Source organism: Lactococcus taiwanensis (assembly GCF_017068355.1).
Classification (GTDB): Bacteria; Bacillota; Bacilli; order Lactobacillales; family Streptococcaceae; genus Lactococcus; species Lactococcus taiwanensis.
Map to the genome: position 1 here is coordinate 1,727,898 of NZ_CP070872.1, position 115,343 is coordinate 1,843,240.

Consider the following 115,343-nt stretch of genomic DNA (forward strand, 5'->3'; position numbering starts at 1 on the left):
AAGTCCAACTTTTTATTCTTTATTGTTTTTTTGGTAATGGTGCATCATGAAGTAAGCAATGATACCGAAAATAACTGGTCCACCAATCATTGAAACGACTGATGTAACGGTCTCTCTTACAGCTTGAGCGGTCTGAGCTGCAGCTGGCAACTGCACGTAATTAACAATCGGTTGGATAATGGTAAAGAAATTAGCCCCAATAACGACAATCAACACAAGAATAGTTAAACAAGTCGCCACAAGATGAGATTTGAAAAATTCAATAGGTTTATTGATGCTCTTATTTCGCTTGAAGAACCAATAAGCAATGACAATAAAGATATAAGGTAGTGTCATTGATACATTCGCCATGTAAGTCAAAATCAAGAAGAATTCACTTGCGCCACCTTGAGAGGTCAAAAAGTTCAAAATGATAATTAGCGTTACGATAGCAAATTGGATCCACATTGCAAATTTTGGCATACCGTCTTTGTCAAGTTTTCCAAGTTTACCTGGCCAAAGTTTTTCTGGTGTTCCTGCAATAATTTGTTTGATTGGGCTGTAAGTAAGAGTGAAGAATGCACCCATATAAGCGAGTAACATTGATAAGCCAATGTAACGCGCAAAAATGCCTCCAAGAAGATCTGCTCCTGAGCTGGACATACCAAAGGCCTGACCCACAGCTTGTCCGAGATTTTGTAAGAGCATATAAGGGACAGTTCCAAGATTCATCGTTCCAGCTTTAATTGCTGGAATCCATTGGTTGTAGTCCACAAAGAATCCAACACTCAAAATGGCAACGGAGTAGCCGACAGCGATAACGAGAGCTGAGGTAATAATCCCACGAGGAAAGTTTTTTTCTGGTTCATGTGTTTGATCGACCAAACCTGCAATAGATTCTACACCACCATAAGCAAAGATGGCAAAGACAAGAAAGGCAATAAAGGCAACTGCGCTACCATCAAATGTTGGATTAGGCGAGGAAGCAAAGGCCGAAAGCGTAATTGGAGTTGCGGGATGACCATTGGCAATAAGAACAATAATAGCGCCAAGAATCAAAATAATATTCAAAGAAAGGACGGCAATCCCAGCGACAGAAGTGAATTTTTTAATCGTATCTACCCCTTTAGAAACCATAAAGGTTACTAAAGCCATCCAGATTACAGCAGCTACTGAAATCCACAGTAGGGAAGGAGTATGATCAGAGTTACCAAAAATAAGATTTACCAAAGGAATTAATATTTTATTTGCAACGGTAACCATCCAGATTACGTAAGAGGCATACCACATGAAAGTACCAACAAAAGCAAAAGTTGGATTGACTGCTTTACTCATCCAAGAATAGATACCGCCCTTTTCGTCCTTAAAAGCAGAACCCATCTCGGTTGCCATAAAGGCAAAGGGAAGGAAAAAGAGCAGAGCACCGATAATATACCACGGTATGGCACCATATCCCATTTGATAGAAGGCTACTGGAATATTTCCAAAGCCAAAGACGGTCGTAAAGATCATAAGCGACAGACCTACGAGCGAGAGTTTACCTTTTGTATCTTTTGACATAAGGTTTCCTTTCTTATTTGAGAACGCCCAAACGTTCTTCTTAATTTTTAAATGTTATAAGCAATATATTTTTTTACTGACGACTCTGTCAGTAATAAATATGCTGATAGTACGTTCTAAAAAATCATCTTTTGATTTTACGATTTAGAAAAATAATTATGACAGTAACAGAACTATAGCGAAAAGTAGGGATTAGTCTGAATTTTTCAGATTAACAACAAAGCAAGCCGCTAGGTAGGAATTTGGTGTACAAAATCCGACCGAGCGACTTGTTTTAATCTCTGTATGAGCTTCAATGCTCAAACTTTTTTCGTTTATTATTTTGAAACTTCGTTGTTCAAGCGAATGATTTCAAGAAGCGTATCCACTGCTTTTTCCATGGTTTGAAGTGACACAAACTCAAAACGTCCGTGCATGTTTTCACCACCGGCAAAAAGGTTAGGTGTTGGAAGACCCATAAATGAAATTTTTGAGCCATCCGTACCGCCCCGAATTGGTTCAATCACAGGCGTGATGTCCAGATTTTCCATAGCTGTCTTGGCAATATCAATAATGGACATGTCTTTTTCGATGACTTGTGCCATATTGTAATATTGGTCTTTAATCACAGGTTTGACACGAGTTTGTCCAAGTTCAGCATTCATTTTATCTGCAATTTCTTGCATCAACGCTTTACGTTCGTTGAATTTACCTTCTTCATGGTCACGAATGATATATTGAGCGCGTGCTTCTTCTGGTGTTCCTTCAAGTTTCAAAAGATGGAAGAAGCCTTCACGCCCTTCTGTTTTTTCAGGACGGTCAAATTCTGGAAGTGCATTGTGGTAATCAATAGCCAATTGCAAAGCATTGACCATCATATTCTTAGCTGTACCTGGGTGAACATTTTTACCTTGAAATTCAATCACTGCACCAGCTGCTGAGAAAGTTTCGTATTGAAGTTCTCCAAGAGGTCCGCCGTCTACAGTATAAGCAAAGTCAACATCAAAGTCAGCGACGTCAAATTTATCAGCACCTACACCAATTTCTTCATCAGGACCAAATCCCACACGAATTTCCCCATGTTCAAAATCAGGATTGATATTCAAAAGATAGTCGGCCAAAGTCATGATTTCAGCCACACCCGATTTATCATCTGAACCAAGCAAAGTTGTGCCATCAGTATGAATCAAAGTTTGACCTTTGTAGTTTTTCAGATTTGGGAAATCTTTTGGATCAAGTGTAAACTCAGTATCGCCGAGTTTAATCACAGATTCACCATCATAATTTTCTAAAATTTGTGGGTTAACACCCTCTGCGTTGAAATCAGCGGTATCTAAGTGAGCTAGAAGTCCAATTTTACGGACATTTTTATCAGTATTTGAAGGAATAGTCCCAATAATATAACCATTGGACTCCAGATAATGAACATCTTTGAGACCAAGGGCTTTCATATCTTCGCCCATTTTGTGAGCAAATTCTACGAGCGCTTGAGTTGAAGGTGTTGTTGTGCTGTTTTCATCTGAACGTGTATTTACTTTAACATATTCAAGAAAACGTGGTAACAGTTTTTCGTACTTCATTGATTCTCCTTAAATTTAATCTAATAGCCTATTTGTCTCCAAGTGAGATAAATGGCTCAATAGCTTTATTTTGTTGAATTTGAGCAATTATAAAAGATTTAGCATCAGTAAATTTCTGATCTGGAATCACTTGTTCTGAAAATTTCAAAAGACATTTGTATTCTTTTTCTGAAATTTTTTCAATAACCTTATATTTCTCCAGCACATTGACAAAAATATCTGGTTTAGATTTGACAACCTCTTTACGCATAAATTTCAAGAGAAAAGTCGTCATATACTTAAGCGCATATTCTGGGTCAACATCGCCAATCATTTGATAAACCTCTTTTTCCAGAGGAGTCAAAGGTAAATTTTTGGCCACTTTATCAAAATAATTGGCAAGTGTCTGTGGAATTTCAGTATTTTGTGGGTCTTCTTTGTAAGAAAAAGAGGTCATAAAATTCAAGATGACTTGATTCGTTTGATTAGGTAAAGCTTGATAAAGCATACTTTTAGCTAATAACTTTTCAATCTGTGACGCTTTTTCAACAAAGATTGGAGCTTCGTAGCTGTTTTTCTGGGGTTCAGCAATTTTGTCTTTTAAAGTTTCCCAATCAAACTCACTGTCATTAAAAATATGAAAGCCTAGTGAATAACGTTTATCAGACCGTAAGATTAATCCAGCAGCAATAAATGAGTCAATCTGCCGATCAATATTTTTTACATCAGCAAAATCTTTATGAATCTGTCTGAGCATGACTTCATCATGTTTTGCTAAATATTCTATCAAAGCTTTGAAAAAAGGCTGGCGGGTCAGGCGATTTTCATTGTAGACTTTAATCGTCATTAAGCGTTGAAGCTTTCTGTCAATTGTGGTACTACTTGTTTTTTACGTGAAACAGCACCAGCAAGAAAGGCATGGTCATCAACCAAAGTGAAGTTAAAAGCTGCTTCTGATTTTTCAGGATGTGCACCCAAGGCAATGATTTCAGAATTTGAGTTAACGATGTCAGTAATCATAAAGACAAAGTCATCATAGCCATTTGCAACCATTGAATCTTTAATAGCAGCTTTAATATCTGAAAGGCGTTCTAAAACTTCAGGGATATCCACTGTATTAACTTGAGCAATGCGTACTTTTGAACCATTTAACTCGAAAGTTTTAGCATCAATGTCAATCAATTCTTCAGCTGATTTATTAGACAAGTTTGTACCAGCTTTAAGCATCGCAAGGCCGTATTCTTCAAGGTTTACACCAGCAATTTTAGCCAATTCTTCAGCGACTTTGTGGTCGGTCACGTGAGTCGTTGGTGATTTCAAAAGTAAAGTATCAGAAATCAAACCTGAAAGTAAAAGTCCAGCAACATCTTTTGGAATTTCAACACCAGCCTCAAGGAATTTACGGTAAACAATAGATGATGCCGAACCAACAGGCTCAACAGTCATAAACAAAGGTGCTGCTGTATTAAAGTTAGCTACACGGTGATGATCAACCACACCAAAAATCGTAACTTCTTCAATATCAGAAATTGATTGTTGAAACTCGTTATGGTCAGTCAAAATCACTGTGTCCACGCCTTCTTCTTTAGCAGATTTGACAACACGTGGTGCTTCAACTCCAAAATAGTCCAAGACAAATTGCGTTTCTTCATTAGGCGTACCTAAAGCTACAACTTCGGTATTGAGCGCACCATTTGGACGGTGATTACTCAAGTATGAGAAACCATAAGATGAGCCAATCGCATCAGTATCGGGTTTTTGGTGACCAAAGACGAGAATTTTATCAGACATTTTTTTACCTCATTTGTTAAAAATTTTTATAAAACACCAAGTCATTACTTAATGTTCGACATTGTTCGCATAAAGCGGACGATATTCTTTTAAATTATACCAAAAAAAGCGCCAACACGCACGCTTTCTTTATATTTATGGACAAACTGATGCCCCTTGTTTTGCTGACAGAGCCGTCAGTAAATCTAGAATCCTGTTTTTAAGCCTCTACCGCGTTGACTGCTTCCTTCTCGTTATCTCGGACAGGATGCTTTTCATCACATATCAGCTCATCATGATTGCTTAAGACTTCATGGAGTTCAAAAAGTTCTTCACGTCGTTTTTCTAACATTTTCTTTCCTTTTCTTCTGCAAATTTTATTTACAGGAGCCCTTTCTTTTTGTATTATTATCATTATCTCATTTTTATGAGAGCGCTTCAAATAATATGGGTCAAGAAAATAGAAAAAGAGCAAGCTCAAAAAGCTGCTCTCTTTAACGGATCCGCTCAAGATAATCTTGATAGGATTCGGTATCCATTAATGTTTTGGCATTCTTAACGCGATCTTTAGTTGGTGGTTTAACCCCTTCAAGCGGGTACTTCCAACCAAGTTCTCGCCATTTAAATTCGCCCATCGTATGATAAGTTAGAATTTCAAATTTCAAAACATTCTTCAAGGTTTTTACAAAGGCACCCAGTTTTATTAAGTCTTCGTCGTGGTCAGATTCACCAGGAACAAGGACATGTCGAATCCATACTGCAGTTCCGCGGTCAGATAAATATTGTGCAAAAGCCAAGATGTTATCATTTTTATGAGCAGTCAACTCTTTATGACGCTCCGGATTGATTTCTTTAATATCTAGCAATACTAAATCCGTATAGTCCAGTAATTCTGAAATCCGTTCGGTAACGTGCTTATCCGTAAGGTAGGGTTGGGCGGCAGTATCTAGCGTTGTATGAATCCCCAATGATTTAGCATACTTAAAGAGGGCTGTCACAAAATCAATTTGCAAGAGGGCTTCACCACCAGAAACAGTGATTCCCCCTTTTTCACCCCAAAAACCTCTAAAACGAAGCGCCTCTTCCATGACCTCTTCAACCGTGCGTTCTGTTGCCTTATCAGATTTTAAAGCCCATGTATCAGGATTGTGACAGTATTTGCACCGCATCCGACATCCTTGCATAAAGATAATAAAACGCACACCCGGACCATCAACAGAACCAAAGGACTCTGTTGAATGAATCAAGCCCGTTACTTTCTTTAATTCTTCTATATTTTCACCCATTTTATTCTCCAATTTCAAGCACTCTTTTCCCCTCTATCATACCGCAATTCACTTGATTTGGCAACTTAAATTAAGAAAACCTATCCTGATTACAGCAACAATGGTAACCCTATCATTTTTCAAATTTCTGTGCTAATAAAAAAGTTACTGACGGATCTGTCAGTAACTTCTATTTACTTTTTAATTTCTTCTTCGATCTCTTCAGGTGTAATCTCAAACTCAACACGCAGTTTCACCACGCGTTTGCCTGAAACTTCCAAACTAGTCAGTGAAAAATGGTCTTCCTCATTATCCACCTTGCAAACAATTTGTTGACCTTTTTCAGGAATCTGTCCTGTTTCTGAAAGAAAATATCCAGCGATGGTATCAACATCATTGCTTTCCAGATGTGTTTCAAACTCTTCATTGAAATCATTCAGTGTCATTTTTCCTTGGACAACATAAAGATTTTCACCGATTTTGAAAACTTCTTTTTCAGCAATATCTGTTTCATCGTCGATTTCCCCGACAATTTCTTCAAGTAAATCTTCAAGTGTGACTAAACCTTCAACACCGCCATACTCATTCAGTAGCACGGCCATTTGATTTTGCGTTTTACGCATTTGACGCATCAAATCATCTACAAAAATTGTTTCTGGAACAAATAAAGGCTCTTGCAAAATTTCACGTAAATCAATTTCTTCAAATCCATGTTCAAATCCATATCTCAAGAGTTTTTTTACATGGAGGATTCCCAAAATATTATCCTTATCATCATCATAGACAGGAATACGCGAATACGATTCACTCAGCATCGCAGTAATATTTTCATGAGCATCATCATTAATATCAATCATGAACGCATCTGTTCTTGGCACCATGATTTCACGTGCGACAAGCTCATCTAAGCTGAACACCCCTGTAATCATTTCCCGCTCACTATCGTCAAGCGCTTCGTCATTCGTATTAAGAAGATACTCAATCTCATCACGGGTCATCCCTTCATCAGCATCATCAAATTTCATTGGTGTGATGCGACTCAGGAGGTTGGTTGAACTTGCCAAAAACCAGACGAAAGGCTTCATAATGACCCCTAAAAACTGAATAGGAGGTGCCACACGCAGGGCCATCTTTTCTTTGAGATTTTGTGCAATACGTTTTGGATAAAGCTCTCCGAAAACTAAAGATACATAAGTCAAGATTGCTAAAACGATGATTTGAGCCAAAGTTTTAGCAAAAGTCGTCCCACCTAAAAGAGGCGCCAAACGTGAAGCTAAGGCATCTGCTAAACTTGCCCCGGCTAAGATATTAATTAAGGTAATCCCAATTTGAATCGTTGAGAGGAAATTACTAGGTTGATTAAGAATACGAACAAGATTGATGTATTTTTTATCTCCCTCGCTCGCCTTTTGTTCAACTTTTGTTCGACTGAGACTGACCATTGCCATCTCACTCGCTGAGAAAAAGGCATTTAAAGCCGTCAAGAAAATAAGTAAGAGAATCTGCAAGAGTATCGATACACTCTCGGGATCAGGGTTTGACATTATTGCTCCTTGAATTTAAGATATGAGTACAACGGGTAAAAAGGATAAAAGACAGAGAAAAATTTCTCCACCTTATCACCAGTTTCACCCATTGTGCTCTTGTTATTAGCCCTATTTAGAAACAGCGCAAGATAAAAAATCAGGCTTGCATCAAAAGGGGCTTAGATAGCATCTATTATAACATATTTTTACTATTATTTTGAAATAATTTTCTTCTGTTGAGCCTTATGGTTACGATATAAACCATTCAAGAATTTTACAATTTCTTTGACGAGACAGTAAGCTGGTACAGCGATAATCATCCCCAAGATACCATATAAACTTCCTGAAATCAGCATAAGGATCATAACCGTAACAGGATGGACTTTCACTGCAGAACCGACAATTTTGGGATAAACGAGATTTCCATCCAGTTGTTGTAAAACCAACACATAAATCACTGCAATCAGGGCTGTGATGGGATGGTTGAAAGCCACAGTAACCACCATTGGTAGCACGCCGATATATGGTCCAGCATAAGGAATCAAGTTGGTCACTCCCGCAAAAAGGGCAAACAAGAACGCATACGGAATTCCTAAAATAAGATAGCCAATAAATACAACAACAAAAACTAATAAAGCATCGAGCGCCACACCAGAAATATAACGTGAGATTGTATGATTCATGTTCTCTAGGAGTTCAAAAATATTGAGTTTATCTTCCGTTAAGACATTTTCTTTAAGAAAAGGAATAATTTTTTCTCCATCTTTGAGCATATAATAAAGTAAGATAGGAACTAAAATCATGACCATCACAATACTGGTGACAATACTGACGATACTCCCCAAACTGACAGTGATACTGTTGAGGAGGTTATGGAGAATATCCGTGTAAGAAATATTCAATTTCTCAACAAGACTGTTCACATCAATCTGTTTATAAAGTTCTGCAAAACGGGGGTCATGCTGAAGGCTCTCTATCCAGTGACGCACCTCCGGATAGGCCTTAGCAGTCGCATTAATCAGGTCTGTTAATTGCGAAATGAGGCTTGGAATAACTGATGCCATCGCAAAAATAATCAGTCCCAGTATCACAAGTAATACAATAAAAATTCCCAGTGTTTTTTTAATCTTTAGTTTCTTCTCCATAAAGATGACCACAGGATTAAAAATATAGTACAAAAACCCTGCGATGATAAATGGGATAAAGAGTAAGGCCAGTAAAGTTTTAATGGGTTGGAATACAAACTGGATTTGAGTCAATAGATAGATTAGCAAAGCAACCGCTAGAATCTCTATCGTCCAGAAAAATAATTTGCTTTTTTTGAACATAAATTTCCTTTATCTATAGAAGATAGCCTCCATTAGGAGAAGGTCATCATCAGTTAATCTGGTCTTATTTTTTAGTTACTGGTGATTTGCGTATCAATTCACATCTAGAGTTTTTCAGTATCGTTTTAAGACTATTTATATTATAATAAATCCAGAGCTTTTAAGCAAACTAAGCCATAGGAGGATAAAATGGAAATTAGAGTCACACGCGATACAATGTCCGATATTTATTTTGATGCTTTACGCATTCGCAATCAAGTTTTTGTAAAAGAACAAGGTGTTCCTTATGAGCTTGAAGTAGGAAATGCTTTGGAAGAAGCTTCGGCTGTACATTTCGTTCTCTACGATGGGGGTGTTGCACAAGGGACTGTCCGTCTCCTGCCTCATTTAGATGAGCATTCCGCACTTATTCAACGTATGGCCATTCTTAAAGAGGGACGTAATAAGGGGTATGGCACGCTTTTAATGGAACGCTTGCTTGAGTTTTCCAAAGCCTCTCATATTGATAAGTTAGAACTCCATGCCCAAGTTTCTGCCAAAGCTTTCTATCATAAGTATCTGTTTACGGAGGTGGGAGCAATCTTTGAAGAAGCTGGAATTGCTCATATTCAAATGGAACGAACAGGCTTAGCTGAATAAATGTTAGAAGCCACTTTTTGATCAAATCTACTGAAACTTAAGGAGGGATTATATGTTGTTAGTTACCATGCTTGATGGACCAGTCAGCCAGATAGTTTTCAAAAGCTTATGGTTTGGTATTCTTTCCGGAATGGTTTCTGGTATGGTTAAAATTGGATGGGAAGCTCTCTTACCTCCACGTACTCTTGAGAGGGATTCGACCAATCCCCCACAGCGGCTCATGGAACAAATGGGGGTCCCAAAATCTCTAACCCATGCCTTTATTTTCTATTCACGGAATCAAAAAGTTTACTGGTTTTCGCTGATTTTACATTTTAGTTTCTCTATTTTTTTTGCCTTTCTTTTTATTTTAGTTGGCCAGTTCTGGCCACTAATAGGACTTTGGCAAGGGATGGCTTACGGACTTTTAATCTGGATCATCTGGCACCTTCTCTTACTCCCCCTTTTAAGAACGGTACCACCTGCCTGGCAACAACCTTTTGCTGAACATTTTTCCGAATGTTTCGGTCACATTGTTTGGGCCTGGACAATAGCTGCATGCGCCTATTACCTGATTAGTAAGGACACGAGTGGTATTTTATGCACACTTTAGGAAAGAAGTTAAGTTAGCTTCTTTTTTTATGCGAATGGGGACATAGGATAAATTCTAAATTAGTTCCTTTGTTGTAAAACAAAATACTTGACTTTTCTCAAGAAGATTGTAAAATTAAATTGTACATAATAATGTACACGATTAAAAGGAGGACCGCACCATGAACTATGTAATCAATAAAAATGGAGACTTCGATAGTGCACACGAGGTCCACAAAGAGACATGTCCCCACCGCCCTCACTTCGCAGACGCTTTTGTAATTAATGATGCATTCGATAGTGACCTTAGCGCAGTCAACCATACGCAAATGACCTATCCGAGCTTTAAGCTCCGACCATGTACTGCTTGCATGGATATGTCTGCTCGCTAATATCTAATGATCCCTCAGGGCCCTTGTCAAAGACAAGGGCTTTTGTCATCATCGGTTATCCTCTCTATAGGCTGAAAATGATAAAATAACTCTGGTTAAATTATTAATGGATATGACTTACACCTTTTAAACTCGAACCTTGCCAGTTCGAGTTTTTTTAGTGCAGCCTCTCATGAGCAATGCAAACTGTCCAAAGTTTAACAGTTTCATTGGATTTTTCCCTTTTCATCGGGCTTGAGCGTGAGACCCTCCCGATAGCTTCCCCGCTGCTCCATTGCTCCCAAGTTATAAAAATGTTTTTTTTGCAACTCTAACCTAAAAAAGTTACTGACAGCTCTGTCAGTAACTTTTTTTTAATCTTTCATTAGCTCTGCCACTCTTTTTTTCAAAGCAGGTAAAACTTCTGGTTCGAACCATGGATTCTTTGCCAACCAAATATTATTTCTTGGGCTCGGATGCACCAAAGGAAAATAGTGGGGAAGATAAGCTTCATAATCCCGAATTATCTCAGTAGTTTTGGTAGAAGATTTTAAGTTTAGATAATATTTCATGGCATAAGAACCGACCAAAACAAATAATTCAATATGCGGCATTTCTTTAAGAAGTGGCTCGTGCCATTTCTCTGCAAACCCCTTACGAGGGGGAAGGTCTCCCGATTTTCCCTTACCAGGAAAATAAAAATCTAGAGGTAAAATAGAGAGCTTATCAGATTGATAAAAAGTTGTCCGATCAATCCCTAACCAATCACGCAACCGGTCACCAGAGGGATCATTCCAAAATAAGCGTGAAACCTCAGCACGTATCCCAGGTGCTTGCCCCACAATACAAATCTTTGCTGCCCTGTGTGCAGAGTAAAGTGGCTCGATTCCTCTTTTAGTATAAGCTTCATTTTGAGGATCGGCTTTGATTTCTTCAAAAATTTCTTCTAATCTGTCCATTTTCTGTCCTCAGCTAGGAGTAATAAGCCAAATCATACCTTCCTAAAGTACTGACCAGTCTGTCAGTACTTACCGATTCAGTTTGTCTTTCAAATATTGCCCCGTATAACTTTCAGCTACCTTAGCGACTTCTTCAGGGGTACCTTTAGCAAGGATGGTCCCACCACCAGCGCCACCTTCTGGTCCAAGGTCAATGATGTAATCAGCTGTTTTGATGACATCCAAATTATGCTCGATAACCACAATGGTGTTTCCTTGATCAACAAGACGATCGAGTACCTGAATCAGCGTTGCAATATCCTCACTATGTAAGCCAGTCGTTGGCTCATCTAAAATGTAAAAAGCTTTCCCATTTGAACGTTTTTGTAATTCACTGGCTAATTTCATCCGTTGAGCTTCCCCACCAGACAGGGTCGTGGCAGGTTGACCAAGCGTCACATAGCCCAGTCCTACGTCAACAATAGTCTGTAATTTTCGCTCAATTTTTGGAATATGACGGAAGAATTCTAATGCTTCGGCAACACGCATATCCAATACTTCTGAAATGTTCTTGCCTTTGTAATGAACCTCCAAAGTTTCCGAATTATAACGTCTACCGTGACACACTTCACAAGGCACATAGACATCTGGCAAAAAGTGCATTTCAATCTTGATAATCCCATCGCCAGAACAGGCTTCACAACGTCCACCTTTAACATTAAATGAGAAACGTCCTTTTTTATAACCACGAATTTTGGCTTCATTTGTATTGGCAAATAAATCACGAATGTCATCAAATACACTGGTATAAGTGGCGGGGTTGGAGCGTGGAGTCCGCCCAATTGGACTTTGGTCAATATCAATCAACCGCTCAATACCTTCATAACCTGTAATTTTCTTATATTTACCTGGTTTTTCTGAGTTGTGGTTGAGTTTTTGCGCTAAAGCCTTCTTCAAGATGGTATTCACTAAGGTTGATTTTCCAGAACCGGAAACCCCCGTTACTGCAGTCATAACTCCCATTGGAAACTCAACGTCAAGATTTTGCAAGTTGTTCTCACTTGCACCTGTAATCTTGACCATTTTTTTCTTATCAATGGAGCGTCGTTTTTCAGGTACAGGAATCGCACGTTTACCTGATAAATATTGGCCTGTCAGTGATTTTTTATTTTTCATGACTTGTTTTGGCGTGCCACTAGCGATAATCTCGCCTCCCAAGTCACCCGCCCCAGGTCCCACGTCAATTAGCCAGTCTGCTGCCATCATCGTATCTTCGTCATGTTCCACTACAATCAATGTATTGCCCAAATCGCGCATTTTCTGTAAGGAAGCAATCAAGCGGTCATTATCCCTTTGATGCAAGCCAATCGAAGGTTCATCCAAAATGTAAAGCACTCCTGATAAGTTTGAACCAATCTGTGTCGCCAAACGAATCCGTTGAGATTCGCCACCTGACAAAGTCCCACTTGAACGCGACAAAGTCAGGTAGTCTAGCCCAACATTTTTGAGGAAGGTTAAGCGATCTTTGATTTCTTTCAAAATGGGCTTTGCAATGATCTCATTATTTTCGGATAGGGTTAAAGACGCGACATAATCAAGCGTATCTCCGATGGACAAAATTGAAAACTCGGCAATATTTTTATCGCCTACTTTGACCGAGAGTGCTTGATCATTCAAACGATAGCCATGACAAGTTGTACAAGGAAGTTCAGTCATATAGCTACGCGCCATTTCCCGGGAAGATTCACTCATTCCTGAACGATAACGGCGCCACAAGTTGGGAATGACTCCTACAAAGGCCATATCTTTATCCTGTAGACCAAAATCGCCTTGATGATAAAAGTGGAAAAGTTTATTGCCATTTCCATAAAGCACAATGTTTTGCGCCTTTTGAGATAATTTTTCCCAAGGTGTGTCCATGTCAATTCCAAACTGTTTCATCGCTTGTTCTAATAAGGCAGGATAATAATTTGAAGCTTTGCCATACCAATAGACAATTGCTCCTTCACGTAATGTCTTACTTGGGTCTGGAATCAATAAATCGACATCTGGTTCTAACTTGACCCCTAAACCATCACAATCTGGACATGAACCAAATGGTGCATTAAAGGAGAAAAGGCGGGGTTCGAGTTCAGGGACAGTGAACCCACAGACGGGGCAAGCATAAAACTCACTAAAGAGGAGCTCAGAACCGTCCATTTTATCCACAATCACATAACCTTCTGCTTGATGAAGTGCTGCTTCAACCGAATCAAACAAACGCGAACGAATTCCCTCTTTAACAACAATCCGGTCAATCACAATTTCAATCGTGTGATTTTTATTTTTATCTAATTCTGGTGCTTCGGAAATATCATAGACTTCTCCATCAACACGAACCCGAACATAGCCATCTTTTTGGATGCGTTCAAACATTTTGACGTGCGTTCCTTTTTTTCTGCGCACGACAGGTGCCAAAATTTGCAGGCGTGTTTTTTCTGGTAATTCGAGAATTTGTTCCACAATTTCTTCAACAGATTGTGCCGAAATTTTACCATGTCCATTGATACAATAAGGCGTTCCCACCCGAGCATACAAAAGGCGCAGATAATCATTGATTTCTGTGACCGTTCCCACCGTTGAACGTGGATTTTTTGAAGTGGTTTTTTGGTCAATGGAAATTGCGGGTGAAAGCCCATCAATCGAGTCAACATCAGGCTTGTCCATATTTCCCAAAAACTGTCTGGCATAGGCAGAGAGAGATTCTACGTAACGACGTTGCCCTTCGGCATACAACGTTTCAAAAGCAAGTGATGACTTACCTGAGCCTGATACTCCAGTAACCACGACCAATTTGTCGCGAGGAATCTCGACATCGATATTTTTTAAATTGTGCTCACGCGCACCATGAATAACTATTTTTTCTTGTGGCATCTTTTTTCCTTATTATCCTTCTACACAAGAGTAGAAGCTTTTATTTTAAAAGGGCTCAATCCAGTTTGAGCCTTTGAAGACTAGCTCTTCTTCACATCATATTACCTCTATTATATCACGAACAGGAAGGCAATTCTTAACATTGAGCACCCGAAATGGTATAATCTTACTATAAAATTTTTTCTTTTCCTTCTACGCTCAAACAGCTAAAAATTGAAAACGCAACCTCTTACTGACAGCTCTGTCAGTAATTTCAAATCTAGAAACGACTTAAAAATAAAACTTATGACGAAAGATTACTTTACCTATGTTTTACAATGTGCTGATCAAACCCTTTATTGTGGCTACACTACAGATTTAGAAAAACGAATTGCTGCCCATAATAACGGAAAAGGAGCAAAGTACACTAAAACAAGAGGGCCAGTCCAGCTCGTTACCGCCATTCACTTTGATACCAAAAGTGAAGCCATGCAGTGCGAATGGTGGTTTAAACATAAACTTCGGCGTACACAAAAACTTGAGCTCATCGCCACTCATAGTATCAAGCACCATTTCCAAAATTATCAAAAAGCCCGTCAAAAATGACGGACTTTTTTACTGACGGAGCTGTCAGCACTTTTTATGCGATAAAAGTTCCTGTTTTCCTTTTACCAGCTGCTTACTTTTTTCGAAAACTCAAAAAGCTAATGAGCCCGACTACGATAGCAAATATCGTGATGCCCCATGGATTTGATATAACCAAGTTATAACCCACAATCAGTAAAACAATCAAGGTAAGCCACGCCATCCCTTTTTTCAAAAGCGAAACTTTCGTCCTATAATAAAATACAAGCGAAGCAATTAAGAGCATCAACCATGTCATCAAAACAGTATAAGAAATCGATCCCGCCATATAACTAAACAAACGGTTACCAAAAATATACGAGAGAATCACGCCAATAAACAAGACGCCGGCACAAAAAGCAATTGCTCGAATAGGTGCCTGATGTTTTGATAACTTCCCAAGGTAGCCCCCCAAACCATGTTGAGTATTTTGTACTCGCGCATACAAAGAGCGCGACGTTGCATAAATCATAGAATTAATCACCGAAAATAAAGCGAGAACAATTACAAAATTCACAAGGACTGCTGCATAAGGAATTCCAAATTTATCAAAAATCAAAACAAAAGGACTTGCTTTGGTGGTGCTTAAAAATTTCCAAGAAAAAAGCTCCAAAAAAATAAAAATTGGAATAACGTAGAAGCTGACGATACGTAACATCAGCCCACGTATCGCTTTAGGAATCGCCTTTTTGGGATTTTCAACTTCTGAAATGGTCAATGCAATCATTTCTGATCCTCCATAAGAGTAGATGACCATGAGCATTGCTGCAAATACACCACTCATCCCATGAGGCATAAAGCCTCCGTAGGTATTCATCTGATTCAACCCATTTGCAATTCCGAGTTGTAAAATTTGAGTCATCAAAAACCAAAAACCAAGAATAATTAATAAAATAATGACAGCAATTTTCGCGATAGCTAGCCAATACTCAGTTTCCGCAAAAGCGCGCACGGAATAGAGATTAATTCCCAAAGCCAAAATAGCCACGACCAGCACAAAAATCCAGTTGGGAACCATAGGCCACCACGCATGTAGAAATTGCGCAATAGCTGCTGCCTCTGCGACCATAACCGCCATGGAGTCCGCCCAGTAGACCCAATCAGTAAAATGTCCGAGCCGTTCTCCAACAAATGGTGCGATTAAACCTGACATCCCTACCGATTTTTCTTGTTGTTGCAAGACAATTTGACCGACCCCATAAATCACTACAAATAAAATTAAGCCCGCTAAAATATAGGCCAACATAACCGATGGCCCTGCCGCAGCAATCGCTGTCCCTGATCCTGCAAATAAGCCAGCACCAATTGCTCCACCGAGTGAGAGCATGACCACATGTCGCGTCTTCATTGCTGATTTTAAGTGCTTTGTTTCTTTTTCTTCTTCCAATTTTTCCCCCTTATGTTTGTTCTAACAAACAAAACTATTATTTTTAAGATACAGTTTTTGGGTTCAAAAAAGAAAAAATGACCAAACGTCACGCGTCGGTCATTTTAGAGAATCACCGGCACAGATACTTTTTGAGTATACCCAAAAGCTGTATCTATGCCCTTTGCATACACACAACTATCCATGCCGATAATAATAATAGACTGTAATTATTGGTGTATTCATTGTGTTCTCCTTTCTGGCCAGAAACATCGAAACAACATTTCTGCAATTTATTTTTATCTATTATAGCATTTCTCTAAAAAATTGCAATTATTTTATCATGAGCCCTGCTTCTTTCGGTAAGAAAAGAAACTCACTAAACAGATAATGATGGCAAAGCCAGTTAAACCGAGTGGATTAGAAATTACTGTGAAGTAACCTACCACAAACAAAGCAATCAATGTTAAAATCGAAATTATTTTGATAAACATTGAAGCATGCCCCTCCTTAAAGTAAAAGATTAAACTTGATATCAAAAGCATAATCCATACTACCAAGAGCGTGTAAGAGATGGAGCCTGCCAAATAATTAAATAATTTAGCTCCAAAAATATAAGATAAGATAACGCCCACAAACAATAGGCCTGAGCAAAAACCAATCGCACGTAATGGAACATTTTTGTGAGAGAGAGTACTCAACCATTTTGCTGCACCACTCTTAGAGTCTTTAGTCCGTGAATAGAGCGAACGTGATGTCGCATAAATAGCAGAATTAATGACAGAAAACAAGGCCAAGATAATGATAAAGTTGATAATATTCGCGGCTCCTGGGATCCCAAACTTTTTGAAGATCAAGGCAAAAGGACTTTCTTGTGTCGTGCTCAAAAATTTCCATGAATAAAGTTCAATAAAAAGAAACATCGGGATAAAGTAAAAGGCCACGATCCGCATCATTACCCCACGAATTGCTTTAGGTATCGCCTTCTTAGGATCTTCTACCTCAGATACTGTGATGGCCACAAGCTCTGAACCGCCGTAAGAATAGATGACCATTAACATGGCGTTAAAGAAACCTTTCATTCCATGCGGAGCAAAGCCACCATAACTGTTCATTTTTCCTAAGCCTTGAGCTACACCGAGATGAAGAACTTGAACCAGTAAGAACCATATCCCCAAAACAATCAGTGCTATGATGACGGCAATTTTAGCAATAGCTAGCCAATATTCAGTCTCTGCAAAAGCGCGAACGGAATAGAGATTGATTCCCAATGTAATGAGAGCGACAATCAAGACAAAAATCCAGTCTGGAATCATCGGCCACCATACCCCTAAAAATTGTGCTATCGCAGAAGCTTCGGCCACCATCACACACATCCATGTGGACCAATACACCCAGTCCGTAAAATGAGCAAAACGTTTGCCCACATATGGCTCAATCAGCTCGGCCATTCCCACAGATTTTGTTTTTTGGTGCAGAACAATTTGTCCTACCCCATGCATAATAACAAATAAGATCAAACCAGCAATCAAATACGTAAAGATTACTGAAGGACCTGCCGATGCGATGGCCTGTCCTGAGCCGGCAAAAAGCCCTGCTCCAATCGCTCCCCCAAGTGAGAGCATTATGACGTGGCGAGTCTTAAGTGAAGACTTCAGCCCTGTTCCAGAATTTTCCATGAAATTCCCCTTTTCTTTTAAATTTGAAAGCAAAGCTTTCAAGTAGTTACTCCTTTAATTCATCACGTAAAACCCTGCTTGGAGTCGGTCGCTGTCGCTTTTATTGTATAAGCGACACGAAACAATCTCTGTAAGAGATTGAAACGCGATTAATTTTACTTTTGAATTGAACTAAAGGTCAAAAATTAAAAAAAGAAAGACCGAATAGTTAGCCTATCCGGTCTTGTTTAAGTCGCCGGCGTAGAATTTTGAGGTTACTCAAAAGTTGTATCTACGCCAAATGCATAAACACAAACTATCTGCGCCAAAAATAAAAGACTGTGAATGGTTTAGTGTTCATGAGGACTCCTTTTCGAATTTTTTATAATTATACTTCTTTCCTATCATAATTGCAAGAATTTACCAAATTTTCAACAAAAAAAGTTACTGACAGCTTGGTCAGTAACTTTTCACATTATTTTCTTCTAACATTTGGGCAATAATTTCATGCGACTTCAAAATATTATGTTGTTTCATCTTATCCAAAAGCACATCACGGTTGCTACCATCAAAAGCTGCGACTGCCTCTACCATACCTGAAATTAAATGATCAAAGCCTCGATTATAAGTGGCCGACTGCCAGCCATTGATGCCATAAGTTTGACAAGCTGTACCACTCCGCTTTTCAAGTTCGGTCAACTCTGATAGACGCAGTGTTGCTGTCGGCGCTTCCACTACAAACTCTTCACTAAAAGCGCCTGCTACAAGATTCATTGTCGCTAGTGCAGTCGTTGTCGCCGTTTCAACCATGACTGTTGCTCGGGTTAGTTTACCTTCGTCATCTAATTTGAGTGAGTGATGAATGTCTTCAATCTCGTCATCTAAAAGGTAAATCATTGTATCTAACGGATGGATAAAAATATCATACATTGTAAAACTCACATCATCACTCGCATTATTTGCCAAATTTTTACTCACTTTAATCATATTTTTGTGAGCGAGTGCTTTAAGTGGCGCAGTTTGGGGTGCAAAGCGGCGATTAAAAGCCACCACGAAAAGTACATTTTTTTCGGCTGCTAATTTCTGAAGAGCCCTTACCTCTTCTAAATTCTCAGAGACCGGTTTATCCATTAAAACAGGTACACCAGCACTAAGGTAACGTTTTGCTAATTGAAAGTGCTGAGCTGTAGCTGCATGGATAATGACTAAATCGACAGTCTCCAAAGCCGCCAAATCCTCTGTCGCATATTCAAATTTATATTGAGCTCTTATTTTTTCTGCACGCGCCCATTCTCTTGAATAAAGCACAAAACGATGCTGAGCTTGCATGCTTGCGTAGACAGGAAGGTAAGCTTTACTGGCAATGTTAGATGTTGCACCAATTACTCCGATTATCATTTTAGGGCCTCTTCATTCTAATATAACTCATTCTATTTTATCATTTTCTTAGGCAAAAAAGACAAATAAGCAAGCGTTATCAAAAAAGCTTTTCTCTAATTAGAATTTTCTTCCATCACCAGAATAGATGACCATGACCATCCCGCGCTCCAACGAAACCGTCATTTGTGAGCTGGTAAATTCATTACTAGCATAGATCGGGCTAAAATTTTCCTCCGGCTTTAAGGGATATTTAGCCCCTTCAATGGCTAATGTGTCCTCACTTCCCATCTGTACAAAGCCAATATACTTATAACGCTCGATTTTAGGAAGTTGATGTTTCCCCGGCAAAAGATAACGGACCAAGTTCTGTTGATCAAATAATGTAATATGGGGAGCAAGACTTTGATATTTAGGACGTTGCACCAAAAAAACATTCGTTAATAAATGATCCAACCGCCCCCCTAGCGCTCCCATAATCGTCAACTCGGCCTTACTAAAATGCTCTAAAACATAATCTAACGCTACTTCTAAATCTGTTTCATCTTTTTCAGCGGGTAATTTGATAAGTGCTTTTGTATCTTGCACAATGCGCTCATATTCCTTTTGATCAACCGAATCAAAATCACCCACAGCAAGATCAACTGGAATACCTTGTTTTATCAAAAAAAGGCTGCCGCGATCGACACCGATATATTTGTCATAAGTTCCTTCGATAACACAATCGGGTAAGCCTGCTACGATTAGTACTTTCATTACTGCCCTTATTTCCTCTACTCTATTTCGTCTTAAGACTCAACTTCACCTCTAAGTGAACTTCTTTAAGAATATTTTGAACCATTTTAAGATATTCTCGGTCCTGATACAGCGCTTCTTGCAAATATCCCTTCTCATAGTAGTGTTCACAAAGTTGTGTAAAGATCTGATGATACTGTTTGACTTCATGCATAGCCCCTGTCATATAGGCGTGCGCATGATCTACAAATGAAACAATCATCAGCTCATCATCGATAGTATCCTCTGCCGTTTGTATTTTATCATGGCTTTCCATGACAAACTCACTAACAAAACCTTCAATAAAGTTACACTCAAAAGTCCGATAATCGCTGGAATTATAACGTTCACGAAATCTATCAATCAATTCTTCTGCAAAGTGGGCCAGTTCTTGATCCTCATTGCCTGTTTCTTTCGATCCAATCATGCCATTTCTCCCTTTTCTCAATTATACCAAAAAGAACATCTTAAAAAGAAAAACTCCTCTTACTTAAAAGAGAAGTTATAAGCTTAAGGATGAATACGATTAATCATGCGTGGGAATGGAATAGCTTCACGGATATGTTCTGTCCCTGCCACGAAAGTAACCATACGTTCCAATCCAAGACCGAAGCCTGCATGAGGAACTGAACCGAATTTTCGTAGCTCCAAATACCACTCATAATCTTTTGGATCTAAACCAAAATCAACAATTTTTTGCAAGAGCACTTCATAGTCTGTTTCCCGCTCAGAACCACCGATAATTTCACCATAGCCTTCTGGCGCCAAAAGGTCTGCACAGAGTACACGCTCTGGATTACCTGGTACTGGGCGCATGTAGAAAGCTTTAAAGCTTGCAGGATAGTTAACAACAAAAGTTGGTACGCCATAGAAGTTAGAGAGCCATGTTTCATGAGGGCTACCAAAATCATCCCCATGTTCTACATGCTCATAGTCCGTATCTTCATCATTTTCATGCGCCTGTAATAAATCAATCGCATCATCATAAGACACGCGCATAAATGGAGTATCAACATATTTTTGTAACTTACTGATATCACGTTCCAAAGTTTCAAGGGCATAAGCAGCATTATTCAAAACACCTTGAATCATATGTTTTACATAGGCTTCTTGAATATCCAAAGATTCATCATGCGTTACAAAAGGATACTCAGCATCCATCATCCAAAACTCTGTCAAATGACGACGTGTTTTTGATTTTTCAGCACGGAAGACAGGTCCAAAGTCAAAGACACGACCAAGTGCCATTGCACCAGCTTCAAGATAGAGCTGACCTGATTGTGACAAGAAAGCAGGGTTGCCAAAATAATCCGTTTCAAAAAGTTCTGTAGTATTTTCCGCAGCATTGCCAGAAAGGATTGGGCTGTCAAATTTGATGAAACCATTCTTATCAAAGAAGTCATAGCTAGCATAAATAATCGCATTACGAATTTGCATGATAGCCATTTGGCGTTTTGAGCGCAACCAAAGATGACGGTTATCTAACAAAAACTCTACCCCATGTTCCTTCGGAGTGATTGGATAATCATGAGAATGACCAATCACTTCTAAGTCAGTCACATCAAGTTCATAACCAAACTTAGAGCGAGCGTCTTCTTTGACCACACCAGTCACATAAACAGATGTTTCTTGAGAAAGGTGTTTAATTTCATCAAACTTAGCTGTTCCTGCTTCTTCACCAAACTTTTCAATCATATTTGGTTTGAAAACCACTGCTTGGAAAAAAGCAGTTCCATCACGGAGCTGAAGAAATTGGAGTTTACCTTTACCTGATTTATCGGCAAGCCATGCACCGATTTTTACCGTTTCACCAACATGTTTTTTCACATCGATGATAGAGATTAAGTCTTTCATAAATAAGTCCTTCTATAATTTTTTTGATTTCATAATAGCTATAATAAAAAATGAAAAAATACCAAGGTACTGTCCATAAGAGGTTGGAACGCCATTTTTGACAGACCTATCACTCCTTTTTACCTTGCTCATCTTCTATTGCATGAGTAGCGAAAGTATTTTTTCTTGGGATATGCCCATATCTAACGTTTATCAGTCGTTAACTTTTCTTCCCAGATTTCTTTTAAGGTTTTCAAATCTTCCTTGAATGCTTGGGGACTTTGTAACTCATCTTTTTTGAGTTCTTCGAGTACTTCTAACTCAAAATCAGCGGTCTTGGCTGCTTTTTCAATCGCATAAGGCAAACCAAGTCCCGTTTTTTTAGCAAATTGAAAGCGATTTTTGATCCCTGCCAAATCTGGGGCAATGTCAAGATAGCGCTCGTTGGTCCTTAAATTTTTATAAGCAACCACTGCTCCAATTTTTTCTGAGTGTTTATAGTTAGCTTTAGCTTCTTTTTTATCAACCATTATTCATCCAATCTTTCAAGCGTTGCACTGCCTTTTCCAGATTTTCTAAACTAGTAGCATAGCTCAAGCGTACATTCTCGGGTGAACCAAAGCCTTCCCCCGTTACTAAAGCCACACCCGCTTCTTCTAAAATCGCTGTGGTAAAAGCAGTGACATCACTGAACCCTTTAAGTTCCATTGCTTTGGTGACTTTAGGAAAGAGGTAGAAAGCGCCATTCGGTTTAACCACTTCAAAACCTGGGACCTCTAAGAGCTGATTATAAATTTTATTGAGCCGTTCTTCAAAAGCCCTGTGCATTTGATCAAAAGCCGTATCACTATCACTACCTTGGAAAGCTTCGATAGCGGCATATTGAGCAACTGCTGTCGGATTAGAAGTGGTTTGACTAGCAATTTTAGTCATCGCAGCAATGATTTCAGGATCCCCCACAGCTACACCGATGCGCCACCCTGTCATTGCAAATGTTTTTGACACTCCATTGATGATGGTCGTGCGCTGACGAATAGCTGTGGACAAACTTGAAATAGCTGTAAATTCAGCTCCATTGTAAACGAGTCGATGATAGATATCATCTGCTAAAATCAGAAGATCATTTTCTACCGCCCACTCCCCTATTTCTTCCAGTTCTTTTTTAGTATAGATCATTCCTGTAGGATTAGAAGGTGAATTCAGCAGTAAAATCTTGGTTTTAGCTGTACGCGCTTGTTCAAGTTGCGCCACCGTGACTTTAAAATGGTTCTCTTGCTTTGCTTCTACGATTACTGGTGTCCCTTGGGCCATCTTGACTTGATCGACATAGGAGACCCAATAAGGTGCTGGGATAATCACTTCATCTCCGGGATCTATCGTTGCCATAAAGTAGGCATAGAGCGCAAATTTCGCCCCTGCTGTTACCAAAATTTGCGGTGTATCAATCGAATAACCATAAAAATTTTCCCAATACTTTTGTACTGCTGTTTTGAGAGCAGGAAGCCCTCCCACCTGTGTATAAAAGCTTGCCGAACCATTCTTGATTGCTTCTATTGCTGCCTCACCAATTTTTTTAGGTGTTGGGAAATCAGGCTGTCCAAGGGTTAAATCGATAATATCTCGCCCTTGGGCTTTCAATTTTTTGGCCCGGTTGGCCGCCGCCAAGGTGACCGACTCATCCATCTTTAATACAAAATCAGAACTCTTTTTCATAGTAACTCTTTTCCTGACTTAAAGTCATACACTTTAAAACCATCGCTATTATTCACTTCCCAAGCTGGTTGACCTTGATAGAGGGAGAGAACTACCGACTGCGTCTTTTGACTGGTCAAAGTCGTTGGTGAAACGCCATCTGCTAATCTTACTACCGTGATTTTTCCCGATTTTTTAGGAATCAGCACCCCAATCTCTTGCTTTGAGCTATCTAACCCTACGACCGAGTAGGTTGTCGTGTCAGTAGTCGCAATATCAAAAGCCGTTGCCGTTTTTAAGTCTGTTTTTTGTTGAGCAATGGCAATGGCTTGCTTACGGCCTGATTGGTAGGGCGTCAAACTTCTCCAAAAGAAAAAGGCAATCGCCAAATAAAGCGCCACTATAACTGTTAGAATCCCGATAATGATCTGCGAATGACGGGTCATTTTTCGCTTTCTCATATTTTTTCTTCTTTCAAGCTTTGCACAGCATATAAAAGCTGCGCTTTTTTCCACTTTTTATAGGCTGTGGTATTACGTATCATTATATCAAAAATTTCTTGATTTCGCTGACTGTATCAAGCAAGTTTAGCATTTTTACAGGGAGCGCTTCGGCGAGATTTCTACGCATGCGTTTAGCGTAAGATTTCCCTGCCAAACGATTATCTAAAACAATCACACTAGAATATTGATTGCGTCTACGATTGACACGACCAATAGCTTGTCTCAACTTTAAAGTAGCCATGGGAACATTGAAATCATAGAAAGGATTCTCAAATTTTTGAGCATATTTCTTCGTTAAAATGTCATCTGGTGTGGCAAAAGGGAGACGTGGAATAACGAGCAAAAGCTGATTCTGCTTATCAAAATCTACTCCTTCCCAGAAGGAGCCTAAGCCAAGAAGAATTTTACTTTCTCCCTTATCAAATTTTTTCTTGAGCTGAGCTGGTGTGCCATTGATATCTTGCGCTAAAATTTCAAACCCATCAGCAGACATTTTTTCCGCTACAAAAGTTAGAGCAATCTTTGAGGTAAAAAGTACAACCATTGGTAACTCAAGACGCGCAAGCTCAGATAAGGTCGATGCAGTGTAGTCTGCATAATCCACTACACTTAAATTTTTGATATTTGGTGCATCCGTCAAGGCGATTAATTCTTGATTGGGTACGGGATGTCCATCAATTTTGAAAAAGCGATAATCCGCGAAACCAAGTAACTCAGGAAAAGAAGGCTTATCTTTTGAAAGAGATAGTGTAGCCCCAATCATCATCAACTTGGTTGCTTGTGGAATCAGCTGAGCAAAATTATAAAAATCTCTCGTACTGGCAAAAAGCTGTCCGTTTTCTCGCCAGACGATCTGTTGTTCATCCTCTAAAAATGCTGACAGCTCTGTCAGTCCTAATTCTTGAGCATCCATTTTAATTTTAGCCAAATCAAGCTCTTTCTTATTGAGCTGGTAAACTAAACTTTCTTGCAAGCGTTTGATCAGTTGAGGATTTTCACTGACGGCTGCATCAATTTTGACCAGTTCATCAGCGATTTTTAGACTACGCTGGCCCGCACTTTCCATGATTGGAAACAATTGCTGCGCCTCATCGACCACAAGCACCCGCTCCTCAAGGAATGTCTCGGGATAATCTGCCAGACGCTCAATTAGATAAGCGTGGTTGACCACTTTTATTGAAGCAACCTGCGCTTCTTTTTGGGCTTTCAGCCAAAAATCTTGCTCATAATGAAATTGTTTAGGGTTAACATAGCCATCATGACAAATGCTTGCAAAATAATCCGCATTCGTCATGACTTTAGAGAGTTCATCAAGTTCTCCCGTACTTGTCTGGGTCAGCCAAATCAGTACCTTCATTTTGAAAATCTCAAAATTTTTCCCATCCGTGTCATTGAGTAAAAGCTTGGAAAATTTTGTGAGCGAAATATAATTCTGCGTCCCAACGATTTTGGCCATCTTCACACCAAAAACTTCTTCTAACCGCGGGGCAACATCGTGCAGAAGTTGCTTCTGCAAAACCTTTGTCGCTGTGGAAATTACAATTTTTTTACCCTGCGCCAAGAGGGGCAGCAGATAACCATAAGTTTTCCCCAGCCCCGTTGGTGCTTCCAAAAAAGATGGCTGTGGAAAAGCGAGTTCTTTTTGGATCAAGTGGGCTAATTTTTCTTGTTTGGTCCGTGGACTAAGTCCTAGCTTGTGGATATTTTCAGAAAAATCTGCTGACAGCTCTGTCAGTAGCCGGCTTTGGCTAGCGAGAGTGCCTTTTTTTCTGACCGACTCCCCTTTAGGAACACATTTTGTAGCAATATTGTGGACAATCTTTAAACCCGCTGGAGCCAGCTCCGTTTTTTCCAACTGCTCTTGTAAAAATAATTTGGTTTCAAAAAGTAAGTTATCCGCATGCCGCAATAATTCTTCAAGTACAACACGTGGAAGCGCACGGATTTCTTCTTGAATCTTTAATAAAAGCTCAGCTGTTGCGTAAGCATCAGATAGGGCCGCGTGAGGATGTTCATGAGAGAGATGTAAATGCTCACTCAGCGCTTCTAAGCCATATTTATCAAAAGTTGGAAAAAAGACCCGCGCTAAATCGACTGTATCCACCCGAGGCATCTCGTTAAACTCCAAGCCTGCCATAAAAAAACTTTTTTCTAAAAGCCCATAGTCAAAACGGGCATTGTGCGCAACAAAAACACAGTCCGTTAAAATCTCCCGGACTTCGCCCGCAATCTCAGAAAAATCAGGAGCAACACTTAGGCGCTTATCTGACAGCCCCGTCAGCTCACTGATTCTTGGTAGTAAGGTTTCATGAGGGTTCACATCAGTAGAAAAAGTCCCCACAATCCGGCCTTCTTCCACCAAGGCAATCCCTATCTGAATAATTTTATTTTCACTACTATGAGCATCGGTCGCTTCCAGATCCACCACAGCATATCGAGTCATATTTTCTCACCTATTTCTTACAGTTTTCTAAAGTCCTCATGATTCGCATGTCAAAGTGCTGTAAGCTAAAGCTTTAAGCTGGCACACCTTGTCATTTTTTTACTGACAGATTCGTCAGTAAAATTTTATTCGTAACCTTCAGAAATTCACTCTAACAATTATACCATATTCCACCAAAGCAGCAGTTTTCTTTTTACAAATGAACAAAATAAGAGTAAAATTAAAATATAAACAAATGAATTGATGGAGGAGTCGCCTATGTTAGACAACTATAAAAAAATCCTTGTTGGTCTTGATGGTTCCGTAGAAGCTACTAAAGCCTTCGATAAAGCTGTTGCTACTGCTATTCGTAACGATGCTGAACTGGTCATTGCCAATATTATTGACCTCCGTGCCTTCCAATCGATCTCAGCTTATGACTCTGTTGTAGCTGATGACACGCATAAAGGTGCTGAAAATCTCATCCGCGACTTTGCAGAAGAAGCAAAAAAAGCGGGTGTGAAAAACGTTAAAACACGTGTGGAATTTGGTTCACCAAAAATCATGCTTGGTCAAACCCTACCAAAAGAAGAAAACATTAACCTTATTGTTCTTGGAGCAACTGGTCTTTCTTACATTGAAAGAATCTTCATTGGATCCGTTGCCGATTACATCATTAAGAATGCACCGTGCGACGTCCTCGTAGTTCGCGACTAAAACGAAAAAAAGGAGCCTTAAACCGCTCCTTTTTTATTTGCTATGCTTTTTGATTTAAATAAAGCGCTTGAAAATACTCCATGTAATCCTTCTCAAGCGCAAGCCCTTCTCTTAAGTAACCCTCAAAAGACCCAAAATGTTTGTTCATAATTTCTCTCGCATGAAGCAAGTAATTCTTATCCACAGTAAGTGCAATCTGTAAGCCCTCAATTTGATCTTCAGTGAGCGTTGCTTTCACTGCATTAATGATTTCTTGATTGACCTCTTTGCGAGCACTGTTTGTTTTGAGATAATCTTTCATTATTTCCTCATCAGAAGCTCCTGATAATCTTAAAAGCAAGGCGGCAGCAAATCCTGTTCTATCTTTTCCAGCAAAACAATGAAAATAAACAGCTTGTTTTTGGTCTAAAAGATCAAGTAAAAAGGTGCGATAACCTTCTAAGGCAGACTCGCTGATGACAATACTTTCATAAGTTTTCATCATCGCTTCACGAATATCTGTGGCATTAATAATCATGTCCTGCAAGGAGCCGCTATTTCCTGAAGTCGCAGAAGCTAGAATATCTATATTTTCATAATTCACACCATCGAGGGAGACATCTGGTTGAGTAGTGACTTCTTCTTGCCCCCTAAAATCATAAATCTTCCCAATTTGAAACTTATCAGTAAGAATTTTTTTATCCTCAGCTGTTAAATCAGTCAACTGGCCTCCTCTAAAAAATAGATTCTTTTTTAGTCGAGATTCTTTTGAACTTTGTGCCTGAATATCTCTAAAATTTACTAACATATCTCCCCTTCTATCCACCATCAGTTCCCTTTATTATATCATTTTTAAAAGCGTTAATTTTTTATTCATCATGCTAAATTTTAAACATCAGTGCACAAAAGAAGCTCAAATCTAAGATTTGAGCTTCTTTGACTTTAGAATTACAAACTAAAGTGAGGGAAATTTTACAAAAAATTTGTAAACATTAGTTAATTAAAATCACTTGGTAGCTAACTTATTAGAAGAAACGCCAATTTTTGACCAAGTATTCATTGCACCGTAGTCCAGTGTCATCCCAACCACACGTTTATTGACTGGCGTGTAATTGATAGCATAAGCCGTTGGAATAACATAAGCTTTTTTATTCATATCTTCTTGATATTTAACAAAAGCTGCTTTACGGTAAGCGGGATCTTTCGCTTTGGTAGAATCAATATCATTTAAATCTTTTGTGATTTCAGGGTCATTAAAGTGACCAAAGTTGTAAGGTGCTGCTGCTGAGAACAAATCTTGTTGCGAAGGTTCTGATGAAAGCGACCAAGCACCATCAGTAATATCCCAGTCATTTGCTCCTGGAGGAGTGGTCATATGATCCACCCAAGAATTAAATTCCATCAATTTACCATTGTAAAGACTAACTTTCACACCAATTTTCTTCCATTGTTGGATGTAGTTTTGGGCAATAGTTTCAGAATTCGCATCTCCTACGCGAGCCGCATAAACAAGCGATAATTCTTTGCCGTCTTTTTCACGGTATCCAGTAGATTTATTCAATTTCCAACCGTCTTCATCCAAGAGCTTATTCGCTTTATCCAGGTCTTGTTTTTCATATCCTTTAACTGATGAACTCGTAAATTGCTTGAAGATGGGTGGAATCAATCCATTTGCTGCAGTGGCTAGTCCATTTGAGAATTTATCTTCTACTTGCGCGACATTCCGAGCATATCCAATAGCCTCACGAACTTTTTGATCTTGCAAAGGTGTTTTACGGTCTTGGACATTAATTGAATTTTTAGTGTCATAATGTCCAAGATTATAGTACATCAGTGAAATATAGAGTTCTTGCTGACCCAAAATTTTGTAACCCTTGACAGCTTTGGCTTGTTTATACTGACTTTCACGCATATCATTGATAAAATCATACTTATGCGCAGAAAGGGCTGCAACTGATTTTGCTGTTGACACAATTTCATAAGTAATCGAATTTAGTTTTGGTTTTTCACCCCAATAGTATGGATTTGGGACATACTTAATAGATTCACCAGCAACAACATTTTCAGGTTTGAAAGGTCCTGTAACTAAAGGTTTTGTGGTTGTTTTGGGACTAGAAGCCAAGTCTTTAGGGGCAACATCTTTCAAATATTGATAAGGCGCTACCGTTTCAAGGAAGTAACCATTTCCTGATTGAGTCATCCCCGGTTTCATTTCTTTAAATTGAACCTTGATGACTTTTCCGTTTTCACCATCTGGAAAAGTAATGCCTGAGATTGTTTTAGCTTTACCCGCATGATAATCACTTAAGCCAACAATATTCGCCAGAGAATCCGTCCAACGGTCAGAACCATAAGCAGGATTAGCAATCGTTTCATAAGTAAATTCATAATCTTTAGCCGTTACTTCTGAACCATCCGACCATTTCAAATCTTTACGAAGCGTAATCGTTGCTGTTTTAGCTTTTTGGTCAAGACTGACATTAGCAGGTCCCCCATTGATAAATTTAAAGGAACTGTTAGTAAAGAAGAGCGCATCTTGACCACCTGCAGGTCCAGACATTGTACCAAAGGTGGCATCATCAGAAAGTCCTGCCAACCATTCAGCTTTCATCGGTGAATCACTCTGATAAGCGATTTTCAAATTCCCACCTTTGATTGCTTTGTCTGGATTTTGATATGCAACATCGAAATCCCCTGCTTTTAATTTTTTCGTACTTGTACTCGAGCTTTGATTAGAGCCACAAGCGCTTAGGAGTGCAGCTGCTAAAACTACACTACTTGCCAATAAAGTTACTTTTAGTTTTTTCATCTTAGTTTCTCCAATAATTTCTTTTATTTCTAATATAATATTTAAATCATCATATCCATTTTCAATAGATGAACATCCTTTATCACTTTTGAATGATGTTTATCTTAACGATTGTCTTTGGTCAGCTACTCGTCTTAGCGCATTCCCGATAAAGATAATGGCAAGCACCACAGTTAGGATAACCACTGTTGCCGGAACCCAAGTCCAAGGCTTATCAGTCATTGTCTCTGGATTAGTCGCTTCATTAATCATTGTCCCCAAAGAAGGTGTTCCCGCTGGAAGGCCAAAACCTAAGAAAGAAAGTCCTGTTTCTAAACCAATATTCCCAGCAAAAACAAGCGTTGCTTCAGCAATGACTAAGGTTGATAAATTGGGCCATATTTCCCGAAACATAATTTTAAAATCAGAGGTTCCCGAAGTTTTTGATGCTCGAACATAATCTCGGTTGACTTCCGTCATTGTCCTTGCCCGAATCAAACGCGTTGTCCCTATCCAACTAAAGATACTGATAATTCCAATCAAAGACCAAGAATTAAAACGCGGGATAATGGTCACAAAAACAATAATAATCATCAATGATGGTAAAATCATGACAAAATCAGTGAAACGCATGAAGATTAAATCAAATCTTCCCCCAAAGTATCCCGTTATCACACCTAAGATATTTCCCACAACTAAAGTGATAAGCGTAACCGCAAAAGCGATATTGAAAGAATTTCGCGCAGAAATCATCAGCATCATGATAATATCTCGCCCACCATTATCAGTCCCCAGTAAATGTCCATTTGTCAGTGGTGCAAGATACTGATCCATAATATTAACATCAACATAAGTTGCTTTTTTTAAAAACATCGAGTAAATATAAACGATTAGAAAGACAGCAACTAGGAAAAGTGTTGAAATCATTGCTAATTTGTCATTCTTTAGTTCTTCTTTGATTGAGTAAACTAATGATAAAGAATTTTTGTGTTTTTTTTCTGTCATTTTCACTCCTTATTGAATCCGAATTCGTGGGTCAACCATTGCCATGATAATATCCGACAGGAGGGCTCCAAGAAGTCCCAAAAAACCATTTAATAAAATCAAAGCCGTAATCATTGAATAATCTCGCCCAGTGATTGAAGTAATAAAAAGTTGTCCTAAGCCAGGATAGCCAAAAATTGTTTCAGCAAAGATTGCTCCTCCCAAGAGTCCAGTAATCACAAATCCAAAATTAGAAGCAATTGGTAATGAGGCATTTCTCAAAATATGACGTCTAAAAATCACGCTTTCCTTGACCCCTTTGGCTCGAGCCGTTCGTACATAATCTTGTGTTTGTTCATCTAAAATTCCTGAGCGGAAGTAAGTAAAGATTCCTACCGTTCCAAATACCGCCAAGCTAAAAGCTGGAAGAATCATATGATAAATCTTACTAAAGAAAACAGGAATTGCTCCCATTGCATTTGGACTCACCGTCCCGCCTGTCGGAAACCAATTAAGACTATAACCAAAGATAAAGATAATCAACAGGTAGAATACGTAAGGTGGAATACCAAAAGTAATTGAATTATAGGTCAACCACAATTGGTCTTGCCATTTTCCTTCATTTCGAGCTGCAACTATTGACATCGGAATAGCAATTAAGTAAGTTAAAATAACTGACAAAAGTGACATCCAAAAAGTATTAACCGCTCTTTGTCCAATGACAGTCGTCACAGGCTCGTGCAGATTATAGGACATTCCTAAATTTCCATGAATGGCATGCCCTAACCACCTGAGATACTGCTCCCACCAAGGGTCATATAAACCTGCTGCCCGTCTTAATGCCTCAACTTCATGTGGGTCAGTATGAGGACCAATCAAACCTGAAAATGGATCACCAGGCATCAATTTAGCAAAGAAGAAAACAAGGATACTCAAGATAAATAATTGAGGAATCATCAATAAAACACGTCTAATAATTACTTTCCACATTTTCCCCTCCTTTTGGCAAAGCGGCCCAATGACTTTCACTTAATTTTTGTAAGGGCAAAGCGTGTCCGTCTTTGTCGTAAAAATTTGCTTTTTTATCTTCAAAGTCTTGTTCAACTTTTAGACGGTTTTCCCGATTTTCCGCTCTTCTTGTCACATCAATCGAAGGAATGGCAGATAAGAGTCGTTTAGTATAAATGTGCTGTGGCTCATCAAAAATATCTCTTCGTCTTCCTTTTTCGACAATTCGACCGTTGTGCATGACCGCAATATTATCCGTCATATGGCGGACAACCCCTAAATCATGAGAAATAAAGAGAAAAGCAATTCCTAAGTCTTTTTGAATGAGCTTCATGAAATTCAAAACTTGAGCTTGAACAGATAAGTCTAATGCTGAAACTGGTTCATCTGCCACAATTAACTTAGGATTAGTAGCAACTGCCCGTGCGATTCCAATTCTTTGTTGTTGTCCTCCAGAAAATTGGAAAGGATACTGTTCTAAAGCTTGTTTAGGTAGTCCAACAATATCCAATAATTCATGAATCCGTTTATTTTCTGTATTAGCATCTAATTTTTCAAAATTTCGAATAGGCTCCGCAATGATATCGTAAATTGTTTTCCGTGGATTCAAACTCGAAAATGCATCTTGAAAAATCATTTGAACATCTTTATTGTATTTGAGCTGGTTTCTTATCTTTTTCTTGCTGACATCTTGTCCTTTGTAAATCAATTGTCCTGATGTCATTTGTTCTAAACCAACAATTGTTTTGCCAATCGTTGATTTTCCAGAGCCAGATTCACCAACTAAACCGACAGTTTCTCCTTCATGAATCGTTAAATCTACTCCGTCAACAGCTAAAACATTATCTGTCACTCGATTAAAGAAACCAGATCGAATAGGATAATAAACTTTTAAGTCCTTTAAATTAAGAATTTCGCTCACTTTTCACCCCCTTTCAATTTTTGATCTGGAAATTCAAATTTTTTCCAAGCCTGACCTCGAACAAAATGATTTGGAGAAATTTCAGTCATTTTTTCCGAAATTACTTTTTGAGCTTCTTCTTTCATCCAAGGCACTCGAGCGAGAAATAAATCTTTGTCATACTCAATTTCTGACAGAGAAGGCACAGACCCTGGAATCACATATAAATCATCCGAAACTGTTTCGGCAGATGGATTTGAACGCAAAAGTGACCGGGTGTATGGATGTTTGGGATTTTGAAAAAGCTCTTCAACAGAAGCTTTTTCGACGAGTTGTCCGGCATACATCACCGCCACTGTATCAGCAACTTCAGCAACAACCCCTAAATCATGAGTAATTAGAATAACCCCAGCATTCTTCTTCTTCTGTACTTCTAAAATCAAGTCTAAAATCTGAGCTTGAATGGTAACGTCTAAGGCAGTCGTTGGCTCATCAGCAATAATCAAATCTGGGTCATTGGCAATGGCTATTGCAATCATTACTCTTTGTCTCATCCCGCCTGAAAGTTGGTGGGGGAATTGATTAACGACTCGTTTGGGATTTGGAATTCCTACTTGTTCTAAAAGTTGAAAGCTTCTACTTTCATACTGACTTTCTGGATAGACATCATGTACGGCCAACATTTCCTTGATTTGCTGCCCAATTTTCATCAATGGATTAAGCGCAGTGAGTGGATTTTGAAAAATCATTCCAACTTTACTTCCTCGAATACTTGCCATGGAAACACCCGTTTTACCGATCACTTCTTCCCCATCCAATAAAATAGAGCCAGTGATTTGAGTTTGCTTGGAATTATGCAACCCCATGACAGCAGTTGCGAATGTTGATTTGCCAGAACCCGATTCCCCAACAATAGCTAAAACTTCATTTCTTCTCACTTCCAGATTGATGTGATGAACTGCAGTTTGCAAGACACCATCAATTCTAAATGCAACACTTACTTGCTTTGCTTCTAAAATATTACTACCCATTATCTCACCAACTTTACTTTTATAATATTAATCAAACAAAAACTTCTACAACGTAACTAAAGTTACTTTTATTTCAAGGTATTTTGAATTATACACCTTTTTCTAAATTGTTGCAACAATTTAGAAAGCAAAATAACATATAAAAAAACCTCTGCCTAAACAGAGGTAAAAAAAAATCTATCAAAGGATAGATTTTAATGTAATTATTTAGCCAAAGCTTTCTTAGCTTCTTCTGCAAGTGAAGTGAATGCAGCTGCATCAGCAACAGCCAAGTCAGCAAGCATTTTACGGTTCACTTCGATTTCAGCTAATTTCAAACCGTGCATCATTTTGCTGTATGAAAGTCCATTCATACGTGCAGCTGCATTGATACGTGCAATCCACAATTTACGGAAGTCGCGTTTCTTTTGACGACGGTCGCGGAAAGCGTAGTAGTATGAGTTCATGACTTGCTCTTTAGCAGTCTTGAAGAGTTTATGTTTAGCTCCGTAGTAACCTTTTGCAAGTTTCAATACGCGTTTGCGACGTTTACGTGTAGCAACACTATTTTTAACACGTGCCATGTGTGTTCTCCTTTAATTCTTAGTAGATTTCAATTTTGTCTTCAAAGACAAATTTATTTTTAATTTTAATTGAAGCAAGAAAATTTAAAGTTCAACTGTCTAGATGAATTTCTAAAATCAGTTGAGTTATTTCATAGTCCCTTTAGTCGCTACGCTCCTGCAGGGCTTGCTCCTACCGTAACAGTCTCCCAGACTGTTACTTGAAATAATTCCTTTGGAAATTATTTCATAGTCGCAACCATGCGACGGATACGTTTGAAGTCACCTTTAGAAACCATAGAAGCTTTACGAAGTTGACGACGTTGTTTCACAGTTTTACCGTGGAAACGGTGAGAAGTGTAAGCGCGGAAGCGTTTAAGACCGCCTGAACCAGTACGTTTGAAACGTTTAGCAGATGCGCGGTGAGTTTTTTGTTTTGGCATTATAATTCTCCTTAATTTATATCAATACATGAAAGCTCACTTCCATGTCCTTTCTATCAAGACCTAGCAAGAAAGAAAGGGCGAAGGGCGATTTTCCCTTCTTGATGGCTCCAATGGCAAAGCTTCCTATTTTTTGATAGGAGCAAGTTGCAAGAACATTTGGCGTCCATCCATTTTGGCTCTTTGTTCAACAACAGCAACATCTTTTGTTGCTTGCGCGAACTTGTCCATCACTTGACGACCCACATCTTGGTGAGTAATCATCCGACCTTTGAATCGGATTGAAACCTTAACTTTGTCCCCTTTTTCAAGGAACTTGATAGCTTGACGAAGTTTTGTGTCAAAGTCATTTTGGTCAATCACTGGTGATAAACGTACTTCTTTGACAGAAACAACAGCTTGTTTCTTCTTCGCTTCTTTTTGCTTTTTCTTTTGCTCAAACATGAATTTTGTATAATCCATGATTTTTGCAACAGGTGGTTCTTGATTTGAAATCAAAACCAAATCCATGTTAAGATTTTCAGCTTGCATCAGCGCCTCAGACGTTGGTGTGACACCTAATTGTTCACCCTCAGCGCCGATGAGACGAACCTCACGAGCACGGATTGCACCGTTCATCATAGGTTTTCTATTGTCTTGTTTAGCTATATTCGTTCTCCTTCTAAATATGATATTTAAGAAAAACAAAAGCGGAACGACAATCTCGCCCCGCTCATGAAAACATTCGTTTTTGAATAATTCCATTCGTTTGCCCAGGGCTATAACCACTAAGGCGAGAAGCGGGTGCTTCTGCTTTTCAACTCTATTATTCTATCAGTTATTTTAAATCTTGTCAAGCTTTTTTTCTTGATTTCCTTGTTTTTTCTGTAAGCCTTCATTCTCTGATTGGAGCACTTGCTCTATTGGTAGGGCATCTTTGTTATATTTTGTGTGGCGCAAATCAAGTTCCATCATATAAATCGCTTCTTCCAAAAAGCCAGCGTGTCTTTTGTTAAGATAAGCGATAATTTGCCGCACCATTTCTGGTGTAAGATACTGCTGGGGCAGGCGAGGATTGGCGAGAGGTTCGCTCGTGGTTAAACGTTGCGAAAACTGATCAATTTTTGAGCGCTCGGTGCGAAACATTATCTCTTTGTGTAATGCGAGTCTTTTTTTACCTCTGTATTTCCACCATAAGAGGTCCAGCAGATAAAGCAAAGCACCGCCACTTAAAATCAAAAATTGTGTCTTCCCAAAGCTTGACTTTAGTAAGCTCAAGCTAAGCAATAAAAGTGTAAAAAGAGGAACGAAGCACACACTTCCCCAAGCAAAAAGTCGGCTTTTAACTTGCATTTGCTTTTGAAATTTTTCTTTCAATTTTGCCCGCGTGTTTTTATTTTGCTCAAGTTGTTCCAAAGCCGAGAGTAATTGGTGACAATAGGCTAAGTCATCATACTTGGTATCTTCAACTTGAATCATATGCTCCTCCTTTACTCCTTTATTTTTTCAAATGAGTGGATCTTTATCGCGGACAAGTTCCGCTAAGGTATTGATCATTCCTTCAGGATTTTTATAACCGTGTTTAAAATAAAAATCACTAAACTCCAGGTCTTCGGTTCGCAGGTCATTTTGGATAGCTAAAGAGAATAAATCAGCATAACTTGCAATCCCCACTGTGGTTCCTTCAACCTGAGCACCAAGAATTTTATGGCTACCTTTTTCATAAGTTAACCAGATATTCGTATAACTTTTTCCTGTAAGAGAGGCGTTTTTATAATGCACTTGGTCACAGTCAAAGCCTGCTTCTTGAGCTTTTTTCCGTGTAAGACCTGTCGCACATACGGTGTGTTCCTCAAGGTTCATACTATAAGTTCCTTGTGTTGGACGGATTTTTTGTCGTGGTGCTACCAAGTTAAGTGCAGCGATTTGGCCTTGCCGGATTGCTTCACTCGCATGGGGGAGATATTTATTCTCCTTCAGATGGGCCACTTTTGAAGTGGCACAATCACCAATTGCAAAAACATCTGGCTGACTACTGCGCATGTACTCATCTACTTCAATAGCCCCCATATCTCCAAGAATAACCTGATTAGCTAGCAGAAAAGAATTGGGACGAAAGCCCACTGAATAAATAATCGCGTCTGCTTCAATTTTATCATATTGATCTGTATAAAGATGAAGTTGACCATTCTCCTGCCGAATATCAATCGGAAAAGTAGAAAGGTGAAGTTGAACGCCTTCGCGTTGCAAGTTATCTTCAATGCAGCGTGCTGCTGGTTCATCTAAGTAACGATCCAGAAGATAATGATGGGCTTGGATGAGCGCCACTCCTATCTGACGTGCTGCAAAAATTCGGGCAATTTCAACGCCGATAAACCCGCCACCAACAACAATCACTTTTTTGGCGGTCTCAAATAAAGCTTTCACACGCTGGGCATCTTCCATATTTTTGATGACAATCACACGCTCTTGATTCTCTGCGCTAAACATTGGTAACAAGGGATAAGAACCTGTTGCCAGCACTAATTTATCATAGGAGATAGCCTCAATATTTTGACTGTTTTCCTTTGTGATAAAAAGTTGTTTTTGCTTCGTGTCAATCGTCCGTACTGTGGTTTCGGTAAAAGTCGTAATCCCTTGGGCTTGAAGTTCTTCGACAGTGGTATAGGTGGCATGCTCAAGTAAATCTTCTCTTCCCATCAAATACCAAGGAATACTCTGAGCAATAAATCCTAACTGCTTTTGTTTTTCATAAAGGACAATTTCTGCATCGGGATAGTTCTTACGGGCGCGGCGTGCACAGGCAATACCGGCATGAGATCCCCCAACGATGACTACTTTCATGCGTTTCTCCTTATCATTCGTTTTATTAATAAACCGGACTTGACTTAACTTTATTTTACACTAAGTCCACTGGCTTTTCTATAAATGTTGTCTTCTTTTTATAACCGTTTGGATCACTCCAACCGTAAATCATGGAACATATCGTTTCTTTAAATGATAAAAAAATGATAAAATTATTATAAATCACTAAAAAGGAGAGACTTATGAACAACAATAGCTACGTAACGGTCATCACGATAAAGCATCAGCATCCGAATTCGGATAAAATCGAACGCCCCTATCAAGTGATGGACGATCTCACCCTGCAGCCTCTCCCTACTCCCACGTCCTATTGAGGAAAGCGCAGAAAAATGATTAATTTTAAATACTTAAAAAACTTGATTGAAAGGAGATTATACATGACCCGGATTGACTTAAGCCACCTCTCAGAAGAAATCAAAAAAACGCAAAACTGGTCCAATCATCGAAAACAAATGTTTGGTATGGGTTTGATGAATGAACTCTATATTACTGACGGATCGGTCAGTAAAACTTCGCCAGTAATTATTCCTGCCAGTGACCGAGCAATGACCACTCAACTTGTCAGCGACGTCTTAGATGACTTGATTGCTTATGATGAGATTGATCCTATGGTCTACCCTTTAGAAGGTGAACCTGTCAGTGGTACGGAATTAGACTTTCCGCATCTCTTAATTTTAAACAACGAACCTGGCATTCAGTACATTCTTAATACTCACCTTTGGTTAAAGGTCATGGATGACCCAGAACGCACCCTCGCTCTTGTTGTAACGGGCAATCTTAGCGGCGCCTTTACTTTTTATATTGAGCAGGTATCTGGTCAATTTGAAAAGATGGTGGTTAATTTTGATAAGAATGGTATTTATCTGCTGACCAAGCTGTCAGTAGATGTCCTTCATCTTACGGATCAGCCCCTAACACTTCACTAAAAAATTTTTATAAGGGTCCTTAGGCCCCTTTTTTATTTGAGGAAAGCTTTAAAAAATTGTGCCAATGTCCTATATTCAAAGTCTGCTCCTGTGCCTTTTTTTGGACCAAGATAAGCTGTTTTTAAACCTAAAGATTGAGCAGGTAAGATATCATGTTCTACTAAATCACCAACCATTAAAGTTTCGGATGCCTCAAAGCTTTCTTTTTCAAGAAGGTGTGTAAAAGCACGGGGGTCAGGTTTCAAAAAACCCGTCTCTCCCGAAATATAAGTAGGAAAAAGTCCATCAAAACCTGCGCGTCGTAATTTTTCTCGTTGTTCCACATGTCCACCATTACTTAATAGCGCAATATTATAGTTTTTTGAGAGCTGTTGCATTGTCTCAAGTAATACTGGATCAGGACAAATCTCATCAAATAAAGTTAAGAGGAACTTCGCAAAGAAGCCTTTCACTTCTGATTCATCGATGGGTTTTCCAAAGTATTTTAAAGTCAGGCGCAAGCGCTCTTCGCGTAACTCAGCAATAGTCAGTTGATGCGCATGAACTTTCGGCCAAAGTTGCTCATCAAATTCATGATATTTTACCATGAACTGATCTAGCGCTTCTTCTTCCAAATCATAGGCCGCTTTAAAGAGTTTGCGGTGAGCACTCTCCCAATACTTTTCTTTGAAGGGAAAAAGGGTATTATCCCAATCGAAGATGATGTTTTTTATGTCCGTCATACCTTAGCAACTCCTTATTTAAGCTCATTTTAACAACTTTCTCATCAATGCACAAGAAAAAAGCGTTACTGACAGCTCTGTCAGTAACGCTTTTACTCTGTTTTTATCTGCCTTCGAGATAAACCATCAGAATACTAATATCGGCAGGGTTAACTCCCGAAATCCGACTTGCTTGTCCCAAAGTTTCAGGGTTAATTTTTTTAAATTTTTGACGCGCCTCTGTCGCAATAGAATCAAGTTTATCCCAGTCCATATTCTTAGGAATACGTTTTGCTTCTAAACGGTGCATCTTTTCAACCTGATCCATGGCTTTCTTGATATAACCTTCATAAGTGATTTCAGTTTCAATCAGCTCAATGACCGTACGGTCAATTTTTTCTGGGGCTGCGCCAATGAAATTAATGACATCATCATAATGAACCTCAGGACGTTTCAAAAATTCTGCACCTGTTAGAGCATCCTTAATTGGACCAAATCCCATCGCACCTAACTTTTCTTGCGTTTCAGGTAATGGTTTTAATTTTTCAGCTGATAACCGTTTCATTTCTCGATCAAATTGAGCCATCTTTTGTTCATAAATTTCCCATTGTTGATCCGATACCAAACCAACTTCTCGCCCCATTTTTGTCAAACGGCGATCCGCATTGTCGTGGCGGAGAATCAGGCGGTATTCTGCACGGGATGTCAGCAAACGGTAAGGCTCAAGCGTCCCTTTAGTGACCAAGTCATCGATCATTACGCCAATATATGCTTCACTCCGTTTTAAAATAAACTCAGGTTTTCCTTGAACTTTAAGCGCAGCATTGATTCCCGCTACCAAGCCTTGACCAGCAGCTTCTTCATAACCTGACGTCCCATTGGTTTGTCCCGCAGTAAAGAGGCCAGCGATGAGTTTAGTTTCTAAAGTTGGACGAAGTTGATGAGGCATGACGACATCATATTCTATCGCATAACCGGTCCGCATCATTTGTGCATTTTCAAGCCCTGGGATAGAGCGTACCAGATCAAATTGGACATCTTCTGGCATTGATGTTGAAAGTCCACCAATATAAACTTCTTCGGTGTTGCGTCCTTCCGGTTCAAGGAACAATTGGTGCCGTGGTTTATCAGCAAAGCGGGTAATTTTGTCTTCAATAGATGGACAATAACGAGGGCCTACACCTTTGACCATTCCTGAAAAGAGCGGTGCACGATGGAGGTTTTCTCGCAAGATGGTGTGACTATTTTCTGTTGTATAAGTCAACCAACAAGGGATTTGATCTTTGAGGTAATCTTCATCACGGCTCATAAAGCTGAAATGATTGGGTGCAGTGTCGCCAGGTTGAATCTCCGTTTTATCGTAATCAATCGAGCTGGCCAACACACGTGGAGGTGTACCCGTTTTAAAACGCCCAATTTCAAAACCAAGTTGGCGCAAATGATCTGCCAAGCCGATTGAAGAGAGCGAATTATTGGGGCCTGAGGCATATTTCAACTCCCCAATGATAATTTCTCCACGTAACGCCGTCCCGGTCGTGATCACGACTGTTTTAGCCCCATAACGTGTCCCAGTCGCAGTCTTTACACCTACCACTTCGTTTTGCGCTTCATTTACCAACAGTTCTTCTACCATTCCCTGACGAAGGGTTAAATTTTCTTGGTTAGAAACGGTATTTTTCATTGATAACGCATATTCATTTTTATCCGCTTGAGCTCTTAAGGCTCGAACCGCCGGTCCCTTACCTGTGTTGAGCATTTTCATTTGGATATAGGTCTTGTCAATATTGCGACCCATTTCACCACCTAAGGCGTCAATTTCTCGTACAACAATTCCCTTGGCTGAACCACCAATAGAAGGGTTGCAAGGCATAAAAGCAACCATATCTAAGTTGATGGTCAAAAGTAAGGTTTTACAGCCCATTCGCGCTGCAGCAAGACTAGCTTCTACACCCGCATGCCCGGCTCCTACAACAATGACATCATAATTTTCTTGAACGTCCATTTTTTTGCTTCGAATTTTACAAAATTCGTCCTTTTCTTTTAGATTTTCTAATCATAACTAAACGATTCTTTGTGCTTTATTTTTTTCAAACAAAAAAGCCAAAGCTGTGAAAAATACGACAAAAACTCACTCCGAAAATTACTGACCAAGCGGTCAGTGACTTCCAGTGACTTTCGCATATTTTCCCGAGCTTTGACCATCGAGTTCTTACTAAGATATTGATATTTTACCCTATTTCAGATTATATTTCAAGAGGATTTTCTCAAAAAAGAACTTTCTTCCCCATGCTAATTTTATTTTAGATTGTTTCTTCCATTTGACGATAGAAAACCTTTTGTTCAGTTTGTTGAGCATTCAAGTAACCTTGCCCGACAATCAGCCGATCTTGCTCCATATCCGTAGGATCACTTTCGCCTGTATAATCCACTTCACCTTGGGCTGTCCTTACGGGGATAGCACTGCCACGTGGATAAATGGCGATAATTACTTCTTCCTTTTCTTTAAGCCCTAGCCGGATCAATCCAGTATCACTATTTTTTTCCCGAAAAACGAGCTCATCAGAAGCACCATCACGCGTCAGTAATGGACCTGTGATTACCACTTCTTGTGCAGAATTTGCTTCCAGATGCTCATTTTTCCACAAGCCAGCTAAAGAATCAAATTTCCCTTCCACTAGCTCATCGGCAACAATTCTCAAAGCACGTTCAGAACTTTGACTAGAAGTACGTTGGGTCGTCGTGATGGAACGCTCATCGCGCTGATTTTGTACGCTGAAAAAAAGGGCAATGCCAAGAATCACAATTAAAGAGAGCAATAAACCGTCTAATATAATTAATGTTCTTTTCATCTCACCCTCCTTTACTAAGAAATTTATTATAAAATTATTATAATACTTTTCTTAGTAAATGGCTAGTAAAATGCTTAGATAGAAAAAAGTCCCTCCAGAAGAGCAACTTTTTTCTTAGGCTTCACCCCGCAGGGCACAAAATCGACCTGGAAGTTCGGCTGACTTTTTACTGTAGCCAGATCGTTTCTTCTCAAGCGGTATCGCATGCCAATCCTCAAGGAGCGCAATGCTATGATAGCGTTGGAGATATCCAACACATTCTTCACACCACTCCTCATCACCAGATTGCCAAAAGGCGGTTTGTAAACCTTCCTTGCTTGTGTATTCTTTAAACTTGCTGGCCATTTTTAACCATTCTTTTTTATAGCATTTTAAAGCTTTATAAAAATCATCAAATTCATCAACTGAAACAATATCTTCTTTCCAGCCATCGAAGAACCACCATGGCTCGTCGGTGCCGTACATCGTTACTACTCTATACATTTCTTCTTCTTTCCGCTGTTTTATACGCATACCTATTCTAGCGGATTATTTTTCTTTTTGAAAATAATTTGCTTAATACTTTCATTTTTCCTAAATAAAGGTGGTCAAAAGGCTGATGGCTTGTGGCTTTGCAAGCTTTTCATACCTTTGATGCTCTAGTAATTTTATGATTCCACTAGTTGAATAAAACGTATTCTAAAAATAACTTTATTTTTCTTCAGGTGTTGGATTTTCAATAACTTTAACACAAAATTCCCATAATTCTTGGAGACGCTCTTCTTGGTGGGTCAAATGTAAAATCCCAATGACCGCTTCGAATCCTGTAGAGATTCGATAAGTGACTACATCCGTATTTTTAGCTGTAGTTTTCGAATGGGCATTGCGCCCACGCTTAAAATAATTCAGCTCTTCTTCAGTGAGAAAACCCAGCGCTTCCATAGCTGCAAATATTTTTGCCTGTGCTTTGGCAGAAACAAACTGTGTCGCATGTTTTTGGAGTTGAGCTGGTTTGGTCAAGCCTTTGCTCAAGAGATAGTCTCTGACAAAGACCTCATAGACTCCATCTCCTATGTAGGCCAATGCGATTCCATTTAGTAATGCTGCTTGTTGTTTATTCACGATGCCAACGCACCCCTTCTTTCGTATCCTCCAAAACGATTCCCTCAGCTTTAAGTTGATCACGGATTTCGTCAGCTTTAGCAAAATCACGCACTTCACGCGCTACTTGGCGCGCCTCTATCATTGCTTCAATCTCACTTGCGAGTCGTTCTGCTTTTTCGAAATGAATGCCTAAGATTTCAAGCACTTGATCAAAGAACTCCAGTGTTAGCATACCGCCATGACCTTTGTTAACCCAGCTGATAAAGTCGTAAAAGACTGTAAGTCCATTTGCAATGTTGAAATCATCGTCCATCGCCTCTTTAAAACTAGTTTGAAATACTGACAGCTCTGTCAGCTCCGTTTCAGTTAATACAGCAGAGGCGTCAAGGTTACGATAAGCATTTTCAAGCTTTTTAACGTTATTTTCCGCATCCTGTAGCCCTTCTTCAGTAAAATTAACTGGGCGACGATAATGCGTCGTTGCTAGGAAAAATCGAAGAACACGTGGCTCAATAGCCTGTAAAAGCTCATGTACAGTGGTAAAATTTCCCAGTGATTTGGACATTTTTTCACCATCCACATTTACAAATCCATTGTGCATCCAGTAATTGGCAAACTTTTGTCCTGTCTTTGCTTCTGATTGGGCAATCTCATTCGTATGATGTGGGAATTCCAAATCGGCACCCCCACCATGGATATCAATTGTATCTCCTAAAAGTGACGTACTCATTACTGAACATTCAATATGCCAACCTGGTCTACCCGCACCCCAAGGAGCATCCCAAGAGATTTCTCCTGTTTTTTCTGCCTTCCATAAGGCAAAATCAGCAGCCGATTCTTTACGCGCAGCTTCCTCATCCAGGCGTCCTGAAGCTCCCTCTAAAAGCTCTGCAAGGTTCTTGTTTGCTAATTTGGCATAATCTTTAGCTTTTGCTACTCGGAAGTATACATCGCCATCGACGACATAAGCAAATTTTTTATCAATCAAATCTTGAATAAAGACGATCATATCTGAAATATATTCAGTCGCTTTGGGATTATGCGTTGCCTTTTTCACGCTTAATGCTGCAGTATCCTCATAAAAAGCTCTAATATAGCGCTCTGAGACTTCCTGAGGCGTTGTAGACTCATTGTGCGCTACCTTGATAATCTTATCATCCACATCTGTAAAATTAGAGACATAGTCCACAGTGAAACCACGATACTCCAGATATTTTCTGATCACATCAAACGCAACTACACTTCTTGCATTACCCACGTGGATATAATTGTAGACCGTTGGACCACAAACATACATTTTCACTTTTCCTGGTTCAAGTGGTTGAAATTCCTCTAGATGTCGACTCATCGTATTATAAATTTTCAGCATATTTTTCCATTTCCCTAACTGATGGAGCTGTCAGCTCCTGTTCTCTTTCAAAAAAGAAGCGTTAAGGCCTTCCTCAAAAAATTCTATCTGTTTTTCTTATTCTAGCTCTTTATTGGTCTGAGGGGTGATGAGAGGAATGGTAACTTGCTTCACGGCGCTCTTCTAGGGTCGTGATTTTCTTTATATCTTTCTTGCCATCTACCCTGACCACACGTGCAGGGATACCTACAACCGTTACCCGCTCAGGAACATCACTTACAACCACTGCACTTGCGCCAACTTTAGCATTTGCCCCCACCTCAATAGGTCCGAGCAGTTGAGCATGTGCTGAAATTAAAGCACCATGTCTTACAGTAGGATGTCTTTTTCCTTTATCTTTTCCAGTCCCACCAAGGGTGACGCCGTGATAAAGTTTCACATCATGTTCAACAACAGCCGTTTCTCCTATAACTAAACCAGAGCCATGATCAATAAAGACGCCATAATCAATCTGTGCCCCAGGATGAATCTCTATCTGTGTCCAAAAACGCCAAAATTGAGAATGCATCCTCGCCAAAAGTTTAAAATGGTGTCGCCACAGAAAATGAGAAAGCCGATGTGCCGCTAAAGCTTTAACTCCTGGATAAGTCAATAAGACTTCCAAGGCTGTCCGCGCTGCGGGATCATTTTCTTTGGTTACCCGAATGGCTTCTCGCCAGAAACCTTTCTTTTTTTCGCTCATTATTTCCTACTTCGTTAAAAAATACTTATAGTGATTATACCATAAGTATTCATCTCATTTCTCAGACCAAGGATGACCTAGACCCGCTCAATACAATTACAAGCCTAGTTCTTCCCATGTAATCATTGAATTTTTGACATCTTCTTGTGAATAATCTAAAGGATTAACTGTGATTCCAACCGTTTGGCCAAAATCATTGTTCGCATCATCTGTTGGATGAAGCAACTCTGGCAACTTCATGAACAAAACCTGACCATTATTTTCCTTAAATTCTTTACTAAAATAAGCTTCACCATACCACTTTGAGAGACTATCCAAGTTATCAAAAAGAGGAAGATATTCTTGGTTCGTTTCACTCATTAGATTTGGAAAATGCCGTTTATTGTTCACCGTCACAAAAGCTGGGACAAAATAGTACTTATCTGCTTGAGGAGCCTGAAGGTTTTCTGGACTGAACGCTTTATTCAAAATATCTGTATAATGAACCAAAAATTGCATGAATTCAGACTTCCCAAAGTAGACAGTATTCCCCCGATCCTCATCTTGAGGCAATTTGGGGTTAATCGCCACCACATCTATATCTGTTGGCATGAGTTGATCCAAGAGATCGACTAAAGAGTGTAATTCCCACTCTGTCTCGAAATCCTCTAATTCCGATAAGAAAACCTCCAGTTCTTTTTCTGTCGTAAAAACAGGGATTGCTTTATGGTCTTCTAAAGGTACGAAGAATACTTCTTTAGGAACTAAAACAGGGAATTGATGAAATGCATAGACCAATGATAAGTCTTCCATGAATGACCCTGGGTTGTCAAGAGATAAACGCAAGCGCTCATCAAGTTCTGGATTAATAGTATATTTAGCCATATTTTTTGCTGACAGGGCTGTCAGTAACTTTTGTGCTCTGATTACCCCATTTTACAGCTTTTCCGTTTATTCAGGTTTTTGATTTGAAAGTTCTGGGAAGTCCTGATCTAGTTGAGGATGACGTTCGCGACGCTCAAATTGGTGTGGATAGGTCTTATCAGTCTTGACTTCTTCCTTATCAGCATATTGAGTACGCTCACGGCGTTCAAAATTATGATGACGGTTATTTCCCTTGCGGTAGGAAGAATTTTCCCGTTTCTCCCGTGGCTTCCGCTCTGGCTCAACATAGTCCTCTGGTTTTTCAACTAAAGCACGCATAGAGGCATCTACCCGTCCCTTGTCATCAATCTTTAAGATCTTGACTTTGACACTATCGCCTACTTTTAACAAATCTTCCACTTTATCCGTATGCGCCCAGGCCATTTCAGAAATATGAACCATTGCATCTTGCTTACCAAATAGATTTACAAAAGCACCAAAACTTTCGATACGAACTACTTTTGCATCATAAATTTCACCAACTTTTGCTTCACGAACAAGTTCAGCAATCAACGCTTTTGCTTGATCAATTGCTGCCTGATCAGATGAAAAGATTGAACAAAGTCCTTCGTCATCAATATCAATTTTTACGCCCGTTTCAGCAATAATTTTATCGATTTGCTCGCCACCTTTACCGATAACAACTTTAATTTTATCGACAGGAATTGAAATGGTATCAATTTTAGGCGCTGACGGTGCTAACTCTTTCCGAGGTTGTGCAATTGTTGCTTCAATCACATCAAGAATTTGGAAACGTGCAGTTTTTGCTTGTGCAAGAGCTTCGGCAAGAATTTCTGGTGTAATTCCTGAAATTTTAATATCCATTTGCAGCGCAGTAATCCCGTCACGAGTTCCCGCAACCTTGAAGTCCATATCACCAAAATGGTCTTCAAGCCCTTGAATATCTGTCAAAACAGTATAATTTGTTCCGTCAGAAATCAAGCCCATCGCAATCCCAGCAACTGGTGCTTTGATTGGCACACCACCAGCCATCAGCGCAAGTGTTCCTGCACAGATTGAAGCTTGTGATGACGACCCATTTGATTCTAAAACTTCAGCGACCAAACGAATGGCATAAGGGAATTCCTCTAAAGAAGGCAATACTTGTTCTAAAGCACGTTCACCGAGCGCTCCGTGACCAATTTCACGACGCCCAGGTGCCCCGTAACGTCCTGTTTCCCCAACAGAATACTGCGGGAAATTATAATGATGCATAAAACGTTTTTTATATTCATCATTCAAACCATCAATGATTTGTGCTTCACTCATTGGTGCCAAAGTCAATGTGGATAATGCTTGGGTTTGACCACGAGTAAATAAACCTGTCCCATGTGTAATATTACGTGGGGTAAAGTCAATTTCAGCATCAAGCGGACGAATTTCATCAATTTTACGACCGTCAGGACGGATTTTATCTTCAGTAATCAAGCGACGAACTTCTGCATGTTCCATTCCTTCAAGAATTTCAGCAAGATCACGCAAAATGATTGATAGATTTTCATCATTTTCATATTTTGCACTATAATCAGCAATCACTTTATTTTTGACTGCTTGTGTCGCAGCTTCACGCGCCAATTTTTCTTCGACTTGGACAGCTTGTTGCAGCTCTGCATTGTAAGCTGCAATCACTTCGGCTTTTAAAGCTTCATCAACATGCAAAAGTTCAACTTCAGCTTTTTCTTTTCCAACTTTTGCAACAATTTCATTTTGAAATTCAATTAATTCTTTAACAGCATTATGTCCTGCCAAAAGTGCACCAAGCATCACTTCTTCTGAAAGTTCCTTGGCTCCAGATTCAACCATATTGATTGCGTTGATATTTCCCGCAACAGAGAGCTCCAAACTTGAAGCCTCTTTTTCCGCAACAGTTGGATTGATGATATATTCTCCATCAATATAAGCAACTTCAACACCTGCAATTGGTCCATCAAATGGAATATCAGAAATTGCAAGCGCTAAAGAAGAGCCAAACATAGCTGCCACACGGCCAGAAGCATTTTCATCATAAGAAAGGACGGTATTAATGACTTGAACTTCATTACGAAAACCTTCAGCAAACATAGGACGAATAGGGCGGTCAATTAAACGCGCAGTCAAAGTTGCATCTGTTGAGGGACGTGCTTCACGTTTGTTGAACCCTCCTGGGAATTTACCCGCCGCATACATTTTTTCTTCATAGTTCACTTGAAGTGGAAAGAAATCGCCGGAGGACATCTTACCCATTGTAGCAGCTGTTAAGACAGTTGTATCCCCATAACGTACAACAACGGCTCCATTTGCTTGCTTGGCGACTTGCCCTGTTTCAACAGTTAGCGTTCGCCCTGCAAATTCGATTGAAAATGTTTCTTTTGCCAAATTTTATTTCTCCTCAATCTGAATCTACCAAAAGGTGTTTTGTAGATTCAGTTTACTGCATATTTTATTATTTAAGCTTTAACTCCATGTGTTACTAAACAAAAATCAGTCCATCAACACTGACAGCGCTGTCAGTAAATGCATTCAAAAATATCTTTCATTTTTGCGCCTTACTATAGCTTATTTTGATAAGCTTAACGTTGACCTACTCATCTTTGTATAGAACTACACGCATGTCTCATTATACAATAATTTGTCAAAGAAAAAAAGGCTCATTCAGAGCCTTTTCCTATTATCTATGACATCTTTTATTTAGCTGTTTTTACACCAACAGTGCCACTTACTTTAAATTGATTTGCAGCATCAAGTGCTTTATAAGTATCAAGTTGATCTTGAGTTGCGAAATAGAGGTTACCATCGATTTCTGATTGGATAGATTTTCCGTCAGTATCTTTCATATCACGTGCTTTGATTGATGCATTTTCAGCGACGTAAACATCACCTTTGATATTGCCACCTTCGAGATCAAATCCTGGTGATTTAATAATCAAACGGTCAACCGTCAAAGTATGTGATTTAGTAACTTGGTGTGAATCATTTTGATCAATCATCGCAAGTGTACGTTGAACCGTTGCATCTTCATTGAGGAATGTACCGTCTACAGTAATATCTTTACCAGAAGCATCCACATCACCATTAGCGGAAACAAGCCAAGCTCCATCTTTACCAAGCGCTTTTGTTAATACTGAAACATCTTTTGTACCAGTTGTTGCGCCTGTTTCAGTATCCGTACCATTTCCTTTGAATGAATAAGTTACATTACCATGTGAACCAGCAGTAATTCCACCAGCTTCAAATGAAACAACATCTCCTTTAACTACTGAGGTTGTTCCAGTTACTTTAACTTTTTGAGCATCTGGAAGTTCGTTATAAGCATCCAAGAGATCTTGACTAGCAAAGGTCAAGTTACCATCAATTGTTGCTTCACCTGCTACAGAACCCGCAACCGTACCATTTTGAGCGTGGAATCCAGGAGCAAAGACATCAACGTTACCTTTGACAGTACCATTTGAAATATAGAAGCCTGGTGATTTCACTTCAATTTTATCGACAGTCAAGGTATAACGATCAGTGATTTTATGGTTATCATCTTGATTATAGATGGCCAATTTACGAGCGACTTGTCCATCTCCTAAGAAAAGACCTTCAACAGTCAAAGTTTTTCCAGAAGCATCCATATCGCCTTTAGTTGCGTTCAACCAAGCTCCATTTTTAGCAAAGCCTTTTTGAAGATCGGCAAAGCTATCTGTCCCTTGAGTTGCTCCAGCAAAGACTTCAGCTTTTGAAGATTGTTCTGTTTTATTATCAGAACTTGAGCTTGAGTTGTTATTCCCACAAGCAGCAAGCAAAGATACAGAAAGTACTGATACTGCAAGCAATGAAATGACTTTAGTTTTTTTCATTTTATTTTCCCCTAAAATGGATATTTTGTTCGTAACCGTTTCCTTTAACGAACCTTACAGGATTATTATATCATTTAGAAAATTCAAATGCAAGACTTTGCCGTAAATTTCACAAACTTCACATCGTTTTTCATGAAAATGTTTTCAATGCCTTTATTATCAATATTTAAAGTTCTTTTATTTATTTTTTAGAATACTAAGTTTGTGAAATCTGAATTTTCTAACATTTGAATCTTCATCTTCTTTTTATACTTTTTTAAACTCAGCATTGAATATTTTGACTAAGTTTCTTGCAAAACAGACTATGAAAATCCTCATATTTTTGATAAAATAGTCCTATAAGTATTTCAATAGATAGAAAATGGAGAGAAATCGTGGTTTACTCTGACTCACACTTAAAGCTGTTCGCCTTAAACTCAAATCCTGGTCTTGCTGAGAAAATTAGCCAATTCACAGGTGTCCCTCTAGGAAAATTATCTTCAAAACAATTTTCCGATGGTGAAATCATGATTAACATGGAAGAAAGCGTACGTAGCCAAGACGTTTTTATTGTTCAATCTACGAGTTGCCCTGTTAATGATCATCTTTGGGAACTTTTGATTATGATTGATGCCTGCAAACGCGCTTCTGCTAATACCATCAACGTCGTAATTCCTTATTTTGGCTATGCCCGTCAAGACCGTACAGCAACTTCACGTGAGCCAATCACGGCTAAGCTTGTAGCTGATATGATTGTTAAAGCAGGAGCTGATCGACTCCTTACACTTGACATACATGCCGTTCAAGTCCAAGGCTTCTTTGATATACCTGTCGATAATCTCTTCACTGTTCCGCTTTTTGCGGACTACTATCGCAAGAGCGGGCTTTATGGCGATGATGTAATCGTCGTTGCTCCAAAAAATTCTGGGATTAAACGTGCTCGATCTCTAGCTGAATATCTTGAATCTGCTATCGCCATTGTCGATTATGAAGATGATGATACTAATCGAGAAAATGGCTATGTTATTGGGAATGTTGAGGGTAAAAAAGTTATTCTTATTGATGATATTCTCAATACGGGTAATACTTTTGCTAATGCTGCACAAGTCGTGCGTGAAGCAGGAGCGAGTGAAATCTATGCTGTAGCAAGCCACGGCCTCTTTACCACGAATGCTGCGGAAGCACTGGAAAAAGCTGATATTAAAGAAATCCTGGTGACTGATTCTGTAGTTACTGAACATCGGAAACCTCTGAACGTTAAATACCTGAGTGCTGCTGAATATCTTGCTAGTGCAATCTTACGTATTCATGAAGGACGCCCTGTCTCTCCTCTTTTTGAGCACGAGAAACCTCAGGACTAATTAACGATTTCTAATCTTCAAAAAAGATATTGTTGTTACAGCAATATCTTTTCTCATCTCACAACTTAATTCCTCCTAAAAACTTATCTTACTTTCTTGACGGATGACAGCCCAAAGGCTATACTAGTAAGATAATGTCCACTTAATTTAATAAAAAATAGTATTTTGAAAGCCTGCATTTTTCCGCTTTCAACCTAACTTAGAAAGAGAGAATAATACTATAATATATCTTGATAATGCTGCAACCACACCACTTCTTCCGGAAGTTGTGACCTCAATGAGTGACAGCTTAACTTTAACTTTTGGAAATCCATCAAGCATCCACGGACTGGGACGTCAAGCAAGCCACGTTGTACGTCAAGTTCGGGAAACAGTCGCACGGGCTTTGGCTGTCAATAGCCGCAATATTCTTTTTACTTCTGGTGCCAGTGAGGCCAACAACCAAGCGTTGATTGGCTACGCTCTAGCCAATAAAGCTAAAGGGAACCATATTATTACCACAGCTATTGAGCATCCTTCTGTCTTAAATACTGTACAATACCTTCATGACCGTTACGGTTTTGATGTTACCTTTGTAAAACCAAAAGCAGATGGGAGTTTCCCAGCTTCACTTATCGAAGAACAATTACGTGCTGACACAATTTTAGTCAGCATGATGTGGGCTAATAACGAAACAGGTCAACTCCTCCCCGTTACTGAGGTAGGGAAGCTTTTAGTAAATCATCAGGCTGCCTACCACGTAGATGCCACACAGGTGCTTGGGAAAATACCTGTCCATCCTGAAGAAGTTGGAGCTGATTTTCTTTCAGCCTCTGCTCACAAATTTCATGGACCAAAAGGGGTAGGTTTACTTTACTTTAATGAAAAATTACGTTTTGACGCCTTAATCCATGGGGGAGAACAAGAGGAAAAACGACGAGCTGGTACAGAAAATATCCATTCACTCGTTGGGATGGCAACGGCATTAGAATTTGCCATTGAACATATGGATGAAAACTATAAAAAAGTAGAACTCCTCCATAAAACACTTTTAGAAGAACTCAATTCTGACGCAGCACCCCTCACTTTTTATAAGAATCAGTTTGGTAAGAGCATGCCCCATGTCCTCAACATTGCTTTTCCTCATGAAAATCACGACCTTCTCTTAACAAAATTGGATCTGGCTGGTTTTGCTATTTCTACAGGCTCTGCATGTACAGCAGGAACCATTGAACCTTCACATGTTTTAGAAGCTATCTATGGTAGCGGATCTGAAAAACTAAAAGAAAATATACGAATATCTTTTTCGGAGCTGAATACAATTGATGAAATTAAAAAGTTTGCTGAACATCTTAAATTAATTTTAAAGAAGTAAGGAGAAAATATGGCTTTTGTCACTGAAAAACAACCAGAAGGCTGCAAATACATCTATAGTCTTGCACCTACACTCAAGAAATTTACACTCAAAGATATGACTTTTTCGGAAACAAAACTCGGAAATTACGAATTTAAACGGATGCTTGAGGAAATACCAAATTCAAACGAAGGTTTTTTACTCAAAATCATTGTTAATAAAGAGTTAAATGGTTTTAAACTCTCTCTCACTGATAAATCGGGTTTAAGAAATGTTAATATCTTTCAACATGCCAATAAAATTATTCAAGATAAGTTTTACTTCCAGATGGATACCTTCGTGGACCGTGGAATATTCAACAAGCAAGAAATCTAAAAACTTCCTAAGTCAGGAAGTTTTTTTAATAAGAATTAAAAAAAACTGTCATGAATGACAGTTTTTAATATACGTAAAAGTATGATTAAGCTTTGATTTCAGCAACGATACCTGAACCAACAGTACGTCCACCTTCACGGATAGAGAAAGTAGTACCTTGTTCGATCGCAACTGGGTGGATCAATTCAACGTCGATATGCACGTTGTCACCAGGCATTACCATTTCAGTTCCTTCAGGAAGTTTAACTGAACCAGTAACGTCAGTTGTGTGGAAGTAGAATTGAGGACGGTAGTTGTCGAAGAATGGAGTGTGACGTCCGCCTTCTTCTTTGCTCAATACATAAACTTCACCTTCGAATGTTGTGTGAGGTGTGATTGAACCTGGTTTAGCGATAACTTGACCACGTTCGATTTCGTCACGTTGGATACCACGGAGAAGGGCACCGACGTTATCACCAGCAAGTCCTTCAGTAAGTGTTTTACGGAACATTTCGATACCAGTAACAACAGCTTTTTTAGTTTCTTCTTTGATACCAACGATTTCGATTTCGTCACCAACTTTAACAGTACCACGTTCGATACGTCCTGAAGCAACTGTACCACGACCAGTGATAGAGAATACGTCTTCGACTGGAAGAAGGAGTGGTTTGTCAGTGTCGCGTTCTGGAGTTGGGATGTATTCGTCAACGATATCCATCAATTCTTCAACTTTAGCAACCCATTGTGGTTCACCGTTCAAAGCACCAAGTGCTGAACCAGCGATTACAGGGATATCATCACCTGGGAAGTCGTATTCTGAAAGGAGGTCACGGACTTCCATTTCAACGAGTTCCATCAATTCGTCGTCATCAACAAGGTCTGCTTTGTTAAGGAAAACGATAAGGTATTTAACACCAACTTGACGTGAAAGCAAGATGTGTTCACGAGTTTGTGGCATTGGTCCATCAGTTGCAGCAACAACGAGGATCGCACCGTCCATTTGGGCAGCACCAGTGATCATGTTTTTAACGTAGTCCGCGTGACCTGGAGCGTCGATGTGAGCGTAGTGACGTTTTTCAGTTTCGTACTCGATGTGAGCAGTGTTGATAGTGATACCACGTTCGCGTTCTTCAGGTGCAGCATCGATAGATGCGAAGTCAGTTGCTTTTGAGTAACCTTTGTCTGACAATACTTTAGAGATTGCAGCTGAGAGGGTAGTTTTACCATGGTCAACGTGTCCGATAGTACCGATATTTACGTGTGGTTTGCTACGGTCGTAAACTTCTTTAGCCATTTTAAAAATGTCTCCTTTGAGAAAATTGTTTTATAATAGGCAGGCTGCATAATCACAATCTACCGTTCCTTAACATTATACTCAAAATAAGCTAGAAATGCAAGCCTCATCAGTCCCATTCTTCTCGTTTTTTCCCTAAGTTTTTTATATACCTAGATTTTTTTCCTGTTAAGTAGTAAAATAAGGTTAAGAATCACTCCTCTTTTTGAGCGTGCTTCAAATAACTACTACTTTTAAGGGGATAAAACGATGGGACTTACATTTAGAAAACGTGATGATTTTGATAAAATGATGGATGATTTAGGTGTATCAACTGTAGACTTGGTAGATGACAATGAAAAAACGTCAGCTGATGAAGAGAAGAAAGTTGATCCTTTCGCCAAATTTTTAACCCCTCAAGTACAAAAAGATACAGATGAACTTAAAGATAAGCATTGAAAAGTCAGCTATTTCTTGTTACAATTAATTTAAAATAAATTTTACTGAGGGGTCTATGGCATATAAAAAACCAGAAAAAAGTACTTTTCAAAAAGTTACCATGGTTGTTGTGATAATTATGGTAATTCTAACACTTTTTAGCGTGCTCGCTTCCGTGTTGACTGTACTTTAAACAAAAATTACTAGTACTTAAATATTAAAAAAGTTACTGACCGAGCGGTCAGTAACTTTTTTAGTTTAAATTTCGAACCCTTCTTCTAAAACTTCGGGAAATTCTGTGGTCACAATTTGCGCACAATTTTCACAAAGCATATGCAATTGTTCATGTTCATTTTTTCCGACGGTTTCGTCTGTTCGACGGCAACGTTCACATACTTCTCCTGCCGCGTGCTCAACCACAATTGCAACATCCTCAAAGATCATTGCATTTTCTGGTGCAGCACTGACAGATCCGTCAGCGATATTAAAGTTTGACACAATTAAAAGTTGGGCGATGTTATCATCAATAACAGTAAGTAATGTGCGAACAACTTCATTTGGATAAACAGTAACAGTAGCTTCTAAAGACTTACCAATCTCTTTAGCTTCTCTGGCATTTTCCAAAGCTTTTAAGACTTTATCACGGAAGTCCAAGAATTCTTGCCAATTGGCCAACAACTCTTGACTGCCAGCGATATCGGCGGCTTCAGGCATTTCTGAAAGATAAGCAAATTCTTCTGCTTCGTGTGTGAGGTAAGTCCACGTTTCTTCAGCAGTATGTGGCAAGATCGGAACTAAAAGTTTTACCAAATCTTTCAAAACAACATACATGACTGTCTGCATAGAACGGCGTGCTTTCGAATTAGCTGCTTCGATATAAACAACATCTTTAGCAAAATCAAGATAGAATGCTGATAAATCATTCGTGATGAAATTAATGATTGATTTGTAAACAGTCATAAAGCTATAGTGATCATAAGCTGTACGAATTTGTTTTACAAGTTCATTAAATTTCACAAGCATATATTTGTCTACTGGACGAAGTTCTGCAAAATCGATGCCATCTTCTTTTGGATTAAAGTCCGATGTATTGGCGATTAAGAAGCGCAATGTATTCCGGATTTTACGGTAAACTTCAGAAACTTGACTGAGAATATCCATTGATACACGAACATCTGATTCAGTATCAATTGAGGCCACCCAAAGACGGAGAATGTCAGCACCAAATTTCTTAGTGACATCTTTTGGCACGATTGTATTTCCAATTGATTTAGACATCTTACGTCCTTTACCGTCTAAAACAAATCCTTGTGAAAGAACTGCTTTATATGGTGCAACGCCGTTTACCGCAACTGAGGTTGTAATTGATGAATTAAACCAACCACGGTATTGGTCTGAACCTTCAAGGTAAAGATCTGCAGGAAAGCTCAGGTAGTCACGTTCGTTAAGGACACCATTCCAAGAAGAACCTGAGTCAAACCAAACGTCCATGATATCTTTTTCTTTTGTGAATTCACCATTTGGTGAAGCTGGATGAGTGAAGCCTTCTGGTAAAAGGTCTTTTGCTTCACGTTCAAACCAAACTTTTGAACCAAATTCAGCAAAAAGATTCGCAACATGATCAATAGTTTCAGGTGTGATGATTGGCTCACCATTTTCACCATAGAAAATTGGTAATGGAACTCCCCAAGCACGTTGACGTGAGATGACCCAATCGCCGCGGTCACGAACCATATTGAATAAACGAGTTTTCCCCCATGGAATTACCCAATCTACTTTCTCAACTTCATCTAAAATATTTTGACGGAAGTCATCGATTGAAGCAAACCATTGTGGTGTCGCACGGAAAATGACTGGTTTTTTAGTACGCCAGTCATGTGGGTACGAGTGAGTGAAGAATTCGAGTTTCAATAAAGCATCTTTTTCTTCAAGCCATTTACTGACAACTTTATTTCCTTCATCGTAGAAAAGTCCTTCAAGTCCAGGGGCTTCATCAGTATAATAACCACGATTATCAATTGGTGATAAAACAGGCAATTTATACTTACGGCTTGCGAAGTAGTCATCTTCACCATGTCCTGGCGCAACGTGTACAAGGCCAGTACCAGAATCAAGTGTAACATAATCCGCATTCATGATGAGAGTTTCACGGTCATAGAATGGATGTTTTGCAACCATATATTCTAATTCAGAACCTTTAAGTGTTTGAAGAACTTCCGGATTTTCCCATTCTAATTTTTCAGCAACAGCTTCAAGCATTTCTGAGGCAATTACAAATTTACGACCATTTACTGCTACAACTGAATAATCATAATCAGGATGAGCAAAGATGCCCAGATTTGATGGAATGGTCCATGGTGTTGTTGTCCAGATTACAAATTCTACATCTTCTGGTAATTTACCTTTAGTATCTTTGGCTTTAAATGCCACAAAAATTGATGCTGAGCGAACATCTTGATATTCGATTTCAGCTTCAGCAAGTGAACTTTCTGACGATGGTGACCAATAAATTGGTTTTTGTCCTTTATAGATATAGCCTTTTTCAGCCATTTTACCAAAAACACGAATTTGAGCCGCCTCATATTCTGGCAATAGTGTCAAATAGGGACGGTCCCAATCAGCAAGAACACCAAGGGATTTGAAATCTGAACGTTGCATGTCTACTTGTTTCATCGCATATTTACGACATTCCTCAAGATAATCAAGCAAATCCATTTCTTTACGTTTCATACCTGCTTTAGCAAGTTGTTGCTCAATTGGTAAGCCGTGCGTATCCCAACCTGGAACATAAGGAGCACGAAATCCTGCCATTGATTTATAACGAACAATAATATCTTTTGAAATTTTGTTCAAAGAGTGTCCGAGGTGAATATTTCCGTTCGCATAAGGAGGACCATCATGAAGCATATAGGAAGGTTTACCTTCATTTAATTCTTGACGTTTTTCATAAAGGGACGCATCTGCCCAGTCTTTTTGCCAGTTTGGTTCTTTATTTGGCAAGCCTGCACGCATTGGGAAAGCTGTTTTTCCCAAATTCAAAGTATCTTTGATTTTCATATTTTCTTCTTTCTTTTTAATTTATTTTTTTGAATAAAAAAAACGATTTTTCGCAAAGGACGAAAAACCGTGGTACCACCTTCATTTTTTCTGTCAGTAAAATTTACTGACAGAAACTCTTTTGCGTAACGTGCAAGACGCTTGAACTTACTTTGAGTTCAGTCCAAGATTTTTCTAAAGCTTCTTTGAGAAAATAAATTCTGTCAGTCACTTTAGAAGTCCAATCAGCTGATAATAAGAAAAATAGGGAATACGAGTCTTCCATCGTCACTCGCTTGCTTGAATTATATTTTTTCTTATCTTGGTCTGATTTTTAATTTTTTAATTCGCTTAAATCAATTGTTTCTTGATTATCGAGCGGATCTGTCTTTTCTGGTGAAGCTTCTAATTCTGGAAAAAGTTCTGCATCTTCACTGGCTGAAGTTTCATCATCAGCCTTTGGAGAAGATTCTGATGGTGTTTCTGTTGGAAGTTCAGCCTGTTCGGCTGTATCAGCTTGTTTATCAGTGCTGACCGCTTCGTCAGTAACATCTGTCACTTCTTTTTCTGATTCAACAGGAACATTTTCTTGCTCAGTCGCTTCTATTTTGCTTTCATCTTCTGCAGAAGTATCATCAGATGAGTTTTCATCCGTTGAATTTTCAGCCATTTGTTCTTCCGTAAGAGGAGTAATGGCTTGGGTTTTAGCTAAAGTAGTTTCCGCATTTTCCAAATGTTCTTCAATAATTTCTTGAAGTTTTTCCTCAGGATTAATGACATAATCTTGGGTAGGTTTGAATATTTCTGACCAATCATCTGATTGAATTGAGGCCAATTGATTTTCAATAATTGAAGTCATTCGTTGATGATAAAGACGCATCTTGCGTTTCAAATCATCCGTATCGCGAACAAGTTTACGTGCATCATCTGAGGCAGCATTTAAGATGAAACCAGCTTCTTTTTTAGCGGCTTCAATAATTAGTGCACTCTTTTGACCGGCTTTAGCCACCACTTCGGTTGCTTCTTTCTCAGAATTAATTTTCATCGTATCTGCTTCGCTCTTAGCTTGTTCACGGAGGTTATCCGCTGCATCTTGAGCGACAACGATAGACTTATTCAATGAATCTTTCATATCATCGAAATATTTCACGCGTTCGCGCAAAGCTTTTAATTCCCGTTCTTGATCTTTTATTTTTTGTGCAAATTCGTCATAATCTCGAACTACGATATCCAAAAATTCATCAACTTCATGTTTACTGAAGCCACGAAATTGTGGGTTAAAGGTTTTGTTTTGAACGTCCAGACTGTTTAATGTCATCGATCACTCCTTTTTATCTTGAGAAAATCTTTTATTTAAATGAGATTTTCAAGTGCTTCGAATTTACTTCTTATTATTTTTAGTAATTTCTAATTCAACTCTCTGTTTGCCTTTTTTAGTTTGCCCTAAAACCGGGCCAACCTTAAAACGTCCATAACCTCGGACACTGATCAGGTCATCAGTACTTACAGAGAAATCTTTCTTATCTATTTCTAGGTAATTTATCTTAACCTTATTTGATTCTAACATATTTGAAGCGAGATTGCGAGAAATTTTGAAAGCGACTGCAATTAATTTATCAAGCCGTAAGTTATCCACAAGAACAACTTCACTGACCGCTCTGTCAGTAGGTTTTGCAAGCTCTGCGAGCGATATTTCCTTGATTTTTACCGCTGCTCTTCCAATTTTTTCGATAGCTTTAAATAGTTCAACCAAATGTTTACTGACAAAAACTTGTATTTTTTCTTCAGTGACAATGATGTCACCTAACTCTTGTCTTTTGATGCCAGTTTGTCCCAAAAACGTACCTAAGACTTGGGCGTGTGTAAGTTGGATAAACTTAGAGGCATAAGTGACTTCCAGAAGTGCAAGATCAAAATCATCAGGATCTAAAACATAAAATTCAGGAGCCATAATTATCTTGACCGTCTCTGTTTCGGCAAGGCTTCGACTTGAGTAAAGACAAAGGGCACGCCGATTTGAAAGGGCTGATAAGATTTCAGCTTCCCGTGGATTTAGAAAAGGTGTGGTAATCACACTGTAGGTTTCTTCAACTCGACTTATCCAATCCAAACATCGCTCAATAAAGCGACGTTCTTCTGCTTTATAATGCTGAAAAATTTGTTCTGTCAAAATAGAATCCCACGCAGTACAATAACAATGAATCGTTGAATAAATTGAAGCACGATAAGTGCCACAAGAATTGTAAAATCTAACCCAGCAATACGCAAAGGTAAATTTTCAAAGAGACTCAGGTAGGGGCGGGAGATTTTTACAATCACTCGTCCAAACCATGTATTGTATAAATTTGGAATCCAGCTCATCAAAGCATAAATCACTAAGACAAGTGAATAAGCATCTAATAACCAAAAGAGCCATTTAACAAGAGTAAGCGTAATAAACATTAGTATAAATCATAACTTTCAAAATTTTGACCAGCTAAGATAGACATTTCTTTAGCTGCATCGACTGTGATATTCGCAGGAGTCATCAAGAAGATTTGTCCCCCAACATTTTGAATATCACCATCAAGTGTAAAGACCACACCCGTCATGAAATCAATCGAGCGACGTGCTTGGGCGTCACCCATAAATTTGAAATTAACCAACACACATTCGCCATTTTTGACGATACGTGCAGATTCCATGATGTCCGCGTAGGCACGTGGCTCTTTAATTGCAATAGTTGAAACCGTCGCTGCAAGTGATTGTGATTGCGACGCAGTAGATTGTTGTACGATTTTTTCAGACATAGGTTTTGTGAAAGTTGAAGCAGGACGTTTAGGTGCTGCTGATTGAGTTTGAGGTTTTTGAGGAGGTACAGTACGACGTTGATAGTCATTGTGTACCTTACGCTCTTCGACCTTTTGTTGCGCTGCAGGTGCTACAGTTGGCTTAGATTCTTGCACAGGACGAACAGGTTCATCGAACTCTTCCTCATCCTCTACAAAATAATCGCGCAGATTATTCATCCAATCTTTAAATGCCATATTTTCCTCCGTTGTTTACTTTATCTAGGTTCACAAGTCTTTAAAAATTTCTGTGCCAATTCGTACAAAGGTTGCTCCTTCTTGGATTGCAATCTCGTAGTCCCGGCTCATCCCCATGCTCAATTCAGTACAAGGAATTTTTGGAAGATTCATTTCAGATATTTCAACTTGTAATTTTTTCAGTTGCCCGAAAATGTTATGACATTCTTCTTCAGTCGCTTCAAACGGAGCCATAGTCATCAAACCAACGATTTCAAGATGTGCAAGTTCTGACAATTCTGTCAGAGCTGACAGGAGTTCTGCTTTCGAAAACCCATGCTTGCTTGCCTCACCCGAGATGTTTACCTCAGCAAAACATTTGATAGGATGTTCAGCGCGTTTACTAATTTCTTGCGCCAACTTAACAGAATCTAGTGCATGGAAATAATCAACAAAATTGATAACGTTCTTGACCTTACGTCGTTGCAGATTACCAATAAGATGCCAAGTGAGTTCTCTCTCTTTAAGTGCTTCGTACTTTTCGAGAAAAAGCTCTACCCGATTTTCGGCAAGATGAGAAATACCCTGATCGACCACTTCTTTCGCTTCCTTGACACCTACATACTTTGTCACGGCAATTACTGAAACTGACTGATTAGAATAAGAAGACGCAGCTTTCGCCGCATCCACATTACTCATTATTTTTTTAACATTTTCTTCAATTGTCATTGATTATTTATTACGGAAAAATGGTGGAGTATCAAGATCTTCATCAGTTGAAGTTGGAATGCCACCAAAACTTGTTACAGAAGCTGTATCACGATTGTTATTTACATTTTGGCGTGGTGAGCTTTCGCGACGGATATCCCAATCTCCAAAGGCAGAAGGTTGGTTTTGGGTTTGTGCAGTTGATTGTTGCTGTTGTTGTTGAGCTGGGCGATGATTAACTTGCATGTTGGAGTTATGTGTCAAATTAGGTTGACGTCGTGATTCTGGTTGCAATCCCAATGCCTCATCAGCATCTTCTTTAGCAACGCCTGTTGCGACAACAGTAACACGAATTTCGTCTTTCAAATTAGGATCTATAGCAGTACCCAACATGATATTGACATCATTACCTGCTGCTTGAATAACAATCTCAGAAGCGTCTTGTGCTTCAATCAAGCTCATGTCCATACCACCGGTAACGTTCAAGAGCACATTTTCAGCTCCCTCAATAGTTGTTTCGAGTAAAGGTGAATAGATAGCTTTACGAGTTGCTTCGATAACGCGATCTTCTCCAGAAGCCACACCGATTCCCATAAGGGCATCACCTTTGTTTTCCATGACGGTCTTAACATCGGCAAAGTCAAGGTTAATCATTCCTGGGTTGGTAATCAAATCTGTAACCCCTTGAACACCTTGACGCAATACATTATCCGCTTCACGCAATGCTTCGGTCAATGGTGTTTTCTTATCAACAATTTCAAGCAAGTTATTATTTGAAATAATGAGAAGGGTATCAACATTGGCACGAAGGGCTTCAATACCTTCAGTAGCAAAGTATGAACGTTTTGAACCTTCAAAACCAAATGGACGAGTAACAACACCCACAGTCAAAGCGCCAAGTTCTTTTGCGATTTGTGCAATAACTGGTGCAGCACCTGTACCAGTTCCACCACCCATACCAGCAGTGATGAAGATCATATCTGAGCCTTCAAGCGCTTGTGAAACTGTTTCAGCTGATTCTTCAGCTGCACGTTTCCCAACTTCAGGTTGTGCTCCAGCACCTAAACCACGTGTTAATTTAGGCCCAAGTTGAATGACTGTGTCTGCCTTAGAGCTACGTAAAGCTTGTACATCAGTGTTTGCTGCGATAAATTCTACACCAGAAACACCTTCTTCAATCATGCGGTTGATGGCATTACCACCACCGCCTCCAACACCGATGACTTTAATCACAGCACCAGTAGTCAAGTCTGTATCAAATGAAAATTCCATGATTTATATTTCTCCGTTTTTACTTTCAGAATTGAAATAATCCGCTTAGAAAACACCGGATGCTCTGAGTCCATAACCCTTACATCATCCTTTTCAAAGACGGATTGTTTTCTTAATAATTAGTCAAAAAGATTGCCAAAGAAGTTTTTGGCACGATCCATAAGACCTTCCTTATCTTCTTCAGGTTCAGTTGCCTTTTGAGTAGCAACTGGGCGAGCTTGAGGTTCAACGTAGAAGTCATTTTCTACATTCGCTGGCACTGTTGTCGTTTGAGTTGGAACTGTTGTTACAGGAGCAACATAAGTTTCCTCTGCCGCAGTATAAGCATAATCACCTGAAAATGCTTGGGATACTAAAACATCAATATCACTACGATTACCTACATAACTTACAACACTGATCACTTGCGCAAAAGCAGGATTACGTAATCCCATTTCCCCCGGAACAAACAATCGCGCATTCATACCCAGAGCTTTTGTTGCTAAATCAACTACTCCAGGCATTGCAGCCGTTCCACCTACAAGAATCAAACCACCAGGAGTCTCAAAAGTATGCCCATGGTCTAAATCTTGGCGAACGCGGTCAAAAATTTGTGTCATTCTCGCTTCAATGATTTGTGATAAATAATACTCTGTCACTTGTTCAGGTTCATCTTTACCTACAACATCAACCAAGAAATACTCATCTTGACTCGCACGCTCTGTGCTTGCTTCACCATAATTGACTTTTAAATCTTCTGCAGCTGAGAGTGAAGTGTTCAAGACAGTTGAAATATCTTTGGTAACATAATCACCACCCTCAGGGCTAGTATGGGTAAATCTTAAAGCTTGTTCTTTAACAGCACTTACCGTTGTTTGTCCAGCTCCAAGGTCAACCATAATGGTACCAAATTCACGTTCACCTTCAGTCAGAACATACTGAGCCATGGCAAGTGGGGCAATCACAATATTATCCACGATTAGTCCTGCACGTTCCACAACTTTTCGCACGTTATGTACTAAAGTTTTAGGACCTGTGTAAACAACACCACGAATTTCTAAACGAACACCAAACATGCCGCGGGGATCAGATATTCCTGTAAACCCGTCAACTGTAAACTCTTTTGTTTCCAGTGCTATTATTTCACGTTCAGGGACGATGCCACGCATTAAGGCGTTTTGAACGACCTGAATCACATCATTATCTGTAATTTCTTTTGTTTCACTAACAATTGGAACCATTCCTTGGCAAGGTTCCATTTCGAGGGAGTTTGCTGGGATACTCACATTGATTCGATCAATCGTGATTCCTGCACGTTCTTCAGCAGCATTTACGGCTTTACGTAAAGCTTGTGCCACCTTCTCAATATCTACAATGATCCCATTTTTCAATCCGTCAGATTTTGCATTTCCGACGCCTATTATATTCATTTCACCTGAGACGTACTCTGCAACAAGCACTTTAATTGTGTTTGTGCCGATATCTACGCCTGTATAAAGTCCACTTTTGGCCATAAAAGCGACTCCTTTCCCTCACACATCACGATTCATATTTTTTTAATAAATTGGAGAGTGTATAGACAATTTTGTATGCAATTACACTCACTAATTATTTTAACATAAAATCACAGTAAAACAAGAGTTTAGCTGTGATTTTTTGAGTTTTTTATTAAATTAGAGACGATCTTCTCTTGACATTGAGAAAATCGAGATAGTTCCTTCTCCCGTATGGGTTACAATCGTTGAACTAAGGGGGCGAATTTTTATGTCTTGAATGTCACTGTTTTTCATAATTTCTGATTTGATTTCTTGAGCCACTTCATCAGTGCCAGAATAAGAAATAATGAGTCGGGGGTAGTTCATGTCCATACCCTCTAAAGTCTTTTCAACCATTTGATGAAGCGCCTTTTTCTTCCCTCTGACCTTTGTGACTTGACGGAGTTTCCCTTCTGGATCTACATCCAAGAGCGGCTTGATACTAGCCATTGTTCCCACAAGAGCAAGCGCTTTAGGTATCCTTCCCCCACGCGCCAAGTGATTTAGGTCGTCCACCATGAAACGGCTTTGCAACCGTTTAATCATCACTGCTAAAGCAGCAACTGTTTCAGCTAAACTCTTGCCAGCATCTCGTAACTTAACGGCTTCTTCAACCAAAAAGCCTTCTCCAGAAGCTGCAGCCAATGTGTCAACAATCGTTATCTTTGCTTCTGGGTCTTCTTCTAAAAGCATTTCTCGAGCAATGACAGCCGACTGATAGGTACCTGAAAGTCCCGATGAAAATGCGAGGTATAGAAGTTCTTCTTTAGTGGCAGCGAAGGTTTTGAAAACCTCTAAAAACTGGCCCGAATTAATTTGTGAGGTATGAACAGCCTCTCCTTTTTTTAAAGCGGCTAGCAAGGTGCTATTATCCAGCGGATGCTCTCCCACAGTTTCATAAGTCTTATCGCCGATGGTTACCGTCATGCCAAGGGTCGTGATATCGTGTTCGTCAAGATAAGACTGACTTAAATCGGCGGTAGAGTCTGTCATAATTTGAAAAGTCATAAAATTTTTTCCTTTTTCAGTTTAATCCGTTTACTGACAAAGCTGTCAGTAACTTTTTCCAATTCCTTATTTTTTATTTTCGATTTTTAAATATCTCATACATCAAAATACTGGCTGCTACAGAAGCATTCAGACTTTGCACATGCCCAGTCATTGGTATCGTGACCATCTCATCTACTTGCTTTTTGAGATTTTGACCAATCCCATGTCCTTCATTACCAATGATGAGAGCTACCTTGCCAGAAGTGTTCCATTGGTTATAGGGCGTGCCGTCCATATCCGTCCCAAAAATCCAAAATCCAGCTTCTTTGAGCTTATCTAACGCTTGTGACAGGTTGGTTACACGTACTACAGGAACGTGTTGGAGTGCACCTGTAGAAGCTTTTACGGCTGTTGGCGTAATCCCAACAGCACGATGTTTAGGGATGATAATGGCATCAACGCCTGTAGCATCCGCAGTCCGTGCAATTGAACCCAGATTATGAGGATCAGTTAATTCATCTAAAAGCAATATCGTAGCTTCTGACCGGTCTGTCAGCCCATCCAAAATGGTTGTCAACTCAGCGTAAGCAAACTCTGACACTCGGGCCATGAAACCTTGATGAACTCCATTTTCCGTAAGTTTGTTTAATTCAGTTTTAGGCGTCCATGAAATATTGACTTTTTTTGTGCGCGCAAGCTCTTTTACTTTTTCAACATTTTTTCCACGCAGGTCCTCTTGAACGTAAAGCTTATTGACAAGTCCGCCATTCAAAGCCTCTACCACCGCATGTAATCCGTAGATTAAATCTGTATTTTCCATGAAATCATTATATCATTTTTACACAAAAAAACCTGACTCCATTCGTCGGGCTTTTTGTTATGTAAGAGTATCAAAAAATTATGTAAAAAGTACATTTGACTTTTTTATCGGTTTTACATAATTAATTTAAGAAAATTATAATTTAAAATTTTTCCTAAATGCTTATTTAACCCTAATATAGTGACTTAGTTCTTTTTGATACTTAGAGGTTTCCCATTTTCTTAAAGGTGAATTAAAATACGATGCAAGCAAATGAGCAATGAGTGGGCCGGTGGTAAGACCAGAAGAACCCAAGCCACTGGCTACCGCCAGAGTTGGTTCAAGAGGAAGCGGGCCAAAAAATGGTGCAAAATCAGGGGTGTAAGCGCGTGTGCCTACACGATATTCATACGGGTAGGTTGTTAATTGCTCTGTCTCGAAATATTTCTCAGACGTTTGCGTAAGCTCATCAAAAGCGCTTTGAGTTGGTGTCAGGTCCCATTTAGCTTCATTTTCATGCGTAGCTCCTAAAAGAATCTGACCATTTTGAAAGGGGATCAAATCTGCTGCACCTTCCAAGAAGGCCACGGGCCAGTTTTGTGACGCATAAGGTGTTTGAAAGGCTATAAGTTGCCCCTTTTGTGGTGACACTTCTGCATCATAACCCAATGGTGCCAAGATATGTTTTAAAGCGGGCCCAGGGCAAAGCACCAGTTCGTCCACACTCATGGCATATTCATCCGTTTGAACCTTCCATCCTATTGCTAGCTTTTCCACACTTGCATGTGCTTCTATCCACTTCACTCCTCTTGAGAGGGCTCGTTTTTTAAGACGGGTGAGATAAGCTTTGCCATCTAAACGAGCACCTCCTGTGATATATAAACTTTCCATTGGTTTAAGTAGGGGCAGTAAGCGGTTAGTTTCTTCTGGGGTAAGGCGATTAATTTCACCAAGTTCGGGGGCCTCCCGTCGTCGTTCTTTAGCGAGCTCTGCTAATTCATTCAGTGATTGGGGTTCTCTCACAAAGAGCGTGCCACATTTTTCATAGATTTCTGGACCAAGCTCAAAATCCTGAACCACTTTTTCAAAAAATGCTGCCCCATCTTTTGCTAATTGATACCATTTTTTATTTCTTCTTTTTGATAGCCAAGGCGAAATGATCCCCGCACTGGCTCTTGTAGCTTGCTGTCTCGGATCATCAAAAAGATAAATTTCAAATTGTTTCGGGTCTAAATAATTTACTAAGGTCAGTCCAATAATCCCCCCACCAATAACCGCTATTTTTTTCATTTCTTTTCTTTCCTCTCTTTTACAAAGAAAAAATCATGGTATAAAACCTGATTTTTATTTTCTTGCTGCTTTAGACTTGTTGCTTTTGTTTCTTAGAATGCTTTAGCCTCACATAGAAAAGTGCTGATTTATATAACGCTATGCTGCTAAGTTACCTTTTATCCTCCGTTAGAAGGGCCGTTTCACTAGGTATCATCACCTCATCATAATGTTCAATCTTGTAGGTCAAATAGTCTAAGGCCGACTGCTTTTCTTCAATTTCGCAACGCAGCTGCTCAACTTGCGCTTCTAAAATGGCGATCCGTTCCCCTTTTGTTTCTGGATTTCCTTGAGCAACAAGTGCCATATACCGCGTAAGTGGCTCTACCTGAACGCCTGCATCACGCATATGTTTAACAAATTTTAACGTCTTAATGTCTTGCTCACTAAAATTACGAAGTCCCGACTCCGTACGTTTGATATGAGGAATGAGCCCTATTTTTTCATAATATCTAATATTATCCGCTTTTATCCCGGAACGTTCTGCTGCTTTTTTGATATTCATTCTTTTATTTTAACATTTAACCCTAGCTTCAAGTCAAGAAAAGTTCTTTTAAAAAAACACCTCGCTATCAGCAAGATGTTTTCAATGTTTAAGCTAAAGCTCCCATTGGATCCCAAGGAAGTAGAACTTGTGGTTTAGCTTCATAAGCTGCGCGTTCTTCTTGACTCAGCAAGTCTTTACGCACGACAATTTGATAGGTATACTCGTCCATCCATGCATCAGAAGCGACAAAGTAGCCCTGATTACCCGCATCTTTCCCCCAAGAATTTTCAACTTTCCATTTCACTGAGTTTCCATCTGCATCCAAATCAACACCCGCTAAAACCATGGCATGCGTCATGAGTGATTCGCCGTAATCGAGCCGACCCGCTTTAGTCTGTGTGAATTCAATATCTAATGAAGATTTGAAATCATAGGCATCCATTGTTAATAAACCTGCTGTACGATTTGATTCTTGACCTACGTCACATCCAAACCAGACCGTTTCTCCAGCTTGCATTTGTGCAATAGCCAATTTTTTAAAGCGATCCATATCAACATTCAGATGTTTGACTTCCTTACCTCCGACAACATTTCCTAAAAATTCTACCGTGTAGCTCTTATTATAGGGTTTGTCTTGTGTAGGCGCATTGATAACAGAAACATAATTGTTCAAATCAATATCCACATATTCTTTATAGAAGTCTTGCGGTGTACCTACAAATTTATTATATTCATTGTCTTTATTTCGGAAAGCAAATTCGAAATTTTGTGGTGGTAAACCTAAAGTTACAGCAAGGAAATTGAAAATTTCTTGGAGCAATTCTTCTTTAATTGCTTGAACATCGCCTCCTTGCTCGAGGGTATAACGTAAAATTTCAGCATCTTGTCGAAGCAATTTATTCAAGTATTGGTTAAGTTCACGTGAGTTGCTAGATGCTTTTGATTCTGGATAGACAGCCTTGGGCACAATCCCATATTTATCAAAAATCGCAACCATCATATCCCACTGTCCACCATCTTGTTGTGGTGTTTGGAGCAAGAATTTCAGGCGACGATCATCCATATTAACATCCCCGATGATTTGTTCCATAAACCAGTTTGATTTTTCATATTTATCCCAAAAGAAAGTGTAAGCTTGTGAAAACTCAAAATCTTCTGTTTTAAAATCATTGATGAATTTATGACGAAATGTATTTAAAGCTGCAAACATCCAGCAACGACCTGATTGTTTTTGGTTTGTCACAGGATCTTTTGTCAAATCAATGGAAAACTCAGGCAAATTAGCAGCGTGCGAGCCACGTACTTCAAGAGAAGCAAGTAAACCGTTGCTTGTTACGGCGTTTTCCAAGGCTCTTAATTTTGTATTTTCAGCAAAATTTTCATAGAGTTTTTGTGTAAAATCTGATGTTACTGTCATAATCCCTCCCAGTCGTGCGACGGCTATAAGTACGCGCACTTGCCCTCCCGTTTTCGGTAAAGAGCTTTTATTATTTTTTATATTCTTTTATTATAATCTAAATTGTCAAAAAAATCAGCTTTGAAGATGACGGCGTAAATCTTTCCTTGCTTCAAGTAACCACGGATGAGCAACTTTCAATCCCTCTGCAAGGATGAAATCGATATAATAAAGTGCCGCACTTTCTAAACTTACTGACAGCTCTGTCAGTAAACCTTCTTTAAAAGGAGCATCATCTCCACCATCCCAACGAATCTTGTCTGCCAAAAAAATAATCAAATCTAAATCTGAAAAATTTTTACGTAGCGTTGTATGACATTCAATCGCTGCAAGCACTTGTTCATCATTTACTGCAAAATACTCCCGCGCTAAATATTTAGAAAGTTTTTGATGGATAATTAAAGGAAATTCTTTTTCTTGAGGCAAAAGTTTAAGCCCCCATTTCTCGGCCTGACTTATCCGTTGGTATGAAGGGTAAACACCCCCAATATCGTGAAGCAGTCCACCGACAAATGCTTGAGATTTACTGACAGAACCGTCAGTAAACTTCTTATTTGCCTCTTTTGAACTATGCCGAATATTTAAGCGTTGATTTAAACAATCGTCAGCGAGCTGCTCAGCCATCTGAGCGACAGCCAAGCTATGTTCAAAGAGCAGTGGTCGCTTAAGAAAACTGCGTGTTTCTTCTATTAAAACTTCCTTTTTGATCATCACTCCCCCCTATCAGATAAGAAAAAAGCTACCCGAAAGTAGATTTTTATTAGTTTTAAATATCGACAGCAGTACCTGAAGCAATGATCATCATCATATTACTCCCACCGTTACCAACGGTTTCGTAATCTACCTTCACGCCAACAACCGCACTTGCACCTAGCGCAGCTGCACGTTGTTCCAATTCTTCCAAGGCTTCTTGTCGCGCTTGAATCAATTCATTTTCATAAGATTTAGAGCGTCCTCCCAAAATATTAGTAAAACTCGCTTTAAAATCTTTGATAAAATCAACCCCAGCTACTACTTCGCCAAAGACGATTCCTTTGTACCCCTTGATTTCAACACCCTCAATGCTGTTTGTTGTCGTAACGATCATCGCCTACTCCTTCACTTCTTGTAACGTTTTTCTTTATTATACCATTTCTTGAAGCAGACGAATCAGGCCTTGGGCTGATTTTTGACCCGCTTCAATGATAAATTCATCGAAGTTAACGTTGGCATTGTGATCAGCTGTATCTGACATGGCGCGAATAATGACAAAAGGTTTCCCTAAAGCTGTTGCAGCTTGGGCGATTGAGGCCCCTTCCATTTCCACTGCCAAAACTTCTGGAAAATGATTTTTAATCTCTACAATCTTGCTAGGGCTACTGATGAAGCTGTCAGAGCTTGTAATCAGGCCAACATGAACATTTTCAAGTACTTTTTTCAACTCAGAAACAAAATATTTGCTTGATTCAAAATACAAAGGTTGTTGAGCCATTTGACCATAAGCATAACCAAAAGCAGTAACATCAACATCATGATAAGCAAGTTTATCAGCCACTACAACATCCCCAATAGCTAATCCTTGCGCAACTGCTCCTGCTGAACCCGTGTTAATAATAGCATCAACATCAAAGATATCTACCAAAAATCCAACAGCAAGTGCAGACATCACCTTACCAATACCAGATTGCACCAAAACCACTTCATGGCGGCCAATCGAACCTGTGTGAAAGACAAGCCCGTGCCGCGTTTGTTTGCCTGCATTTTCCAAATTTTCAACAAGAACACGGATTTCTTCATCCATTGCACAAATAATACCAATTTTCATCGTTAATAAACTTCTTTCTATTTTTCCATCTTTTATTAGAAAAGATGGGGCTGATCATGTTTTCTTTTTTCTATTTAAAAATAATATAAGAAGAAAGCCAAGGCTAACACTAAAACGATCCCAACCACAATCATCAACCATTTATTAATGGTTTTACCACGTTTTTGAGCCTTTGCATTTTCTATTCGTCGACTTTTATAGACCGAGTTTTTGCTAAGTTCCTTTTCAATGTTATCATATTTTTGAGCAATTTCCTCATCGCGCTCAAGTTCTTCTTGAAGACGCCGCTCCAAAGCTTTTTTATCTTGCTTTGCCTTCTCTATAATATCATCTGTTAAAAGTGGTCTAGGCATGACGCTCAACCTCCGATTTTAATTGTTGCATTTCCCAATACCAAATCGCCATAATTGTCTTAGCGTCCGCAATTTGTTCAGTTTCGATCATTGCTTTAGCTTCGGCAAGAGTCACTTCTATCTGCTCTAAAAACTCTCCATCATCAGCTGCGCGGGGATGTTCAACTTTTGTTAAATTAGAAGAGAAATAGACATAAGTTTTTTCGGATGAAAAACCTGGTGTGCCATAAAAAGCGCTGATTTCGACTAAATCAGCCGCAAGATAACCCGTTTCTTCTTCTAATTCACGTAAAGCTGCTGCTTGTGGATCTTTTTCCTCACCCTCTTCTAACTTTCCAGCAGGAATCTCAAAAATAAACTTCTCTAAAGCTTTACGATACTGTCCTACTAAAACCATTTTCCCTTCATGAACCGGAGCGATTGCTGTTCCTCCATTATGAAAAACAAGTTCACGAAAACTCGTCTGGTCATCCGGCAAACTTACAATATCTCGTACGACATGAAAAATCTTCCCATGAAAAATTTCTTCCCGAGATAAGGTTTTTTCTTCAAATTTTTTATCGTCAAACGTTAGCATTTTTTCCTTCCTTGAAAAGTTTTGCGTTTTCAGCCTCAAACTTTTCTCACCTAAAATCGAACGAAAGAGCTTCATGAGAAACTCTTTGTCCTAGGTAAATTATTATTGACCACGATAGTGTGGCATTTTTTTGGCACGTCCTAGCTTATTGACTTGCTTGCCCCGTCCAATTTCAACAGCATCTTCTGGAACGTCTTCAGTTACAATCGATCCCGCTGCAGTCAAAGCATTTTTTCCGATATGTACTGGTGCGATAATTGTAGAGTTAGAACCAATGAAAGCAAAATCATCTATCTCCGTATTAAATTTATTTTGTCCATCATAGTTAGCTGTGATGGTACCCGCACCAAAGTTTACCTTTTCGCCGACCGTAGCATTTCCGATATAAGTCAAATGTCCCGCTTTAGTGCCTTTGCCAAGTGTTGAGCCTTTGATTTCAACGAAGTTTCCGACGTGAACTTCTTCACTAAGAACTGTTCCTGGACGAAGATGCGCATAAGGACCGCAGTTACTACCGACACTCATTTTAGTGCCTTCTACAGTTGAATTACGTACTTCACAGTTAGAATGAATCTCAGAGTTCTCAATCCGGCTTCCATTGGTGATGAGGACATTTTTACCAATAAAGCTATTTCCCTTAATAGTAACATTTGGTTCAATAATCGTTTCTTCCTCAATGGTTACGTCACTCTCAATATAGATTGTAGCGGGATCAATTAGCGTCACGCCATTAACCATATGACCATGATTAATACGTTTACGCATGGTCACCTCAGCTTGAGCCAGTGCCACACGATCATTGACACCTAAGCTTTCTTCGAAGTCATCCAGCACATGAGCTGCGACGGTTTGCCCTGCTTTTTTAAATATTTCAATCACATCGGTCAAATAGTATTCGCCTTGAGCATTATCTGTCGTCAACTCACCCAAAGCTTTGAAGAGGGCTTTATTATCAAAAACATAAGTTCCTGTATTAATCTCTGTAATAGCTTTTTCAAAATCATTCGCATCTTTTTGCTCAACAATTTTTTCAACTGTTTCATCTGCTCCACGCACGATTCGTCCATAACCTGTTGGATTAGGAGCAATTGCCGTTAAAATCGTTGCTGTCGCATTTTGCGCAAAATGATAGTTAAAAAGCTCATCTATAGTTTGGCCAGTAATCAATGGAGTATCCCCAGCAATAACAAGCGTTGCACCCTCTTCATTTGCCAACAAATCAGCTGCAATCTTAACCGCATGACCTGTCCCCAACTGTTCGGCTTGTTTTACAAATTGAGTACCGCGCGGGAGGGTCGCAATGACACGGTCTGCTTCGTGCCCAACAATCACGACATTTTTTGTCATATCAACTTCTGACACGCTTGTCAGTACATGCGCTAACATGGACTTACCAGCTACCTTATGTAGTACTTTAGGTAAAGCTGACTTCATTCGTGTCCCTTTCCCAGCAGCTAAAATAATCGCAAATTTATTCATGTGAATCTCCTTTAATGTCACTAAGCAAAATATAAATCTTTAACCAATTATATCATATTAAAAAAAGATTTTTATAATCGTTCTTCATTTTTATGTTAAAATAGATACCAGTAATCCTCATTGAACGTTGCAAATTTAAAGCTTTGTAAGTTCATCTCAACACAGTTGAACCTGTGCTTGTGGGGTATCAGAAAGGTTTTCCATTATGCAAAAGATTGGTTTTATTGGTATTGGTAAGATGGCTACAGCGATTATCGCTGGTCTCGATCCTACAAGATTTGAAATTCTTATCTCTGGTCGGGATTTTAGTAAAACACAAAAACAAGCCCAAGAACTTTCAGCACAAGCTGTTACACAGCATGAACTTGTGACAAAATCAGACTTAATCGTCTTGGCGGTCAAACCCCAAGTCCTCCCAAAAGTTCTGACAGAGCTGTCAGTAGATTTAACTTCTGACAAGACCCTTGTTTCCATAGCCGCTGGCTTAACATTAGCTGATTTGACGGAGCTTGCTCAAACAGCCCATCAACCTATTATCCGAGTAATGCCCAATATCAACGCTCAAATCGGTCAGTCTACTTCTGCTATCGTTAAAAATGATTTCGTCACTGATCAAGCGTATCAGGCGACCCAAGAAATTTTTCAAGCTGTGGGGTCAGTCCACGAGATTGCAGAAAAAGATTTTTCAACTTTTGCTGCGATCGCTGGCTCAAGTCCCGCCTTTATCTATATGTTTATTGATGCGTTAGCCCGTGCGGGTGTTTTACATGGGCTACCTAAAGACAAAGCCACAAAAATTGTTGCGGAAACTGTACAAGCTTCCGCCGAAATGATCTTGCAAAGCGGGGAAAATCCTTGGAGTTTGGTCGACAAAGTTTCAAGTCCAGGAGGGACCACTGTTGCTGGAGTAGTCAGTCTTGAACAAAATCATTTTATCGGGACAGTTATTGATGCTATCACCGCTACAGTTGAGAAAGAAAAAAATTTAAAATAAGAAAAAGAACTTACAACGCTGTAAGTTCTTTTTCTTATTTTAGTTCCTCGTTATCCGATTTTTTCCAAATAAAAAATGCCTTCTGGCATTTTTATTACTTTGCTTTATCCGACGATAATGCCAAAGTTTTCTTAACGACGAAGTCCCAATGAAGAGATGAGTTCGCGGTAACGTTGAACGTCTTTTTCACGGAGATAACCAAGGAGGTTACGACGGTGACCGATTTTTTTCATCAAACCACGGTATGTAGCGTGGTCTTTCTTGTGAGATTTAATGTGGTCGTTAAGGTGGTTGATTTCCCAAGTCAATACAGCGATTTGTACTTCAGGTGAACCAGTATCGCCTTCTTTACGAGCGTATTGAGCGATGATTTCTTGTTTTTTTTCTTTTGAAATTGCCATGAGTTTTTCTCCTTTTTTTATATTGCCCAGTCCGAGTGACAGCTTGGCGAGCATGAAACCAAGAATGGGTTGTAAAAAACTACTCTCTCATCATACACTTTTTTCCTTTTTATTTCAAGTAAAGAAAAGCTTACCCAGAGGTAAGATTTTCCTTTTTATTCACTCGAACTTGTAGAAGTTGTTGTATCTCCTGACGAGTCTTTGGTTTCCTCTTTTGAGGAATGTGTAGTCTCAGCTTTTGCACTGCTTTCACTTTCAGAGGTACTACTTTGCGTTGTTGTAGACTCTGGTGTGCTACTTTCTGTTGTTGAGGTAGTACTTGTTGTACTTTCTGGCGTACTCTGTGTCGTCGTAGACTCTGGCGTCGTCGTTGATGTCGAAGCAGGTTGGTAAGCCCCCAAATAAGTTAAAGTAATTTGCTGTGTAGCGATATTGAAAGTATCTCCCGCAGCAACGTTCGAGTCATAAACGTAGTTTTCTCCATTTGGATAATTCGTATTAGGTTGCTCATCCAAAATGATATTCTCCTCAGGAACACCCATTGAAATCAAATCTGCCTTGACTTGCTTATAGGTCCGATTTTTGAACTCAGGCATTGTACCCTGTTCGCCTTCAGAGACTTCCAATACAATTTGAGCATCCCCATCTAAATCAAAATAATCCCCTGATTTAGGTGTTTGGCTAACAACAGTCCCTGCAGGTTGAGAACTTTCCACCGTTTTAGATACAATCTGATTTTCAGCAACATCATGCTCAATCATCAGATCATCTTTAACATCCTGGTAATCTTTTCCTACGTAATTCTTCATCTTAAAGGAATTACCCCCTTCAGACAAATAGATATTGACTTTGCTTCCTGAACGTACTGAACTTCCAGATTTAGGATTTGAACGGGTGACTTTATTTTTGGCAACTTCTTTACTTGTTTCGTGATATACCGTACCAAGTCCTAACTTAGCAGTTTCAAGCTTTGTTTTTGCTTGATTTTCCGTTAAATTAGTTAAATTTGGAACCTTCACATTATTAGGCGTTGAAGCCATCCAAGCGGCCACACCGCCCCCAATAAGTATAAAGGCAAGAACTAGAGCTAAAATCAATTTTTTCTTTGATTTTTTAGGCTTTCTTTGAGCCGTCCCAGCAGCTCTTTGTGCCACTTCAGTGGACTCAGGTATTTTTTCAACATTCGCATGATGTTTACCAGCTGCTAAAGCTTCTTGCTCAGTCATGGTCACTACTTTATCCCAGACTGTGGTCGATGGCATGTTATTTTTATCATACCAATAAACTTCTGCATTCCCCTCATCAGCGACATATACCGTTCGTTCAGAGGTTGAGGACTTATCAATAAGCGGCTTGGTATCATAGGGGTTGATCAAATTTGCTGGCATGATCTTCGTCTCGTCTTGATCTTTGGTAAAGACGAGTTTTTCCTCACCTTTACGATCTAAACTCGTCGATGTAGCCAGATCAGTCATCATTTCTTCAACATCTGCGTAACGGTTTTTAATATCTTTTGCCGTCGCACGTATGACCACATTCTCAAGTGACTGTGGAACATCCGGATTAAGATTAATGATGCTGGGGATATTTTCTTGAAAATGCTTCAAAGCAATGGCTACTGCAGAGTCGCCATCAAAGGGAATTTGTCCCGTCAACAATTCAAATAAGATAATCCCAATAGCATAGATATCTGATTGAACCGTGGCATTAGAGCCACGCGCTTGTTCAGGTGAGAGGTAATGTACCGAGCCAAACATCGTATTCGTCTGAGTTAATGACGTTTCCGAGAGCGCTTTTGCAATTCCGAAATCCGTTACTTTAACCGTTCCACTTTGAGCTACTAAAACATTTTGCGGTTTTAAGTCTCGGTGAATAATACCGTGAGAGTGGGCCATGTCCATCGCAGATAAAATTTCAGTAGTGATTTCTATAGCTTCATCATTCGAAAGCGGTGCTTTTTGAATGATGTATTGCTTAAGCGTCATTCCATCAACATATTCCATGACAATGTATTGTTGATTTTCAAATTCGCCCACATCAGAAATACCGACGATGTTTGGATGGGAAAGTTCAGCCATAGCAAAAGCTTCTCTTTGAAAACGAGCAATTGCAATATCGTCATTTTCAAAATTAGAGCGTAAAACTTTAATGGCTACTTGACGATTCCCAAGGAAAGTGTCCTCGCCTTGATAGACGTTCGCCATTCCTCCACGGCCAATCTCTTTGATAATCCGGTAACGATCAGCAAAGATTTTACCGATTTGAATCATCAGTCGACCTCCTGTGCTTGTGACTCGGCCACGCCATCAAAAGCCACTAAGATGACAGTAACATTATCAAGCCCTCCGTGTTCATTCGCTAAGCGAATCAAGGCTTCTGATTTATTATCTAATGTTAAATCTTCTCTATCTAAAATTTCTTGGATCTCAGCGGCTGAAACCATATTTGTCAGCCCATCTGAGTTCATCAAAATAATATCACCAGAGTGAAGAAGTAAACTCTGGATATCGGCCTGAACTTCATTTGTTTGGCCTAAAGAGCGCGTGATGATGTTTTTATTAGGATGAACTTCGGCTTCTTCCTCAGTAATTTGTCCTGCATCAACTAATTCTTGAACTAAAGAGTGGTCAGTTGTGATTTTGGTTAAAAGACCATCTCGAACAAGGTAAGTGCGACTATCGCCAACATGGGCAGAGATAGCTACATCTCCTTTGATCATGACCGCTTCAAGCGTTGTCCCCATTCCTTGATATTCGTCCAGCTTGCCCAGACTTGCAATATTATCATTTTCATTACGAATTTGATTTCTCAACCAAACTTCGAGCGTAGTTTCTGGTGTGTCCACATCAAAAAATGTCTCTGACCAAAGTTTGCCGAGATCTTCAACAGTAAGCTTACTGGCTACATTACCTGCTTTGTGTCCACCCATTCCATCAGCTAACAAAAAGAGTCGATAGCCTGCGCGGTTGATATAACTATCGGCATAGTCCTGATTGGTACTACGTTTTGAGCCGATATCTGATAAAATACTATATTCCACTTTTTCTCCTTGAAAGAACAAAGTTTTTATTGTGAGTTAAAAAAGTAATGATAGAGTGGTAGCGAACTTCTCCCTAACACTCACTTCGTTCTTAACCTTTTTTCTTAAATTTCGCTACAAAGAAACCGTCCGTGTGATACATCTCGGGGGTAATGAAAATACAACCGTCTGTAATAAGGTCCGTTTTTTCATGCGAAATCTCGACTTGTTCAAAATCTGGATGTGACTCAAGAAACTGATGAACAACATCAAAGTTTTCTTCATTGAAAATTGTACAAGTACTGTACACCATTATACCACTTTTTTTCAAGCTTTTCGAGGTACTGTCGAGGATTTCTAGCTGAATTTGTTGTAAAGCTTCAAAGTCTGAGTTTTCTTTGCGGTAACGAATGTCAGGTTTACGACGAATCAGTCCAACCCCAGAACAAGGTGCATCAACTAAGATACGGTCAAAACGCTCGGCGCCGAAAGTTTCGAAAACCTTTGTTGCATCTCCTTTTTGAGTTATTATTCTGTCTGAAACGTGCTGGCGCTGTGCATTTTGTTGAATTAACTCCAGCTTATGATCGTACAAATCCAAAGCTGTGATATGACCTGTTGTCAGGTACTGAGCCATATGCGTGCTCTTGCCTCCAGGAGCAGCACAAGCATCAAGAACTTCTTCCTCTCCTTTAAGTTCAAGCTGTGGCGCAACAAGCTGACTGCTTTCATCTTGGATGGTAATCTTTCCTGTCAAGAAAGCTTCACTGCTTGCAAAATTTCCGCTGTCTGCTACCAAACCTGACTCAACCAAAACGGAAGGGCGAGTGTTCGCTAGCTCGATGTCAGGATCAATCTTACGCAAACTAACATGGCTCGGTTTTTCCAGACTCTCAAGAATTTCGCCTGTACGCTTACCCCCAAATTGCCGAACCATTTTGTCCAGTAACAGCTTCGGCATCGAGTATTTAGTCTCCCAATCTTTCGGTTCTTCTTGTCGACGATCAGAGCGCATAAAGTTACGCAATACTGCATTGATAAAATTGGCTGTCGCTTGTCCATCATGCCGTTTAGCAATTTTGACCGCTTCATCTACTGCTGCAGAAGTCGGGACTTTATCCATAAACAAAATCTGGTAAGCCGTCAAGTGAAGAAGGGTTCTTGCCCAAGGCTTTGGTTGTTTTTTGAGAAAGGGTGCAATATACCAATCCAAAAGCGTTCTTTTTGAAACGACGCCATAAACCAATGCGGTCACAAATCCCTTATCAACTTGAGAGAGTTCCGAATCCCTCAAATTTCGATCGAGGGAAATATTCGCATAGGCATCATTACCAAAAATATCGTTAAGAATGTCTAAAGCAGTTTGTCTTGCATTTTTTTTCATAGAGCTAGTATAGCATACCCCTAGCATAATCGCTACTGCCATTTTTTATTTTTGTCTGACTTTGGCCTTCTTTTAAACAAAAAGAGAAGATTTATCCAAATACGCTCTTACTATCAATAAAAGCTTGCAAACTTAGAGATGAAAGCGTATGATTATTCTAAACTTTTATGACTAGAATTTTCTCTTGTCTGAAATTAGGAGGTAAACTGATGAGTACAACCAATCTTATTTTAGCTCAACATAACACTTTTTTGACTGAACATCTGTTCTTACGAAAGTTGAAATTAGAAGACGCAACAGAGATGAATGCCTTTACTTCTGATCCTGAGGTTGCGCGTTATATGAGCTGGCTCCCTCATGAATCTCTGGAGGAGACCCAACGTATAATAGCTAATCTCTTTCTCCCCAATCAGCTGCACCACTGGGGGATTGTGGAGAAAAAAAGTCACACATTAATTGGAGTCATTAGCCTTTCACTTCATCATCCGCACCTTGCAGAATTCGGCTGGATGTTACATCGAAATTATTGGGGGAAGAGCTACATGGCTGAAGCTGCCCTCCCTTTATTGCAACTTTGCTTTGAAGATTTAGCATTAGATGTTGTCCAAGCAAAACATCTGAGTGAAAATCAAAAATCCGGACGAGTGATGGAAAAGATTGGAATGCGAAACCTGGGTCACGTTTTTGTTTGGTTCCCTAAATTTGAAAAAGCACGTACCGCAGATTATTGGGCACTAAGCGCTGAAGATTATTTCAGACAAAAGCAAATTACATAAAAAAAGCTGGAATCAATCCAGCTTTTTCTTAATGAACGCGGGGTTCTTGGGACTTACGATCTCCCACTTTGTCTTTCACCTTGTCCACTTGTTTGGAAGTAAATTGGCTTGTGGTTTGTGCCACATCGACAACTCGATCTTGTAAACTTACCTCAGCTTCTTTTTGCTGAGATTTCGTTTTGATATCTACCACGTCCACGTTTACTTCCACCACATCTAAGTCTGTCATTGCGGCGACTTCTTTACGAATCACTGACTTGATCTTTTCATAAATATCTGGCACATGGCGTTGATATTCTATAACAACTTTTAAATCAACGGCGACTTGTTCTTTGCCGACTTCAACACCAACGCCTGTTGTAACATCATCATTATTCACAAGTTTTCCTGTGAGATTTGAAAAAAATCCGCCGTCTACAGCTAAAAGTCCCTCTACTGATTCAAGGGCTAAACCAACAATTTTCTGAATAACTTTGTCATCATAGGCTAATTCTCCACTCACTTTATTAGGGGATTCTGTTGTAAATTCTTGTTTCATCTTAAAAACTCCTTTACTATAACTCCTGATTTCGAAGAAAAAGGAAATCAACGCTTAAATAGATTTCTAACGGTTTGCTTTGCTCAAAAAGAAAGAGACTACAGCAACCACAATAATAGCACCAACAATTGAAGGGATTAAAGCCATTCCTGCTAGGCTTGGCCCCCATGTTCCTAGGAGAGCTTGCCCTACTGCAGAACCAATCAGTCCAGCAAGAATATTGGCAATCCATCCCATTGACTTTCCTTTATTTGTAATTGCTCCTGCAATCACACCAATCAAGGCTCCAACAATTAACGACCAAATCATAAAGCACCTCTTTCTAGTACATTATCTTGTACATTTTAACTATACCAAAAAATGTATTCTATAAAAAGCAAACGGTTTCGCTTTTTTGATGCTTCGAATCAATTAAAAAAATCACCTGTTCACAGATGACTTTGTTTCACTTATTCTCCAAATTTATCCCCAACTTGCAGTTTTTGTCCAAGTCCATTGAGGAAACTCACCACATCCATTTTTGGTTTACCAGCAGGTTGAACCAAAAGAAGCTCAAGAACGCCTTTACCTGTGACAACTTTAAGTACTTTTTTGGTTTTTTCAACCACTTGTCCCGGCTGTAAGTCACTGACAGAGCTGTCAGTAATATTTTCTGATACTTTTGTTTCATAAATCTTGAAACGCTCGCCATTCCATGTGGTATGAGCAACTGGGAATGGATTCATACCGCGAACTTTATTGAAAATTTCACGTGCAGATTGATTCCAGTCGATTTTTTCTTCTTCTGATGAAATATTAGGACTAAAAGTTACTTCATCTTCATTTTGAGCTTGGGGGCTCAGTTCACCCGTCAGATATTTTGGTAAGGTTTCAAGTAACAAATCACGTCCAACAAGGGCCAATTTTTCAAACATGGTCCCGACGTTATCTTCCTCAAGGATCGGGGTAGAAGCTTGAGCAATCATGTCACCCGCATCCATTTTACGAATCATCTCCATGATGGTTACACCCGCTTCTTTTTCGCCATTCATAATGGCATAGTGAATAGGTGCTCCGCCGCGATATTTTGGTAGTAAAGAAGCATGCGTATTGACTGCAAATTGAGCAGCATCTAATAATTTACCTGGCAAAAATTGTCCAAAGGCGGCAGTCACAATTCCAACTTCTCCTGATTCAAGCAGAGCCATGATTTGAGTCATTTCTACTGATCCAGAAAGTTTTTCTGGTTGAAGAACAGGCAAGTTAACCGTTAAAGCAAGTTCTTTAACTGGTGTCATTCTTAATTCCTGTTTCCGACCCACCTTACGGTCTGGTTGAGTCACTACTGCTAGAATTTCATATTGATTAGAATCAATCAAACCTTTTAAAACGGTCGCAGCAAATTGTGGTGTCCCCATAAAGATAATTTTTGTTTTTGTCATAAGTTTTCAAACTCCTCGATAATAATTTTCTTTTGTTTCATTAATACTTGAACAGCCTTATCGCCTTTTGCCATGAGCTGTCCAAGATTTTCTGGAATAATTTGCCAAGAAATACCAAATTTATCTTTGCACCAACCGCACTGCTCGGCTTCTTTAACATGAGAAAGTTTTGACCAATAATCATCAATTTCGGCTTGATTTTTACAAGTCACGGTAAAACTCACTGCTTCATTAAATTTGAAAATTGGCCCGCCATCAAGGCAGATAAAGTCAAGGCCATTCAGACTAAATTCACCATTTAATACTTTTCCAGACATGCCTACAAAATGCTCATCTAGCTTTTCATCCGGATAATATTCGATGTTTTTGATTTTTGAATTTGGAAAGACTGAGACATAATAGTTCATCGCTTCTTTGGCGTTGTTATCAAACCAAAGGCTTGGGATAATTTTTGCTTCCATAGTTGACCTTCCAATCTCTGTAAATTTCGGCTTTGTTCACATGGGGATAATTATTGATTTCAGCAATTAATTTTAGGACAAGGGGAGATGAATTTTCTACTGACAATTCTGTCAGTAACTTCCAAACTGCTCTGTCAGAATCATTTTTTCCGTCAGCAACAAATTGTGGTAATTTTTTGGCTACACTATTTAATTTTACATCAAAAAGATTGAAAACGTGGTGTGTGACGACTCGACGGTCATTTTCATAAATCCAAGCCGAATACAGGCGATTATTAGTACTTGCAAGAACCGTAAAGCCTGTTTCTTCAAGAACTTCTCGCTCTAATGTGTCAACCATTGATTCACCAACTTCTTGCGAACCGCCAGGTAAATCATAGCGATTTTGATAGGGACCTGAATTTTTTTCAATGACAAGTAATTTATCATTGTCAATTGCCACACCATAGACTCCAAAATGCTTCAATAAATCAAATTTCTCAACCATATTTACCTCATTTCATTTCAAAAACGGCCGAAATTTTTCATGTTTTTGTTCAAATTCCTGAATTTCACAAATTTTATTTCCAGAAAATTTAACAAGAGAAAGACCGTCAAAAATATTTTCTTCCCCTTTATAAACATAGTGGAAAGTCCATGTGAAAAACCCAGTTTCCTTATCTACATAAGACTTATCCACAAACCATGACTTCACTTTGTTTTCCACAGGATGATTCCACTGACGAAACCATTTTTCAATTTCCGCTTTTCCTTGGTATTGCGCCCCATAGCATTCGGTGTAGCTAATGTCTTCTGACAGGGCTGTCAGTAACTTTTTGATGTCTTTGGTCAGCCATCCGTCAATTGTTTGTTGAAAAAGTTCTATTTTCTGCATTTTCCACACCAACTTTCGTTTGTTTTCAAATTCTCAACTTTTCCACCTGTGGAAATTTTTATACAAAATTTTGTGGCTCGCTATCAATCAACACGCGTAAATTTTTGTTATCCCGAAGTTGGGTTAATTCAAGCACTTGATTCAAAGCTGATTCTAATTCTTCTTCAAAACGATATTTAACTAAAATCTGATAATGATAAAGGTTATGTGTTCTGGCAATTGGTCTAGCGGTTGGCCCTAAAATTTTAGCTTTTTCTGTCAAATTTTGCTTGAGTAATTGAGCGATCTCATAAGATTTTTGAATAGCAACTTCTTCATCTTGATGAGAAACAAGCACTTGAACGGTGAAATAATAAGGTGGATAGGAAAGTTCACGACGAAATCTCATTTCCATTTCATAAAATTTTTCGTAATCTTGAGCCTTGGTCATTTCAATGGCGTAATGATGTGGATTGAAAGTTTGAATGAAGACTTCACCTTTTTTATCTGCTCGTCCAGCTCGTCCAGCCACCTGCATTAACAATTCAAAGGAACGCTCACTCGCTCTAAAATCAGGTAGATTTAGGCCAGTATCTGCGTTAATGACACCCACTAAGGTTACGTTTGGAAAATCTAAACCTTTGGCAATCATCTGAGTTCCTAAGAGGATATCAGCTTCATGATTACCAAACTTTTCAAGAATTTTTTCGTGAGCATTTTTTGTCCGAGTTGTATCGACATCCATTCGCAAAACTCGTGCTTCAGGCATGATTTCTCGAAGTTCTTCTTCGACTTTTTGCGTCCCTGAACCATAATAACGAATTTTTCGTGAATGACAATTAGGACAAGTTTGCGGAATTCCTTCGACATGACCACAATAATGACAATTCAAAGTTCGGGTATCCATGTGAAGGGTCAAGGAAATGTCGCAATTGGGACAATCAACAACAAAACCACATTCGCGACACATGACAAATGAAGAATAACCCCTTCGATTCAACATCAAAATGACTTGTTCATCTTTGTCAATTTTTTCTTTTATTTTTGTCAGTAAAGAGTGTGAGAAATTAGCAGATTGGTCAGAAATTTCACTGCGCATATCAATGATTTTTATTTCTGGCAGGATTGCTGCTTCATTTGCCCTTTTTGTCAGTAATAAAAGTTCATAAACGCCACGCATGGCACGTGCTCGCGTTTCTAAACTTGGCGTTGCAGAGCCTAAAACAAGTCTTGCTCCATGCCATTTTGCACGCAAAAGCGCAATATCTCTTGCATGATAACGGGGACTTGAATCTTGCTTATATGAAGTTTCATGTTCTTCATCAATGATGATAATTCCCAAATTTTCAACAGGTGCAAAAATAGCTGAACGTGCACCGACAACTACCTGAGCTTTGCCAGATTTAATTTTTCGCCATTCATCATATTTTTCACCATCAGATAAACCAGAATGCATAATCGCCACTTTATCTCCAAAACGAGCAATAAATCGATTAGTAATCTGTGGCGTCAAAGAAATTTCTGGCACAAGCATAATTGCTGTTTTACCGAGTTTGAGAAAATGGTCAATGGTCTGTAAGTAAACTTCTGTTTTACCGGAACCAGTAATTCCTTCCAACAAAAATGGTTTGTCAGAAGATGCAATTATTTTTTCGTAAGCTGCATTTTGTTCGAAGTTGAGAATTTTAGCACTGTCATTTTCCACAGCTTCAAATTTTTCTTTCGTCCTCGAAATTTCAACCTCTTCAATTTTGACTAGGTCATGCTCAACGAAAAATTTAATGATTTGTGAAGAAAAATTTAATGATTTGACCGCAATTTTTTCTTCTTGAAGTCGTAATAGAAAATATTTCAACTCTAAGCGTTTTTTAGCTCTCTTTTCAATTTCAAATTCAGCTAGTTTTTCGATATCTGGAATAGATAAGAATTTTTCTGTTTTTCTATTTTCTTTAGATTTTGCTAAATATTCTACTGACAGCTGACCCAAACGTACAGCCTTTGCTGATGAGATTTTTTCAGCTTCTGTCAGCTGTGACCATTTGACAGAAGTTCCGTCAGTCGATTTTAGGAGCTTGTCATAATTAGAATTCAAAAGATTAGGTAACATGGCTTTTAGACATGAAATTTTATAAGAAAATACGGAATGACGCATTTCATCTGCCAACCAAAGCTGTTCATCCGTTAGGACTGGCTCAACGTCGAGTAATTCAGAAACTTCTTTCAAATTTACTGACGGCTCAAGTTCTTCATCTTCAAATCCAATGACAATGCCTTGAACAAGCCGGTTGCCACTTCCAAAAGGAACATGGACCCGCATGCCACGCTCGATCAGCTCTTCCATTTCGCTAGGGATGACGTAAGAAAAGGGCTTATCTGTCTGCATCAGTGGCACATCAACAATAACTTTAGCAATTTTCATATAAGCCCCAACTTTCTCTTGTTCTCTAAAAATGCAGATTGGCGTACATAGCACAACTCATAGACGCCGTAAAAGCAGCTTGACACTTTTCTACTTTTTGTCCGACAAATCATAACATCGTATCTTTTATTATATCAAAAAAGCACCTTAAACGCTGTGAACCCCTACGCACTTTTTAGAAATTTTAAGCCTTTAACTACACATAAAAAAGCGCCCAAGGCGCTCTTAAGATGTTATTCTGCAGCAGCTGCGGCAGCTTTTGCTGCGCGACTTGTTTTTTGTTTTGCTTCTTCTTCAGCTTCTTCTTTTGCAATTTGTTCTTTGATGAGCTGTTCTTTCATCTTCGCTTGCAAACGTTCCAATTCGCGTTTTTCAACTAGAGTTTCACGCTTTAATTCTGGTGCTGGGTGAATCTTGACCGTACCATCTGCAATTTCTTCCAAAGCTTGCAATGTACGTTTAACTGCTTTAAATTCTTTCGTAGGGCGTTCGCCATCGCGCAATTCATGCGCGCGCTTTGCTTCTAATACTACTAAAGAATATTTTGAGTCCACTTGATCCAATAACTTGTCAATAGAAGGTTCCAACATCATAATTCACTACCTCATTTTCTAAACTTTTCATTTTATGTTTACTGACAGCTCTGTCAGTAAGTTTTAATTTCATTCAAGAGCTTTGGATTACATTTTTACATCATCAATCATATGAATATAACGCTCGATCACGCGATCAACGCGGTAATGCTCCGCCTCAATGATTTTCTTCACACGCTCTGCAGCAAGCTCCACTTCATCATTGACCACCGCATAATCGTATTCGCTCATCAGGCGAATTTCTTCTTTGGCTTTCTCTAGCCGTGAAGCAATGACTTCTGCTGAATCCGTGCCACGCCCAACCAAACGACCACGTAATTCTTCCAAATCTGGCGGTGTTAAGAAGACGAAGACACCATCTGGTACTTTTTCCTTCACTTGAAGGGCGCCTTGAACTTCAATTTCCAGAAAAACATCTTTTCCTTCGTCCAATGTCTGATTAACATAAGTCAAAGGGGTACCATAATAATTTCCCACATATTCCGCATATTCCAACATTTGGCCATTACGGATCATTTCTTCAAATTCCTCACGTGTCCGGAAGTAGTAATCTTTTCCATCCACCTCTCCTGGACGTTGCTTTCGTGTTGTCATTGAGACCGAATACTCAAAATTATTTTCACTCTCAAAAATTTTCGCACGAACTGTTCCTTTGCCCACCCCAGAAGGGCCAGAAAAAACAATTAATAATCCACGCTCACGCATCTTTTCCTCCGATTTATGTTTTCAAATTTTCTTAATCAACGATTAGTTCTATTCTAACAAAGCTTTGCTAAAAATACCAGTTTTTGTCTTCAAATTGAAATTTATCGTTTTATTTTTGTAACTTATATAAAAAATCTGCCCTAGGGCAGATTCTTATTTTGCATAATCAATGGCACGTGTTTCACGTATCACTGTTATTTTGATGTTTCCTGGATAATCCATTTCATTTTCAATCCGGTTTTTGATGTCCCGTGCGAGGACAGTCATCTTATCATCGGACAATTTATCAGGTTTTACCATCACGCGGATTTCGCGACCAGCTTGTAAGGCGAAAGCTGTATCCACCCCAGCAAAGCTAGTAGAAATTGCTTCCAAATCCTTCAAGCGTTTGATGTAATTTTCCACAGATTCGCGGCGTGCTCCAGGACGTGCAGCAGATAAGGCATCAGCCGCTGCCACAAGTACTGCGATATTGCTCATCGGATCAGTATCGCCATGGTGACTCGCAATCGCATTAATGACCACTGGATTTTCCTTGTACTTACGGGCAAGTTCTGTACCAATCTCAACGTGGCTTCCCTCAACTTCATGGTCAAGTGCTTTACCAATATCATGCAAGAAACCTGCACGTTTAGCAAGTGCCACATTTTCTCCCATTTCGCCAGCCAAATTACCAGCAATATGAGCAACTTCAACTGAGTGATCAAGTACGTTTTGTCCATATGAAGTACGGAAATGCAAACGTCCCATAATCTTCATCAAGTCAGGATGCAAGTTATGCGCCCCAACTTCAAAGGCTGCTTGTTCACCATATTCACGCATTTTATGATCAAGTGCTTTGCGGTTTTTCTCAACCAACTCTTCAATTCGCGCTGGATGAATGCGACCATCTTGAACCAATTGTTCAAGCGTCATACGAGCAATTTCACGACGTATTGGGTCAAATCCTGAAAGTACCACGGCTTCTGGCGTATCATCAATGATGACATCAATCCCAGTTAATGCTTCAAAAGTACGGATATTTCGACCTTCACGACCAATGATCCGCCCCTTCATCCCATCATCTGGCAAATTGACCACTGAGACAGTTTGCTCAGCGACCGAATCAGATGAAACGCGTTGAATAGCAAGTGAAATAATATTCTTAGCTCGTTTATCCGCTTCAGCTTGAGCTTTTTCTTCACTTTGACGGATGATTTGAGCCATTTCTTTAGTCAAACCATCTCGTGTTTCGTTCAAGATGATATCACGCGCGTCTTCCACGCTCAAATTAGAGATGCGCTCTAATTCAAGACGTTTCTTTTCTTCAATATGGGTTAATTGTTCTTCACGCTTACTGAGTGTATCAGTTTTTCTAACGAGGTTTTCCTCTTTAGAATCTAAGTTTTCTTCTTTTTTCGTCAAGGTATCATCCTTACGATCCAAGATTTCTTCACGTTGTTTTAGGCGTTTTTCAGTCTCCTTTAACTCCTGACGTTCTTGCTTAAATTCATTTTCGATTTCACGACGTTGCTTTTGTTCTTCTTCACGAAGGGTGTAACGGGCTTCTTTTTTGAAGGCTTCAGCCTCCAACTTTACAGACTCCGCCTCACGTTTAGCACGCGCCATCACCTCATTTGCTTTATTTTCCGCTTCATTAAAGAGTGATTCAGCATCTTGCTTATTTTTCTTAATGTTTTGAGCATAAAAAATAAATGCGACAACCAATACAATCAATAAGAGTAACAGAACGATAGAAATAATGTTCATTAGTCTCCTCTAAAGCTAGTATTACTGCGGTTCAATCTTACTAGCAGCTTGATTATATATTAATGTATTTCATCTAATAAAATACTTAACTATTATACCATTTTAAGCTTCATTATTCAACGAAATATTGCGTAACGCTTTCAAAAAACAAACGGAGAAAAGGAGATGAATAAAAAGTACCTTTTAGAGGCACCTTATTCGCTTAACTGAGAAGCTGCTGCTTCGTCTAAAATAAAAGTAACATTGGGATGAGTTCGCAAAATGGAGGCAGGTACCTCTTCTGTGATTGGACCTTCTAGGACGGCTTTCATGATCTCCGCTTTAGTCTTGCCTTCTGCTAAAACTAGAAGTTGTTTACCGGCAAGAACAGTACGAGGTCCAAACGTAACGTAAGGAGAGGCGGGCTCTTTATCTGTTAGAGTCAAAAGATTATTATAAATCTCATCTCCCTCTTCAAAAGAGACCGCATAGGTTTCACGATCAAAGCTTGTATAACCAGGCATATTAGCACAAAAATGACCATCAGTCCCTATCCCCATGACTATCAAATCCAATCCTCCATCCTGCAAGATTTTTTGATCATAGGCTTGATTATTTTGCGAAGTGAGCTCATGCAAATTGCCATCATCAATATGTACACGGTCATAAAAGGCTGTTTTTAAGGCACGCATTGTCAATCCATAACGCTCTCCAACCAGAGGCACCTCATCAAAATTGTAATAATGTATACTCGAACGATCAAAATCCATTCGTTGCAATTTATCAATCAAAATTTCATACATACCAAGGGGTGTATTTCCCGCTGTCAAGGAGAGATTAACGCGCTTAGATTCCATCATTTTTTCAAGCACAATCGCCGCAGCAAGCTCACTCATTGTCCCATAGTCTTTTGCTATAATTTTTTTCATCTTCAACTCCTTCTTCCTCTTAACTCCATTTTACAGGAATGGGGAACCGATTTAAAGCGATTTCACTCATGGAAAATAAAAAAGCGGAAATCCGCTTTTTATTTATTAAAGTAAGCTTTAAGTTCTGCTGCTTTATCTGTGTGTTCCCAAGGTAAATCTACGTCGACGCGACCAAAATGTCCGTAAGCTGCAGTTTGACCATAAATTGGGCGCAAGAGATCGAGCATTTTGATAATACCGGCTGGGCGGAGATCAAAGACTTTACGTACTGCTGCCAAAAGTTCATCGTCTGAGACTTTACCAGTACCAAAAGTGTCAACGTTGATAGAGGTTGGCGTCGCTACACCGATGGCATAAGACAATTGGATTTGCGCTTTATCAGCAAGTCCAGCAGATACAATGTTCTTAGCAACATAACGCGCTGCATAAGAGGCTGAACGGTCAACTTTTGTTGCATCCTTACCAGAGAAAGCACCACCTCCGTGGGGAGCATAGCCACCATAAGTATCAACAATAATTTTACGTCCAGTCAACCCTGAATCCCCTTGAGGACCACCAATAACAAAACGTCCTGTTGGATTGATGAAGTATTTCGTTTCATCATCTAAAAGTTCAGCTGGAATAACTGCCTTGATGACTTTGTTAATCACATCATCGTGAATTTCTTCGTTTGTTGCTGACGCAGCATGTTGAGTAGAAATAACGACTGTATCAATGCGTTTTGCTTTGCCATTATCATCATATTCTACAGTGACTTGTGATTTTGCATCAGGACGCAAGTATGAAATTTCACCTGACTTACGTAAATCAGCTAATTTTTTAACTAATTTATGTGAAAGAGAGATGGCAAGTGGCATATATTCGGCAGTTTCGTTAGTTGCAAAACCGAACATCATTCCTTGGTCACCAGCACCAATCAAGTCAAGTGGGTCAATGGCATTTCCATCTTTATCCCGTACTTCTTCCGCTTCATTAACACCTTGAGCAATATCCGCAGACTGTTCAACAAGCGAGACGTGAACGCCGACTGATTTATAATCAAAACCATTTTCAGAGTCCGTGTACCCAATTTTTTTGATGGTTTCACGAACGACATGCGCAATATCAACGTAAGCTGATGTTGAGATTTCACCAAAGACATTGACTGTCCCTGTATATACGACTGTTTCACAAGCAACGTGTGCATGTGGGTCTTGTGCAAGAATGGCATCAAGAATGGCATCTGAGATTTGGTCTGCAACCTTATCTGGATGGCCTTCTGATACGGATTCTGATGTAAATAAATGTTTTTCTGACATTAAAAATGTCCCCCAATCTAAATTATGGTTACAAGGCGTCTTTGAAGGACGTGCCGTTTTACTGACCAGCTGGTCAGTAAACTTACAGCCCTATCAAATCCTTTCGGGACTCGTAACTCTTCTATTTTACCTTTTTTTTATGAAAATTGCACTCTTCTTTTTACAAAAATTCGCACATCATTTTACTGACACGTCTGTCAGTAAATTTTTTCATTCCTGACTTAACTTTTATCCCGTCATTAGCGGCTAGCCAAGCATCCTTTGTTTAATGTTTTTTAAACATGTATTCGCGAGTCATTGGCAAGCCTTGACCTGAAGCACCTTTAGTCAAAAGATATTGTACAACATCAATATTTCCTGCTTCAAAACTTGCTGCACAGGCTTGGAGATAGAGTGTCCACATCCGAGCAAACGGACGACCCATTTCTTTTTCAACTTCATCAAAAACAGCCAAGTAATTTTCATTCCAAATTTCAAGCGTTTTTTGATAATGACGCCGTAAAGGTTCTAAATCATCCAATTGTAATTTTGCAGTCATGATATGTTCAACATTTTCTGCGATATTTGGAATATAACCGCCTGGGAAAATATATTTTTCAATAAAGGGATCTACTCCAGCACCACGGTGTTGTCCTGTAATCCCATGGATAAGTGCACGTCCATTTGGTTTCAAATAATCGTACACTTTTTGGAAATACATTTCCAAGTTTTCTTTTCCTACGTGCTCAAACATGCCTACTGAAGTAACATAATCAAAGTCTTTATCTTTGAGGTCACGATAGTCAATCAGATAAACTTTAACTTGATCTTCTAAACCTAACTCTTTGGCTTTATTTACCACATAGTCATACTGCTCTTCAGACAATGTCACGCCGACTGCTTGCAAACCGTACTCTTGTGCAGCAGTAAAGATCAGAGTCCCCCATCCGCAACCGATATCAAGCAAGCGACCACCTGCTTTGCTGTCTAATTTATCTAAAATATGGTGAACTTTAGCAATTTGTGCTTCTTCAAGTGTCATTTGATCATTTTCAAAATAAGCACAAGAATAAGTCATTGTTTTATCTAACCATTTATTATAAAAATCATTCCCGATATCATAGTGGCTGTGGATGTCTTCTTTAGATTGCTTTTGGGAATGATTCCCCAAAAGTTTCATCATTGACTTTCCAAAACCTGATTGATCTGTCAAAAAACTATCAGCTTTTCGATAAGCTGATGCTACAAGTTCTTGGATACTACCTTCAATCTCAATGTCTTCATGCATATAGGCTTCGGCTAGGACCAAAGTTGGCATTGATGATAAATCACTAAAAGAGAACTTTTTATTAAAAGTGATGCGAACTTGCGTGTCGCCCTCCCCATACTTTTCTGTTTTTCCATCCCAATAAGTAACCTCGATTGGAATATCAAAGGCTGAGGCAAGTGCTTTGTTCAAAACTGTTTTTTCAAATACCAAATTAATTTTCCTTTCCTAACTTTGCTATATTAAAACTATACTCCGAGCTTTTTTGAAAGTCAAATAGTTACTACTGTTAGAAAATCTGAAAATTCTTTCTTTTGTTTTTTCCTTTCACTTTTGGATAAAGTTGTACTGCTAAAAGCACATTTTCTGATATAATAAAAAAATGAGCGACAAACTAGAAAAAACAGGAATTTTATTAAAAAATAAGTGGCTTTCTGATGTGAAAATCGTAGCCGAATCAGAATCCACTCAAAAAGACGCTAAGCTTGATGCCCAAGCCAACTGTTTATATCTAACAGAGCAGCAGACAGCTACCTACGGCCGCTTTGGACGTCATTATTTTTCAGCTAAGGAGGGGGGGATTTATATGAGCCTTTCTCTTTTTCCAGAATCAGCACCTGAAAATTGGCCTGATTACACCTTATTAACTGGTGCCGCTGTGGTCTCCGCCATCGAAAGATTAACAGATAAAAGTCCACAGATTAAATGGGTTAATGATATCTATCTGGGACAATATAAAATCGCGGGAATTTTAGCTGAGGCTGTGATCAATACTGAAAGGGCCAATCAAGTAGTAATCGGAGTAGGGATTAACTTTAATATCACTGAATTTCCTGAAGAGATTGCCCATCGCGCAGGCTCGCTCTTTCAAGGGGAAACACCAACGGTAAGCCGCTCTGCATTGATTGCCGAAATCTGGTCCGAATTTCATCGTTTGTATAAGACGCGTACTTTTTTTGACTTTTACAAAGCCCACTCCTTTATTCTCGGCAAAGAAGTTGAATTTATTCAAAATGGCACAACTTATAGTGGACGAGCACTTGATCTTACCCCCAGAGGTGAATTGATTGTTCAACTTGAAAACGGTGAAAAAAAGATTTTATCCAGCGGAGAAATTTCATTAAAAAAATGGACTTAATAAAGTCCATTTTCTATTGGGAGTAATTATTATATAGGAGACCAGTTTTAGGTCATAGCGGACCAGATGTTTCATGGAAAGTTTACTGACAGCTCTGTCAGTAAAGAGCACAGTATTTTTTACCCTGTAAGCAGCCTATTTTAAAAGTCAGACCAATCATCTTCTTTTTCTACGGGCTCTGCTTCTTTCATTTTCCGTTTTTGTTTTGGATCAGGCTCGTCCCATGGATTTCCCCAATTGTTCGCTTGCCCTTTGTTTTGATTAAATTTATCTTCATAACGTTGTGACCAGCTATTCATCTTATCAGAATAACGTTGCGACCAACCGTCCATTTTTTCATCAAAATTTTGTGCTTTCCGATCCCAGTTTGCTTGATAAGTGTCCCCTTGATCGTCGTAATAACGGTTATTCCGAGCACTAGGCATAATCCAACTTGCTACAAAGTAAAGTGGAATCAAACCACCCCAGCTTCCAAAAGCAAGCACAACAAACAGAATGCGTAGAATAGTTACCACATCACGACCCAAGCCGAAGTATTCACAAATACCAGCGATAACGCCACTTACTCTACGGTTCGTTGTTGATTTTGTTAATTGTCTTTGTGACATTTTTTATCCTTTCTTCATAAACTTACTTTTGCGATTGCGTCATTAACAGACTCACAATCACATAAACAATGAGCAATGATCCCCAACTACCGAAAGTTCCAATCACAAGTAACACGCGAATGATGGTAATCATCCTGCGACTCAAGTCAAAGTACTCACCAAGTCCCCCAACCGTTCCTGCAATAACTCGATTTGTGTCTGATCTTTTCAGTCTTTTCTTCTTCATTTCTCACCATTTATTAACTTATGAACTGACAGCTTGGTCATTTACTGACCGCACCGTAAGTGCTTAATTTTCTTCTTGAGTGGTATCTTTCAACCAAATTGTTCCTGATTTTGTTTCAAATTCAAACGTCAGTGTATCTTCACCTTGGCGTACCAATGCCGCTCCATTGCGTCCAGCTTCAAAAGGAGTATCCAAGTTCAAACGTGTCTTATAACCACCAAAGATTGTTCTTACGTGACCGACGAGCCCTAATTTTTCTGGTACAGAAACCTTAATATCTCCATTAACATTTTTCATGTTTAATTGACGAGCTGTACCAGCTTTTTCTGTCAGTAAAATATTGCCATTAACCAGTGAGACATCGGCTGAGTTAAAGGCTGTAGTAATACGGATATTACCGTTCACTCCATTCAGGTCAAGACGATCAGTTTGACCTTCTAAAACTTTGATTTCTCCATTTTTATTATCAATTTTAATCTTATCACTGGTTACTTCTGAAAGTTCAGCGCCCCCGTTGATCAAGCCGATACTCATTTCCTTCACTGAAACTTTTTTCACCTTTAATTCTGCATGTGGTGCATTGATTTCAAAATTATCATATTCTTTTTCAGGAAGATAAAGTTCGATATCAGCAGCGATTCGACCACTCGCACTAAACTCTAGTGTCCCATCGACTACCTCAAACTTAGTTTTTTCAGCAACATAAGCAGCAATATTTCCTTCATCAACAGCGCCATAGATTTTGTATTCAACCTTGGCATGTGCTTTTTCACCAGGTAAAATAAGCACTTTACCACTCTTAATATCTAAATTGAGTCTTTGGAAATCCTCTTCAATGTCTTTTTCCACGGTATGTGATGTCGATTTTACTTTTGGAAAACCATTAGAAAAATCAATATTGTCATCTACTGCCTTTGAAACACCTTGGAAGATTTCTTTACCTTTTGTCAACAGACTTTCTGCAACATTCTTCATTGCATCTGGGAAGTCTACATTATGGTTCACATATCCCTCCTTATCGGTATAGGTAAATTGTGTTGATTCTTCATCACCAGAATTTCCCCCTTTCGGTGCAGTCCCATTTTTTTCAAGAAGTTCTAAAGCCTCCTCTTCTGTGATAATTCCGCGACGCATCAAGTCCATAATTCTATCTTTTTTATTAGCCATTATATCTGATCCTTTCTTTGCTTTATCAAATCAAAGCACTAAAATCTTTTAAACTTTTATATGAGATTGTCTTAACCTCGTAACCTTATTATCTCAAACTTTTCCCCCAAAAAAATCAGCCCAAAGGCTGATTTTTCAACAGTTTTTTATAAGGAACGATCTTTTCTAGCAACTTTTACTCCATCACGTGAATACCCGATTAGGATACTCAGTCATCAAGTTAATTACTATAAAAGTCAATTCTAGGTACCTTTTTTACAGAGTATCCCTTTATTTAGGTTGGATATAGGTTGCTAAAGCAGCAACACTCGCAGAAATATGTCGCTGACTTACTACATTGTTACCACGAACATTCATCTCCGAGACTAAGATAGAGTGGTCATCATAAACTTTCTCAACAAAGGCCACGTGACCATATTCAGAACTTGAGCCCGCAACCCCTGGTGGAAAGCTTACCGCATATCCCTCTGTAGGAACCATCGTAGTGAAATAACCTTGTTGTTGGGCATTTACACCCCATTCACCACCATTTCCCATGTGTGTGCCAATTTTGCCTCCTAATTGGATAATTCGGTTATAGACATATTGTGTACAATTACCAAATGCATAACTTTCTGCGCCTGGGTATTCAACTCCATTATAGGCTGGGAAGTCACTCTCTGCAGCTTTTGACGTCATGACAGGACTAGTGGGAATATTTTCTCCCCAAACCTCTGTTTTACTGTCTACATTATCGTAAAAATCCAAGTGATATTCCTGAATCAAGTCGATTAATTTTTGAGCGTATTCTGGGTCTGTAGCAAAAACTCCCTGAAGAGCTTGTGCAGCTTCTGTATAATTTTTGGCATGAGTTTTCCAACTTCCAGCATAAATATTCGGATTCCAAGTTGTTCCACTAAGCATAAGATTGATGTAATCTTCTAGAGATTGGTCATAGTTGCTATATACTCGAAAACTTTGTTCCATCAAATAAGCCTGATCACCTGCATACTCTTGTGTTTTAAAAGAGATAGACTTTCCAAAATAGGAGCCCGTAATATTGAAAATGTTAAAATAATTCACAGCCATATCACTTTGACCCGAGCCAGATTCCAAAATAGCCTGCGCCAAAATAATAGAAGCAAACAAATTATTTTTTCCAGCTAAAATTTGTATACGAGGAGCGATACTCTTAATAAAAGCTTCTGTACTAGAGTTATCAATCTTATCAATTGTTTTTGCAGCCTGAATTTTTTTCAGTGTAGGCCCCTCATAAACCGAGTCGCCAGTCCCCGCCTCTGAAGCTGTTCTCGTCACAGAGGTATTTGATGCTGGCTGAGCATATGTCCCACCAACATAGCTTTGCGCATTTTCAGTAGGCGTAGCTACAGGAGTTGCTGTAGAAGTTTGATTTGCTTGGGGGGCAGCTAATGATGGTGAAACAGCAACCTTTGATTGGCTCCCAGTACTCTTAGCTTCTGATGACTTACTAGGTGAACTAGGGGCTTTTTGGGACGTTGAAGGTTTCGTAGTAGTTGAAGGTCGAGTTGTGGAAGGTTTTTCTGATGAAGAGGGCTTAGGTTTTGAAGATGATGTCCCACTACTCTCACCACCTACTGCTGCAGAACTACTATTGCCAGTAGTCGTTTTATCTCCCTCATCTGTTGTTCCAGAATTGTTCGTTGATTCGTCTGAACTCTCGCTAGTGCTTGATTCCTGGCTAGAACTACTCGTTTCATCTGCGCTCGACGAAGAAGTGAGATTTGTCGCTGTTCCCTTTTCACTTGTCATTGTGGTCGCATCATTAGAAAGAGTAGAAGTTAAATCAGCAGCTTTAGCTGCCCCACCGAAACTTCCCAGACTAATCAGCAATGTTGTACCCGCTAGCAGTTTTAAGTTAGTATTCACACGTCGATTCTTTTTATTCATCTATTTATATTCCTCCATGGTTAGTGCTGTTGCTCGCATTATAATCATTCTATCGCCTTTTAAATCTTAAATCAAATATAACCCTTCTAAATTAATATACGATAAACGAGCGATAATGTAACCAAAATATTCTAGATGAAAACTCTTCTCTTTAGTCAAAGCGTGACTAAGCCCAATATATTCACTTTTTCTCCTTTTTTAAATTTTATATTTATTCATAGTAAAATGATAGTTATTTAAAAAATATCAAGATTTAGACTCATGAAGAGAAATAAAATGTTTTTATAGAAGCACTCATATCAAATCTTATCGCTTACCACTGCCTTAATGCGGCAACTGAAAAACTTGAACTCAATATGACTAGAAAATAGCCAATTACAAGTAGCTTAAGAATATTCTCATCATAACGAATTAATAATGGAAGTATAAATCCCATGAAGGAAAATAATGGCAGCCACGTTCTCACCAAGTAGTTTTTCCACACTAATGCGAAAATGATAAGAGACAAGAGCGCCCCACCTAAAAGTAAAGCGATCAATAAAGGTGCAGTGAGAGAATGCAAGTTACCAGGAATCCAAAAAACGCCATGCTTCAATATTTTGTCAACCTTCTCCTCATAAGTAATATTGTTATAATATCGTTTCCAGTTCACTTTAAAAAATTCATGGTTAAAAGCAATATAAACACCACTTACAAATAAAGAGAGAAGTGCGTAATCAAATAAAATCCACTTTTTAAACTTAGACAACCGTTTTGGCATAATAACACCTCTTCAAAAAGGATAAATACTAATCAAATTATTTCCGTAACCATACTACCATTTTTTTAAATCATTTGCAATCTTTTATATAATTTTCTTAACATTCACTCAACTTTGCTTTTGTGGGTATACAAAGAAAAAAAGACTGCTCAAGAGCAGCCCTTTTTTTAAGTATGAAAATTGATTAAGCTTTGTTTGCTGAACCAAATACATCGATACGTTCTTCAACAGCAGTTGTAATTGCATCGAAACCAGGTTTCAAGAATTTACGTGGGTCAAAGAGTTTTTTCTTCATGTATTCTGCTTCGTTTGCATCAAATTCGTTAACGAATTTACGTGTAGCAGCTGCGAAAGCAAGTTGACATTCAGTATTAACGTTAACTTTAGCAACACCGTTAGCGATAGCTTGACGAATTTGATCATCAGGAATACCAGAACCACCGTGCAATACGATTGGTACATTGTGTCCCATAGCTTCAACGAGTGCTTTGTTCAATTTTTCAAGGTGATCAATGTGGAGACCTTTCCAGTTTTCTGGATAAGGTCCGTGGATGTTACCAATACCTGCAGCGAGGAAGTCAACACCAAGTTTAGCCATAGCTACAGCATCATCGATAGGAGCAAGTTCACCTTCACCGATAATACCATCTTCTTCACCACCGATAGAACCAACTTCACATTCTACAGAGATACCTTTGGCATGTGCCAATTCAATAATTTCTTTAGCATCTTTCAAGTTTTCTTCAATAGGAAGATGTGAACCATCAAACATAACTGAAGTATAACCGATTTCGATACATTCTTTAGCATCTTCAAAGTGACCGTGGTCAAGGTGAATTGCTACTGGTACTGTGATACCCATTGATTCTACAAGAGTTTCAATGAGGAGCTTGCACATTTTGTAACCACCCATGTATTTAGCCGCACCCATAGAAGTTTGGATCAATACTGGAGTCTTCTTAGCTTCTGCTGCACGCAAGATAGCTTGAGTCCATTCAAGGTTGTTTGTGTTGAAACCACCGATAGCGTATCCGTTATCACGAGCGGCTTGTACGAATTTTTCTGCTGAAACGATTGCCATTTCAAAATCCTCCGAATATTTTATTACTTACTTAGTATAGCATTTTGTGAAGTATTTTTCTAGTGTAAGCTCATAAAATCCCTAAGTAACCGCTTCACTCCAACGTTTAAACTGAAACAAAAAAAGTTAGTAACATTTGCTACTAACTTTGGCTATCCCGAGGACCGGTTTCGAACCGGTACGAAGGTTACCCCTCGCAGGATTTTAAGTCCTGTGCGTCTGCCAGTTCCGCCACCCCGGGTTATTATAGAAAAACTCCCACTGGGAGGATTAACAAGCGAACGACGAGATTCGAACTCGCGACCCCAACCATGGCAAGGTTGTGTTCTACCCCTGAACTACGTTCGCAATACCTTTTCTGCCTTTCGACAATGCCGACTACATGATTCGAACACGCGACCCTCTGATTACAAATCAGATGCTCTACCAACTGAGCTAAGTCGGCTAATACCTAAGATGCGGATGAAGGGACTTGAACCCCCACGCCGTTAAGCGCTAGATCCTAAATCTAGTGCGTCTGCCAATTCCGCCACATCCGCTAGGATTATGACCCGTGCTGGGCTCGAACCAGCGACCCTTTGATTAAAAGTCAAATGCTCTACCAACTGAGCTAACGAGTCATTAGTATTTCTACTAACGGTTCCGACGGGAATCGAACCCGCGATCTTCGCCGTGACAGGGCGACGTGATAACCGCTACACTACGGAACCTATTCAATTAAGGCTGAACCAACCTATGGGAGTTAACGGGATCGAACCGCTGACCCTCTGCTTGTAAGGCAGATGCTCTCCCAGCTGAGCTAAACTCCCAAACTTGGCCACTCGCCTATCTCCCAGGGGGCAACCCCCAAGTACTTCCGCCGTAGATGGACTTAACTTCTGTGTTCGACATGGGAACAGGTGTATCTCCATCGCAATGATGACCAAATCATTAAATGTTACCTTGAACATTCAAAACTAAATAACAATTCTTCTAACTCATAAACCTTAAGCATTTTATATTTGACTCTTTGGTAAAGTCCTCGAGCGATTAGTACTGGTCCGCTCCACGTCTCGCAACGCTCCCACTTCCAGCCTATCTACCAGATCATCTCTCTGGGCTCTTAATTCTTACGAATGGGTAATCTCATCTTGAGGTGGGCTTCGCACTTAGATGCTTTCAGCGCTTATCCCTTCCCTACATAGCTATCCAGCCGTGCTCCTGGCGGAACAACTGGTACACCAGCGGTAAGTCCATCCCGGTCCTCTCGTACTAAGGACAGATCCTCTCAAATTACCTACGCCCGCGACGGATAGGGACCGAACTGTCTCACGACGTTCTGAACCCAGCTCGCGTGCCGCTTTAATGGGCGAACAGCCCAACCCTTGGGACCGACTACAGCCCCAGGATGCGACGAGCCGACATCGAGGTGCCAAACCTCCCCGTCGATGTGAACTCTTGGGGGAGATAAGCCTGTTATCCCCAGGGTAGCTTTTATCCGTTGAGCGATGGCCCTTCCATGCGGTACCACCGGATCACTAAGTCCTAGTTTCCTACCTGCTCGAGTTGTAGCTCTCGCAGTCAAGCTGGCTTTTACCTTTACACTCTACGATTGATTTCCAACCAATCTGAGCCAACCTTTGAGCGCCTCCGTTACTCTTTAGGAGGCGACCGCCCCAGTCAAACTGTCCGTCAGACACTGTCTCCCTGGCCGATTATGCCAGCGGGTTAGAGTAACCATAAGTCAAGGGTAGTATCCCAACAACGCCTCAATAGAAACTAGCGTCCCTATTTCAATGGCTCCTACCTATCCTGTACATGACTTACAGGTACTCAATATCAAACTACAGTAAAGCTCCATGGGGTCTTTCCGTCCTGTCGCGGGTAACCTGCATCTTCACAGGTACTAAAATTTCACCGAGTCTCTCGTTGAGACAGTGCCCAAATCATTACGCCTTTCGTGCGGGTCGGAACTTACCCGACAAGGAATTTCGCTACCTTAGGACCGTTATAGTTACGGCCGCCGTTTACTGGGGCTTCAATTCATACCTTCGACTTACGTCTAAGCACTCCTCTTAACCTTCCAGCACCGGGCAGGCGTCACCCCCTATACATCACCTTGCGGTTTAGCAGAGAGCTGTGTTTTTGATAAACAGTTGCTTGGGCCTATTCACTGCGGCTGGCTTTTACACCAGCACCCCTTCTCCCGAAGTTACGGGGCTATTTTGCCGAGTTCCTTAACGAGAGTTCTCTCGATCACCTGAGGCTACTCGCCTCGACTACCTGTGTCGGTTTGCGGTACGGGTAGATATGACTTTACGCTAGAAGCTTTTCTTGGCAGTGTGACATCACGGAGTTCGCAACCGTAGTTGCTTCCCCATCACAGCTCAATGTTAAAGAGAAATGCATTTGACACATCTCACACCTCACTGCTTAGACCAGAATCCATTAACTGGCATCCGTTAGCCTACTGCGTCCCTCCATCACGATCATATCTAGTACTGGAATATCAACCAGTTGTCCATCGACTACGCCTTTCGGCCTCGCCTTAGGTCCCGACTAACCCAGGGCGGACGAGCCTTCCCCTGGAAACCTTAGTCTTACGGTGGATAAGATTCTCACTTATCTTGCGCTACTCATACCGGCATTCTCACTTCTTAACGCTCCAGCACTCCTCACGGTATACCTTCATCGCGGTTAAGAACGCTCTCCTACCATTGATAAAATATCAATCCAAAGCTTCGGTAATATGTTTAGCCCCGGTACATTTTCGGCGCAGGGTCACTCGACTAGTGAGCTATTACGCACTCTTTGAATGATAGCTGCTTCTGAGCTAACATCCTAGTTGTCTGTGCAACCCCACATCCTTTTCCACTTAACATATATTTTGGGACCTTAGCTGTTGGTCTGGGCTGTTTCCCTTTCGACTACGGATCTTAGCACTCGCAGTCTGACTGCCGAACATGTGTATTAGCATTCGGAGTTTATCTGAGATTGGTAATCCGAGATGGACCCCTCACCCAAACAGTGCTCTACCTCCAATACACTTACATTTCGACGCTAGCCCTAAAGCTATTTCGGAGAGAACCAGCTATCTCCCAGTTCGTTTGGAATTTCTCCGCTATCCACAAGTCATCCAAACACTTTTCAACGTGTCCTGGTTCGGGCCTCCAGTGCGTCTTACCACACCTTCACCCTGCTCATGGATAGGTCACTAGGTTTCGGGTCTACATCATGATACTAAGTCGCCCTATTCAGACTCGGTTTCCCTACGGCTCCGTCTCTTCAACTTAACCTCGCATCATAACGTAACTCGCCGGTTCATTCTACAAAAGGCACGCTCTCACCCATTAACGGGCTCGAACTTCTTGTAGGCACACGGTTTCAGGTGCTATTTCACTCCCCTCTCGGGGTTCTTTTCACCTTTCCCTCACGGTACTGGTTCACTATCGGTCACTAAGGAGTATTTAGGGTTGGGAGATGGTCCTCCCGGATTCAAACTGGATTTCGCGTGTCCAGCCCTACTCAGGATACTGCTAGGTATAAGCGCTATTTCGTCTACGGGATTATTACCCTCTTTGATTAACCTTCCCAGGTTATTCGACTATAATGCTTAAGTCCACGTTGCAGTCCTACAACCCCAAGAAGCAAGCTTCTTGGTTTGCCCTTCTTCGCGTTCGCTCGCCGCTACTTACGAAATCGTTTTTACTTTCTCTTCCTGCAGGTACTTAGATGTTTCAGTTCTCTGCGTTACCTTCACGTAAGCTATGTATTCACTTACGGATAACTGCTAGTAGCAGCTGGGTTTCCCCATTCGGAGACCTAGGGATCAATGCGTACTTACTGCTCCCCCTAGAATATCGTCGTTAGTCACGTCCTTCATCGGCTCTTAGTGCCAAGGCATCCACCGTGCGCCCTTATTAACTTTGCCATGATGATTTAAATCATCGTTTTTCAAGTATAAGTTTGTAAATTCTTTAAAATTCACAGCTTTTCGGTTTATTTATCGTTATTAGATATTGTTATTTAGTTTTCAATGTTCAAGTTTGAAACTTTCGTTTCAATGGAGCCTAGCGGGATCGAACCGCTGACCTCCTGCGTGCAAAGCAGGCGCTCTCCCAGCTGAGCTAAGGCCCCACAATCAAGAAGTTGATTCTTGTGTAGGTTTTTTACTAAACCCCTCAAAACTGAATAAAGTTGAATGCTCACTCTTGTATATATTCCTTAGAAAGGAGGTGATCCAGCCGCACCTTCCGATACGGCTACCTTGTTACGACTTCACCCCAGTCATCGGTCTTACCTTAGGTAGCGCCCTCCTTGCGGTTAGGCAACCAACTTCGGGTACTCCCAACTCCCGTGGTGTGACGGGCGGTGTGTACAAGGCCCGGGAACGTATTCACCGCGGCGTGCTGATCCGCGATTACTAGCGATTCCGACTTCATGTAGGCGAGTTGCAGCCTACAATCCGAACTGAGAATGGTTTTAAGAGATTAGCTAAACATCACTGTCTCGCGACTCGTTGTACCATCCATTGTAGCACGTGTGTAGCCCAGGTCATAAGGGGCATGATGATTTGACGTCATCCCCACCTTCCTCCGGTTTATCACCGGCAGTCTCGTTAGAGTGCCCAACTTAATGATGGCAACTAACAATAGGGGTTGCGCTCGTTGCGGGACTTAACCCAACATCTCACGACACGAGCTGACGACAACCATGCACCACCTGTATCCCGTGTCCCGAAGGAACTTCCTATCTCTAGGAATAGCACGAGTATGTCAAGACCTGGTAAGGTTCTTCGCGTTGCTTCGAATTAAACCACATGCTCCACCGCTTGTGCGGGCCCCCGTCAATTCCTTTGAGTTTCAACCTTGCGGTCGTACTCCCCAGGCGGAGTGCTTATTGCGTTAGCTGCGATACAGAGAACTTATAGCTCCCTACATCTAGCACTCATCGTTTACGGCGTGGACTACCAGGGTATCTAATCCTGTTTGCTCCCCACGCTTTCGAGCCTCAGTGTCAGTTACAGGCCAGAGAGCCGCTTTCGCCACCGGTGTTCCTCCATATATCTACGCATTTCACCGCTACACATGGAATTCCACTCTCCTCTCCTGCACTCAAGTCTACCAGTTTCCAATGCATACAATGGTTGAGCCACTGCCTTTTACACCAGACTTAATAAACCACCTGCGCTCGCTTTACGCCCAATAAATCCGGACAACGCTCGGGACCTACGTATTACCGCGGCTGCTGGCACGTAGTTAGCCGTCCCTTTCTGGTTAGATACCGTCACACGAGGAGCTTTCCACTCTCCTCGTCGTTCTTCTCTAACAACAGAGTTTTACGATCCGAAAACCTTCTTCACTCACGCGGCGTTGCTCGGTCAGACTTTCGTCCATTGCCGAAGATTCCCTACTGCTGCCTCCCGTAGGAGTTTGGGCCGTGTCTCAGTCCCAATGTGGCCGATCACCCTCTCAGGTCGGCTATGTATCATCGCCTTGGTGAGCCTTTACCTCACCAACTAGCTAATACAACGCGGGATCATCTTTGAGTGATGCAATTGCATCTTTCAAACTTAAAACTTATGTTTAAAGCTATTATGCGGTATTAGCATTCGTTTCCAAATGTTGTCCCCCGCTCAAAGGCAGATTCCCCACGCGTTACTCACCCGTTCGCTGCTCATCCAATCGGTACAAGTACCAATCTTCAGCGCTCAACTTGCATGTATTAGGCACGCCGCCAGCGTTCGTCCTGAGCCAGGATCAAACTCTCAAATAAAGTATTTAAGTCACCGAAGTGACTGGCTTGTCTTTCATTATTGATTGACAGATTTTTGATGTATTTCTACATCACATGAGTCATTCTTCTTTATTCAGTTTTCAATGGTCTAGCTCGCTTCAAGACCCTCGTCTCTCGCGACAACTATTATATTCTATCAAACCTAACTCCCCTTGTCAAGAATAAACTGTGACTTTTTCACCTTTTTATTCAGTAAACCTCTCAAAACCCTCTGTTGTCACATTTTTCCTATGCTCGGTAAATTCCATTTTCGCTCTTCGGTAACAATACGAACGATAACAATAAACAGTACAGCTAAAATTAAGGCGGTATCTCTACTAAATAGATCATAAGTATAGACGTATAGTAGCCCACCAATGACACAAGGAAGGGCGTAGATATTTTCTCGGAAGATCATAGGCACTTGGTTTGCGACGATATCTCTAAGCATTCCTCCCCCTACTCCTGTAAGGACGCCTAAGAAAATAATCAGGAATTCATTATGGATGTAGCCTTTCGAAATTCCAGCATCAATCCCCAACACTGTAAATATCCCTAAACCAATAGCATCAGAGATAAGAAGGAGCCGATTATAAAATCGTGATAGTTTTAATATTGTTAATCCCGTCTGGTATTTGTTGATAACAGTAGCTCCTATCATAGCTACTATTGAGGAAATAATAGATAAAGTGATAAAAAAAGGAGATTTAAGTGCAGATGGTGGCGTATTTCCTAGAAGAAGATCTCTAAATATTCCCCCTCCTACAGCAGTGATAGCTGCAAGAACTGACACTCCAAAAACATCCAATCCATGACGCATCCCTACAACAGTTCCCGAAATTGCAAAGGCTACTGTTCCAAGTATTTCAAGGAATAGATAAATATTACTGATTGCCATATACACCTGCCTTAATTGTTTAATATTTTTGCTTTATATATTATACCTCATGTTGGTCTTTAAATAACAAAAAAGACTGCACTTCACAGTCTTTTATATTTTTAATTTACACGGCTAAAGTTAGCGACATCTGTTTCCAAGTTTTTGATAAACTCTTCTAAAGGCAATACGGATGTTTCTTTTGAGCCATAGCGTCGAACATTTACCGTTCCTTCTTCTAATTCTTGGTCACCAACTACGATTTGATATGGAATTTTATGCGTTTGGGACTGACGAATCTTCCATCCCATTTTTTCGTTTGCTTCGTCTACCACAACTCGGAAGCCTTTATCTGACAATGTTTTTTGAATTTTCCATGCATAATCAGAATGAAGATCAAGATTTACCGGAATAATTGTCGCTTGGGTTGGTGCTAGCCAAGTTGGGAAAGCTCCTTTGTAAACTTCGATAAGATAAGCAATGAAGCGTTCTAGCGTTGAGATTACTCCCCGGTGAATCATGACTGGACGATGTTTTTCACCATCAGGCCCAATATAATTAATGTCAAAGTTTTCGGGATTTAAGAAATCCAGCTGAATGGTTGATAATGTTTCCTCGTTACCGAGTGCTGTACGCACTTGAATATCGAGTTTAGGCCCGTAAAAAGCGGCTTCACCTTCAGCTTCAACATACTCTAAATTCATATCATCCATCGTTGCTTTGAGCATTGACTGAGATTTCTCCCACATTTCATCATCTTGGAAATATTTCTCAGTGTCTTCTGGATCACGATAGCTTAACCGGAAACTGTAATCATTAATGCCAAAATCACGATACATTTCCATGATAAGTTGAAGGATTTTACCAAATTCTTCTTGAACTTGTTCAAGCATCACAAAAGTATGGCCATCATTGAGCGTCATCTCGCGAACACGTTGGAGTCCTGATAAAGCACCAGATTTTTCATAGCGGTGCATCATTCCAAATTCTGCGATACGAATTGGGAGCTCACGATAGCTGTGAACATCGTGTTGGTAGATCGCAATATGACTTGGACAGTTCATAGGACGAAGTTCCATTTCCTCACCATCGCCCATATCCATTGGTGGGTACATATCTTCATGATAATGTTGCCAGTGTCCTGAACGTTTATAAGTATTAAGGTTCATCATTACAGGCGTGATGACATGTTTATAACCATTTGCAACTTCTTGATCTTCCACGTAGCGTTGGATAATTCGACGAATTGTCGCACCATCTGGAAGCCAATAAGCTGTTCCTGCTCCAAGTTCTGCATCGTTAAAGAAAAGGTTTAATTCGCGACCAAGCTTACGATGGTCACGTTCTTTGGCTTCTTCGCGCATTTTAAGATTTTCTTCCAAATCTTCTTTCGTGAACCAAGCTGTACCATAGACCCGTTGCATCATTGTATTATCTGAGTTACCACGCCAATAAGCTCCAGCGACATTCAAAAGATGGAAAAATTTGATAACCCCAGTTGATGGAACATGAGGGCCACGGCAAAGATCTGTATATTCTCCTTGCTCGTAAATCGTCAAACCACCTTCATCTTCATTATGCTCTTCAATAAGCTCAAGCTTATAAGGATCATTAGCAAAAATTTCTTTTGCTTCTTCTTTTGAAACTTCTTTACGGATAGATTTGAAATTTTCTTTGACAATTTTCTTCATTTCCGCTTCAATAACTGGCAAATCTTCATTAGAAATTTGTCCAGCTGCATTGTCTGTGTCATAGTAGAAACCGTCTCGAATTGCTGGACCGACCCCTAAATGAATCTCTGGAAAATGTCGTTTAGCCGCTTGGGCGAAAAGGTGAGCCGCACTGTGCCGTAAAATTCCAAGAGCGTCTTCATGGTCTGGTGTGACAATCTCAAAGTTAGCATCTTCAGTAATTGGTCGTGTTGCGTCAATCAATTTCCCATTAACTTTACCAGCGAGTGTCTTTTTCGCAAGGCTAGGTGAGATTGATTTAGCAATGACAAATGTCGTTACACCTGATTCAAATTCTTTGACGTTGCCATCTGGAAAAGTTATTTTAATCATATTTTTTGCCTTTCTGCTGTTTGTTTTCGGTTTTCGTCAGCTTTGACGAAATAAAAAAACGCAAATCGCTCCTTATTGAAAAGGACGCAATTTGCGTGTTACCACCTTAGTTCAGACTTTGCTTTACTGACCATGCTGTCAGTAAAGCAAAGTATTCTCATCATTGACGTAACGTGTCAGGGACGCTTTTCTGTTATCCAGAAAGAATTTTTGGAAGAGTGGTATTTTTAGCTGCCATTTTCAGGCTCGCATCAACCGCCTGATTTCTGAAAAATTTTCACTAAAAACTTGTCTCTTCTACTATTGTAAGGGTTCATTCATTTTTTGTCAAGAACGAAATCAAGGAAGAACTAAAAATTTTTAAGGAAAATTACTGACGGTGCGATCAGTGACGTTTTGATCAAAAAAATGCTGAAAATCAGCATTTTTTATTTTTTTAATGTCTTTGTTCAATATTTTGCTTTGTCTTGTAAGCTAGAAAGTCTCGCGCCACGTCTTTATCAAAATCGTTAAGTTGCTTAACGACTTGATTTTGTATCGTCTCAATCTCGATTTTTTCAAATGAAAGTTCAGCAATGACCTTCTCTACAACTTTTGTCACGTTATTAGCGATCATATTCGCATGGAGCGGTTTATCCTTATACTTGCCATTTATAGCTGCTTTGAATACTGCAGTTTGAATACGAAAACTATCCCAGTCTACAACATGTCCATTTCGCTTTATGACCACTTTATTGATTAATTTTGGCTGCATAGGCCCTCCTTTTATAAGTGACAGACTCGTAACTTCTTTGGTTAGAAGCCTTTGTTTGAATTCCTTCTTTTATTGTATCAAAAATCAACCCTGAAATGTAGTAATGACTAAGATAACATTTAGCAAAGTAATAAAAATCCCCATCGCTAAGAGTAAAGCTTTTGTGTACCAAACATTTTTGTACTTGCCCATTACTTTTTGTGAATTGGTCAAGTAAATCTGTAAAAAGATCGTAATAGGCAATTGGATGCTGAGGAAGACTTGACTATAAATCAAGATTTGAAAAGGAGAGGTAATCGTACTCAAGCCAATTATTGCTCCCGTAGCGACCAGAATTGTTAGGAGTACGCCTACTTTGCTATGAATTTCACGAATGTCATACGGCTTACGATAAATCCCAGCAAATATAGAACCTCCAGCCATTCCTGCGGTTACAGACGAAGCTACCCCCGCAAAAAGAAAGGCAACGGCAAAGAGGATAGCTCCTGCTGAGCCCAACAGCGGCTTAAGCATTTCCTGTGCTTGATCGATTTCTGTTACCACATGTGGGAAAAAGAGTGCGGCAGCGAGAATAATAATAGCACTATTAATCACCCAGCCTAAAAACATTGAAAAGAGTGTATCAAAAAATTCGTATTTGAGTTGCCGTTGAATCACTTTTTCATCCTCAAGATTCCACTGCCGACTCTGGATCACTTCAGAGTGAAGGAAAAGATTGTGAGGCATTACTACTGCTCCAAGCGCACTCATAATGATGGGAATTGAAGCAGAGCTCATACTTGGTGTGACACTAGCCTTTGCAGCAGCTATCCAATCCACATGAGGGATAATAAAAAGCTCAAACAAAAGCGATATTCCAATAACACTGACAAACCCAATGATTACTTTTTCAATTTTGGAATAAGAATTACTGAACAAAAACCAGATGACCAAAGCTGCCGTTAATAAACTCCCTAAAGAAAGCGGCAACTTAAATAACATCTGCAAGGCTAAGGCACCTCCTAGTATTTCTGCTACCGCAGTAGAGATAGAGGCTAATACTGCTGTTGCTAACACGATCCGACTCGTAACTGGTTTAAGATATTCTGTGGCGTTTTCGGATAAACATTTCCCTGTTACAATCCCTAAATGAGCCACATTATGCTGTAAAAAAGCAAGCATAACCGTGGAGAGAGTGATTACCCAAAGAAGTTTATAGCCAAATTGAGAACCAGCGGCTAAATTTGCTGCCCAATTACCTGGATCAATAAAACCCACTGCAACGATAAGCCCTGGTCCAACATAGCGAAGAAATCCTAAAGCAGGATGCTTTTCATTTTTTAAAAGTTTATTCACGCTGTTCCTTTCCTTATTTTTCATGATACTTTTAGAGTAATTATAGCACCTCCTGTTGATAATTTCAAAATTATTCGCATCGGCTAAAAATACAAAAAAAGACCACCTGGATGAAAGGTGACCTTTAGTGAGTAAGATTTAGCAGTAGTGTTTATTTCGCGATCACGAAACGGTCTTCATCGTTCATGAAGTCCTTATCTCCAGCAGGTGCTTCAATAGAACCGAATACAAGTTGGCCACGCAATTTCCAGCTTGCTGGAAGGTTAAATGTTTGAGCAACAGTTTCGTCAATAACTGGATTATAATGTTGCAAGTTGGCACCAAGACCAAGTTCTGCAAGAGCCGTCCATGCATTCACCGTGATAATTCCAGAACCTTGTTCTGACCATACGGGGAAGTTATCCGCATAAAGAGGAAATTGTTCTTGAAGAGAGGCTACAACAGCAGTATCTTCAAAGAAGAGCGCTGTTCCAAAGGCAGCCTTGAAGCCATCAAGTTTTGCTTTAGTTCCAGCCCAAGCACTTTCTGGTACACCTTGACGGTCCATTTCTGCTTTTAAGTCAGTTGCTACGATTTCGCCCCAAAGTTTTTCTTGGGCATCACCCGTAACGATCAAGACACGTCCTGTTTGGCTGTTAAAGGCTGTAGGTGAGAGGCGTACCGCTTCTTTAATTGTGTCAATAACTTCTTGCTCGTCTTTAACGTTTTTTCCAAGAGCATAGATTGTGCGGCGGTTTTCAAGTGATTTTAAGAATGTCATAATTTCGTTGTTCCTTTTCTTTTGTTTTTGTTTACATATGTAATCTTACCAAATAAATTTACAGTTGTAAACTAATTTGACTCGAAAGATAAAAAAGATTGCCTCAGCAAATAGAGGCAATCGTGTTGTTTTATTATTTTGTTCCAAAAAGACGGTCACCTGCGTCACCAAGCCCTGGGATGATATAACCTTTTTCATTTAAATGGTCATCAAGCGCAGCAGCAAAAATATCAATATCAGGATGCGCTTCTTGTAAAGCTTTTACCCCTTCTGGTGCAGCCACAAGGCAAACAAACTTAATGTTCTTTACACCACGCTCTTTCAATACATCTACACCCAAAATCGCTGAGCCACCCGTAGCCAACATAGGATCCACGAGAAAAACTTGACGTTCAGCGATATCTGTAGGCATCTTGACAAGGTATTCAACAGGTTTCATAGTTTCTTCGTCACGGTACATTCCAATGTGACCCACACGTGCTGCCGGAATCATTTTGTAAATTCCATCAACCATCCCAATACCTGCACGTAAAATCGGCACAATCGCTAACTTTTTACCTGCTAAACGCTGAGCAGTCATATGGGCAACCGGTGTATCAATCTCCACATCTTCAAGTGGCAAATCACGTGAAACTTCATAAGCCATAAGCATGCCAATCTCGTCAACGAGTTCGCGGAATTCTTTTGAAGAAGTCTCTTTACGACGCAAGATAGAGAGTTTGTGTTGAATCAATGGATGTTCTACGACTTGAATTTTTGACATTTTGATTTTTCCTTTCAATAAAACCCTTTGTTGAACAAAGGACCGATGTGCGAATGACCCGTTTTGAGAAAAAATACTCATTTGGGCAAAATTTTTTAGAGCTACAGTATTGAAACTGTACCTCTAAAGCATTTTTTCTATTTTACCATTTTTTTGCCCTTTTTGGGAAGAAAGCGGTAATTTTTTTATTTCATGGGTTCTATTTTATTTACTGACCAAGCTGTCAGGAGTTGATAAAGGTCATCAAAGGCTCACATCTTGAGTTTCTTTGCGTAATACGAACTTAATCAAGAAAGGGGCGATAACGGTGGCTAATATAATCACAATGACCAATTCAGAATAAACCTCATCTGTGATAATATGACTCGTTAATCCTATCTGAGCGACAATTAACGCCATCTCCCCCCGTGAAATCATTCCAGTACCAATCAACATGCTTTCATTAGTACTTAAATGACTGGATTTACCCACTGCATAAGCGGGTAAAAACTTCGTTAATATGGCAAGAAGGGTAAATAATAAAATAATCCAAGGATGATGGATAATACTATCAAATTGTACTGAAATAGCTATCAAAACAAAGAATACAGGGATGAAAATCACGTAACCAATAGCTGAGGTGTATTCTTCGATCTTATGACTCACTTCTGTTTGTGAAATGGCTAGCCCGGCAAAGAAGCTGCCAATGACAGCCGACATTCCTACGGCATCAGCCAATAGACTTAAGCCCAAACAGATGATAAGTGCTACAATCGTATTCTTATTAGCAATGGGTAGCTTTTCAACAAAACGCCAGATTTTCGGGATAAGCTTGTGCACGATAAATAAAAAGGCAAAAAAGAGGAATTCAAAAAAGAATTGTAAAGCAAGTTGCCCACCAGAGCCTCCGCTCTTGAAACTGGTAAAAAGCGATAAGATCAATACCGCAAGAATATCATCGACGACAGCAGCCCCAAGTATAATAGAACCTGCGCGAGTGCTTAGCTTACCATATTCTTGTAGGACTTCTACGGTGATAGAAACCGAAGTGGCAGCAAACACAATCCCATAAAAGAAGCTGGTCGAAATACCATAACCAAAGCCAAAAGCCACGATACCAAAAACTATCAAAGGCACAATTACACCGCCTATCGCGACCAACATTGAGGCCTTAAAGTTTTTCTTAAGCACTGTTAGGTCACTTTCCAAACCGGCAAGGAACATGAGTAGGATGACTCCAATTTCCGACATTACCTCAAGGACATGGCCCCCATGAACCAAACCCAAGACGGACGGAGCAATCAAAATCCCAACCAGCATTTGACCAACGACGGCAGGGATTTTTAAACGTCGTGAAGCAAGTGTGGCAAGCAACGAGGCCACAAGGACAATCGTAAGTTGTAAAATATCATTCATATCCACATTCTAACATATTTTTAAGCGGCTGCCGACCTTTTTTCGCCAAAAGTCCTTAACTTTCAAACGCTTTCACAAGTCGTTGTGTTGCCTCCTCGATAATAGAGAATGGTGCAGCTGCATTAAAGCGTGCATGGTTCTCCCCTTCTGTACCAAAGCTTTTTCCTTCATTCAGGATAACCTTTGCCTTTTGACTCAATTTACTTTTTAAAGCCTCATCTCCTAGCTGATAGGCTGAAAAATCTAACCAAATCAAGTAAGTAGCTTCAGGAAACATAACTTTAATCTTTGTTTTTTCAGTTAATTCTCTTTTGACATATTGAACATTTTGCTCAAGCACTTGCTTTAGTTGGGTCAGCCATTCACCACCATACTGATAAGCGGTTGTGGTCGCTAACATGCCCAAAGTGCTGACTTCTCCTTGATTATTCGCAGTTCTTTGATTCAAAAATTTTCTTCTCAATGTTTCGTTTTCAATAATGGCGTAGGCACATTTAACACCAGCAATATTAAACGTCTTCGAAGCCGACGAAAGAATAATACTAAAATTTTTAAACTCCTTTGAAACTGTATTGAAGCTGTGATGCTGATGTCCAAATAAAGTGAGGTCTTGGTGAATCTCATCGGCGACTAAACAGACGTTGTACTTTTGACATAAAGCACCAATTTTCAACAACTCCTCTTTAGACCAGACACGCCCTCCAGGATTATGGGGGTTACACAACAAATAGAGTTTAACTTCATTGTCTACAATATCTTTTTCGAGCTGTTCAAAATCAATAAAAAATTTTCCATCCTCCTCAAGTAAAGAATTTTCAACTAATTTTCTTTGATTTAACTTGACAGTACGCGCAAAAGGTGGATAGACAGGCGTATTAATCAAGACTGCCTCATTGCGTTGTGTCAGAGATTGGATAGCGAGACTGAGTCCTGGCACCACACCATCCATAAAAACTAAACTTTCTTTAGAAAAACTATAATGATGTTGCTCCTTCTCCCAAGTCTGCACACTGTCAAGCAAGCGCTCTTCAACATACGCATAGCCATAGACACCATAATCGGCATACTCATGAATACTTTGGGTCACTTCAGGCAGTGCGATAAAATCCATATCCGCCACCCATAAGGGTAGTTTTTCATGATCTTGCTGTACTTCTTTCCATTTCACTGAATTATGGGTGAGACGATTGGGGATGGTTGTAAAATCATATTTTGTCATTATTTTCCTCTTATTTTCTTTTTACATTGAAACTGTTTTGCTGACCAGATAGTCAGTAACTTTTGAGAACATCAGTCAGTAATAAAAGCCTGCTCTATGTCCTCTATCAAATCACGCACATCTTCTATCCCTACTGAAAGCCGTAATAAATCATTTGTTAATCCATAAGTTGCGCGCACTTCCTCTGGAATATCATGATGGGTTTGGGTTGCTGGATAAGTAATTAAACTCTCTACCCCTCCCAAGCTTTCCGCAAAAGTAATCACTTTTAATTGATTCAGAAATTTGGGAATGATGGTCTCATCAGAGACTTTGAATGAAATCATTCCCCCTCGTCCAGGATAGGTGGCCGTTTGAACACTTGGATGTTTTTTAAGCATTGCGACCACCTTTTTCGCATTATAAGTAATGCGTTCCATACGAACACTCAACGTTTTTAGTCCTCGCATTACTAAATAACTATCAAAAGGCGAAAGGACCGCACCGCTAGTATTCAGTTGATGAAGTAGACGTTGATAAAGCTCCTCGTCACGTACAATTACCGCACCAGCAAGCACATCATTATGTCCTGCTAAATATTTCGTAGCTGAGTGAATGACTAGATCCGCACCAAGTTCTAAAGGTTTCTGGTAGATGGGGCTATAAAAGGTATTGTCTACAAAAACTTTAGCTCCGCAAGCTTGGGCTTTATTGACAATTTTTTCAATGTCAAATTCTACCATCATGGGGTTTGTTGGCGTTTCAAGATAGACCAGATCAGTAGTCGAATTAATAAGTGCTAACATTTCTTTTTCGTTATTTGCATAGGAAAAAGAAAAACGGCCTTGCTTTTGTTGCTCATCAAACCAACGATAAGACCCGCCATACAGGTCTCGGCAAGCAACAATTTTGGTCCCTACTGGAAGAATATCAAAAGCTAAAACAATGGCAGCCATCCCAGAAGCTGTTGCCAAAGCAAATTGGCCCGACTCGATCAGTGCCAAAGTTTCTT

General features: G+C 39.7%; 106 protein-coding genes, 8 tRNA genes, 3 rRNA genes, 1 riboswitch and 1 other annotated feature (1 of these 119 only partly in view). Of the genes, 13 read left to right on the top strand and 104 right to left on the bottom strand.

The genetic code is table 11. The features are described from left to right. Nucleotides 1–12: 12 nt before the first annotated feature. The 8 genes from yjeM to JW886_RS08545 all read right to left on the bottom strand — a co-directional run bounded on the left by yjeM (nt 13) and on the right by JW886_RS08545 (nt 8,966). A complete protein-coding gene (yjeM, locus tag JW886_RS08515; protein ID WP_075525259.1) occupies nt 13–1,539 on the bottom strand; it encodes a glutamate/gamma-aminobutyrate family transporter YjeM in 1,527 nt (508 codons plus the stop codon). Between the two features lie 317 nt (nt 1,540–1,856). Further along, nucleotides 1,857–3,098, bottom strand: coding sequence for a peptidase T (gene pepT / locus JW886_RS08520; RefSeq protein WP_205272069.1), 1,242 nt, complete (start codon nt 3,096–3,098; stop codon nt 1,857–1,859). A 28-nt stretch (nt 3,099–3,126) separates the two neighbouring features. Further along, a complete protein-coding gene (locus tag JW886_RS08525) occupies nt 3,127–3,924 on the bottom strand; it encodes a DUF1803 domain-containing protein (protein ID WP_205871861.1) in 798 nt (265 codons plus the stop codon). Further along, the gene (locus JW886_RS08530) at nt 3,924–4,868 is read right to left on the bottom strand and encodes a manganese-dependent inorganic pyrophosphatase (protein WP_200407427.1); all 945 of its coding nucleotides are present in this window, start codon (nt 4,866–4,868) and stop codon (nt 3,924–3,926) included. The genes JW886_RS08525 and JW886_RS08530 overlap by 1 nt, the downstream gene beginning before the upstream one ends. Before the next feature lie 199 nt (nt 4,869–5,067). After that, nucleotides 5,068–5,199, bottom strand: coding sequence for a hypothetical protein (locus tag JW886_RS09920; RefSeq protein ID WP_267905517.1), 132 nt, complete (start codon nt 5,197–5,199; stop codon nt 5,068–5,070). A gap of 142 nt (nt 5,200–5,341) precedes the next feature. Continuing rightward, a complete protein-coding gene (gene pflA, locus JW886_RS08535; RefSeq protein WP_205871862.1) occupies nt 5,342–6,133 on the bottom strand; it encodes a pyruvate formate-lyase-activating protein in 792 nt (263 codons plus the stop codon). A gap of 173 nt (nt 6,134–6,306) precedes the next feature. Next, on the bottom strand, nt 6,307–7,656 hold the full coding sequence (locus tag JW886_RS08540) for a hemolysin family protein (protein ID WP_075525265.1): 1,350 nt from the start codon (nt 7,654–7,656) through the stop codon (nt 6,307–6,309). Between the two features lie 194 nt (nt 7,657–7,850). Beyond that, on the bottom strand, nt 7,851–8,966 hold the full coding sequence (locus tag JW886_RS08545; RefSeq protein ID WP_075525266.1) for an AI-2E family transporter: 1,116 nt from the start codon (nt 8,964–8,966) through the stop codon (nt 7,851–7,853). Between the two features lie 189 nt (nt 8,967–9,155). Here JW886_RS08545 and JW886_RS08550 point away from each other — a divergent pair, with 189 nt between their 5' ends. Together JW886_RS08550 and JW886_RS08555 are read left to right on the top strand one after the other, a co-directional pair. Continuing rightward, nucleotides 9,156–9,605 (top strand): GNAT family N-acetyltransferase, encoded by a 450-nt coding sequence (locus tag JW886_RS08550; RefSeq protein ID WP_200407429.1) that lies wholly within the window; start codon nt 9,156–9,158, stop codon nt 9,603–9,605. Between the two features lie 52 nt (nt 9,606–9,657). Then, nucleotides 9,658–10,197: a YagU family protein gene (locus JW886_RS08555; RefSeq protein WP_205871863.1), complete on the top strand. Its 540-nt coding sequence runs from the start codon at nt 9,658–9,660 to the stop codon at nt 10,195–10,197. Between the two features lie 723 nt (nt 10,198–10,920). On the opposite strand, the gene JW886_RS08560 is transcribed toward JW886_RS08555, so the two are convergent. Beyond that, nucleotides 10,921–11,505, bottom strand: a complete 585-nt coding sequence (locus JW886_RS08560) for a uracil-DNA glycosylase family protein (RefSeq protein ID WP_205272066.1) — start codon at nt 11,503–11,505, stop codon at nt 10,921–10,923. A gap of 69 nt (nt 11,506–11,574) precedes the next feature. Further along, nucleotides 11,575–14,397 (bottom strand): excinuclease ABC subunit UvrA, encoded by a 2,823-nt coding sequence (gene uvrA, locus JW886_RS08565; RefSeq protein WP_205871864.1) that lies wholly within the window; start codon nt 14,395–14,397, stop codon nt 11,575–11,577. A 285-nt stretch (nt 14,398–14,682) separates the two neighbouring features. On the opposite strand from uvrA, the gene JW886_RS08570 reads away from it, so the two are divergent. Then, complete coding sequence (locus tag JW886_RS08570) at nt 14,683–14,982, top strand: GIY-YIG nuclease family protein (RefSeq protein ID WP_075525272.1); 300 nt, start codon at nt 14,683–14,685, stop codon at nt 14,980–14,982. A 73-nt stretch (nt 14,983–15,055) separates the two neighbouring features. Here JW886_RS08570 and JW886_RS08575 read toward each other — a convergent pair whose 3' ends face one another. The 10 genes from JW886_RS08575 to JW886_RS08620 form a co-directional block, all read right to left on the bottom strand. Then, a complete protein-coding gene (locus tag JW886_RS08575; protein ID WP_205872508.1) occupies nt 15,056–16,327 on the bottom strand; it encodes an amino acid permease in 1,272 nt (423 codons plus the stop codon). Nucleotides 16,328–16,707: 380 nt separating this feature from the next. Continuing rightward, a complete protein-coding gene (locus JW886_RS08580) occupies nt 16,708–18,045 on the bottom strand; it encodes an amino acid permease (RefSeq protein ID WP_205871865.1) in 1,338 nt (445 codons plus the stop codon). A gap of 438 nt (nt 18,046–18,483) precedes the next feature. Next, nucleotides 18,484–19,422, bottom strand: coding sequence for a Gfo/Idh/MocA family protein (locus JW886_RS08585; RefSeq protein ID WP_205871866.1), 939 nt, complete (start codon nt 19,420–19,422; stop codon nt 18,484–18,486). 99 nt (nt 19,423–19,521) lie between these two features. Continuing rightward, nucleotides 19,522–20,157, bottom strand: a complete 636-nt coding sequence (locus tag JW886_RS08590) for a thiamine diphosphokinase (protein ID WP_075525275.1) — start codon at nt 20,155–20,157, stop codon at nt 19,522–19,524. A gap of 22 nt (nt 20,158–20,179) precedes the next feature. After that, nucleotides 20,180–20,602: a hypothetical protein gene (locus tag JW886_RS08595; RefSeq protein WP_205871867.1), complete on the bottom strand. Its 423-nt coding sequence runs from the start codon at nt 20,600–20,602 to the stop codon at nt 20,180–20,182. 83 nt (nt 20,603–20,685) lie between these two features. Next, a complete protein-coding gene (gene asnS, locus JW886_RS08600) occupies nt 20,686–22,029 on the bottom strand; it encodes an asparagine--tRNA ligase (RefSeq protein WP_205871868.1) in 1,344 nt (447 codons plus the stop codon). Nucleotides 22,030–22,211: 182 nt separating this feature from the next. Further along, nucleotides 22,212–22,538: a GIY-YIG nuclease family protein gene (locus JW886_RS08605; RefSeq protein WP_075525278.1), complete on the bottom strand. Its 327-nt coding sequence runs from the start codon at nt 22,536–22,538 to the stop codon at nt 22,212–22,214. Continuing rightward, entirely contained in the window at nt 22,531–23,721 is a 1,191-nt protein-coding gene (locus tag JW886_RS08610) for a pyridoxal phosphate-dependent aminotransferase (protein ID WP_205871869.1), read from the bottom strand. Before JW886_RS08610 ends, JW886_RS08605 begins: the two co-directional genes overlap by 8 nt. Beyond that, entirely contained in the window at nt 23,718–24,161 is a 444-nt protein-coding gene (locus JW886_RS08615; RefSeq protein ID WP_205871870.1) for a cell wall elongation regulator TseB-like domain-containing protein, read from the bottom strand. Before JW886_RS08615 ends, JW886_RS08610 begins: the two co-directional genes overlap by 4 nt. A gap of 82 nt (nt 24,162–24,243) precedes the next feature. Then, the gene (locus JW886_RS08620; RefSeq protein ID WP_205871871.1) at nt 24,244–26,646 is read right to left on the bottom strand and encodes a helicase C-terminal domain-containing protein; all 2,403 of its coding nucleotides are present in this window, start codon (nt 26,644–26,646) and stop codon (nt 24,244–24,246) included. Nucleotides 26,647–26,904: 258 nt separating this feature from the next. Here JW886_RS08620 and JW886_RS08625 point away from each other — a divergent pair, with 258 nt between their 5' ends. Beyond that, nucleotides 26,905–27,342: a universal stress protein gene (locus tag JW886_RS08625; RefSeq protein ID WP_075525282.1), complete on the top strand. Its 438-nt coding sequence runs from the start codon at nt 26,905–26,907 to the stop codon at nt 27,340–27,342. 40 nt (nt 27,343–27,382) lie between these two features. Here JW886_RS08625 and JW886_RS08630 read toward each other — a convergent pair whose 3' ends face one another. From JW886_RS08630 to JW886_RS08680, 11 genes are all read right to left on the bottom strand, one after another. Beyond that, entirely contained in the window at nt 27,383–28,150 is a 768-nt protein-coding gene (locus JW886_RS08630; protein ID WP_338092708.1) for a tyrosine-protein phosphatase, read from the bottom strand. A gap of 177 nt (nt 28,151–28,327) precedes the next feature. Next, a complete protein-coding gene (locus tag JW886_RS08635) occupies nt 28,328–30,130 on the bottom strand; it encodes an oligopeptide ABC transporter substrate-binding protein (protein ID WP_205871873.1) in 1,803 nt (600 codons plus the stop codon). Nucleotides 30,131–30,229: 99 nt separating this feature from the next. Continuing rightward, entirely contained in the window at nt 30,230–31,114 is an 885-nt protein-coding gene (oppC, locus tag JW886_RS08640) for a murein tripeptide/oligopeptide ABC transporter permease OppC (protein WP_205871874.1), read from the bottom strand. A 9-nt stretch (nt 31,115–31,123) separates the two neighbouring features. Beyond that, entirely contained in the window at nt 31,124–32,083 is a 960-nt protein-coding gene (oppB, locus tag JW886_RS08645) for a murein tripeptide/oligopeptide ABC transporter permease OppB (RefSeq protein ID WP_205871875.1), read from the bottom strand. After that, complete coding sequence (oppF, locus tag JW886_RS08650; protein WP_205871876.1) at nt 32,064–33,023, bottom strand: murein tripeptide/oligopeptide ABC transporter ATP-binding protein OppF; 960 nt, start codon at nt 33,021–33,023, stop codon at nt 32,064–32,066. The genes oppB and oppF overlap by 20 nt, the downstream gene beginning before the upstream one ends. Further along, a complete protein-coding gene (locus JW886_RS08655) occupies nt 33,020–34,036 on the bottom strand; it encodes an ABC transporter ATP-binding protein (RefSeq protein ID WP_205872509.1) in 1,017 nt (338 codons plus the stop codon). The genes oppF and JW886_RS08655 overlap by 4 nt, the downstream gene beginning before the upstream one ends. 200 nt (nt 34,037–34,236) lie before the next feature. Continuing rightward, nucleotides 34,237–34,596 (bottom strand): 50S ribosomal protein L20, encoded by a 360-nt coding sequence (rplT, locus tag JW886_RS08660; protein ID WP_075525289.1) that lies wholly within the window; start codon nt 34,594–34,596, stop codon nt 34,237–34,239. 221 nt (nt 34,597–34,817) lie between these two features. Beyond that, nucleotides 34,818–35,018: a 50S ribosomal protein L35 gene (rpmI, locus tag JW886_RS08665; protein ID WP_075525290.1), complete on the bottom strand. Its 201-nt coding sequence runs from the start codon at nt 35,016–35,018 to the stop codon at nt 34,818–34,820. A 126-nt stretch (nt 35,019–35,144) separates the two neighbouring features. Beyond that, nucleotides 35,145–35,639: a translation initiation factor IF-3 gene (gene infC / locus JW886_RS08670; protein WP_075525291.1), complete on the bottom strand. Its 495-nt coding sequence runs from the start codon at nt 35,637–35,639 to the stop codon at nt 35,145–35,147. Between the two features lie 54 nt (nt 35,640–35,693). Then, nucleotides 35,694–35,819 (bottom strand) — a sequence feature (ribosomal protein L20 leader region). 21 nt (nt 35,820–35,840) lie between these two features. Then, on the bottom strand, nt 35,841–36,476 hold the full coding sequence (locus tag JW886_RS08675) for a hypothetical protein (protein ID WP_205871877.1): 636 nt from the start codon (nt 36,474–36,476) through the stop codon (nt 35,841–35,843). A gap of 27 nt (nt 36,477–36,503) precedes the next feature. Continuing rightward, nucleotides 36,504–37,841: an FAD-dependent oxidoreductase gene (locus JW886_RS08680; RefSeq protein ID WP_205871878.1), complete on the bottom strand. Its 1,338-nt coding sequence runs from the start codon at nt 37,839–37,841 to the stop codon at nt 36,504–36,506. A gap of 398 nt (nt 37,842–38,239) precedes the next feature. On the opposite strand from JW886_RS08680, the gene JW886_RS08685 reads away from it, so the two are divergent. Beyond that, on the top strand, nt 38,240–38,788 hold the full coding sequence (locus JW886_RS08685; protein WP_205871879.1) for a hypothetical protein: 549 nt from the start codon (nt 38,240–38,242) through the stop codon (nt 38,786–38,788). A 32-nt stretch (nt 38,789–38,820) separates the two neighbouring features. Here JW886_RS08685 and JW886_RS08690 read toward each other — a convergent pair whose 3' ends face one another. The 10 genes from JW886_RS08690 to JW886_RS08735 form a co-directional block, all read right to left on the bottom strand. After that, entirely contained in the window at nt 38,821–39,510 is a 690-nt protein-coding gene (locus tag JW886_RS08690) for an HAD family hydrolase (protein WP_205871880.1), read from the bottom strand. Between the two features lie 103 nt (nt 39,511–39,613). Beyond that, a complete protein-coding gene (gene mnmG, locus JW886_RS08695) occupies nt 39,614–41,491 on the bottom strand; it encodes a tRNA uridine-5-carboxymethylaminomethyl(34) synthesis enzyme MnmG (protein ID WP_205871881.1) in 1,878 nt (625 codons plus the stop codon). A gap of 298 nt (nt 41,492–41,789) precedes the next feature. Next, the gene (locus JW886_RS08700) at nt 41,790–42,338 is read right to left on the bottom strand and encodes a hypothetical protein (protein ID WP_200407447.1); all 549 of its coding nucleotides are present in this window, start codon (nt 42,336–42,338) and stop codon (nt 41,790–41,792) included. Nucleotides 42,339–42,452: 114 nt separating this feature from the next. Then, nucleotides 42,453–42,821: a DUF1033 family protein gene (locus JW886_RS08705; protein ID WP_075525353.1), complete on the bottom strand. Its 369-nt coding sequence runs from the start codon at nt 42,819–42,821 to the stop codon at nt 42,453–42,455. Nucleotides 42,822–43,028: 207 nt separating this feature from the next. Next, nucleotides 43,029–43,439: a Mini-ribonuclease 3 gene (locus JW886_RS08710; protein WP_205871882.1), complete on the bottom strand. Its 411-nt coding sequence runs from the start codon at nt 43,437–43,439 to the stop codon at nt 43,029–43,031. Further along, nucleotides 43,432–44,790 (bottom strand): cysteine--tRNA ligase, encoded by a 1,359-nt coding sequence (gene cysS / locus JW886_RS08715; protein WP_205871883.1) that lies wholly within the window; start codon nt 44,788–44,790, stop codon nt 43,432–43,434. The genes JW886_RS08710 and cysS overlap by 8 nt, the downstream gene beginning before the upstream one ends. Nucleotides 44,791–44,899: 109 nt before the next feature. Further along, complete coding sequence (gene cysE / locus JW886_RS08720; protein WP_075525300.1) at nt 44,900–45,511, bottom strand: serine O-acetyltransferase; 612 nt, start codon at nt 45,509–45,511, stop codon at nt 44,900–44,902. Between the two features lie 96 nt (nt 45,512–45,607). Beyond that, on the bottom strand, nt 45,608–46,375 hold the full coding sequence (locus JW886_RS08725) for a hypothetical protein (protein ID WP_205871884.1): 768 nt from the start codon (nt 46,373–46,375) through the stop codon (nt 45,608–45,610). A 66-nt stretch (nt 46,376–46,441) separates the two neighbouring features. Next, a complete protein-coding gene (gene pnp, locus JW886_RS08730) occupies nt 46,442–48,769 on the bottom strand; it encodes a polyribonucleotide nucleotidyltransferase (protein ID WP_205871885.1) in 2,328 nt (775 codons plus the stop codon). Between the two features lie 308 nt (nt 48,770–49,077). Continuing rightward, entirely contained in the window at nt 49,078–50,232 is a 1,155-nt protein-coding gene (locus JW886_RS08735) for a hypothetical protein (protein ID WP_205871886.1), read from the bottom strand. Nucleotides 50,233–50,606: 374 nt separating this feature from the next. Here JW886_RS08735 and JW886_RS08740 point away from each other — a divergent pair, with 374 nt between their 5' ends. The 3 genes from JW886_RS08740 (at nt 50,607) to JW886_RS08750 (ending at nt 53,280) form a co-directional block, all read left to right on the top strand. Next, on the top strand, nt 50,607–51,572 hold the full coding sequence (locus tag JW886_RS08740) for a ribose-phosphate diphosphokinase (RefSeq protein ID WP_075525304.1): 966 nt from the start codon (nt 50,607–50,609) through the stop codon (nt 51,570–51,572). Between the two features lie 220 nt (nt 51,573–51,792). After that, entirely contained in the window at nt 51,793–52,926 is a 1,134-nt protein-coding gene (locus tag JW886_RS08745) for a cysteine desulfurase family protein (RefSeq protein ID WP_205872510.1), read from the top strand. A gap of 9 nt (nt 52,927–52,935) precedes the next feature. Further along, entirely contained in the window at nt 52,936–53,280 is a 345-nt protein-coding gene (locus JW886_RS08750; protein ID WP_205871887.1) for a DUF1831 domain-containing protein, read from the top strand. A gap of 85 nt (nt 53,281–53,365) precedes the next feature. On the opposite strand, the gene tuf is transcribed toward JW886_RS08750, so the two are convergent. Further along, nucleotides 53,366–54,553, bottom strand: a complete 1,188-nt coding sequence (gene tuf / locus JW886_RS08755; RefSeq protein ID WP_075525307.1) for an elongation factor Tu — start codon at nt 54,551–54,553, stop codon at nt 53,366–53,368. 249 nt (nt 54,554–54,802) lie between these two features. Here tuf and JW886_RS08760 point away from each other — a divergent pair, with 249 nt between their 5' ends. Beyond that, a complete protein-coding gene (locus tag JW886_RS08760; protein WP_075525308.1) occupies nt 54,803–54,991 on the top strand; it encodes an SPJ_0845 family protein in 189 nt (62 codons plus the stop codon). A gap of 55 nt (nt 54,992–55,046) precedes the next feature. Continuing rightward, nucleotides 55,047–55,163 carry a DUF4044 domain-containing protein gene (locus tag JW886_RS08765; RefSeq protein WP_082272304.1) on the top strand — a complete coding sequence of 39 codons (117 nt, stop codon included), beginning with the start codon at nt 55,047–55,049 and terminating at the stop codon, nt 55,161–55,163. 65 nt (nt 55,164–55,228) lie between these two features. Here JW886_RS08765 and ileS read toward each other — a convergent pair whose 3' ends face one another. From ileS to glmU, 19 genes are all read right to left on the bottom strand, one after another. After that, entirely contained in the window at nt 55,229–58,027 is a 2,799-nt protein-coding gene (ileS, locus tag JW886_RS08770) for an isoleucine--tRNA ligase (protein WP_205871888.1), read from the bottom strand. A gap of 313 nt (nt 58,028–58,340) precedes the next feature. Next, nucleotides 58,341–59,324 (bottom strand): DivIVA domain-containing protein, encoded by a 984-nt coding sequence (locus JW886_RS08775; RefSeq protein WP_205871889.1) that lies wholly within the window; start codon nt 59,322–59,324, stop codon nt 58,341–58,343. A gap of 63 nt (nt 59,325–59,387) precedes the next feature. After that, the gene (locus JW886_RS08780; protein ID WP_205272757.1) at nt 59,388–60,179 is read right to left on the bottom strand and encodes a YlmH family RNA-binding protein; all 792 of its coding nucleotides are present in this window, start codon (nt 60,177–60,179) and stop codon (nt 59,388–59,390) included. Beyond that, on the bottom strand, nt 60,173–60,448 hold the full coding sequence (locus JW886_RS08785; protein WP_200407456.1) for a YggT family protein: 276 nt from the start codon (nt 60,446–60,448) through the stop codon (nt 60,173–60,175). The genes JW886_RS08780 and JW886_RS08785 overlap by 7 nt, the downstream gene beginning before the upstream one ends. Beyond that, a complete protein-coding gene (locus JW886_RS08790; RefSeq protein WP_075525313.1) occupies nt 60,448–61,032 on the bottom strand; it encodes a cell division protein SepF in 585 nt (194 codons plus the stop codon). The genes JW886_RS08785 and JW886_RS08790 overlap by 1 nt, the downstream gene beginning before the upstream one ends. A 30-nt stretch (nt 61,033–61,062) precedes the next feature. Further along, a complete protein-coding gene (locus JW886_RS08795; RefSeq protein ID WP_075525314.1) occupies nt 61,063–61,740 on the bottom strand; it encodes a YggS family pyridoxal phosphate-dependent enzyme in 678 nt (225 codons plus the stop codon). Nucleotides 61,741–61,743: 3 nt separating this feature from the next. Next, a complete protein-coding gene (ftsZ, locus tag JW886_RS08800) occupies nt 61,744–62,991 on the bottom strand; it encodes a cell division protein FtsZ (RefSeq protein WP_205272043.1) in 1,248 nt (415 codons plus the stop codon). Between the two features lie 119 nt (nt 62,992–63,110). Further along, on the bottom strand, nt 63,111–64,484 hold the full coding sequence (gene ftsA, locus JW886_RS08805; RefSeq protein ID WP_075525316.1) for a cell division protein FtsA: 1,374 nt from the start codon (nt 64,482–64,484) through the stop codon (nt 63,111–63,113). A 159-nt stretch (nt 64,485–64,643) separates the two neighbouring features. After that, nucleotides 64,644–65,513, bottom strand: coding sequence for a DegV family protein (locus tag JW886_RS08810; RefSeq protein WP_205871890.1), 870 nt, complete (start codon nt 65,511–65,513; stop codon nt 64,644–64,646). A 73-nt stretch (nt 65,514–65,586) separates the two neighbouring features. Continuing rightward, nucleotides 65,587–66,315, bottom strand: a complete 729-nt coding sequence (gene rlmB, locus JW886_RS08815) for a 23S rRNA (guanosine(2251)-2'-O)-methyltransferase RlmB (protein WP_205871891.1) — start codon at nt 66,313–66,315, stop codon at nt 65,587–65,589. Between the two features lie 162 nt (nt 66,316–66,477). Further along, nucleotides 66,478–67,584 (bottom strand): NAD(P)/FAD-dependent oxidoreductase, encoded by a 1,107-nt coding sequence (locus JW886_RS08820; protein ID WP_205871892.1) that lies wholly within the window; start codon nt 67,582–67,584, stop codon nt 66,478–66,480. A 151-nt stretch (nt 67,585–67,735) separates the two neighbouring features. After that, the gene (locus JW886_RS08825; RefSeq protein ID WP_205871893.1) at nt 67,736–68,128 is read right to left on the bottom strand and encodes a MerR family transcriptional regulator; all 393 of its coding nucleotides are present in this window, start codon (nt 68,126–68,128) and stop codon (nt 67,736–67,738) included. Nucleotides 68,129–68,216: 88 nt separating this feature from the next. Next, on the bottom strand, nt 68,217–69,527 hold the full coding sequence (gene pepC, locus JW886_RS08830; RefSeq protein WP_205872511.1) for an aminopeptidase C: 1,311 nt from the start codon (nt 69,525–69,527) through the stop codon (nt 68,217–68,219). A 114-nt stretch (nt 69,528–69,641) separates the two neighbouring features. Beyond that, nucleotides 69,642–70,277, bottom strand: coding sequence for an HD domain-containing protein (locus JW886_RS08835; RefSeq protein ID WP_205871894.1), 636 nt, complete (start codon nt 70,275–70,277; stop codon nt 69,642–69,644). A 55-nt stretch (nt 70,278–70,332) separates the two neighbouring features. After that, nucleotides 70,333–70,653 (bottom strand): YbjQ family protein, encoded by a 321-nt coding sequence (locus tag JW886_RS08840; protein WP_200407462.1) that lies wholly within the window; start codon nt 70,651–70,653, stop codon nt 70,333–70,335. Nucleotides 70,654–70,689: 36 nt separating this feature from the next. Next, complete coding sequence (locus JW886_RS08845) at nt 70,690–71,370, bottom strand: 5'-methylthioadenosine/adenosylhomocysteine nucleosidase (RefSeq protein WP_075525324.1); 681 nt, start codon at nt 71,368–71,370, stop codon at nt 70,690–70,692. Nucleotides 71,371–71,444: 74 nt separating this feature from the next. After that, complete coding sequence (macP, locus tag JW886_RS08850; protein WP_075525325.1) at nt 71,445–71,723, bottom strand: cell wall synthase accessory phosphoprotein MacP; 279 nt, start codon at nt 71,721–71,723, stop codon at nt 71,445–71,447. Beyond that, a complete protein-coding gene (locus JW886_RS08855; RefSeq protein ID WP_075525354.1) occupies nt 71,716–72,300 on the bottom strand; it encodes an NUDIX hydrolase in 585 nt (194 codons plus the stop codon). The genes macP and JW886_RS08855 overlap by 8 nt, the downstream gene beginning before the upstream one ends. Nucleotides 72,301–72,402: 102 nt before the next feature. Continuing rightward, nucleotides 72,403–73,779 (bottom strand): bifunctional UDP-N-acetylglucosamine diphosphorylase/glucosamine-1-phosphate N-acetyltransferase GlmU, encoded by a 1,377-nt coding sequence (gene glmU, locus JW886_RS08860; RefSeq protein ID WP_205871895.1) that lies wholly within the window; start codon nt 73,777–73,779, stop codon nt 72,403–72,405. 205 nt (nt 73,780–73,984) lie between these two features. Here glmU and proC point away from each other — a divergent pair, with 205 nt between their 5' ends. Next, nucleotides 73,985–74,773, top strand: a complete 789-nt coding sequence (proC, locus tag JW886_RS08865; protein ID WP_205871896.1) for a pyrroline-5-carboxylate reductase — start codon at nt 73,985–73,987, stop codon at nt 74,771–74,773. A gap of 131 nt (nt 74,774–74,904) precedes the next feature. On the opposite strand, the gene rpsO is transcribed toward proC, so the two are convergent. The 4 genes from rpsO to rsmB form a co-directional block, all read right to left on the bottom strand. Next, nucleotides 74,905–75,174 carry a 30S ribosomal protein S15 gene (gene rpsO / locus JW886_RS08870; RefSeq protein WP_075525328.1) on the bottom strand — a complete coding sequence of 90 codons (270 nt, stop codon included), beginning with the start codon at nt 75,172–75,174 and terminating at the stop codon, nt 74,905–74,907. Nucleotides 75,175–75,329: 155 nt separating this feature from the next. Next, nucleotides 75,330–77,444, bottom strand: coding sequence for a Stk1 family PASTA domain-containing Ser/Thr kinase (gene pknB / locus JW886_RS08875; protein ID WP_205871897.1), 2,115 nt, complete (start codon nt 77,442–77,444; stop codon nt 75,330–75,332). Then, on the bottom strand, nt 77,444–78,214 hold the full coding sequence (locus JW886_RS08880) for a Stp1/IreP family PP2C-type Ser/Thr phosphatase (protein WP_075525330.1): 771 nt from the start codon (nt 78,212–78,214) through the stop codon (nt 77,444–77,446). The genes pknB and JW886_RS08880 overlap by 1 nt, the downstream gene beginning before the upstream one ends. Nucleotides 78,215–78,305: 91 nt before the next feature. Then, the gene (gene rsmB, locus JW886_RS08885) at nt 78,306–79,577 is read right to left on the bottom strand and encodes a 16S rRNA (cytosine(967)-C(5))-methyltransferase RsmB (RefSeq protein WP_205871898.1); all 1,272 of its coding nucleotides are present in this window, start codon (nt 79,575–79,577) and stop codon (nt 78,306–78,308) included. 209 nt (nt 79,578–79,786) lie between these two features. On the opposite strand from rsmB, the gene JW886_RS08890 reads away from it, so the two are divergent. After that, on the top strand, nt 79,787–80,353 hold the full coding sequence (locus JW886_RS08890) for a GNAT family N-acetyltransferase (RefSeq protein WP_205871899.1): 567 nt from the start codon (nt 79,787–79,789) through the stop codon (nt 80,351–80,353). A gap of 28 nt (nt 80,354–80,381) precedes the next feature. On the opposite strand, the gene JW886_RS08895 is transcribed toward JW886_RS08890, so the two are convergent. The 13 genes from JW886_RS08895 to JW886_RS08955 all read right to left on the bottom strand — a co-directional run bounded on the left by JW886_RS08895 (nt 80,382) and on the right by JW886_RS08955 (nt 92,757). Then, nucleotides 80,382–80,891: an Asp23/Gls24 family envelope stress response protein gene (locus tag JW886_RS08895; protein ID WP_205871900.1), complete on the bottom strand. Its 510-nt coding sequence runs from the start codon at nt 80,889–80,891 to the stop codon at nt 80,382–80,384. A 66-nt stretch (nt 80,892–80,957) separates the two neighbouring features. After that, on the bottom strand, nt 80,958–81,200 hold the full coding sequence (locus tag JW886_RS08900) for a GlsB/YeaQ/YmgE family stress response membrane protein (RefSeq protein WP_075525333.1): 243 nt from the start codon (nt 81,198–81,200) through the stop codon (nt 80,958–80,960). A gap of 140 nt (nt 81,201–81,340) precedes the next feature. After that, nucleotides 81,341–82,312, bottom strand: a complete 972-nt coding sequence (gene fmt, locus JW886_RS08905; protein WP_205871901.1) for a methionyl-tRNA formyltransferase — start codon at nt 82,310–82,312, stop codon at nt 81,341–81,343. Then, nucleotides 82,309–82,773 carry a VOC family protein gene (locus tag JW886_RS08910; protein WP_003131474.1) on the bottom strand — a complete coding sequence of 155 codons (465 nt, stop codon included), beginning with the start codon at nt 82,771–82,773 and terminating at the stop codon, nt 82,309–82,311. Before JW886_RS08910 ends, fmt begins: the two co-directional genes overlap by 4 nt. Beyond that, a complete protein-coding gene (locus tag JW886_RS08915; protein ID WP_205871902.1) occupies nt 82,739–83,260 on the bottom strand; it encodes an NUDIX hydrolase in 522 nt (173 codons plus the stop codon). The genes JW886_RS08910 and JW886_RS08915 overlap by 35 nt, the downstream gene beginning before the upstream one ends. 12 nt (nt 83,261–83,272) lie before the next feature. Beyond that, the gene (locus JW886_RS08920; protein WP_205871903.1) at nt 83,273–83,647 is read right to left on the bottom strand and encodes a nuclear transport factor 2 family protein; all 375 of its coding nucleotides are present in this window, start codon (nt 83,645–83,647) and stop codon (nt 83,273–83,275) included. Nucleotides 83,648–83,705: 58 nt separating this feature from the next. Continuing rightward, nucleotides 83,706–86,045, bottom strand: a complete 2,340-nt coding sequence (locus JW886_RS08925) for a primosomal protein N' (protein ID WP_205871904.1) — start codon at nt 86,043–86,045, stop codon at nt 83,706–83,708. Nucleotides 86,046–86,278: 233 nt separating this feature from the next. After that, nucleotides 86,279–86,638, bottom strand: coding sequence for a DNA-directed RNA polymerase subunit omega (gene rpoZ / locus JW886_RS08930; protein WP_075525338.1), 360 nt, complete (start codon nt 86,636–86,638; stop codon nt 86,279–86,281). 87 nt (nt 86,639–86,725) lie between these two features. Next, nucleotides 86,726–87,343 (bottom strand): guanylate kinase, encoded by a 618-nt coding sequence (gmk, locus tag JW886_RS08935; RefSeq protein ID WP_075525339.1) that lies wholly within the window; start codon nt 87,341–87,343, stop codon nt 86,726–86,728. Nucleotides 87,344–87,496: 153 nt separating this feature from the next. Further along, nucleotides 87,497–89,092, bottom strand: coding sequence for a ribonuclease Y (rny, locus tag JW886_RS08940; RefSeq protein ID WP_200407472.1), 1,596 nt, complete (start codon nt 89,090–89,092; stop codon nt 87,497–87,499). Between the two features lie 194 nt (nt 89,093–89,286). Continuing rightward, on the bottom strand, nt 89,287–90,000 hold the full coding sequence (locus tag JW886_RS08945; RefSeq protein ID WP_075525341.1) for a glucosamine-6-phosphate deaminase: 714 nt from the start codon (nt 89,998–90,000) through the stop codon (nt 89,287–89,289). A gap of 98 nt (nt 90,001–90,098) precedes the next feature. Further along, nucleotides 90,099–91,298 carry a methionine adenosyltransferase gene (gene metK / locus JW886_RS08950; RefSeq protein WP_205871905.1) on the bottom strand — a complete coding sequence of 400 codons (1,200 nt, stop codon included), beginning with the start codon at nt 91,296–91,298 and terminating at the stop codon, nt 90,099–90,101. Next, a riboswitch (SMK box riboswitch) is annotated at nt 91,296–91,419 on the bottom strand. (Overlaps the previous gene by 3 nt.) Nucleotides 91,420–91,563: 144 nt before the next feature. Then, nucleotides 91,564–92,757: an SAM-dependent methyltransferase gene (locus JW886_RS08955; RefSeq protein WP_075525343.1), complete on the bottom strand. Its 1,194-nt coding sequence runs from the start codon at nt 92,755–92,757 to the stop codon at nt 91,564–91,566. A gap of 169 nt (nt 92,758–92,926) precedes the next feature. Here JW886_RS08955 and JW886_RS08960 point away from each other — a divergent pair, with 169 nt between their 5' ends. Continuing rightward, a complete protein-coding gene (locus JW886_RS08960; protein WP_205871906.1) occupies nt 92,927–93,682 on the top strand; it encodes a biotin--[acetyl-CoA-carboxylase] ligase in 756 nt (251 codons plus the stop codon). 140 nt (nt 93,683–93,822) lie between these two features. Here the strand turns inward: JW886_RS08960 and JW886_RS08965 are convergent, their stop codons facing one another. From JW886_RS08965 to JW886_RS09090, 26 genes are all read right to left on the bottom strand, one after another. Next, nucleotides 93,823–94,290, bottom strand: coding sequence for a PspC domain-containing protein (locus tag JW886_RS08965; protein WP_075525345.1), 468 nt, complete (start codon nt 94,288–94,290; stop codon nt 93,823–93,825). A gap of 22 nt (nt 94,291–94,312) precedes the next feature. Beyond that, nucleotides 94,313–94,516, bottom strand: coding sequence for a PspC domain-containing protein (locus tag JW886_RS08970; protein ID WP_200407475.1), 204 nt, complete (start codon nt 94,514–94,516; stop codon nt 94,313–94,315). A gap of 63 nt (nt 94,517–94,579) precedes the next feature. After that, nucleotides 94,580–95,683 (bottom strand): DUF4097 family beta strand repeat-containing protein, encoded by a 1,104-nt coding sequence (locus JW886_RS08975; RefSeq protein WP_205871907.1) that lies wholly within the window; start codon nt 95,681–95,683, stop codon nt 94,580–94,582. Between the two features lie 270 nt (nt 95,684–95,953). Further along, entirely contained in the window at nt 95,954–97,591 is a 1,638-nt protein-coding gene (locus JW886_RS08980) for an amidase domain-containing protein (RefSeq protein ID WP_205871908.1), read from the bottom strand. A 313-nt stretch (nt 97,592–97,904) separates the two neighbouring features. Beyond that, nucleotides 97,905–98,351, bottom strand: a complete 447-nt coding sequence (locus JW886_RS08985) for a transporter (RefSeq protein ID WP_075525348.1) — start codon at nt 98,349–98,351, stop codon at nt 97,905–97,907. Nucleotides 98,352–98,535: 184 nt separating this feature from the next. Then, entirely contained in the window at nt 98,536–99,432 is an 897-nt protein-coding gene (locus tag JW886_RS08990; protein ID WP_075525349.1) for a class II fructose-bisphosphate aldolase, read from the bottom strand. Nucleotides 99,433–99,587: 155 nt separating this feature from the next. Then, nucleotides 99,588–99,673 (bottom strand) — tRNA-Leu (locus tag JW886_RS08995). 35 nt (nt 99,674–99,708) lie between these two features. After that, nucleotides 99,709–99,780, bottom strand: a tRNA-Gly gene (locus JW886_RS09000). Between the two features lie 24 nt (nt 99,781–99,804). Beyond that, nucleotides 99,805–99,877 (bottom strand) — tRNA-Thr (locus JW886_RS09005). A 12-nt stretch (nt 99,878–99,889) separates the two neighbouring features. Next, nucleotides 99,890–99,971: transfer RNA gene (locus JW886_RS09010), tRNA-Leu, on the bottom strand. An 8-nt stretch (nt 99,972–99,979) separates the two neighbouring features. After that, nucleotides 99,980–100,052, bottom strand: a tRNA-Lys gene (locus JW886_RS09015). Nucleotides 100,053–100,069: 17 nt separating this feature from the next. After that, nucleotides 100,070–100,142 (bottom strand) — tRNA-Asp (locus tag JW886_RS09020). Between the two features lie 26 nt (nt 100,143–100,168). After that, nucleotides 100,169–100,241 (bottom strand) — tRNA-Val (locus JW886_RS09025). A 2-nt stretch (nt 100,242–100,243) separates the two neighbouring features. Then, nucleotides 100,244–100,359, bottom strand: a 5S ribosomal RNA gene (gene rrf, locus JW886_RS09030). 82 nt (nt 100,360–100,441) lie between these two features. Beyond that, nucleotides 100,442–103,342, bottom strand: a 23S ribosomal RNA gene (locus JW886_RS09035). 133 nt (nt 103,343–103,475) lie between these two features. Then, a tRNA-Ala gene (locus JW886_RS09040) sits at nt 103,476–103,548 on the bottom strand. Between the two features lie 91 nt (nt 103,549–103,639). Next, nucleotides 103,640–105,186: ribosomal RNA gene (locus JW886_RS09045) — 16S ribosomal RNA — on the bottom strand. The 16S, 23S and 5S rRNA genes sit together here with 8 tRNA genes alongside, the layout of an rRNA operon. Nucleotides 105,187–105,424: 238 nt before the next feature. Beyond that, on the bottom strand, nt 105,425–106,084 hold the full coding sequence (locus JW886_RS09050) for a trimeric intracellular cation channel family protein (RefSeq protein ID WP_075525844.1): 660 nt from the start codon (nt 106,082–106,084) through the stop codon (nt 105,425–105,427). A gap of 101 nt (nt 106,085–106,185) precedes the next feature. Next, a complete protein-coding gene (gene thrS, locus JW886_RS09055; protein ID WP_205272024.1) occupies nt 106,186–108,126 on the bottom strand; it encodes a threonine--tRNA ligase in 1,941 nt (646 codons plus the stop codon). Between the two features lie 436 nt (nt 108,127–108,562). Beyond that, entirely contained in the window at nt 108,563–108,880 is a 318-nt protein-coding gene (locus JW886_RS09060; protein ID WP_075525846.1) for an ATP cone domain-containing protein, read from the bottom strand. Nucleotides 108,881–108,964: 84 nt separating this feature from the next. Next, nucleotides 108,965–110,215, bottom strand: coding sequence for an Nramp family divalent metal transporter (locus tag JW886_RS09065; RefSeq protein ID WP_241003761.1), 1,251 nt, complete (start codon nt 110,213–110,215; stop codon nt 108,965–108,967). Between the two features lie 151 nt (nt 110,216–110,366). Next, nucleotides 110,367–110,975 (bottom strand): nitroreductase family protein, encoded by a 609-nt coding sequence (locus JW886_RS09070; protein ID WP_075525848.1) that lies wholly within the window; start codon nt 110,973–110,975, stop codon nt 110,367–110,369. 133 nt (nt 110,976–111,108) lie between these two features. Beyond that, complete coding sequence (upp, locus tag JW886_RS09075) at nt 111,109–111,738, bottom strand: uracil phosphoribosyltransferase (protein WP_075525849.1); 630 nt, start codon at nt 111,736–111,738, stop codon at nt 111,109–111,111. A 243-nt stretch (nt 111,739–111,981) separates the two neighbouring features. Further along, nucleotides 111,982–113,133, bottom strand: coding sequence for a cation:proton antiporter (locus tag JW886_RS09080; protein WP_205871910.1), 1,152 nt, complete (start codon nt 113,131–113,133; stop codon nt 111,982–111,984). 55 nt (nt 113,134–113,188) lie between these two features. After that, the gene (locus JW886_RS09085) at nt 113,189–114,352 is read right to left on the bottom strand and encodes a MalY/PatB family protein (RefSeq protein WP_205871911.1); all 1,164 of its coding nucleotides are present in this window, start codon (nt 114,350–114,352) and stop codon (nt 113,189–113,191) included. Nucleotides 114,353–114,423: 71 nt separating this feature from the next. After that, nucleotides 114,424–115,343, bottom strand: partial view of a cystathionine gamma-synthase gene (locus JW886_RS09090; RefSeq protein WP_205871912.1) — the 3' portion only. 172 nt of this gene lie beyond the right edge of the window; 920 of the gene's 1,092 nt are visible here — the last part of the coding sequence; the start codon falls outside the window, past its right edge — the gene reads right to left on this strand; the stop codon is at nt 114,424–114,426.

Excerpts from the sequence above, each read along its gene's own strand:
- yjeM (WP_075525259.1), bottom strand. The coding sequence starts at position 1,539 with ATGTCAAAAGATACAAAAGGTAAACTCTCGCTCGTAGGTCTGTCGCTT.
- pepT (WP_205272069.1), bottom strand. The coding sequence starts at position 3,098 with ATGAAGTACGAAAAACTGTTACCACGTTTTCTTGAATATGTTAAAGTA.
- JW886_RS08525 (WP_205871861.1), bottom strand. The coding sequence starts at position 3,924 with ATGACGATTAAAGTCTACAATGAAAATCGCCTGACCCGCCAGCCTTTT.
- JW886_RS08530 (WP_200407427.1), bottom strand. The coding sequence starts at position 4,868 with ATGTCTGATAAAATTCTCGTCTTTGGTCACCAAAAACCCGATACTGAT.
- JW886_RS09920 (WP_267905517.1), bottom strand. The coding sequence starts at position 5,199 with ATGTTAGAAAAACGACGTGAAGAACTTTTTGAACTCCATGAAGTCTTA.
- pflA (WP_205871862.1), bottom strand. The coding sequence starts at position 6,133 with ATGGGTGAAAATATAGAAGAATTAAAGAAAGTAACGGGCTTGATTCAT.
- JW886_RS08540 (WP_075525265.1), bottom strand. The coding sequence starts at position 7,656 with ATGTCAAACCCTGATCCCGAGAGTGTATCGATACTCTTGCAGATTCTC.
- JW886_RS08545 (WP_075525266.1), bottom strand. The coding sequence starts at position 8,966 with ATGTTCAAAAAAAGCAAATTATTTTTCTGGACGATAGAGATTCTAGCG.
- JW886_RS08550 (WP_200407429.1), top strand. The coding sequence starts at position 9,156 with ATGGAAATTAGAGTCACACGCGATACAATGTCCGATATTTATTTTGAT.
- JW886_RS08555 (WP_205871863.1), top strand. The coding sequence starts at position 9,658 with ATGTTGTTAGTTACCATGCTTGATGGACCAGTCAGCCAGATAGTTTTC.
- JW886_RS08560 (WP_205272066.1), bottom strand. The coding sequence starts at position 11,505 with ATGGACAGATTAGAAGAAATTTTTGAAGAAATCAAAGCCGATCCTCAA.
- uvrA (WP_205871864.1), bottom strand. The coding sequence starts at position 14,397 with ATGCCACAAGAAAAAATAGTTATTCATGGTGCGCGTGAGCACAATTTA.
- JW886_RS08570 (WP_075525272.1), top strand. The coding sequence starts at position 14,683 with ATGACGAAAGATTACTTTACCTATGTTTTACAATGTGCTGATCAAACC.
- JW886_RS08575 (WP_205872508.1), bottom strand. The coding sequence starts at position 16,327 with ATGCTCTCACTCGGTGGAGCAATTGGTGCTGGCTTATTTGCAGGATCA.
- JW886_RS08580 (WP_205871865.1), bottom strand. The coding sequence starts at position 18,045 with ATGGAAAATTCTGGAACAGGGCTGAAGTCTTCACTTAAGACTCGCCAC.
- JW886_RS08585 (WP_205871866.1), bottom strand. The coding sequence starts at position 19,422 with ATGATAATCGGAGTAATTGGTGCAACATCTAACATTGCCAGTAAAGCT.
- JW886_RS08590 (WP_075525275.1), bottom strand. The coding sequence starts at position 20,157 with ATGAAAGTACTAATCGTAGCAGGCTTACCCGATTGTGTTATCGAAGGA.
- JW886_RS08595 (WP_205871867.1), bottom strand. The coding sequence starts at position 20,602 with ATGATTGGATCGAAAGAAACAGGCAATGAGGATCAAGAACTGGCCCAC.
- asnS (WP_205871868.1), bottom strand. The coding sequence starts at position 22,029 with ATGAAAGACTTAATCTCTATCATCGATGTGAAAAAACATGTTGGTGAA.
- JW886_RS08605 (WP_075525278.1), bottom strand. The coding sequence starts at position 22,538 with ATGGTTGATAAAAAAGAAGCTAAAGCTAACTATAAACACTCAGAAAAA.
- JW886_RS08610 (WP_205871869.1), bottom strand. The coding sequence starts at position 23,721 with ATGAAAAAGAGTTCTGATTTTGTATTAAAGATGGATGAGTCGGTCACC.
- JW886_RS08615 (WP_205871870.1), bottom strand. The coding sequence starts at position 24,161 with ATGAGAAAGCGAAAAATGACCCGTCATTCGCAGATCATTATCGGGATT.
- JW886_RS08620 (WP_205871871.1), bottom strand. The coding sequence starts at position 26,646 with ATGACTCGATATGCTGTGGTGGATCTGGAAGCGACCGATGCTCATAGT.
- JW886_RS08625 (WP_075525282.1), top strand. The coding sequence starts at position 26,905 with ATGTTAGACAACTATAAAAAAATCCTTGTTGGTCTTGATGGTTCCGTA.
- JW886_RS08630 (WP_338092708.1), bottom strand. The coding sequence starts at position 28,150 with ATGGTGGATAGAAGGGGAGATATGTTAGTAAATTTTAGAGATATTCAG.
- JW886_RS08635 (WP_205871873.1), bottom strand. The coding sequence starts at position 30,130 with ATGAAAAAACTAAAAGTAACTTTATTGGCAAGTAGTGTAGTTTTAGCA.
- oppC (WP_205871874.1), bottom strand. The coding sequence starts at position 31,114 with ATGACAGAAAAAAAACACAAAAATTCTTTATCATTAGTTTACTCAATC.
- oppB (WP_205871875.1), bottom strand. The coding sequence starts at position 32,083 with ATGTGGAAAGTAATTATTAGACGTGTTTTATTGATGATTCCTCAATTA.
- rplT (WP_075525289.1), bottom strand. The coding sequence starts at position 34,596 with ATGGCACGTGTTAAAAATAGTGTTGCTACACGTAAACGTCGCAAACGC.
- rpmI (WP_075525290.1), bottom strand. The coding sequence starts at position 35,018 with ATGCCAAAACAAAAAACTCACCGCGCATCTGCTAAACGTTTCAAACGT.
- infC (WP_075525291.1), bottom strand. The coding sequence starts at position 35,639 with ATGATGAACGGTGCAATCCGTGCTCGTGAGGTTCGTCTCATCGGCGCT.
- JW886_RS08675 (WP_205871877.1), bottom strand. The coding sequence starts at position 36,476 with ATGATTCAAGTTGAAGATACCAAGTATGATGACTTAGCCTATTGTCAC.
- JW886_RS08680 (WP_205871878.1), bottom strand. The coding sequence starts at position 37,841 with ATGAAAGTAGTCATCGTTGGGGGATCTCATGCCGGTATTGCCTGTGCA.
- JW886_RS08685 (WP_205871879.1), top strand. The coding sequence starts at position 38,240 with ATGACCCGGATTGACTTAAGCCACCTCTCAGAAGAAATCAAAAAAACG.
- JW886_RS08690 (WP_205871880.1), bottom strand. The coding sequence starts at position 39,510 with ATGACGGACATAAAAAACATCATCTTCGATTGGGATAATACCCTTTTT.
- mnmG (WP_205871881.1), bottom strand. The coding sequence starts at position 41,491 with ATGGACGTTCAAGAAAATTATGATGTCATTGTTGTAGGAGCCGGGCAT.
- JW886_RS08700 (WP_200407447.1), bottom strand. The coding sequence starts at position 42,338 with ATGAAAAGAACATTAATTATATTAGACGGTTTATTGCTCTCTTTAATT.
- JW886_RS08705 (WP_075525353.1), bottom strand. The coding sequence starts at position 42,821 with ATGTATAGAGTAGTAACGATGTACGGCACCGACGAGCCATGGTGGTTC.
- cysS (WP_205871883.1), bottom strand. The coding sequence starts at position 44,790 with ATGCTGAAAATTTATAATACGATGAGTCGACATCTAGAGGAATTTCAA.
- cysE (WP_075525300.1), bottom strand. The coding sequence starts at position 45,511 with ATGAGCGAAAAAAAGAAAGGTTTCTGGCGAGAAGCCATTCGGGTAACC.
- JW886_RS08725 (WP_205871884.1), bottom strand. The coding sequence starts at position 46,375 with ATGGCTAAATATACTATTAATCCAGAACTTGATGAGCGCTTGCGTTTA.
- JW886_RS08735 (WP_205871886.1), bottom strand. The coding sequence starts at position 50,232 with ATGAAAAAAACTAAAGTCATTTCATTGCTTGCAGTATCAGTACTTTCT.
- JW886_RS08750 (WP_205871887.1), top strand. The coding sequence starts at position 52,936 with ATGGCTTTTGTCACTGAAAAACAACCAGAAGGCTGCAAATACATCTAT.
- tuf (WP_075525307.1), bottom strand. The coding sequence starts at position 54,553 with ATGGCTAAAGAAGTTTACGACCGTAGCAAACCACACGTAAATATCGGT.
- JW886_RS08760 (WP_075525308.1), top strand. The coding sequence starts at position 54,803 with ATGGGACTTACATTTAGAAAACGTGATGATTTTGATAAAATGATGGAT.
- JW886_RS08765 (WP_082272304.1), top strand. The coding sequence starts at position 55,047 with ATGGCATATAAAAAACCAGAAAAAAGTACTTTTCAAAAAGTTACCATG.
- ileS (WP_205871888.1), bottom strand. The coding sequence starts at position 58,027 with ATGAAAATCAAAGATACTTTGAATTTGGGAAAAACAGCTTTCCCAATG.
- JW886_RS08775 (WP_205871889.1), bottom strand. The coding sequence starts at position 59,324 with ATGACATTAAACAGTCTGGACGTTCAAAACAAAACCTTTAACCCACAA.
- JW886_RS08785 (WP_200407456.1), bottom strand. The coding sequence starts at position 60,448 with ATGTTTATTACGCTTACTCTTGTTAAATGGCTCTTTTGGTTATTAGAT.
- JW886_RS08790 (WP_075525313.1), bottom strand. The coding sequence starts at position 61,032 with ATGGCATTTAAAGATTGGATGAATAATCTGCGCGATTATTTTGTAGAG.
- JW886_RS08795 (WP_075525314.1), bottom strand. The coding sequence starts at position 61,740 with ATGACAATTGAAGAAAATGTTAAAAAAATAATGAGTAATGTGGATGCG.
- ftsZ (WP_205272043.1), bottom strand. The coding sequence starts at position 62,991 with ATGGAATTTTCATTTGATACAGACTTGACTACTGGTGCTGTGATTAAA.
- ftsA (WP_075525316.1), bottom strand. The coding sequence starts at position 64,484 with ATGGCCAAAAGTGGACTTTATACAGGCGTAGATATCGGCACAAACACA.
- JW886_RS08810 (WP_205871890.1), bottom strand. The coding sequence starts at position 65,513 with ATGACTTTTCAAATTATGACAGACTCTACCGCCGATTTAAGTCAGTCT.
- rlmB (WP_205871891.1), bottom strand. The coding sequence starts at position 66,315 with ATGGAAAATACAGATTTAATCTACGGATTACATGCGGTGGTAGAGGCT.
- JW886_RS08820 (WP_205871892.1), bottom strand. The coding sequence starts at position 67,584 with ATGAAAAAAATAGCGGTTATTGGTGGGGGGATTATTGGACTGACCTTA.
- JW886_RS08825 (WP_205871893.1), bottom strand. The coding sequence starts at position 68,128 with ATGAATATCAAAAAAGCAGCAGAACGTTCCGGGATAAAAGCGGATAAT.
- pepC (WP_205872511.1), bottom strand. The coding sequence starts at position 69,527 with ATGACAGTAACATCAGATTTTACACAAAAACTCTATGAAAATTTTGCT.
- JW886_RS08835 (WP_205871894.1), bottom strand. The coding sequence starts at position 70,277 with ATGATCAAAAAGGAAGTTTTAATAGAAGAAACACGCAGTTTTCTTAAG.
- JW886_RS08840 (WP_200407462.1), bottom strand. The coding sequence starts at position 70,653 with ATGATCGTTACGACAACAAACAGCATTGAGGGTGTTGAAATCAAGGGG.
- JW886_RS08845 (WP_075525324.1), bottom strand. The coding sequence starts at position 71,370 with ATGAAAATTGGTATTATTTGTGCAATGGATGAAGAAATCCGTGTTCTT.
- macP (WP_075525325.1), bottom strand. The coding sequence starts at position 71,723 with ATGCCTAGACCACTTTTAACAGATGATATTATAGAGAAGGCAAAGCAA.
- JW886_RS08855 (WP_075525354.1), bottom strand. The coding sequence starts at position 72,300 with ATGCTAACGTTTGACGATAAAAAATTTGAAGAAAAAACCTTATCTCGG.
- glmU (WP_205871895.1), bottom strand. The coding sequence starts at position 73,779 with ATGAATAAATTTGCGATTATTTTAGCTGCTGGGAAAGGGACACGAATG.
- proC (WP_205871896.1), top strand. The coding sequence starts at position 73,985 with ATGCAAAAGATTGGTTTTATTGGTATTGGTAAGATGGCTACAGCGATT.
- rpsO (WP_075525328.1), bottom strand. The coding sequence starts at position 75,174 with ATGGCAATTTCAAAAGAAAAAAAACAAGAAATCATCGCTCAATACGCT.
- pknB (WP_205871897.1), bottom strand. The coding sequence starts at position 77,444 with ATGATTCAAATCGGTAAAATCTTTGCTGATCGTTACCGGATTATCAAA.
- rsmB (WP_205871898.1), bottom strand. The coding sequence starts at position 79,577 with ATGAAAAAAAATGCAAGACAAACTGCTTTAGACATTCTTAACGATATT.
- JW886_RS08890 (WP_205871899.1), top strand. The coding sequence starts at position 79,787 with ATGAGTACAACCAATCTTATTTTAGCTCAACATAACACTTTTTTGACT.
- JW886_RS08895 (WP_205871900.1), bottom strand. The coding sequence starts at position 80,891 with ATGAAACAAGAATTTACAACAGAATCCCCTAATAAAGTGAGTGGAGAA.
- JW886_RS08900 (WP_075525333.1), bottom strand. The coding sequence starts at position 81,200 with ATGATTTGGTCGTTAATTGTTGGAGCCTTGATTGGTGTGATTGCAGGA.
- fmt (WP_205871901.1), bottom strand. The coding sequence starts at position 82,312 with ATGACAAAAACAAAAATTATCTTTATGGGGACACCACAATTTGCTGCG.
- JW886_RS08910 (WP_003131474.1), bottom strand. The coding sequence starts at position 82,773 with ATGGAAGCAAAAATTATCCCAAGCCTTTGGTTTGATAACAACGCCAAA.
- JW886_RS08915 (WP_205871902.1), bottom strand. The coding sequence starts at position 83,260 with ATGGTTGAGAAATTTGATTTATTGAAGCATTTTGGAGTCTATGGTGTG.
- JW886_RS08920 (WP_205871903.1), bottom strand. The coding sequence starts at position 83,647 with ATGCAGAAAATAGAACTTTTTCAACAAACAATTGACGGATGGCTGACC.
- JW886_RS08925 (WP_205871904.1), bottom strand. The coding sequence starts at position 86,045 with ATGAAAATTGCTAAAGTTATTGTTGATGTGCCACTGATGCAGACAGAT.
- rpoZ (WP_075525338.1), bottom strand. The coding sequence starts at position 86,638 with ATGATGTTGGAACCTTCTATTGACAAGTTATTGGATCAAGTGGACTCA.
- gmk (WP_075525339.1), bottom strand. The coding sequence starts at position 87,343 with ATGCGTGAGCGTGGATTATTAATTGTTTTTTCTGGCCCTTCTGGGGTG.
- rny (WP_200407472.1), bottom strand. The coding sequence starts at position 89,092 with ATGAACATTATTTCTATCGTTCTGTTACTCTTATTGATTGTATTGGTT.
- JW886_RS08945 (WP_075525341.1), bottom strand. The coding sequence starts at position 90,000 with ATGAAAAAAATTATAGCAAAAGACTATGGGACAATGAGTGAGCTTGCT.
- metK (WP_205871905.1), bottom strand. The coding sequence starts at position 91,298 with ATGTCAGAAAAACATTTATTTACATCAGAATCCGTATCAGAAGGCCAT.
- JW886_RS08960 (WP_205871906.1), top strand. The coding sequence starts at position 92,927 with ATGAGCGACAAACTAGAAAAAACAGGAATTTTATTAAAAAATAAGTGG.
- JW886_RS08965 (WP_075525345.1), bottom strand. The coding sequence starts at position 94,290 with ATGTCACAAAGACAATTAACAAAATCAACAACGAACCGTAGAGTAAGT.
- JW886_RS08970 (WP_200407475.1), bottom strand. The coding sequence starts at position 94,516 with ATGAAGAAGAAAAGACTGAAAAGATCAGACACAAATCGAGTTATTGCA.
- JW886_RS08975 (WP_205871907.1), bottom strand. The coding sequence starts at position 95,683 with ATGGCTAATAAAAAAGATAGAATTATGGACTTGATGCGTCGCGGAATT.
- JW886_RS08980 (WP_205871908.1), bottom strand. The coding sequence starts at position 97,591 with ATGAATAAAAAGAATCGACGTGTGAATACTAACTTAAAACTGCTAGCG.
- JW886_RS08985 (WP_075525348.1), bottom strand. The coding sequence starts at position 98,351 with ATGCCAAAACGGTTGTCTAAGTTTAAAAAGTGGATTTTATTTGATTAC.
- JW886_RS08990 (WP_075525349.1), bottom strand. The coding sequence starts at position 99,432 with ATGGCAATCGTTTCAGCAGAAAAATTCGTACAAGCCGCTCGTGATAAC.
- JW886_RS09050 (WP_075525844.1), bottom strand. The coding sequence starts at position 106,084 with ATGGCAATCAGTAATATTTATCTATTCCTTGAAATACTTGGAACAGTA.
- thrS (WP_205272024.1), bottom strand. The coding sequence starts at position 108,126 with ATGATTAAAATAACTTTTCCAGATGGCAACGTCAAAGAATTTGAATCA.
- JW886_RS09060 (WP_075525846.1), bottom strand. The coding sequence starts at position 108,880 with ATGCAGCCAAAATTAATCAATAAAGTGGTCATAAAGCGAAATGGACAT.
- JW886_RS09070 (WP_075525848.1), bottom strand. The coding sequence starts at position 110,975 with ATGACATTCTTAAAATCACTTGAAAACCGCCGCACAATCTATGCTCTT.
- upp (WP_075525849.1), bottom strand. The coding sequence starts at position 111,738 with ATGTCAAAAATTCAAGTCGTAGAACATCCATTGATTCAACACAAACTC.
- JW886_RS09080 (WP_205871910.1), bottom strand. The coding sequence starts at position 113,133 with ATGAATGATATTTTACAACTTACGATTGTCCTTGTGGCCTCGTTGCTT.
- JW886_RS09085 (WP_205871911.1), bottom strand. The coding sequence starts at position 114,352 with ATGACAAAATATGATTTTACAACCATCCCCAATCGTCTCACCCATAAT.